The organism is Paraburkholderia sp. J7 (assembly GCF_905220155.1).
Taxonomy (GTDB): Bacteria; Pseudomonadota; Gammaproteobacteria; order Burkholderiales; family Burkholderiaceae; genus Paraburkholderia.
Genome location: NZ_CAJMYZ010000015.1, coordinates 57,105 through 171,025, shown reverse-complemented (window position 1 = coordinate 171,025; position 113,921 = coordinate 57,105). Strand labels below are relative to the sequence as shown.

Below are 113,921 nucleotides of genomic sequence, written 5' to 3'. Positions count from 1 at the left end.
AACGGCGGAATGCCGCGGTACCGTAAATTGAACGGCTGCGCCGCGCGGCGAGCAGTCGCTCGCCCACAGGCGTCCGCCATGTGCGTCGATGATCGAGCGGCAAATTGAAAGCCCCATGCCGAGCCCGGTCTCCTTCGTGGTATAGAACGCGTTGAACGCGTTCTCGGCATTCGGGCCAAAGCCTGGGCCCGAGTCGCGCACCGTCACGATCACGCAGGCACCCTCGGCCTCGCCGGTGCTGATGTGCACGTTCCGCACGCCATCGAGGCTGCTCATCGCCTCGAGCGCATTGATGATCAGGTTCAGCAGCACCTGCTGCAGTTCCACACGGTCGCCTTCGATAACCGGCAAATCTTCCGCGAGTTGCAACGTGAGCTGGGTGCCGCTCTTTCGTGCTTCTCCCTGGACCAGTTCGGCGATCTCGCGAATCGCCTCGTTGAGGTTGACGGGTTCCTTTTTGCGTGGCGCTTTTCTGATCAGTTGCCGCAGTCGCCAGAGCACGTCCCCGGCACGGTTGGCGTCCCTGACAATCCCGCCTAGCGCAAGGCCGGCCTCGGTGAGGTTGGCAGGCTCGCGGTTCAGCCATCGCAGTGCAGCCTCGGCATAGCTCACCGTCGCGGCAATGGGCTGACTGACTTCGTGAGCGATCGAGGCCGCGAGTTGCCCCATGGTCGCGACTCGGTTCGCATGGGCGAGTTCGGCCTGGATCTCGCGATAGCGTTCTTCGCTCTCGCGGATTCTCATTTCCGCCTGCTTCTGCCCGGTCAGATCGAGCACGTAAGCCACGCCCTGGTTCGGCTGTTCTTCGAATGCCGCGCCGGCGATGAGGACGGGTACGCGGCTGCCGTCTTTCCTGAAGAACTCCTTTTCGCAGGGTTGCAGCGCGCCGGTCGCCTCAAGCTCTTCCAACTCGCGTGGGACGCGCGCTTGCCATTCGGGAGGCGTCATGTCGTACCATCGGAGCCCGGCCTCCAGATCCTCACGCTCGTACTGGCACATGTGGAGAAATGAATCGTTGGCGTCGATCAGTCGTCCGTCGAGGCCCCAGATGAAAATTCCAATGAGATTGGCGTCGACGAGGCGGCGGATTTTGGCTTCGCGTTGCGCAACGTCGCGATACAAACGGGCATTCTCGAGCGAAATCGCAGCCTGCGAGGCCACCAGTTTCAGCACGGCGATCCGGGCGGGGCTGAACACACGGGCAGTGAGATGGTTCTCGAGGTAGAGCGCGCCCATGAGCTTGGCGCCGTTCATCAGCGGCAGGCACAGAATAGAGCGTGCGCGATGTTCGCGCACGTAGGGATCGGCATCGGCCTTGGGATCGGTTGCGGCGTCGTCCAGAAAGAGGTTCTCGCGCGTACGCAGGACATGGTTGAGGATCGATTCCGGCAACAACGCTGCAGTGGCCGGTTCGTCGGACAGTTGCACGCGCACCCCGTCGCCGGCAATAGTGGCCTGCGCTGCAACGCGGTGATCGTCCCCGTCGGAAAGGATCAGCAGACCTCGCTGCGCGCCCGCCTGTTCGATGGCCGTGCGCATGACCATCTCGATCAGCCTTTCAAGGTGGATCTCGCCTGAAGCCGCCTGCAAGACCTTGATCACGGTCGCCAGCTCGAGGTGCTCGATTGGCGCGGCTATCGTATTTGTCGGTCCGGGCACGGGCTCTTCGGTCCGCAGGTACCGATACTTTTCCTCGAGCTGCCGCACCTTTGCGTTGGCGCCCCAGCGCAGATAGCCATAGTGCGCGTCCTGCATGTACACGCGCGCAATCTTCTGAAGGCCGCGGGCTGCATAAAAGCGCGCAGCGAGTTCGTTGGCCGTTGCTTCAACGTGCGTGAAGCCGCTTTCTTTTGCGGTTTCGATAGCCTGCTCGTAGAGCATCTCGGCGTCGACTACGCGGTTCTCGATACGGGCGATTTCGGCACCGACCAGCGCGGCATGGCTTGCGAAGTTCTCCGCGCACAGATTCGCCCAGATGCGAAGCTGGTCGTGACGGGAACTCAGTGCTTCCAGGTGCTGCGGTAGTTCGCCAGACGGGATGGCGTCGCAACGGGCAGCCTGCGCCAGCGCGGCATAGAGGTAGTATTCGGCCGCCTCGTTGTAGACGTACGCGGTGGTCCAGATGAGACCTTGTGCGTTCGACGCAGCCGCCATGGCTTCCTCATACTCGCCAGCTAGATAGCACTCCTGCAGTTTCCGGAGCCAGTACCATCTTGTGTTTTCAACAGGGGACTGGGGCAGGCCGGGGTCAGCGTGCAGCTGGTCAGACTGCGCGTCGTCAAGGTTGCCTGACACGGGCGTCAAGCCCCGGAGGGTCCGGATCAACGCGAGTTTTTCTTCGATAAAGTCGACGGTGATGCCGAACTGCAGCTTCTTCGCGTGCGCAAGGCAGGACTCGACCTCGCGTTGTACGTCGGGCAGCGGGTCGCCGATGAGAAGCAGTGTCTGGACGAGGTGGGCGTACGCGACGGCGCCATAGGTCAGGTCGCCGGTCCGGTGCGCCGTGTCGAACACGCAGCGCAGCTGGTCAATGCATGCCCGCACGGGTTCCACCCAGCGGGCCACATACAGGGAGTAGCACAGATACGTGCGCGTTTCATACCGTTCGAGGCCGCGCTCCTCCACGAGTTTGCAGGCGAGCCGGCCGAATTGAAAGCCGACTTTGTAGTCGCCGAAAAGCAGGACGGAAAATCTGGGCAAACGCGCGTAGGCCACGCACGAGGCATCGGCGTTGCCATGCTCGAGGCTGAGATTGATTGCCTTGCACAGCGTCAGGCAGGCGAGGTTCGCATCGGTGTCGATGGCAGGCAGAACGAGGGTGGTCAGCACCTCGATGGTTGCCAGGGCGGCCACGTCGTTCATTGGCGGCAGATCGATGAGTGCTTCGATGCTCCGGTCGCCGAGCAGTGAAGTGATGCGCTCGTATTCGCTGCGCGTGGTCATCTCATCCGGATGAGGCGACCACGCGATGCCTGCGTGACGAAGGAAGGCGAGGCCAACAGCGATCGCGGTGTCAGTCTGGCGAAGGAGCACGTAGATTTCCATCTGCCTGCATGCAACCTGGGCGCGTTCGGGCGGGGTCGAGGCACGCCTTGCCAGGGCCGCGAGTTGCGCTTCGGCGGTCAGCAGCTGTCCCGTGAGGATTTCGCATTCGGCCCGGTTCAACGCTAGCGTGAAGAGCAGGTCATGGCGACGCTGCCAGCAATCGTCGCTCAGTAGCGCCGCGCCGGTGCTGAAATAGGCGAGCGCCGAGGTGTAGGCCGTCGCCGCCCTGGCGCGCTGGCCGGCGAGCAGGTTGAGTTCGGCCAGTTGCTCGCGTTCGTCCTGGTCGCCGATGAGCACGGCCCCGCGATTGAGTTGCCCCACGATCTCGAAGATCGCCTCCTCGCGCTTGTCGTCCGGCGTCTGCGCGATGAGCAGCCGGCCGATGCGCAGATGGGCGTCGGCGCGCGATGCCTCCGGGATCAGCGAATAGGCGGCCTGATGGACCCGGTCATGAACGAAGGCGTAAGCGCCTTCGAGCCGCACGGCCAGTTCCTGGCGAACCGCCTCCCACAACACGGCATGAACCTGCGTCTCCTGCATGCCGAGCACAGCCGAGAGGGTGGCGATGTCCGCGACGTTCCCGAGGCAGGCAAGCTGCTGCAGCGCGTGCTGCGTTGCGCACGGCAGGCGGGTCAGCTTGCCGGCCATCAGGTCCACGATGTTGTCGGTGTAACCCTTCGCGTGGATGCGCTCGGTATCCCAGCGCCACTGCCGCGCATCAGGGTCGAACGTCAATAGGTCGCCTTCGGCCAGCGCATGCAGGAACTGGATGACGAAGAACGGATTGCCGCCGGTCTTGTCACGCACGAGGTGCGCCAGAGGCTCGATCGATTCGGGCGCACAGTGGAGCGCATCGGCGATCAGACGCCCGATGTGTGCACGGTTGAGCGGCGCGAGCCGGATTTCCGCTATCTTCGCGCCCGCGTTCCGGACGGCCTGAAGCCTGAGCGTCAGCGCATGGGTGGCATCCACCTCGTTGTCGCGGTAGGCGCCAATGACCATCAGGTAGCGCAGGTCCGGCTGGCACAGCAGATCCGCGAGCAGGTCCAGTGTCGCTGCATCGAGCCACTGCAGGTCGTCGAGAAAAAGCGCCAATGGATGATCGGCCTGGGCGAATACGCCGATGAAGCGCCGGAACACCTGCAGGAAGCGCTGTTTCGCCTGCTGTGGTTCAAGTTTCGGAACGGGGGGCGGCTCGCCGATGATGAGCTTCAGATCAGGGATCAGGTCGCTCACGAGGGCCGCATTCTGCGCCAGCGCCTCGAGCAATGCGGTGCGCCAGCGGGTCAGCTCCGCTTCGGACTTGCCCAGAAGCATGCGCACCAGCCCCTGGAACGCCTGAACAAGCGTGGCGTAGGGGATATCGCGCTTGTACTGGTCGAACTTGCCGGACGCAAACAATCCACGTGGCGGCACGAGTATCTTGTGCAGCTCGTTGACCACCGACGATTTGCCGATGCCCGAATAACCGGAAACGAGCACCAGTTCCGGCGCGCCGTTCTCGAGAATACGGGCGAACGTGGTGACGAGGGAATCGACTTCGCGCTCGCGCCCGTAAAGCCGCTCGGGAATCATGAGCCGGCCGGGGGCACCGTGTTCGTCCAGCGCGAAGTCGTCGATGTGACCGTGACGCTGCCAGTGGGCGAGGCAACGCCGCAGATCGTGCTCGACACCGGCGGCACTCTGGTAGCGCTCCTCGGCGGTCTTCGCGAGCAGCTTCATGACGATGCGCGAGATGGCCGTGGGGACGGCATCCACGCGTGTGTGCGGCGGCAACGGCGTTCTTGCGATATGGCAGTGCACCCATTCCATGGCGTCGCTGGCGGCAAACGGCAGGGCGCCCGTGAGCATCTGGTAGAACGTGACACCGAGCGAATACAGATCGCTGCGCGAATCGGCCGAGCGATTCATCCGGCCAGTCTGCTCGGGCGCCATGTAGGCGAGCGTTCCGGCGATGGTTTCGGGGGGCTCCGGTGCGTGCCGCTCGCGTGACAGGCGCGAGGCCAGGCCAAATCCGGCGAGCCGTGGCCGCCCATCGGCGCAATGCACGAAGATGTGCGCGGGCTTGAGGTCCTTGTGGACGAGGCCCCGCTGATGCAGCTTGCCGAGCGCGGCGGCAATGCCAATGGCGAGTTCGAGGAAATACCCGGTCTCGAGCGGCGCGCCAAGCAGCCTTGCGAGCGGCTCGCCGCCGGGGTCGTCGAACGACAACAAGGCCTGACCGCCTTCGCGCACCAGTCTTTGCGGGCGCACTGCCCATTCGCCATCAAGCTCGTCTCTGAGCCCGAACTCGCGGGCAAGACGCTCGAGACTGGCGGGCGAGGGCTGCTCTGCGGCGAGCCGCGCATGCAATACATCCTGGCCAGCTAACGTCGTGGACGGTTCCCTCCAGAAGATACGTTCCCCGTCGTCCCACAGAATATTTGCCTTTTTATCCATCGACGCTGCAATGCGATTATCTATTACGGATAGCATACACATTCTTCGTCGTGGCGCAATTCGCGATACAAATGGCTGCGCGCGCAACGTATTACGTCATGGTGTGCATAGTCTCGCGACGGAAGTCGTTGGATCGCGTCATCTCATCCAGGATGAAACGGCGGGCACTCCGTGTTGAACCAATCGTCGACCCGGCGCTGCGCCGCCTCCAGATCCGCGGGATAGTAGGGGTCGTTCCATGGTGACGGGTTGTAGCCCGCTTTTCTCAGAGCTGCGAGTTCGCTCTGGTGTTGCGCCATCGTCGCAGGCGCGTTGCGTTTAAGCGCGGCCAGGTCGCGGCACTGCGTTGGGCTCAGATGCGGCCCGCTTTGCGGCATGCCGCCGGCGGTACAGGCAGTCAACAGGAGCGCCAACGCGGTCAGCGCAGGGCGCAACGTTGGGTAGCGATTCATAGTGCGTCTCCACGCGTGTGATGGGCGCAACGCTAGCGGCACGATGCGACGGGCGCGCGTGACTTACGCGTTCATCTTGTCTTAGGCCACTCGGCGGACCCGGCGCAGTACGAAGTGAAGAAAGCGCCCGCGCCGTTCACCCAGCAACGGACTTTACACGTTGTTACCGTCGCGAAGCGCCCGTTTGTACGCGCTTTCCGTATACTGCCGCGCTTGTCGCCTTCCTCTTTACGCTTGTCGTGCCCGGCGCGGCGGCAATGCGAACCACACTGTGATGCCCATGTTCTCTACCAGGTCCGTTCTCACTGCCGCGCTTGTCGCCGCAGCAAGTCTCTCGTTGTCGGCATGCGTTGCCCCGGGATACACGCCGTACGGCGCACAGCAAGGCTACCAGGCCCAGTACAGCCAGCCTGCTTATGCACAACCGGGCACCGTGCAGCAACCCGCCTACGTACCGCCGCCCGCGCCGCAACAGCCGTATGACACGCAAAGCAACGGCCAGTACGGTTCGCAGTACAACTCGCAATACGGCAACCAATATGGCACGCAGTACGGCACGATCTCGAGGATTCAGCCCTTGAGTAGCGCGACTGGCGCATCGGGCATCGCCGGGGCCGTGGTCGGCGCATTGGCTGGTGGCGTGCTCGGCAACCAGATCGGCGGCGGCCACGGCCGCGATGCCGCTACCGTCATCGGCGCGCTGGGCGGCGCTTATGCGGGCAACCAGATCGGTCAGCAGATGGGCCAGCCCGCAGGATTCCAGATCGACGTGCAACTGAGCGACGGCTCCACCCGCGCGTTCAACGTGCCGACGCCCGGCGACCTGCGCCCGGGCGACCGCGTGCAGGTCAACGGCAGCCAGCTTGCGCGCTACTGATTCCGCCTGCTGTCGCTGAGCGGTCCTACCCGGGCGCGCCAGTTATGCGGCGAAATCGGTCGACGCAGACAGGTCGTTCCACGTTTGCGTTTCCTGCGTCACATAAGCATTTTTCGCAGCGATGGCGGCCAGGGTGTCCGTACCGAGCGGAAGGCGCAGCGGCGGGTTAGCCGCGTCGACGAGTGTGATCAATGCGGCAGCGAGCTTCGTCGGGTCGCCGGGCTGATTGTGATTCATTTGCACGGCCTTGCGGCGAACCGCGCCCGAGGTTTCGTCGTAATCGGCGATGACTTCGGGCGCCACGACCAGCGAGGACGCATCGAGAAAGTCGGTGCGGAAATACCCCGGCTCGACAACGGTTGCGTGAATGCCCAGCGGTTTCAGTTCGGCATGCAATGCTTCCGTAATGCCTTCGACGGCGAACTTCGTCGACGAGTACACGCCGAATCCGGCCGCGGCCCGATAGCCGCCAATCGATGAAATATTGATCACGTGACCCGCGCGGTTTGCGCGCATCGTCGGCAACACAGCGCGCGTGACGTTCAGCAGTCCGAATACATTCGTGTCGTACATGCGGCGCACGTCCTTGTCGGCGGATTCTTCGATCGCACCGAGCAGACCGAAGCCGGCGTTGTTAACGAGCACATCGACGCGGCCGAATTGCTCGAGCGCCAACTGCACTGCCTGCTTGGCCTGTGCCTCGTTGGTCACGTCGAGCGCAACCGGCAGCAACGCAGCCGACTCGCCCAGACGCTCAACGATAGCCTGCACGTTACGTCCGGCGGCCACGACAGCATTGCCGTTTGCGAGGGCTGCTTCGGCAATCAATGCGCCAATGCCTCGCGAAGCGCCGGTGATGAACCATACGCGTTTGAAGCCACCTTGTTGAGCGTCAGCCATGATGTCTCTCCTACGTGTGTGATGAGGTGACGCCATGGTAAGCGCGACGATTGACACGAACTAGCCGTATATTACTGGAGTGATAATCAACGTTTGCTTGCGAATCGGGGGCTCCGGAAATGAACGAAATTCGTGCGATCACCACTTTCGTGCGGGCCGCGGCGCTCGGAAGCCTGCGCGGCGCGGCGGTCGATCAAGGCATCTCACCGCAGGCCGCGAGCCATGCGGTGATGCAGTTGGAGAAGGAACTGGGCGTGCGGCTCTTTCATCGGACCACCCGCAAGTTGAGCCTGACCGAAGAGGGCCAGCGGCTTCTCAACAGCGTGGAGCCGGCGCTCGCCATTCTGTCGTCTGCGCTCGACGAGGCCCGGCGTTCGCAAGAGGATGTGGCCGGCATGCTGCGCGTGAGCGCGCCGCGTGCATTCGGGCTCCCGGTCCTGTGGCCGTACTTCGAGGAATTCCAGAAGCGCTATCAGAACGTGCAACTCGAAGTGCAATTCGACGATCAATTCACGGATCTCGTGACCGACCGCTCCGACGTGGGATTTCGCGGTGGACCGCCGCCTTCGGGTGGGTCGATCGCACGCCGGCTGGTGCCGATTCAGCTGATCGTGTGCGCTTCGCCGGAATATATCGAGCGCAATGGCGCGCCGCGCACGATTGAGGAACTCGCTCAACATCGCTGCACCGGGTATCGCCGCGCAAACACAGGAAAGCTTGCACAGTGGCAGTTCCGTATCGGCGACGAAATCGTCTATCGCGACGTGCCCGCCGCCATTTGCGTGAACGATACGGAACTGGAAACGCAGGCTGTGCTTTCGGGGCTCGGCATCGGGCAGTTGGGCAGCTTTAACGCCACGACGCATATTCGCAGCGGCCGGCTCATTCCGTTATTGGTGGAGCACGCCACCGAATACGGCACGATTTACATCTACTATAAGCATCGAACTGAACAATCGCTGCGCGTGAAGACGTTCATCGACTTCATGGTCGAGCGCATGGCCGGCAACCGGGACTTCTTTCTCGACGCGTCCGAACTTCGCGCTGCGCAGCAGCCTCAGCACAAGCGTGCTGCGAAGCGGCGTGGATAGTCGCCAGGCATTGCACCTCCCAAACGAGCAAGGTTTCCTGGCTTCTTCCTTAGTTGCCTTCGTGCGCAAAGGCGCTTGCCGCGCGAACCTTGGGCGGGCGGTCGCGCAGCAGTAGCGGCGTCAATCGCCGGTTGGCTGTCTGCGCCGCCCACTCGCAATACGCGGCGCTGCCGAGCACCCAACCCTTGAGCGTGGACTGCATCAGATTATCGACCTCGCGCTCATCAAGAGGCTGTGCGCCCAGATCGCGATATGACTCGTAGCGCTCGAACGGCGTATTGCCGAGCGCGCGATAGAGCGGATGTTCCTTGATGAAGCGATCGACGCGCAGCCCGACGTGGTGCGAGTAGCTCGACCACGCGTAGTTTCCCGGTTCGGCCGCGAGGCCAGCGCGCACCGGCGCATGATCGATGACCTGGCTTGCGAGCAGGAAATAGCGGTCGGGCTCGATCACGGTTGCGTGGTACCCGCCACGCCACACCGTACCGCGGCGTCCATGGCGGCGGTTGAAAGTTTCGACATAGCGACGGCTGACCGCCTGCATCGCCATGGCCACGCTCGACTCGTATGAAGGCGTGACGAGGAACTGCACCGCGTCGGGCATGAGCACCCACGCGTGGACTGCCAGATCGGCAACGCGCGCGGCGTCCGCCAGGCAGGCGAGAAAGTAAAGATAGTCTCCTTCGTCGAGAAATGCGGGCCCTGTGAGCCCCTGCAAGATAACGTGCTGCGGTTGTTCTGGGACGTAGTGCCGTGCGAGCCGTGTCATGCTGAATTAACCGGAAATCCGATAGGAGAAAGCGATCCGATTGGGGATCGGACGCTTGGGCGTTGTGTAACGTGAATACACGATCAAATTCTAGGGGTGGCGAGCGCGCCTCTGCGTTGCGAACAAGCCTTTTTTCTGGCCTCAGTTCACTGATTTGACGATTGCAAACGGCGTTTTTTATGCCGTCGCTGAATAGCAGCGAGACATCACGCGTTGCCAGTAGGAACGATTCCCGTTGCCTCGACCATCAGGATCACCGTTTTCTCTGGCGCTCGCGGGCGATGCAGCAGGCCTTTACGTACGACAAAAGCGTGTCCCGGACTCAACTCCACAAGGCGGTCCTCAAGATCAATCAGAAAGCGTCCGCTCACGACATAAAAGAACTCGTCCTCTGCGTCATGTTTGTGCCAGTGATATTCGCCTTGCACGACGCCCAGCCGAACCACCGACTGATTCACTTCACAGAGCGTCTGGTTGTACCAGGGATGCGTGTTCGCCGCCACGAGGGCAGGAATGTCGATGATTTCGCCGAATGAGTGGAGGACGTTAATACGGGTCAGATACGGAAAGGCATCGGTGCTCACATCAATCTCCATGAACGCTGGTTCGTGCGCGGGTTCGTATGGAACATGCGAGCCACTCTAGGCGATAGGCGTTCTGTGGGTCTTGCACCGGAGCGTCAGTCTTTGGTACGGGAGCGATCTTCGAGCAGCTGCGCGCGGTACGCGCCGGGTGTCAGACCCATCCGGCGACGAAAGACGCGCGTAAAGTGGCTTTGGTCGGTGAAGCCGGCGGCCTGGGCGATGGCTGCGAGCGAATCGTGGCGACGGGTCAATTGATCGCAGGCGAAGTCAATCCGAAGCTGGCGCACGTACTCACCCACCGTGCAGCCAAAGTGCTTGCGGAATTCGCGTGCGAGATGGTCGGCGCAAACGTGGTTGTCCGAAGCAATTTCATCCAGCGTCAACGACTCGCGAAAGCGATCGTGCAGCAATGCTTCCACGCGGCCGAGCCATCGACGCGCACCGACAACCGTTGCCGCACGCGGGACGGACCGCTCGCACGCTGCAAGAAGTTCGAGTACCAGACCTTCCACGGCCAACGGCGTAGCCGAATCCTGCTCGCGGCACTCGCGCACCAGGCGGCGCATGAACGACAGCGGCGCTCCGCTGGCAAAGTCATCCGGACGATCGAGAACCCGTGTGCGGCCACCAAGCCGCTGCAGCCACGCGGGCGAAAACTCGAGATGGAGTGCCCGTCCGCCGGACCCGTACCAACAATTTGCATGCGGTACGCCCGCGGGGAAAAACGTCAGTGACATCGGGCCGTCCTCGCCACGGCGTGTCGGCCAGGATCGTGTACCACGCCCGTCCAGCACGAAACAGAAAAACGGATTCACATGTTCGTGCTGCGGGATGATCAGATCCGTTGCGAAATGCGTCTCCACGACCGAGATGCCGTCATCGCCGTATTGCTGGGAGGTGGTGCCGAAGTAGTCGCCAGGTTCAAGTACCCTCAGCATGGGACGGCTCCCAAAGAAACGTTGCAGTCGATATTACACACTTCGATTTGTACTGGAGTGTATCGACTGCGTGCGTCGGTACATGCGTCTACAAAACGATCGATTCATGAAATGACTGGGATACACCCTCGCGTTCCAATAGCGCCTGGCGGGCCGCAAGGTTCATGTTATTTGTCGCGAGCGCAGCGCGCGACGGGAAAGTGAGGGATTTCAGCTATGGGTTCATTGAGCATTTGGCACTGGATGATCGTTCTCCTAATCGTGGCGCTAATTTTCGGTACGAAGAAGCTACGAAACATTGGCGGCGATCTGGGCGGTGCGGTGAAGGGATTCAAGGAGGGCATGGTGCAAAGCGAAACGCCCGAAACGCCGCGTGAATTGCCGCGCAGCGGCGCGGTCGACATGGAAGCAAAGGACGTGAAGCGTTCACGCGATTTCCGCTAACCATTAGCGTTTTAGTCTGATCCAGCGGTAGAACGGGGTAAAACGGACGATGAACGAGCGGGAAAATTCGGCCATTTTGCGCGCCGCCGGAGCAAGTGTGCGCATGGAGGTGCAATATGGATTGCGGCCGCTGCATCTCTGCGCGGCAACGACAGGAGGTGGTCATGAAATCGAACCTGCGATACGCCTTGTGTGCGTTTTTTCTGTTGACCGCTGCTGGGATCGCTCAAGCCCAGTCGGCGAGTGCGCCAATGGACGCGTCGATGGCGCCGTCCACGACGCAGGCAGCGCCCAGCGCGACGAAGTCGGACCGCGCACTCGCCCGTGCTGTGCGGCGTGCGTTGTCCAGAGCGCAAGGGTTCAACGTTTCCGGCGTTTTCGTTCGCGCGCGTAGCGGCGCCGTGACGCTGAGCGGAACGGTTCGCACTGGCGATCAGATCCGCCAGGCGGAAGAGGTTACGCGTTCGGTGCAGGGCGTCACTTCGGTATCGAACAAGCTAACGCTCTTTCACGGCGGGAACGGTTGAATCCACCGCGGTGGCAAACAGGCAGGACATCCGGTTCGTGCGCTGATTGCACGGGACGCAATCGGCGCACAGTTCACGTCGATAGGCCTGCAAGCGTGATTACGGCGACAAAGACACCAAGCGGCACCAGGTGCGTGAAGTCGCGGTGACGCAGAACAGTCAAAACCGCAGCCGCAATGATTAGCGCCCCAAGCGCCAGGCCAGCCATGCGACTGGCGGGAAGCGCAATCAGCAGGGCGCACGTCACTTCCAGTGTGCCGGTCAACCGGCCCCACCAGCGCGGGTAACCCCACCGGGCGAAATCGCTTTGCGCCGCGGGCGTGCCGATCGCGTTGAAGACGCCCGCGCCAAAGAAGCCGGCAACGAGAAGCCAGATCGAAAGCGTATGGATCATCTCAGCGCCCGCCCATCAGCAGCGACATTGCCGTGAAGACCATCACCGCGGCTGTCGCGCCGTGCATGCCGAAGGCGCTTTTGGCGGAGCCTTTCGCCGCCAGAATGACCAGCATGTCGCCCGCAGGGATGCAGGCTTGCGCAAGCAGCAGGATGCCGATCGCCAGAGGCGTGCCCCACACCATGAACGCGAGCACCGCCAATCCCGACGCAATGTCGCGCACGCCCTTGAGGCGAAGCCACCAGGCCATGTTGGCGCCGTTTTCGGGAAGCGGCAGGCCGAAACTGCGTGTCGCAGTCCTTGGCCTCACAAGATATAGGGTTCCGATCACGATAATCGCGACGGCGAGGAACAGCGCTAGTCCAATCGAAAGCTGACGCATCGCGTAGTCCTATGCTTCGGGGTGTAGTGGCGGAATATAATCTAGCATTGCTAGAATTTCAAGCTTCCGTATCATCGCGAGGCATGTGGACCATCGCAGTCAGGGAGACGAAAAGTTGAGTATCGCGGAGCGCAAGGGCAGGCAACGGGCAGAGCGCGAGTCGCGCATCGTCGCGGCAGCGCGGTTGATCGCTGAACGCGAAGGCTGGGATGCCGTAACGGTTCGCCGCCTCGCCGAAGAGATCGAATATAGCCAGCCGGTTCTCTACTCGCATTTCGAGAACAGGGATGCAATCGTGGCAGCGGTTGCCGTCGAGGGTTTCCAGGAGCTTGCCGTCGCGCTTCAGGACGTAGCGCGTGGATCGACCGGGCAACAGAACGCCCTCGAAAATGTCGCCATGGCCTATCTCGGCTTTGCCTTGCGTTGTCCTGCACTCTACGAGGCCATGTTTACCCTGCCGACGAATCTGCTGTTTGCTGAGGCCGAGACGCGGCCAGAACTGCGCGCGGGTTTCGAAGCGCTTGCATCGGTCGTCGCGCCGTTTTGCACCGATGTCGAAGACGTGACCGAGGCGTTTTGGGCCGCCCTGCATGGGCTCGCAGAACTCGAACGTTCAGGCCGAATCCGTCCCGGCGCGCGGGTTGCACGCATCACGTGGGTGGTTCGGGCAGTTGTTGGTTCCGGTAATCCTCGCTGAAATGAAAAATGGCGCCGCAGGCATTGAGCCTGCGGCGCCATTGCGTGGCGCTACGGTGGGGCGCTACAACAAAACCCCCGCACCGTACTCCAACATGACACTTACATCGTCACCGTATCGGCCACTTCCTTGAAGTCTTCGATCTTGTCGAAGTTCATGTACTGATAGATCTTGTCGCCGTTGGCGTTGAGCACGCCCATGTCGGCCATGTACTCTTCCTTGGTCGGGATCTTGCCCAGACGCGAGCAGATCGCTGCCAGTTCCGCCGAGCCGAGGTACACGTTCGTGTTCTTGCCCAGACGGTTCGGGAAGTTACGCGTCGAGGTCGACATGACCGTTGCGCCTTCGCGCACCTGTGCCTGGTTACCCATGCACAGCGAGCAGCCCGGCATTTCGGTACGCGCACCCGCCGTGCCGAACACGCCGTAGTGGCCTTCCTCGGTCAGCTGCTTCTGGTCCATCTTGGTCGGCGGCGCGACCCACAGCTTGACCGGAATGTCGCGCTTGCCTTCGAGCAGCTTCGACGCGGCACGGAAGTGACCGATGTTGGTCATGCACGAACCGATGAACACTTCGTCGATCTTGGCGCCGGCCACGTCCGACAGCGTCTTCACGTCGTCCGGATCGTTCGGGCAGGCCACGATCGGCTCGTGAATGTCGGCCAGATCGATTTCGATGACGGCAGCGTATTCTGCGTCCGCATCCGGTTGCAGCAATTGCGGGTCGGCGAGCCACGCTTCCATCGCCTTGATACGGCGCTGGAGGCTGCGCGGGTCCTGGTAGCCCTGGGCGATCATCCACTTCAGCAGCGTGATGTTGCTGTTGAGGTATTCGATGATCGGTTCCTTGTTCAGGTGCACCGTGCAACCGGCAGCCGAACGCTCAGCCGACGCATCCGACAGTTCGAACGCTTGCTCGACCTTCAGGTCGGGCAGGCCTTCGATTTCGAGGATGCGGCCCGAGAAAATGTTCTTCTTGCCTTGCTTGGCGACCGTCAGCGTGCCGGCCTTGATGGCCCACAGCGGAATCGCGTTGACGAGGTCACGCAGCGTGACGCCCGGCTGCATCTTGCCCTTGAAGCGCACGAGCACCGATTCCGGCATGTCCAGCGGCATCGTGCCGGTAGCGGCCGCGAAGGCGACCAGGCCCGAACCTGCCGGGAAGCTGATACCGATCGGGAAGCGCGTGTGCGAGTCGCCGCCGGTGCCGACGGTGTCGGGCAGCAGCATGCGGTTGAGCCACGAGTGGATCACGCCGTCGCCCGGACGCAGTGCGATACCGCCGCGCGTGCTGATGAAGTTCGGCAGCGTCTGGTGCGTCTTGACGTCGACCGGCTTCGGATACGCTGCCGTGTGGCAGAACGACTGCATCACGAGATCCGACGAGAAGCCCAGGCACGCCAGGTCCTTCAGTTCGTCGCGGGTCATCGGGCCCGTGGTGTCCTGCGAGCCGACCGAGGTCATCTTCGGTTCGCAGTACGTGCCCGGGCGCACGCCCTGGCCTTCCGGCAGGCCGCATGCACGGCCAACCATCTTCTGCGCGAGCGAGAAACCCTTGCCGCTGTCGGCCGGTTGTTGCGGCAGGCGGAACAGCGTCGACGGTGCGAGACCCAGCGCTTCACGCGCCTTCGAGGTCAGGCCACGGCCGATGATCAGCGGAATGCGGCCGCCGGCGCGCACTTCGTCGAACAGCACGTCGGACTTGACCGTGAATTCGGCGATGACTGCGCCGTTCTTGATGGCCTTGCCTTCGTACGGGCGCAGCTCAACGACGTCGCCCATTTCCATCTGCGACACGTCGAGTTCGATCGGCAGTGCGCCGGCGTCTTCCATCGTGTTGTAGAAGATCGGAGCGATCTTGCTGCCCAGGCACACGCCGCCAAAGCGCTTGTTCGGGATGAAGGGGATGTCTTCACCCGTGAACCACAGCACCGAGTTGGTGGCCGACTTGCGCGAGGAGCCGGTGCCGACCACGTCGCCCACGTAGGCGACCAGGTGACCCTTTTCCTTCAGCGATTCGATGAACTTGATCGGGCCGCGCTTGCCGTCTTCTTCCGGGGTGATGCCGGGGCGCGCGTTCTTCAGCATGGCGAGCGCGTGCATCGGGATGTCCGGGCGCGTGGTGGCGTCCGGGGCCGGCGACAGGTCGTCGGTGTTGGTTTCGCCCGTCACCTTGAACACGGTGATGGTCAGGCTTTGCGGCACTTCCGGACGGCTCGTGAACCACTCGGCGTCGGCCCAGCTTTGCAGCACGGCCTTGGCGTTGGCGTTGCCCTTGTCCGCCAGTTCCTTGACGTCGTGGAACTGGTCGAACATCAGCAGGGTTTTCTTCAGCGACTCGGCGGCCACCGTGCCCACTTCGGCGTCGGCCAGCAGTTCGATCAGCGGGGCGATGTTGTAGCCGCCCAGCATCGTGCCGAGCAGTTCGGTGGCGCGAGCGCGCGAGATCAGCGCGCAGGCGGTTTCGCCCTTGGCCACGGCGGCGAGGAAGCCAGCCTTCACGCGGGCAGCTTCGTCAACGCCTGCGGGCACGCGGTTCGTGATCAGGTCGACCAGCGTTTGCTCTTCGCCCGCGGGCGGGTTTGCCAGCAGTTCCACCAGTTCGGCGGTCTGCTGAGCCGTGAGAGGCAGGGGGGGAATGCCGAGCGCGGCGCGTGCGGCTACGTGAGCGCGATAGTTTTCAAGCATTGGGGGACCTACTGGTATTGCGTTTGAAGGCGAAGGCTTTTCGGGCGCTTCGATGCTTTTCCAGGCACTGCTTTGAGCGCAATTTTAATTGGAATGCCGTCTAACGTCAAATGTCTTATGTCTTATATAAGAGTTAGGCTAGACCCCAATGGCGGCGTGGAAAAGCCTGCGATTTTGCCGGAGAGCTTGCGGCCGGACGCTTTGCAAAGCTTTCGATTCGCTTTCTTAACGGGGGCAATCACCGCCTGCTGCGCGCAGCAGGGCCCGGCATGCTCCATGCATCGACGCAGGTGTGCGCGCGAGGCGTGAGGAAAACGGCTCGCGCGCTCCGAACCGGCAAAGGAGGCAGTCGATCATGAAGTCAACCCCACGCTACGAAGTGAATGTTTGCGGCGGCGATTTCCAGCATGTGAGGGAATGCTTTCGTGCATGGAAAACGGAAACGCTCATCTACCGCCAGGACCAGAAGATGTTCGAGGGCCGCAACGAGGTGCGGCCGCTGGCCAGGCGCGAGTACGAGAACACGGAGCAGGCGCGCAAGGCGCTGCAAAACGCTTGCACCCCGCACGATCGCTACGCGCTGGCCGCCGAAGTGAGCAACGGCGAGCGCGACATGTGGATCGTGATGGCGGCTTATCGGGAATGAACGATGGGCGCAGCCTCGGCGCGAGCCGGGGCGCGCCGGTGCGAGGCTGAAAGAGGGGAGCGGGGTAGAAAAATTACAAGCGCGGCGCGCGGCAATTGCAATTGCCGCGCACGAGAGCGGGATCAGATCAGGCGTGGCGGCCGGCCATCACGCCGCCGTCCACGGGCAGCACGGTGCCCGTGATCCACGAGGCGTGGGGCGAGGCGAGAAAGAGCATGGCCTCGGCAACATCCGCGGGCTGACCGTTGCGCCCGAGCGGATGAAACGCGTTGAACCCCGGCAGCGTTTTGCTGACCTCGTCCTCGGTCATGAAGGTGCGATAGACCGGCGTTTCCACGACGCCCGGCGCGACGGTATTGATGCGGATATGCGCGGGCGCGAGTTCGATGGCGAGATTGCGCGTGAGCGCATGCACGCCCGCATTCGCCGCCGAATAGGCCGCGGAAGGTGTGGCGCCGATGGCCTGCAGCGCCCAGAGCGAACCTGTTTGCACGATGGCGCCGCCGCCGCGTTTGAGCATGGCTTTGGCAGCGGCCTGCGCCATGAAGAACTTGCCCTTGAGGATCGTGTCGAGAAAGCCGTCGTATTCGGCCTCGGTCACGTCGAGAAACGCTTTGGGCCGGAAAATGCCGGCGTTGTTGATGAGAATGTCGACTCCGCCGAACGCCTCGGTTGCGAGGTCCACCAGCGCAACCGCAGTGGCGGGCAACGCGATGTCGCCGGCATGAAAGCGCACGCTCGCGCCCGAAGGGTCGATTTGCTCAGCCGCTTCACGCAACTTCGCCTCGTCGCGCCCGCCGATGACGACGCGCGCGCCGCCCTTTACGAGCCGCGCGGCGACTTCCTTGCCGATGCCGGAGCCGCCGCCGGTAACAATGGCGACCTTGGACGCAAAATCAAAAGAAAAACTATGGGTCATGGTGGACTCCTCGAAGTCACGGAATGGAGGGCGACGCTGGCGCAATGGAACCCATCTGCCGCTACGTCTACAGCGCCCATTCTGTTCCCGTGCTCATGCCGCCACAAATCAGATATTCTGTGTCTCATTGATAGAAAAACTTTAGATCATGAAGACGCCGGTCTACCTCAACGCCATGCGCGCATTCGAAGCGAGCGCGCGGCATCAGAGCTTTTCTGCCGCGGCGGCCGAGTTGAATGTGACGCCTGCCGCCGTTGGCCAGCTCGTGCGCAGTCTCGAAGACTGGCTCGGCACGCCCCTGTTCGTACGCAGCAGCGGCGGACGCGCGCGGCTGGTGGCGACGGAAGTGGCCGAGCGTGCGCTGCCCGACATCCGCGCGGGGTTCGATCGCTTGAGCCTCGGGCTGGAGCGCTTGAAGGAAGGATCGGCGAACGGCGTGCTGACGGTCACGGTGAGCCCGGCGTTCGCCGCCAAATGGCTCCTGCCGCGCATCGACCGCTTTCAGGCCGAGTGGCCGGACACCGACGTGCGTCTGGACACGAGCCTGAAACTGCTCGACTTCGTTGCGCAGGGCGTCGATATCGGCGTGCGCTATGGGGCGGGCGCGTGGCCGGGGCTCGCTGCCGAAAAGCTCATGGACGAGGAGATCTACCCCGTCTGTTCGCCTGCCGTGCGCCGCGCCGGCAAATGGCGCGCGCCGCGCGATCTCACCCGCGCGCCGCTCATTCACGATCTCTCCGTGGACAGCCATGCGGGCTTTGCTTCGTGGCAGGCGTGGTTCGGGAGCGTGGGGGTGACGCTCGCACCAGCCAGCCGCGGCATGAAGATCAACAACTCGGCTGCGGTGCTGCAAGCCGCGATAGAGGGCCACGGCGTCGCGCTCGCGCGCAGCGTCATGGTGCGCGACGATCTGGCCGCTGGCCGGCTCGTGCGTCTCTTTCCGGAAGTCACCTTGACATCGGCGCTGGCGTATTACGTGGTCTATCGGCCCGAATGCGCGAGTCTGCCTCGCCTCGTGGCGTTTCGTGATTGGCTGAAGGACGAGGCGCGACGCGGTGCGCAAGCGTCGCCAACGCGTGTTCGCGGCGCACTCAAGGCGCCAGCATCCACGAAGTGATGTCATGCACGACTTCGCTTTCGATGCCGTTGAAGCCGTGATACGCAAGCGCCCCGCACGCCTCGCCGCGTGAAGTACCACCGGAGACGAGCGTCAACTTCGTTCTTGGCGATTGCGTGAGCTTTTGCATGAGCGCGTCCGTATCGGATACCGGGCACAGCCTGCAGGCGTCGTCCTTGTTGTGCACCACGAGCACGGGAATCTCGAGCGCGGCGAGGTTCATGCCGGTGACCGGGTCGCCGCCCCGGTTTTCGCGCAGGATGGTCGAGGTGAGCACGATGCCGTCGGGGCCTGCGCCGGGGTTTGCGTTCGAATTTGCGCTATTCGCGAGCGCAATGGCGATGGCCGCCACCGACTGCGTGCCGCGGCTCGTGCCGACGAGCCAGACCGGCACGTGTAGTTGCGCACGCAACCATGCGATCACGGCGCGCGCGTCCTCGGCGTGTTCGGGCGTGAGGCGAAAGCCGTCCAGGTAGGGCGGCGACTGCCGGTCGCTCGGTGCGTCGACGACCGCCACGGCAACGCCGTCGTCAACGAACAGCGTGCGGGTACGCACGAGAAGGTTGTTGGCGCCCCAGCCGAAGTTTCCCTGCGGGTCCAGTTGCAGGCCGCCATGCCCGCCTGCGTAAAGAATCGCAACTGCCTTCGGCGCCTCCGGCGTGATGAAAAGAAAGCGCTGGGTGACGCCGGGCCGCGTTGGAATGTCGACGACCTTGGGCGCGCTTTGCGCGTGGGCCAGAAAGGACGACACTGCGAGCGCGAACGTCAGCAGCGACGCACGCAGCCATTGTGAAGCGATGCGCCCGCCCATCACTGCGTGGGCTAGCTCAGCGCCCTGCGAGCATGCGCCCGCCGAGCCCGATCAGCACAACGCCCACTACCGAGTCGAGCGCGGCTTTGCGCCTAACGAGGAACTGTCGCACTGAGGGATGCGAGGCGAGCAGGGCCATCGTGCAATACCAGGCGCACGAGATGAGAATGGCGATCACGACGACGGCCACCTCGAGCCAACGCGGCGCGGCGGCGGGCACCATCAACGCGAAGATGCTGCCGTAGAACGCAATGGCCTTGGGATTCGTCATGCTGACGACATAGCCTTTTTTCGCGGCCGCCCAACCCGATGCGCCCGCCTGCGTCGAGACCTCCAGGGGTTGGCGCGCGGTGAGGAGCATCTTCGCGCCGAGCCAGATGAGATAGGCCGCGCCCGCGACGCGCAGCCCGGTGCCGATCCACGCGACATGAGCGACGATCAGGCTCAAGCCCGCGATGGCGATCCACGCCCACGTGCCTGAAGCGGCGGCGAGGCCCAGGCCGGTCGCGAGACCCGCGCGGCGCGAAGCCACCGCCGTGGAGGTGACGATGACGAAGTTCGGTCCCGGGCTGGCGACGCTCAGAAGCAGCACGCCCGAAAGCGCGAGCAGGACATTGAAATAGTTCACGATGGCAGGTTCCGCGGCAGGTTCGATGCGCGTTCAATCGACGCGTCGATCAGTTCGTCATGATACTCCGCGCGACTCCGTGGTTTGGCTCAGTTGCCTTCAGCTGAGGTATTGTTTTGTTTGGCTTGGGCTGGGCTTCTGCCGCTTGGCATACGTCGTGCGAATGTCTGAGCCATCTGAAAACCGACTGAACGAATCAACTGAACGGAGCCATCGCCATGACCACCTCTACTGCCGCGCGCCGCGCCGCTTTCCGCGCCAAGGTCAACGAACGCCGCGGCCTGCTCGTGCCGGGCGCCTTCAACGCCATGAGCGCCCGCGTGATCGAGGACGCCGGCTTCGAGGCGCTCTACCTCACGGGTGCGGGCGTGACCAACATGTCGTTCGGCCTGCCCGATCTCGGTTTCGTCGGGCTCTCCGACATTGCCGAGCACACGGCGCGCGTGCGCGACGCCGTCAACCTGCCGCTCATCGTCGACGCCGACACGGGCTTCGGCAACGCGCTGAACGTGCGTCAGACCGTGCGCACGCTCGAGCGCAGCGGCGCCGACGCGATCCAGTTCGAAGACCAGATCATGCCGAAGAAGTGCGGCCACTTCGCCAACAAGGAAGTGATCGGCGCAAGCGAGATGGTCGGCAAGATTCGCGCGGCCGTGGACGCGCGCGAAGACGGCAACCTGCTCATCATGGCGCGCACCGACGCGGCCGCCGTGCACGGTATTGAAGACGCGATTGCGCGCGGCCATGCGTTCATCGAGGCGGGCGCGGACATTCTCTTTATCGAAGCCACGGAAAAGCTCGAGGACATCGAGCGCCTGCCGAAACTCATCGACGCCCCGCAGCTCATCAACATCGTGATTGGCGGCAAGACGCCGGTGCAGTCGCGCGAAGCGTTGGCGGGCCTCGGCTACGCGCTGGTGCTGTACGCGAACGCGGCACTGCAAGGCGCGGTGGTCGGCATGCAGCGGGCGCTCGGGCAATTGCGCGCGAACGGCCGTCTCGACGAAGATGCGAATATCGTCGCGCCGTTCGCCGAGCGTCAACGTCTCGTGAACAAGCCGCTCTTCGACCGGCTCGATCGCGAGTACGCACCGAAGGACTGAACGCCCACACCCCGGCATTTTGAGGAACAAGAGGAGGAGACACGCATGTCGAATGAAGCGGACTCTGCGCGGCGATTTCGGTGATCGTGTCGCTGCGCATGCCTGAAACGCGCGGGCGCCGGGCAGTGCCAGTTAGCGGGCGCGGCGCCTCACGAAGCGCTGCTCCGTGACCTGCGTGCCCCACTGGCTTCCTTCGAGTTCCTCCGCCAGTTCGAAGCCGAACGACTCGTATAGATGCCGCGCGGCGTCGAGGCCCTTGAACGTCCACAGGTAAGTCTCGGCGTAGTGCGCATCGACGAACTGCATCGCGCTCGTCATCATCTGCCTGCCGATCCCGGTGCCGCGCAGCGAGTCGTCCACGATGAACCAGCGCAGATGCGCGACGCCTGCGTTGCCGTGCTCGTTTCCGTCGATGGCAAGCGAAGCCAGTATGCGATCGCGCTCCACCGCGAGCCACAGCGCACGGCCTTGCGCCGGCAACGCGCCGGCGAATTCGGCCAACTCCGTCGCTACCTTCTTTTCGAAGTAAGCGCCAAAGCCCCAGTTCGCTGCGTAGAACCGCGCGTGCAGACTCGCAATGTCGCCAATACAGCCGGGGCGGTAGCCTTCCACGACCTGTACGCCCGCTGTCGACGCTGTCGTGCTTTCCTCGTTGGGGTTGTCGTGCGCGAGCGCGTCGGCGTAGAGCGCGAGCGCGCGCACGAGCGCCTGTTGATCGGCGGGAACCAGCCGGCGCAGTGCATTGGAAACCTGGTCCGTGGCGAAGCGGTCGATCTTTGCGCGCAGCTTTTGGCCCGCCGCGCTCAGGCTCAGTTCAGAGGAGCGCGCGTCGTCGTCGGCGGTCTTGCGTTTGACGAGACCGGCCGCCTCGAGCCGCGCGACTTGGCGGCTCGTATTCGACTTGTCGAGCCGCAGGATATCGCCCAGCGCCCGCGCATTGATGCCAGGCTGCGCGCCGATCTCGATGATGGCGTGCACGGCGGAAGGGGCGAGATCGCTGTCCGCGAGCGTCGTGCGCATGAAGCCCAGTTCGCGCACGAGCCGCCGCGAGAACTCGCGCAGCTCGAGAATGGTCGTCTCGCGGGGCTGGGCGGGCACGTCGACAAAATCCATGAGGGACTCCGCTATGGTCTTCTTGCGATTGGTTGCGACTCGCAACCATTAAAGGCCAATATAGGCGGCCATGACGGATAACGCAAGTTCGGAGCGCTGGCGGGAAATTGCCGTTCGACCCTTCAGTCGTTCAGGCTTCAGAAGCGAAAGGGCGGGCTACGCAATCCGCGTTCGCCCGCCCTTTTTTCAAAGCGGCGTTCTTGTGGGTCGACCGTTCAGTCGATTACCTTGTTGCCGGTTTCCTCGAACAAGGAAACGGCGATGAGCGAAATCAGCACGCAGCCGATCATGTACCACGCGGGCGCCATCTTGCTGCCCGTGACATGGATGAGCCAGCCGGCCACGAGTTGAGCCGTGCCGCCGAACACCGACACCGCTATCGCGTACGCGCTCGACATATAGCCTGCGCGCAGATGCTTCGGAAAGTTTTCCGGCATCAACGCGTAAGCGGGCGCGGAGCCCATCGTGTAGCAGAGCATGAGCACGATGAGCGCGCCGAGCACGACCGGCAGCGAAGGAAAGTGCGTCATGAGCCAGAACGCCGGGTAGAGCAGCAGGATCAGCGCGACGCGACCGATCACCGTGAGCGGCTTGCGCCGGCCCATGCGGTCCGACCACGCGCCGTAGATCGGGCACATCACGAGCGAGATCGTGCTGGACGCGACGCCCGCGAGGATCGACATCTTCGGTGGCAGTCCCAGGTATTGAATGCAGTAGGTCGGCATGTAGTACATCATCACGTACGTCGACACCGACATGCCCATGACCGCGAAGATCGTGAGGAACCAGTTGCGCACGTACAGGCCGCGCTTCGGGTCGTTGCGGTCCGCGACCACGCGCTGTGCGGGCGGCTCCTCGCGAATGTGCCGGCGCAGATAGATGCCGACCGGCGCGATGAGCGTGCCGAGCAGAAACGGAATGCGCCAGCCCCAGCTATGCATCGTCTCTGCGGAGAGCAGAAAGCCAAGGCTTGCCGCAAGACCCGAGCCGAGCAGCGCCGCCGCGCCCTGGCTGGCAAGCTGCCAGCTTGCGCGAAAGCCGCGGCTCGCTTGTCCGCCCATTTCGAGCAGCGTGGCCGTTGCCGCGCCGAATTCGCCGCCTTGCGCGAAGCCCTGAACGAGGCGGGCGAGGACGATGAGCAGCGGCGCAGCGATACCGATCTGCGCATAAGTGGGCGCAAGACCGATGGACGCGGAACCCACCGCCATCAGCAGGATGGTGAGCGTGAGCGCCGGCTTGCGGCCCGCGCGGTCGGCGTAGCGGCCGAGCACGATGCCGCCGAGCGGGCGCATGACGAAGCCCACGGCGAACACCGCGAACGCGAGCAGCAGCGACGTGACCTGGCTGTCGGCCGGAAAGAACTGATGGCCGATCGTGAGCGCGAAATAGCTGTAGACCGTGAAGTCGAAGAATTCGAGCAGGTTGCCGATCACCGCCGCGAGAACGATCTTGCGCTGGTAGCCAGGCGAGAGTGCGACTTCGTCGGCTGTTTTCAGAAGTGGTTCAGTGGCGGCGTTCATGCACGGTCCTTGCTGAGGAAGCGTTCGACGAGACGCGTCCAGAACGCAGCGCCAATGGTCAGGTTCTCGTCGTTGAAGTCGTAGCGCGCGTTGTGCAGCATCGGCCGGCCTTCGCCATTGCCAAGGCGTACGAAACAACCGGGGCGCTGCTGCAGGTAGTACGCGAAGTCTTCGCTACCCGCGATCGGCGGGAACGGCGCGATGACGTGCTCCGGCCCGACCAGTTCCTCGGCCACCTGGCGTGCAAATTCGGTTTCGGCTTCGCTGTTGATGAGCACCGGATAGCCGCGGATAAAGTCGATGTCCACCTTCGCGCCGTAGCTTTGCGCCTGCGCCTCGACGAGCGCGCGGATGCGCGCTTCGAGCGTCGCGCGCACTTCGGGCGAGAACGAGCGCACGCTCATTTCGAGCACGGCGTCTTCGGGAATCACATTCGGCGCATGGCCCGAACGGAACGCGCCAACGGTCACGACCGCGGCTTCGTTCGGGTCGACGTTGCGCGACACCACCGACTGCAAGGCCATCACGATGCTGCTGCCCACGAGCACCGGGTCCACGGCCAGATGCGGGCGTGCCGCGTGGCCGCCCTTGCCGTGAACGCGCAGCTTGACGGTGTCGCACGCGGCCATGAGCGGGCCGGCGCGAAAGCCGAACGTGCCGGTTGGCACGCCCGGATGATTGTGCAGGCCGAAGATCGCTTCGCAGGGGAAGCGATCGAACAGGCCGTCGGCGATCATGCGCTCGGCGCCGCTGTCCGAGCCGGCTTCCTCGGCGGGCTGGAAGATCAGGTGGACCGTGCCGTCGAAGTTGCGCGTTTTGGCGAGTTGGCGCGCCGCGCCGAGCAGAACCGCGGTGTGGCCGTCGTGGCCGCATGCGTGCATCTTGCCCGCGTGCACGCTTGCATAGTCGAGGCCGGTCAGCTCCTGGATCGGCAGGGCGTCCATATCGGCGCGCACGCCTACCGTGCGCGCGCTCGTGCCCGCCTTGAGCGACGCCACCACGCCGTGGCCGCCCACGCGGCGCGTGACATCGTAGCCCCAGGCTGCGAGCTTGTCCGCGACGAAGCGCGACGTGTCGGCTTCCTCGTACGAGAGTTCAGGGTGCTTGTGGAGGTGATGACGGATTTCGTCGAGTTCCGATCGGGCTTCGGCCAGGTCGGCGACTTCGCAGTAGTGGTGCTCGCTCACGGGGACTCCTTATTGGAATTGGTTTGGGCAAAAGCCGAAGGCCGAGTATTGCATCGACGAAAAACTCGACCCATGACGGAAAAGCACCGAAAATGTTGACTTGAAGTCAACGGTTGATTGTCGCGGCGCAGCAGGGCAATGCGCGCAAAAGGAGCCACGCAGTGCGGGGAAAAGCAGATCGGGAAGATGCGGCGCGAGGCGCGATTGACGATATCGGCGAGCGGCCGTTGCGCTATCTGGCCGAAATCGCGAGTGCGGGCGGCGTGCGCATGGCCGCCGAGGCGCTGGGCGTCAACGCATCGGTCATCAGCCGCCAGGTGGCGGCGCTGGAGCGGCGGCTGCGCTTTTCGCTGATCGAGCGGCGCGGGCGCAACGTGGCCGTGACCGAGATCGGTCAGGTGCTCGTGGATCACTATCGCGACGGCCAGCGCCGCCAGCGCGATCTGGCCGCGCGCCTGGAGGAGTACCGGCACTTGAGGCGCGGGCGCGTGGCGCTAGGCGTGGGCGAGGGCTTCATCGGCAATCTGATCGCGCGAGCGCTGCAGCGATTTTCGATGACGTACCCCGACATTCTCGTGGAGATCCGCTCGGGGCCGACGCCGGTCGTGCTCTCGCTCGTGCGCGACGACGTGGTCGATATCGGCCTCTGCACACGCACCTCCAACGACCCCGCCATGCGCATTCATCCGTTTGCGTCGCGGCCGCTTTGCGCGCTCGTCGCGCCCTCGCACCGCTTTGCGAAGTTGCAGAAGGTGGCGCCCGCCGAACTCGCCGGCGAGCGACTGATCTTCATGACCGAGTCGTTCGGCGTGCAGCACTTCGTGCAGTCGCTGTTCGACGACGCGCGCCTGAATGTGATGCCCGCCTATCGCGTGGATCTCTTCAATACGGCGCAGACGCTCGCGGCCGCCGGGCTCGGTGTGGCGTTCATGTCGTCGATCACGGCGCGCCGCGGCATCGATCTGGGCGAACTGGTGGCCGTGCCAATCGATCATCCGATTGCAGCGGGCTTTTCAAGCCAGATGGTCACGCGCGTGGGCCGCAGGCTCTCGCCCGCGGCAGATCACCTGAGGAAGCAGCTGGCGCAGAGTTTTCTGGAGTCGGCGGAGAAGTAACGGCGTGTCGTTGCGTGTGCAACGGATCGGGTCGGTAGCGGCTCGGTTGCCGATCTATTATTCCTGCGCCGAAGGCGCATCCCCAATCCTCAACACCGCGTCGCGTTTGGCGAGCAAATGCTGCCGCAAGATCGCCGCGAGCCGTTTGCCGTCACGCGCGTCGAGCGCTTCGAGCATTTCGCCGTGCTCATGAATCGCGCGATCCCACTTCGGGGTCTCGAAGTTCGAGCGAAACCGCAGCGCCTGCAAGCGGCGGTTCACGGCGATATACGTTTGCCGCAGCGCCGAATTGCGCGCCGCTTCGTTGATCTTGTCGTGAATCGCCTGATTGCGGCTGTAGTAACCGGCCAGGTCGTTCTGCGCGCGGCAGGCGAGCATGGCGTAGTGCAGCGCCTTGATCTCGGCGATCTCGGCCGCGGTGATCCGCTCGCAAGCCAGTTCGCCTGAAAACGCTTCGAGTCCGCTCATGAGTTCAAAGGTCTCGCGCAGTTCCGCCTCCGACATCTTCGAGACCGAGGCGCCGCGATTCGGCGAAATCTCGATCAAGCCTTCGGACGCGAGCACCTTCAGCGCTTCGCGCAACGGCGTGCGCGAAATGCCCAGGGTTTCGCACAGTTCGCGTTCATTGAGCTTGCGGCCGGGCTCGAGCACGCCTTCCACGATGAACCGCCGCAGATGATCGACGACGGTGTCATGGAGTTGCTGGCGCGGAATAGGCGGCAGTTCCGGGCTAACGGCGACGGGGTTCAGGTTCGGGTTTTGCATGCAAAAGGCATTTCCATCGATTTTCAGCGAATTCTAGCCCAAGGACAGGACCCCAAAGAAGCATGCTGTGATTGGGGTAAACCACATCGGAATTCTCTGTCTACGTAAGGGCTGACTGGATTATAGTTTTTTGCATGCAAAATTCAAAAACAGGAGCGATTGCATGTTGAAGCTCGATTTCCATCCCGCTGGTCGTCACTTCCTGCAGATTCCCGGCCCGAGCCCGGTGCCCGATCGCATCCTGCGCGCGATGAGCTATCCGACCATCGACCATCGCGGCCCCGAGTTCGGCGTGCTCGGACTCAAGGTGCTGGACGGTATCAAGAAGATCTTCAAGACCCAGCAGCCGGTGGTGATCTATCCGGCCTCCGGCACCGGCGCGTGGGAAGCCGCGCTCACCAACACGCTGAGCCCCGGCGACACGGTGCTGATGTATGAAACGGGTCATTTCGCGACGTTATGGAAGCAGATGGCCGAGCGCCTTGGCCTGAAGCCGGAGTTTCTCGGCCTGCCTGGCATTGAAGGCTGGCGGCGCGGCGTGCAGCCCGACATGATCGAAAAGCGCCTGCGCGAAGATGCGCAGCACGCGATCAAGGCGGTTTGCGTGGTGCACAACGAAACGTCGACCGGCGTGACCTCCGACATCGCCGCGGTGCGCCGCGCAATCGATGCCGCCGGGCATCCGGCGCTGCTGCTCGTCGACACGATTTCTGGCCTCGCGAGCGCGGACTACCGGCACGACGAATGGGGCGTGGACGTGACCGTCTCCGGCTCGCAGAAGGGCCTCATGCTGCCGCCGGGCATCAGCTTCAATGCGGTTTCGGCGAAGGCGCTGGCGGCCAGCGAGCAGGCAAAGCTGCCGCGCAGCTTCTGGGGCTGGACCGAGATCATCGAGATGAACAAGAGCGGCTACTGGCCGTACACGCCCAACACGAACCTGCTCTACGGCCTTTCCGAAGCGCTCGACATGCTGCAGGACGAAGGGCTCGACAACGTATTCGCGCGGCATCAGCGCCTGGGTGAAGCGTGCCGGCGCGCGGTGCGCGCGTGGGGCCTCGAGATCCAGTGCGCCGACCCCGCCGTCTACAGCCCGGTGCTCACGGGCGTGATGATGCCCGAAGGCGTGGACGCGGACGCGGTTCGCAAGATCATCTACGAGCGCTTCGATCTTTCGCTCGGTACGGGCCTTGGCAAGGTCAAGGGGCGCATGTTCCGCATCGGGCACCTGGGCGACTGCAACGATCTCACGCTGCTGGCCGCGTTGGCCGGCTGCGAGATGGGCCTGCGCATTGCGAGCGTGCCCTTGAGGGACAGCGGCTTGCCGGCGGCGATGGAATATCTGGCGGCGCAGCCCAATGTGGTTTCGCTGAAAGCAGCCTGAAGCAGGCGTTTTTCTCACATAAGACGCACATGCCGCGCACGGGGCGCGGCATGACAGGCTGATTTCCTAGGTTGTCCCAGGTTGTTCCCATGCCGGACGCCCCTGCAAGAAGGGCGAAGCGGCCGATAGAACCAGCAACGGAGACAGACGATGAAACGGTATCGATTGACGAGCGCGAGCAGCATCGTGCTGATCATGCTCTGCATCATGTACTTCATCACCTACCTCGATCGTGTGAACGTGAGCACGGCGGCGGCGGGCTTCGGCAAGGAGTTCCAGCTATCGCACACCGAAGTAGGGCTGGTTTTTTCGGCGTTTGCGTATCCGTATCTGCTGTTTCAGATCATTGGCGGCTGGGTGAGCGACCGCTTCGGCGCGCGCCGCACGCTGCTTTTCTGCGGCGCTGTGTGGGGTGTGGCCACGGTGCTCACGGGCATGGCGGGCGGTCTCGCCTCCCTGCTCGCCGCGCGCCTTTTGCTCGGTTTCGGTGAGGGCGCAACGTTTCCCGCCTCGACCTCGGCCATGTCGCGCTGGGTCGCAAAAGAGCGGCGCGGCTTCGCGCAGGGCATCACGCACTCCGCGTCGCGCATCGGCAATGCGGTGGCGCCCGCAGTCGTGGTGCTCGTGATGGCGCGCTACGGCTGGCGCGAATCGTTCTACGTCTGCGGCGCGCTCAGCCTGCTGTGGGTGGTGGTGTGGGCGTTCACGTTCACCGAGCACCCGAAGGATCACCCGCGCATTACCGAGGCCGAACTCGCCATTTTGCCGCCGCCCAAGCCGCGCGCGACGGGCCTGCCGTGGATGGCGCTCTTCAAGCGCATGATTCCGGTGACGATCGTCTACTTCTGCTACGGCTGGACGCTGTGGCTTTTCCTGAGCTGGATTCCGCAATACTTCCTGCACAACTATCACCTGCAGTTGGGCAAGTCGGCGATCTTCGCATCGGTGGTGTTCCTCGCGGGCGTGGTCGGCGACACGCTCGGCGGCCTCGTGACCGACTGGCTCCTCAAGCGCACCGGCAACCTCAAGCGCGCGCGCAGCTGGATGGTCTCGGTGTGCATGCTCATCACGTTGATCGTTTTGGTGCCGCTGATGTTCGTCCATGACCCGGTTATTTCGATGACCTGTCTCGCGGCGGGTTTCTTCTTCGCCGAAATGACCATCGGCCCGATGTGGGCGATTCCCATGGACATCGCACCGGAATTCTCGGGCACGGCGAGCGGCATGATGAACACGGGCTCGGCATTGGCCGCGATCATCTCGCCCGTGGTGGGCGGCTTTCTGATCGACCGCTTTGGCAACTGGGATCTGCCGTTCGTGGGCAGCATGGTGCTGATGGGGTGCGGCGTGATTCTCGCGTTCCGCATGCAGCCCGAAAGCCGTTTCGAGCTGGGCAAGCAGGCTGAAGCGCCCGCAGGTTCTCGTCAGGGAGTGTGAACGGCAATGGAAGGCGCACGCACCTCTGGCATGCTGGTCAAGCCGATTCATCTGGTTCCCTCGAGCGCGGGCCATGGCTCGCCGCTCGCGCGTCGCCTGCGCGAAGCCGTGCGCGGCGACGTGTTCTTCGACGCCGCGAGCCGCGGCCGCTACGCAACCGACGCTTCGATCTACCAGATCATGCCCATCGGCGTGGTGGTGCCGCGCGATCAGGACGACTTGCGCGCCGCGCTGGAAGTGGCGCGTATCGCGCATGCGCCGGTGCTGGCGCGTGGCGCGGGTACGAGCCAGTGCGGGCAGACGGTGGGCGAAGCGCTCGTGATCGACACGTCGAAGTGGCTCAACAACATCGTCGATTTCGATGCCGGAGCGCGAACGGTGACAGTCGAGCCGGGCGTCGTGCTCGATCATCTGAACGCGTGGCTCAAGCCGCACGGGCTGTGGTTTCCCGTGGACGTTTCGACGGCCGCGCAGTGCACGATTGGCGGCATGGCGGGCAACAATTCGTGCGGCTCGCGTTCGATCGAGTACGGCAACATGGTGCACAACGTGCTCGGCATCGACGCGATTCTCGCGGACGGCAGCGAGGCCCGTTTCCAGTCGCTGAAGAAGCCGCAGGAAGGCGCGCGCCTCGCGGCACTGCTCGAAGGCGTGCAACGCATCGCCACACGCGAGCGCGGCGAAATTGCCGAACGCATGCCGAAGGTGTTGCGCCGCGTGGCCGGCTACAACATCGACCTGTTCGACTGCCAGAACCCGCTCGCCTATACCGACGACGGCGTGGCGAATCTCGCGCATCTGCTCGTGGGCTCCGAGGGCACGCTCGCATTCAGCCGGCAGATCACGCTGAAGCTCGCGCCGCTGCCCGCGCACAAAACGCTGGGCGTAGTGAGCTTTCCGACCTTCTGGCAGGCGATGGACTCCGCGCAGCACATCGTCAAGCTCATGCCGACTGCGGTGGAACTGGTCGATCGCACGATGATCGAACTCGCGCTTGGCAATCCGGGCTTCAAGCCGGTGATCGAAAAGGCGCTGGTGGGCAGGCCCGATGCGATCCTGCTGGTCGAATTCGCCGGCGACAATCGTGACGATCAGGTGCGCCGCCTCGATGGTCTCGTCGAACTGATGGGCGACCTCGGCCTGCCGGACTCGGTTGTGAGGATGACCGACGCGAACGAGCAAAAGGCGCTGTGGGAAGTGCGCAAGGCCGGCCTGAACATCATGATGAGCATGAAGGGCGACGGCAAGCCGGTCTCGTTCATCGAAGACTGCGCGGTGCCGCTCGAACATCTCGCGGAGTACACGAGCCGCCTGACCGAAATCTTTCATCAGCACGGCACCGAGGGCACATGGTACGCGCACGCGAGCGTCGGCACGCTGCACGTGCGCCCGATTCTCGACATGCGCCGCGACGGCGCAGCGAAAATGCGTGCGATAGGCGAAGCGGCCGCGGAACTCGTGCGCGAGTACAAGGGCGCGTTTTCGGGCGAGCACGGCGACGGCCTGTGCCGCGGCGAATGGATTGCCTGGCAGTACGGACCGAAGATCAACCAGGCGTTCACGGAGATCAAGCAGATATTCGACCCCGAGAATCGCTTCAATCCCGACAAGATCGTGCGCCCGCCGAAGATGGACGACGCAAAGCTGTTCCGCTTCGCGCCGGGATATCGCGAGCGCCAGATGCGGCCGATGCTCGACTGGTCGGCGTGGGACGCGAAGCGCGATCCGCTAACGGGCGTTGAAACGCCGCCCGGCAGCGGCGACGACTTGACTGGCGGCCTCGCGAAAGCCGTGGAGATGTGCAACAACAACGGCCACTGCCGCAAGTTCGACGCGGGCACGATGTGCCCGAGCTATCGCGTGACGAAAGACGAGAAGCACGTGACACGCGGCCGCGCGAACACGTTGCGGCTCGCAATCTCGGGGCAGTTGGGCGAGGACGGGCTTGCGAGCGACGAAGTCAAGGACACGCTCGACCTGTGCGTGTCGTGCAAGGGCTGCAAGCGCGACTGCCCGACCGGCGTGGACATGGCGAAGCTGAAGATCGAGGCGCGCGCGGCGTGGAATACGAAGCACGGCCTGAAGCTGCGCGAGAAGATGATCGCGTTCTTGCCGCGCTATGCGCGTCGTGCAGCAAAAGCGGGCGGCCTGGCGGTGGCCGGCGAGCGCATTCCTTTGGTCAATGCATGGGTGAAGCGCGCGCTCGGTCTCGCGCCGCAACGCTCGCTGCCGCAGTTCCAGCCATCGTTCCTTTCGGAGGTCACGGGCGCAAGCCAGGACGCAGCAGCGGCAACCAAAGAGGTGGTGCTGTTCGTCGATACCTTCAATGACAACTTCGAGCCTGAAAACGCGCGCGCCGCGCAACGGGTGCTCGAAGCGGCCGGCTATTTCGTGCACTACAACGTGCGCGGCGAAGAACGTCCGCTGTGCTGTGGCCGCACGCTCCTCGCAGCGGGTCTGGTGGACGAGGCGAAGCGCGAGGCGCGGCGGCTACTTGATACGCTCATACCGTTCGTCGCGCGTGGCGTTTCGATTGTCGGGCTCGAACCCTCGTGCCTGCTCTCGATGCGCGACGAGTTCCTGCAATACGGCTACGGCGACGAGGCCCGAGAACTTTCTGCCGCGGCGTTCCTGTTCGAGGAATTTCTCGTGCGCGAGAAAGGCGCGGGTCGATTCGATCTGCCCTTGCACGCGCTCGACGCGCCGCGCGCGTGGGTGCACGGCCACTGTCATCAGAAAGCGTTCGACGCCTTCCGGCCCGTGCTCACCGTACTGGGCTGGATTCCGGGGCTGGAGGTGAAGCCGATCGAATCGTCATGCTGCGGGATGGCAGGGAGCTTCGGCTACGAAGCGGAGCACTACGAAGCATCGCTGGCGATGGCCGAGCTTTCGCTGTTGCCCGCCGTGCGCCAGGCGGATCGTGCCGATCTCGTCGTGGCGGACGGCACGAGTTGCCGCCACCAGATCCACGACGGCGCGAACGCCACAGCGCTGCATGTGGCGAGAGTGCTGGACATGGCGCTGCGCTGATGCGCGATTCAATGGGCTATCGTGCGCATACGGCGTCCACTGCGTGCAGCATCTTGCCGAAGAACGCATCGGCGAATTGTGAATCGAGCCAGCGCACGATCAGCGCGATCTTGCGCTCGGGCTCGATCCACATGAACGAACTGCCGGCGCCTACGCCAAAATAGCTTGACTCGGGCGCGCTCGGGAACATGCGCCGCTCCGTATTGAGCCAGACGAGCGAGCCGTAGAACGGCGCAAGCGGGCAGGGCGAGCGCATGCGCGCGATCCATTCGCTCGAGAGCACGCGGCGGCCCGAGGCTACGCCATCGTCGAGCAGCATCTGCGCGACCTTCAACTGGTCGTTGGCGCTCACCGACATGCCGCCGCCCCAATGCGAGCCGCCCGGCACCGATTGCACGCGTTTGCCGCCCAGCTCGATCCATGCGTCGTCGTAGCCGACCCATTGCCAGTTTTCGCTCGCGCCAACGGGCCGCATGATCGTTTCGCGAAATACATCGGGTAACGAACGACCGAACAGATGTAGCAGCGCGAGCGAGAGCTGGTTGATGCGCACGTCGTTGTATTCCCAATACGTGCCGGGCGCCTGCAACGGGCGTAAATCGCCTTTCTTTCCGTCGGGCGGCTCGCCGAAGGTGACGGCGCGATAGTGATCGGCTTGATCGGAAAGGCCGAAGCACTTGCCTTGCCACTCGCTCGTCTGTTGCAGCAGGTGCGTCCACGTCACGGTCGCATTGTGGTCGTCGTCGAAGCCGATGCCGGGCACGCGCACGCGTACAGGCTCATCGGGATCGGGCAAGAGGCCCTGATCGTGGGCTACGCCCGCAAGTAACGCCAGATACGTCTTCGCAATGCTGAAGGTCAGGTCCGGCCGGTCAGGCTCGCCCCATTGCGCGAGCGGGCGGCCACCCACGGCAATGGCGCCGGACACGGGGCCGCGGTCGTGGATAGGGCCGAGCAAGCGGTTCCACGGCGGCGGGTCGTTCACGTGCACGCCGAAGTTGCCGTCGGCGTGGCGGTCCCATGCCGATTCGTGATCGACGGAAAACTGAATGGCGTCCTGAACTTCTTGCGGCAAATCGTGTGACATACGTGCGGGTTTCCCTTTCGTGTTCCTGTACGGCGCCGGTTCAACGGGCGCCCAGTTTTACGCGTGCCCAGATCAACGTAGCGAGGCTCAACACAGCCGCGAACATCAACCAGAGTCCCGGCGCGAGATTATTGCCCGTCGCAGCAATGAGCGAGGCCACGGCCAGCGGCGTGAAGCCGCCGAACACGGTCGTCCCGACGTTGTAGGCGAGCGCCATGCCCGTGGTGCGCGTGCGGGTGGGGAAGAAGCTTGCCATGAGCGCCGGAATCGAGGCGAAATACACGACCTTCAGCACCGCGACCCAGATCACGGCGGCCAGCAGCGTGGAGAGCGAAGGATACGCGTTGATGAGCATGAACGCCGGATAGACGGTGAGCAGGAACAGCACGCCCGCCACGAACATGATGCGCGTGCGGCCTATCTTGTCCGACCAGTGGCCCACAATGGGTGTGAGCACGATGGCGATCAGGCCGGCCACGAGCGTGGCGATAAAGCCCGACGAAGGCGCGAGGCCAAGCTGTCGAGCCGCATAGGTCGGCATATAGAGGAGCACGTATTGAGCCGATGTGGTCAGTATCAGCACCCCGATCGATGCAATCACTTGGGCCTTTTGCGTGGCGAACAATTCGCGCACGGGCGACTCGGCTTTCTCGACGCGCTCGAATTCGGGCGTTTCGTCCATGCGTTTGCGGATATAGAGACCCACTGGCCCAATTAGCACACCGAACAGGAATGGAACGCGCCAGCCCCAGCTTTCGAGCTGCGGCTGCGTGAGCGCGCCCGTGAGCACGGCGCCGAACAAGGAGACGAGCAGCGTGCTCGCACCCTGGCTCGAGAACTGCCAGCTGGACATGAAGCCGCTGCGCTGCGGCGCGTGCTCGACCAGGAAGGCGGTCGAACTGCCGAACTCGCCGCCCGCCGAAAAGCCTTGCAGCAGGCGCGACGCAAAAATGCCGATGGGCGCGAGTATGCCGATCGTCGCGTAGGTGGGCATGAGCGCGACCATGCCGGTGCCGATCGTCATCATCGCAATGGAGAGCGTGAGCGACGCCTTGCGGCCCTTGCGGTCGCTGTACGAGCCGAGCACGAGCGCGCCGAATGGCCGCGCGAGGTACGAGAGCGCGAATGTGCCGAGTGTCAGCAGCAGCGATATCGTCGCGTTGTGAACGGGGAAGAAGAGCTTGGAGAGCGTCGTGGCGAAGTAGCCATACGCGAGCAGGTCGTAGAACTCGAGCGCGTTGCCGATCGAAGTCGCAATGATGAGCCGCGAGACGTTCTTGCCCGAAGTGCTTCGCGTGGGCTCGGACCAGGGCTCGCTGCCGTGATGCGCGGGAAGGGAATCGATGCTCATTGCGACGTCCTCATGCAAGCGTTGTTGGATGCGGTGCGGGGTTGGACGCACCGGCTTCTCTTGCGCCGAGGTCCCAGAAAAGGCCAGCCATGATGCGCAGCCCGTCGCGCACGACCGGGCCGAGCAGGTGCTCGTTCGGTGCGTGCTGCGAGCAGCCTGGATACGAATGCGGCACCCACAGCGTGGGCATGCCGAGCACGTCGGCGAATACATCGTTGGGGAGCGTCCCGCCCAGGTTCGGCAACAGCACGGGTTCGGCTCCCGTGGTTTCGCGCAGCGAGCGCAGCGCCCATTGCACCCACGCGTTGTCGGGATCGACACGCGTGGCCGGCGCGCCGCGCTCCACGTCGAGTTCGATCATGTCGAAGCCGTGCGCGTCGAGGTGCGCGCGCACGATGCGTTCGAGGTTTTGCCAGTCTGTGCCGACGACGAAGCGAATCTGCATGTAAGCGATCGCGTGCGGCGGAATTGCGTTCACGGGCTTTTCGGGGTTGCCGGTGCGAAACGCGAGCACTTCGAGATTGTTCCAGCCGAACACACGCTCGGTGGACGTGAGGCCCGGCTCGCCGTAGTCGCGATCGACCTCGGGCTCACCCGGATTGCCGCCCACACGAATATCGGCAAGCGCGCGGCGTACGGATTCCGGAATGGGTGGCGGGCGCAGACCTTCTACGAGAATCTTGCCGTTCGCGTCGACCATCGAGGCGATCGCGTTTGCGAGCACGACGCCCGGATTGCGCAAGAGGCCGCCCCAGTTGCCCGAATGGTGGCCACCTTCGCGCAGCGTCAGTTCGAGCTTGAAATTGACGAGGCCGCGCGAGCCGAGAAAGATCGTCGGGCGGTGCGCGCTCAGGCGCGGGCCGTCGGAGGCGATCAGCACGTCGGCGGCGAGTTCGTCGCGTAGTTGCGTGCACAGTTCGTGCAGGCCCGGTGAGCCGACTTCTTCGCCCGTTTCGAACAGCAGCTTGAGGTTGAAGCCAAGCTTGCCGCCGCGCGCGTCGAGCACGGCCTTGAGCGCCGCGAGGTTGATGCTGTGCTGGCCTTTGTTGTCGGCGGTGCCGCGGCCGTACCAGCGCTCGCCGTCGACGGTCACGTCCCACGGCGTGAGGCCCGTGCGCCATTGCGCGTCGTAGCCGCGCACCACGTCGCCGTGGCCGTAGCTGAGCACGGTGGGCAGCGCGTCGTCTTCGTGGCGATGCGCAATCAGGAACGGGCCCGCGCCTTGGGCGGGGTTCTCGACGACACGGTAGGTGAAACCCCAATCGACAAGGAGCGGCGCGAGTTCCTCGTCCAGATAGCCGCGCAGGCGCTCGCCGCTTTCCGGCTCCTGGCTCTCGGTGCGATACGCCACGCGGCGGCGCAGATCGTTCAGGAAGTGGCCTGAATCGTATTGACCGGCTGCGGTTTGAATAGCGGTGTCACGGGTCAACTCACGTCCCCCTGTTTTTAAGGCCGTCGAGCGATCCTGCAGTCGCCGATATTTCTTCACAATTACAATATTTGTGATTTATCTTTGCCGAAACGGCAAAGCGAACGAGACCGCGCTCATCGACATGGACAACACCGCACTGCGCTATTTTCTGGAAGTGGCCCGCAGCGGCTCGCTGAGCAAGGCGTCCGAACGGCTTTACGTGGCCGTTTCGGCGCTCAGCCGCCAGATCAGCCGGCTCGAAGATGAACTCGGCACGCCGTTATTCGAGCGGCGGCCGCGCGGCATGGTGTTGAGCGAGGCGGGGCGCATGCTCGCCGAACACGCGCGGCGCAGCCTGCTCGAAACGGATCGCGTGGTCGGCGAGATTCGGGGCTTAAGCGAGGGTGGCCGCGCGACCATACGCGTTGCGAGTTCCGAAGGCCTCGCACCGGATTTTCTGCCGCAGGTTTTCGCGCACTTTCTCCGGACCTGGCCGCAAACGCATTTTCAGCTGGACGTGTCGGCGCCTTCTGTTGCAACGCAGCGCGTGAGAGAAGGTACGGCCGATATCGCGCTGTGCTTCAGCCTCGCGCCGGAGAAAGAAATTGCCGTGCACTATTCGCAGCGCGCACCGATATTTGCGCTCATGCGGCACGATCATCCGCTGGCGGCGCGCGAGTCGCTTTCGTTGCGCGACTTGATGCCGTGGCCGGTTGCCATGAACAACCAGGGCGTAACGATCCGCCAGCTCATCGACATTGCGTGCAGTCTCGAAGGGTTGATCTTCGAGCCGGTGTTCGTCAGCAACTATCATGTCGCACTGCAAAGATTCGTACGCCTGACCGATGCCGTGACGTTCACCGGTTTTCTAACCGTGCGCGGCCGTCTCGAGGTGGAGGGTCTTGCCGCCGTGACGCTCTCGAACCCGGAGCTGCATCAGCGCACACTGCAGATCCAGACGATGGCGGGCCGCACGCTGCCGCAGACCATGCAGGCTTTTCTCGACCTGCTCACGCGCGCGATCGACGACGAGGATTTCGCATGCGGGTGATTGCGCTTAATTCGTGAGCCCGGCGGTAAGCCGCGCGGCGAGCCTGCGCATGCCGGCGAAAACGGCGTCGGCTACGTCTTCCGGAAAACCGGCGGGAATCTGCGCCGAGACGGCTTCGATCACGCGCGGCGTTTGCGCCGCCACCTGCGCGAGCATCGCTTCGACTTCCGGCGCGGCGTATCCCACGCGCTGGCCTTGCGCGATCCAGTGCCGGGGATAGATCTCCTCGACGCGATAGTGCCGGTTGCGCCCGCACACGGCCATCGCGAGGCTCACGCGCTGCGGCGCAATATGGTTACGGCCGCGGCCGACGACAGGATGCGCGCTGAGCACGTCGTAGAGCGGCGTAGCGGTGTACTCGCTGCCGGGCAGCAGTGCAATGCTGTAGTTCTTCGCGTGGCCGTCCGTTGCCGCGAGCAGCCAGAAGACGATTTGCGTGACGAAAAAGTGGCGGCGGTCGGCCGTGGCCTGCGCGGAGCCATCCAGCACTTGCATGATCGCGTCGATGCCCGGGCCGCCGTCGGTTTCGTATTTGGCGAGCCCGGACGTGCCCGTGGCCTGGCACAGGTCCTCCTGCGGCAGGCGCACGATCCATTTGCCGTCGCTGGCAAGACGCCGGTCGAATCGCTCCACGACCAACGCCTTCATATCCTCGAATTGCCCGATTTCGCAGGGCGCGACGGGCAAGCCGTAGGCCGCGATGATTTGCGTGCACAGCCACTCGTTTTCCACCGAGGTACGCATGTCGGCGCGCATGTTGCCGACGAGCCCGAGCGGCAGCTTCAGGATATGCGTGGTCGGCGTGCTGCCTTCGGGAAGCAGCCACTGGCCGCCATGCCACAGCAGCGCGGTCTTTTCCTGCGCCCCGGCGATGGAAAGCCGCAGGCTGTCCACGGAGTCGTGCTCGCCCGCGTGCGGCGTGGCGGTGGTTTCGCGCAGCAGTTGTGCGATGTCGCCTTCGCTCAGCGCTCGCCCCTTGATGCTCCTGAGGCTCGTGGGCGCAACGCCAGCGGGGAGAATCTGCAGCGCGCCCACGCAATCGCGGCCGAGCGCGGCGAGCAACTCGAACGGCGAGGTACCGCCCGTCTGGTAGCGCGCGGCGATACGCCTGCGAATGCGGTCGCTGTCCGGCAGCAGATTGTCGAAATAGTCCGCGACGATCTGGCCGCGGTAGGGCTGGTTGCCGGGGGTGAACGGCAGCGAGAGCGAGAGGGGGCGGCCTTGCGGGTCGTCGAGCCAGCTGTCGAGATACACGAGGCGCTCGTTGCCGCGCGCGCTCTCCCAGTAGCCCACGGGCAGGCCGTTCATCCACAGGTCGAGCCGGTTGGGTAGACGGGGGCGTGCGCTCACCAGTTCTCCCTCGGCTTGCGGCGCGTGGCGGACTGGCGCGGCGGGACTTCGGCCGCCTGCGTGGTGCGGGTGCGCGTGCGGGTGTTTTCCCGGTTGCTTTTGCGGACGGCCGGCGGCTTGGCCGCGCTCGGCATCGTGGCTGTGGCCGCGGGAGCTTTGGCCGGGCGGGGCGCGGCTTTCGCCGCGACCGGCGCAGCCTTGGCTTCGGGCGCGCCGAACTTGATTTCGACGTCGACGAGTCGCAGAACCCGAACGAGCCGCTCGACGCTCGCCGCTTCGGGATTCGCCTCGAACGCGGCATAGCTTTGCTGCGAGATGCCGAGCCGCGCGGCCACGTCTTTCTGGGTGAGGCCGGCTTTCTTGCGGAAGCCGACGAGAATCGGGCGCAGTTGGCTCAGGGTCTTGAGAGGGTAGTCCACGGCAACTCCGGGCGGCTAGATGCGGATGCAAACGGAAGCAACGGCCGATGCAAACGGAAACGCGCGGCGCAGTGGAATACAGTCTATACGTTGTAAAGTAAAAATACAAACCATAGACTGTAATTTGAAAATACAGTCTGTAGGTTGTATCTGGTGCCAGGAGAGTGCGGTAGCAGGTGAGTGACGACGATCAGGTTGCCATGCAAAGCTGCAACTAACTGTCCGGCGCGGCGTGATCCCGCCCAGCCGCTTCGCGGCCAGGGCGGTCTGCCTTCAGGTTATCGAGCCGGTTCTCCAGCATGCACAGCAGACCGGGCGCCCGCTTAGCCCTCGGCGCCTTGCATCGGCTCGCCAAGCACGAACGGTCCGCCCTGATACTGCTGCGCGGCGTCGCCAGGCTCGGCGTTCGGCGCGGTCGCCGGGAAGCGCTCGGCGTACGCCGCCGAGCTGTCGCGCGGCCGGTAGCCGAGAAAACCCGCCTTGCCGTTGTCCCACCAGCTTGCCGGGTTGTCCGACACGCCATACACGACAGCATGACCCACGCGGTTGGTGAACAACGAGCAGCGCACGAGTTCGATGAAGTCGCGATAGCTCAGGAACGTGACGAGCATGCGCGCGTTCTTCGGTTCTTCGAACGACGAACCAATGCGCAGACATACCGTTTCCATGCCGAAGCGATCGAAGTAGTAGCGCGACAGCGATTCGCCGAAGCATTTCGTCACGCCGTACAAGCTGTCCGGCCGGTGCGCGGCGTCGGTATCGAGCACGCTCGTGACCGGATGGAAGCCCGTGACGTGATTGGAGCTCGCGTAGACGATGCGCTTGATGCCGTGCTTGCGCGCGGCTTCGTAAAGGTTGTACGTGCCGCGAATGTTGGCTTCGAGCAGGTCGTCGAACGGCGCGTCGATGGAAATGCCGCCCAGGTGCACGATCGCATCCACGCCTTCCACGAGTTGCATGACCGCCTCGCGATCCGAGAGGTCGACGCGGTGCGTTTCCTCGTGCGCCGCCGCCTCGCCCAGTTCCGTGATGTCGCTCACGCGAACGACGTCGGCCCAGTTCGCGAGCGCGCCGCGCAACTGACGGCCCAGATTGCCGCCCGCGCCGGTAAGAAGAAGACGGCCGAACGGTTTGGCGGAAAGTGAGTGTTGCGACATCAGGGCTCCCTGGGAATTATTTTGATATTGATGGACGCATGGAAAACGTTTTCCGAATATAGCCACCGGCAATCGCAGCGTCAATGGAGGAATACCTGCTCCGAATACGGGGTTCACCCCAGGTCCGTTTCTGCGACAATGCTCGCCGTCGATCATCCCTGGCGCTGCCAACCTATGAAAAGTGGTTCCCCGACGATTCGCGATGTCGCCGCGATGGCCGGCGTCTCGGTCGCGACGGTATCGAAGTACGTGAACGGCACGCAACGCTTTTCGCCGGCGGTGGAAGCGAAGGTCAAGGACGCCATCGAGGTGCTCGGCTACCGCTCCAATCCGCTTGCGCGCTCAATGATCACGGGGCGCACGCGCACCATCGGCGTTGCCATTCTGGACATCGCGAACCCGCACTTCACGAACGTGGTCAAGGGCGCGAACCGCGTCGCGCTTCAGCACGACTACACGCTGCTTCTCGTGGACGCCGAAGAAAATCTCGCACGCGAGCGCTCGCTCATCGAAGCGCTTTCGCCGCGCGTGGACGGCCTGATCGTCAGCTCGCGCGCGTCCGAGGAGATCGCCAGGTGGACGATGAATCTGGGTAAGCCGGTCGTCATGCTCAGGACCGTGCGCGGCCTCGACATTCCCACCGTCGGCTTCGACAACCGGCTCGCGACTTCCATGATGGTGCGTCATTTGCTCAATCTCGGGCACCGCCACGTGGCCTACCTCGGCTTCGCCGCGGCGACCATCAACGACGAACGGATTGCCGGCGCAACCGAGGCGCTGGCCGAAGCCGGCCTCACGCTCGACGTGTACGAGACCCACGCGCCGACCGCCCAGGCGGGCGAGCAAGCCTGCTCGCGGGTGATGCTGGGCCCGAAGCGCCCGCAGGCGGTGATCTGCTACAACGACCTCATCGCGCTTGGCTTCATGAAGGAAGCGAAGTCACTCGGCTTTCGCATACCGCAGGATGTCTCGGTCGCGGGCATCGACAACGTGCCCTATGGCGAATACGTGGAGCCGCGCCTGACCACGATCGACGGGCAAAGCGAGCGTATGGGCGAACTGGCCATGCAAAAGCTCATTGACGTCCTCGCAGGCCGCGCGGATGTCGAGCAGGTCGTGCTCGAACCCCGCCTCGTTGTGCGCGACTCGACCGCTCCCTGCCGCTGATTCCCTGATCTGCGAAGTACCCGCTCGCTGGCCGTTCTTCAACGGCCGGCGGCCTCGTCACGCGTGCCCAGGGCACGCACTTTCGCACTGCCGCTCCGCGTAACTACCTACTAGCCATTTCGAAAGGAACGCATTAAATTTAAGAAAACGTTTTCCCGAAGTGACACATAAAGAACAAAAGGAGATCGGAGAATGCCGGAGAATACGCGCCGTTTGAAGTGCGCCGTCGTCGGGGTGGCGATTGCAGGTGCTGCGCCTGCCTTTGCGCAAAGCAGTGTCACGCTCTACGGTATCGTCGATACGGGCATTGGCTGGCAGTCGAGTCAAACGACGCTCGGTTCGACCTCGGGCGGGCGTTCGGCGGTCAAGATGATCAACGGCGTGTGGGCCGGCAGCCGCTTCGGCCTGAAGGGCGCCGAAGACCTGGGCGGCGGCACGAAGGCGATTTTCCAGCTCGAGCAAGGCTTCAACAGCGCAACCGGCGCGCAATCGACGAGCGGGCTCATGTTCAGCCGGCAAGCGTTCGTGGGCGTGACCAATCCCACCTACGGTTCGCTCACGGCGGGCCGCCAGTACGCTTCGTACTACCAGATGCTTTCGCCGTACAGCCCGACCACGTGGCTCACCGGTTTCTACGGCGCGCATCCGGGCGATCTCGACGGTCTCGACACGATCTATCGCGCCAATAACACGCTGTTGTACACATCGCCGAAGATCTACGGCTTCACGGTGAGCGGTTCGTACTCGCTCGCCGGCGTCCCCGGCAGCGTGACGCAAGGCTCGACCTGGACCGCCGCGGCACAGTACGCCATGGGGCCGTTCGGCATGGCAGTGGGCTTCTCGCGCATCAACAACTCGAACGTGAACGGCGGCGCCTTCGGTGCCGATACGACCACGTCCAACGCGGGCGCGCAGCCCGGCATTTCCGCCGTCACCTACGGCTACCAGTCGGCGCGCGCACAGCAGCGCTTCGCCGTGGGCGCGGGCTATACGTTCAACAGCCAGTTCGATCTCACCGCGACTTACTCGAATGTGCAGTACATCCCCGGCGTGGGATCGGGCTTCCACGACACCGCGATCTTCAATACGGGCGGCGTCGTCCTGCACTGGAAGCCGGCTCCGACGTGGGACTTCGCGACGGGCTACAGCTACACGCGCGCAACGCGAGCCAACGGCATCACGAGCAGCGCGCAATACCAGCAGTTCAATCTCTCGGAGTACTACACGCTTTCCAAGCGCACGGGACTTTACGCGTTGCAGGCTTTCCAGCGTGCAAACGGCAAGACCCTCACGCCGGCGGGCAACGGTACCCAAATCATCAACGCGACCGCGACGATTGGCGATGGCTTCCAGACCACGCCGTCTTCGTCACGCAGCATGGTCGCTGTAGGTGCAGGCATCATCCACCGGTTCTGAGACACCCGGTTGGCCAGCTAATCAGCCCAAACACGGCTTGAAAACAACTCTTCCATTCTTGGGGCAAGCGATGAAAAAAACCTTTCGCAACGCACGCACTGCACGCACCGCAAAGACCGCAATGACGGTTCTGGCAGCGGCTCTCGCACTGACCGCCGGCGCCGCGCACGCGCGCGTGTTCCGCGTAGCCGACGTGCACAGCGACTCCTTCCCGACCAACATGGCGATCAAGCACATGGGCGAAGAGATTTCGCAGGCCACGGGCGGCAAGGACTCCGTCAAGGTGTTCGGCAACAGCGCGCTCGGTTCGGAGAACGACACGATCGATCAGGTACGCATTGGCGCGCTCGACATGGTTCGCGCCAACGGCGCCGCGTTCAACGAGATCGTGCCGGAGTCGATGATTCCGTCGCTGCCGTTCCTCTTTCGCGACATCGACCATTTCCGCAAGGTGATGTACGGCCCCGAAGGCCAGAAGATTCTCGACGCGTTCAAGGCGAAGGGCATGATCGCGCTGACGTTCTACGAGAGCGGCGCGCGTTCGATCTACGCGAAGCGCCCGATCAAGTCGCCGGCCGACATGAAAGGCCTGAAGGTGCGCGTGCAACCGTCCGACCTGATGGTCGACGAAATCAAGGCCATGGGCGGCACGCCTACGCCGATGCCGTTCGCCGAAGTCTATACGGGCCTGAAGACGGGCCTCGTGGATGCGGCTGAAAACAACCTGCCGTCGTACGAGGAAACCAAGCACTACGAAGTGGCGCAGGTGTATTCCGAAACGGATCACGCCATGACGCCGGAAGTGCTCGTGTTCTCGAAGAAGGTATGGGACACGCTCACGCCGCAGGAGCAGGACGTCATCAAGAAGGCGGCGGCCGACTCGGTGCCGTACTACGTGAAGCTCTGGACGGCGCGCGAAGACACGGCGGGCAAGACGGTGCAAAAGGGCGGCGCGACCATTGTTCCGGCTACGCAGGTCGATCGTGCAGCGTTCGTGAAGGCCATGCAGCCTGTGTGGGCGAAGTATGAAAAGACGCCCGAAATGAAGCAGATCGTGGACGAGATCCAGGCGATTCACTAAAGCCCGGGGCTCCGCGCCGCAAGCGGCGCGGAGCCGGAAAAACGCAGTTGTGAAGTCTGTACCGTGCAAGGGTGGATCATGACCTTCCTGAAACTCCCCAACGATTTACTGTTTCGCCTGCTGACGATCGTCGCCTCGGTTGCGCTCGCCGCGCTGACGGTGCTCGTCTTTTACGGCGTGATCATGCGCTACGTGTTCGAGAGCGCACCCGATTTCGTGGAGCCGGTCGCGTTGCTGCTGGTGGTGACCATCGCCATGTTCGGCGCCGCGCTCAAGGTGCGCGAGCGCGGGCATATCGGGCTCGATTCGCTCGTCAAGAAGCTTTCCCCACGGGGGCAACTGATCGCAGAAGCGTTTCAGCATGTCTGCCTGATCGCGCTTGGCGGGGCGATTTTCTTCGGCTGCCTGCAAATGGCGGAAACAACCATGGACGACCGCATCGCGATTCTCGGCGTGCCAGAAGCGGTGCGCTACGTCATTCCGGTCGTGGCCGGCACCTGCATCGTGCTGTTTTCGCTCGAGCATTTGTTGGCGCTGTTCGTACGCAAGGCAAAGTAGGGCAAACATGGAACTCGCAATTCTTTCGCTCAGCTTCTTGGTGCTCCTCGCCTTTGGGGTGCCGGTTTCTTTCTCGCTCGGTCTCGCCTGCGTCAGCACGTACCTTTACGAAGGACTGCCGGCCGCGACTGCCATGCAGTCGATGATCTCGGGCATGAACGCGTTCTCGTTTCTCGCCGTGCCGTTCTTCATCTTCTCCGGCGAGTTGATGCTGCACGGCGGTATTGCCGACCGCATTCTGCGCTTCGCCCAGGCCGCCGTGGGGCACTTCCGCGGTGGCCTGGGCATGGCCAATGTCGTTGCGTGCACGCTCTTCGGCGGTGTTTCCGGCTCGCCTTCGGCCGATACGTCGGCCATGGGCGGCGTGGTCATTCCGCTCATGAAGCGCGAAGGCTATAGCGCCGCCTATGCGGTCAACGTGACGACGCACTCGTCGCTCGCCGGCGCGTTGATGCCGACCTCGACCAACATGATCATCTACGCATTCGCGGCGCAAGGCATTACGGGCACGCTGAATGGTCAGCAGATGAGCGGCGTGTCGATTGGCGACCTGCTGTTCTCGGGGCTGCTGCCGGTGTTGTGGGTCATGGGCTTCGTGCTGATTGCCGCGTACTGGCAGGCGCGCCGCTTTGGCTATCCGCTCAGCGCGGACGGCTCGACCAAACTGCAGGTGTTCCCCGGCTGGCTCGCCGTGGTGCGAGCGTTCCTCGGCGCGCTGCCTGGCTTGCTCGTGATCGCGATCATTCTCTTCTGCGTGGCGCGGGGCATTGCGACCGCGACGGAAGCGGCCGCGATTGCCGTGGTGTATTCGCTCGCGCTCACCGTGGTCGTGTATCGCACGATGACGAAAGAGAAGCTGTTCTTCGCCCTCTCGCGCGCGGCCAAGACCACGGGCGTGGTGCTGCTGCTGATCGCGGTGTCGAACATGCTGCGCTACCAGATGGCGTATCTGGAGATTCCGGAAGCCATCGAGCGCGTGCTCGAACATGCCACGACGCTTCCCTGGCTGATGCTTCTGTACATCAACATCATCCAGGTGTTTCTGGGCACGTTCATCGACATGGCGGCACACATCCTCATCACGACGCCGCTGTTCCTGCCGCTCGCCATGCATAGCGGCGTGGGTCCGGTGCAGTTCGGCATCATGATCCTGCTGAACTGCGCACTGGGCCTCGTGCATCCGCCAATCGGCTCGGTGCAGTTCATCGGCTGCGCAATCGGCGACGTGTCGATCGGGGAGACGACCAAGGTCGCGTGGCCATACTATCTCGCGATCTTCAGCGCGATCAATCTGGTCACCTACTTTCCGTTCTTCTCCACGTGGCTGCCTAGCGTGATCAACGGGCATCCGGTCTTCTAAAGCGACGGGCACAAGCAAAACGAAGCGGGCACCTCGAGTGCCCGCTTCGCTTTTCTGCGCCGCTAGCGCATCACGCCACGCGTATCACCACCTTGCCGAAATGCTTGCCGGCTTCGAGCCACGCGTAAGCTTCGGGCGCTTCGTCGAAACCGAATACGCGATCCACCACGGGGCGAATCTGCTGCGAGGCGATGAAACGCGTGAGGTCGTCGAGCATCGTGCGGCTGCCGACCATGAGGCCGTGCAGCCGCTTGAAGCCGCCGATCACCGGAAGCAGGCCGAGTTCGGGGCCCGCGAAACTCGTCACGCCGCCGATGATCGAAACGAGCCCGCCCATCTTCGCGGCCGCCACCGAGCGCGGCAGCGTATCGCGTCCGCCGACTTCCACGACGATATCCGCGCCTTCGCCGCCTGTGAGCTTCAGCACTTCGTTCTGCCATTCGGGGTGCGAACGATAATTGATCGTCTCATTCGCGCCAAGTGAGCGCGCGCGCTCGAGCTTCTCGTCGCTCGACGAAGTGACGATGGTCCGCAAGCCCGCCGCGTGGGCGAGCTGCAGCGCCCAGATCGACACGCCGCCGGTGCCGAGCAGCACCACGGTCGCGCCGGGCTTCGCCTCGCCATCGACGAAGATCGCGTTCCAGGCCGTGATGCCTGCGCACGAGATCGTCGCGGCCTCCTCGTAGCTCAGGTGCGCGGGAATCGAAACGAGCGAGGTTTCGTCAGCGACGAAGCGTTCGGCCAGCACGCCGTCGAATTGCGCGCCGGGCGTCTCGCGCACTTTCGAGGGCGTGGGCGCGCCGTCCACCCAATGCGGGAAGTAGGTGTTGATCACGCGGTCGCCGGCTTTGAAGCGCGTGACAGCCGCGCCGACTTCGACCACTTCGCCGGCGCCGTCGGCAACCGGCACGAGCGCCGCGTCGCCGAGCCCCAGGTAATCGCCGCGCGCGAACATCAGATCGCGATAGTTGAGCGAAGCCGCGTGAATCTTCACGACCACGTCATGCGGGCCGGGCGCGCGCGGCGTGAAGTCGGTGCGCGCGAGTGCGCCATGGCCGCTGCCGGCCTTGAGTTTCCATGCGTTCATGACTGCTCCAGTACGAGTGGGAGCACCTATGATAGTGTTGCTTGTGTGGCGACATTGGTGAGATTTTTGACCTTCGTTGTTGCCGAAAGGGATACAAAGGAGTCAGTGCAATGGATGATCGTCTGAGCGGCGTGGCCGAATTCGTGGACGTCGTGGACGCGGGCAGCTTCTCAGCCGCGGGCGCGCGCCTTGGCGTGACGCGCTCCGCGGTCGCGAAGATCGTGGCGCGGCTCGAGCAGCGCCTGGGCGTGCGTCTGCTGCACCGGACCACGCGTAGTTTGAGCCTCACCGACGAAGGCCACGCCTACTACGAGCAGTGCCGCCGCGTGCTGAGCGAGCTGAGCGCGGTGGAAGCCGCCTTCGACCATGGCCGGCGCGAGCCTTCGGGGCGCTTGCGGATCAGCGCACCGGTGCTGTTCGGGCGTCAGTGCGTCGCCCCCGTGGTGCGGCGGCTCGTGGAGGACTATCCGCGTCTGAATGTCGAGCTTTCGTTTAGCGACCGCGTGGCCGATCTCGTCGAGGACGGCTTCGATCTGGCCGTGCGCATCGGCACGCTGCCCGATTACGGCACGCTCGTCGCGCGCCGGCTCGGCGTGCAGCGCATGGGCATTTGCGCGTCGCCTGCGTATCTCGCGCAGCACGGCAAGCCCGCGGACGTCGCCGCGCTCGCCACGCATACAGGCATCGCGTATGGCCGCGCAGGGCAGAGTCCGCCGTGGCGTGTGCGCGGCCCCGGCGGCGAAGTCGAGGAGTGCCGGCTCGCGTCGCGGCTGTACTTCGACGACCTGCTGGCGATTGCCGATGCGGCGGCCGCCGGCGCCGGTCTCGCGTGGCTGCCGTGCTGGCTTATGGCGCCGTACTTGAGCGACGGACGGCTCGAACTCGTGATGGACAGCAAGAGCGTGATGGGCGGCGAAGTTCACGTCGTGCGGCAAAAGGCGAGGCACATGCCGTCGAAGGTGCGCGTGGCCGTGGACGCGCTCGTCGCGGATATCTCGCGCATGCTCGGCGCCGAACAGGAGCACGTGGATTACGCCCACGATCTCGCCCACCTGGACGCAAGTTGACGAAATTTCATCAAGGTTTCCGTTGAGCGCGACCGGCGCGCCGCTTATGTTTGATCCCAGAAAGACGTTGCTGCTCGAAGCACGGACAACCGGATCAAGGAGACATCGATGTCGAACACGGAAACCAGCGCAAGCGGAGCCGGTCGTGAGGCGTACAGGCTGATCGGCGGAGCAGGGGAAGCGGCGCGCGCCGCGGGGCTCGTCAATGCCGAGTGGTACAAGTGCCCGGTGCCGCGCGCCACGATGAAAGCGCTCATGCAGCGCGGCGACGCGCGCGCCATGCGCGACACGTTCTTCTGGTACGCGGCCATCGTCGCGAGCGGCGTACTCGCATGGTTCGCGTGGCACGCCCATTCGCTGTGGGCGATTCCCGCGTTCTTCCTCTACGGCACGCTCTATTGCAGCCCCGCCGATTCGCGCTGGCACGAATGCGGACACGGCACGGCATTCAAGACGCGCTGGATGAACACCGTGGTCTACCAGCTCGCCTCGTTCCAGGTGTTCCGCCGCCCGACCGTCACGCGCTGGACCCATGCGCGCCACCATACCGACACGCTCGTCGTCGGCCGCGACCCCGAGATCGCCGCGCCGCGCCCGACCGACTGGGCTGCGCTGCTGCTCAACGTTTTCGCGATCAAGCATGTGGCGGGCGAAGTGCCGAAGATCGTCGCGTGCGCGTTTGGCCGGATCGGTGCGGAAGAAAAGACCTATGTGCCCGCTTCCGAGTGGCCGAAGGTCGTGCGCGAAGCACGGCTCACGCTGCTGGTCTATGCGATGGTGATCGGCGCGTGCATCGCGCTGCGCTCGCCGCTGCCGCTCCTCTATATCGGTCTGCCGAGCCTGTACGGCGCGTGGCTCTATCTCTACTTCGGGCTCACACAGCACGCGGGGCTGCCCGAGAACGTGCTCGACCATCGCAAGAACTGCCGCACGGTCATGATGAATCCCGTGTTCCGATTTCTCTACTGGAACATGAACTATCACGTCGAGCACCACATGTTTCCGATGGTGCCATTCCACGCGTTGCCGCGACTGCATGAGGTCATCAAGCCGGACATGCCGCCTTCATACAGCAGCACGATCGCGGCTTACGCGGAGATCTTGCCCGCGCTCGTACGCCAGACTCGCGATCCCTCATATCACGTGAAGCGGCCTGTGCCGGGCGCCGAGTGGAACACATTCAAGCAGCCGGAAACGGTGTGAAAACCAGGGGAGACACAAGATGACGGCCACGGAACGGGTGATGGCGATTGTCGGGGCGGGCCATGTTGGCGGGCGCGCCGCCCAGACGTTGCGCGAAGCGGGGTGGCGCGGCCGCATTGCGCTGATCGGTTCGGAGCCGCATTTGCCGTATGAGCGCCCGCCGCTTTCCAAAGCACTCCTGACGGGTGAGCGCAGCCCCTCGCAATGCGGCCTGCGCTCGCCCGAAGCCTGGCGCGAGGATAACGTCGAGCACATCGTGGCGACTGTGCAGGCGATCGATCCCGTGGCGCGCACGCTGCAACTGGGCGACGGCGCGACGCTCGCCTACGAGGCACTGCTGCTGGCAACGGGCGGTCACGCGAGGCGCCTCACGATTCCGGGTGCGACGCTCGCGAATGTGCTGACCCTGCGCACGCTGGACGACGCAGCGGCAATCGGGCCGCGGCTTGCGGCGGGGTCGCGCATCGTCGTCGTGGGCGGCGGGTTCATCGGGCTCGAAGTCGCGGCCTCGGCCCGCGCGCGCGGCTGCGACGTCACGCTTATCGAAGGTGGTGCGCGACTCATGGGCCGCGCCGTGCCCGCTGTGATCGCGGCGCGCGCTCATGCGCTGCATGAGCGCAATGGCGTGCGTATTCTGCCGAACTGCGCGCCGCAGGCAATCGAGCGGCTCAGCGACGGCACGCTCAACGTGCTGCTGGAAAACGGCGATACGCTGCGCGCCGATACGGTGATCGTCGGTATTGGCATCGAGCCTGCCGATGGGCTCGCACGTGCGGCCGGCATCGAAGTCGAGCGCGGCATCGTCGTGGACGAGGAACTCGCGACCTCCGTGCGCGGCATTTATGCCGCCGGTGACGTGGCGCTGTTTCCGAGCCGTTTCGGTTCGCATCGCATTCGCCAGGAAACCTGGCACAACGCGGAAACCCAGGCACGCGTAGCGGCGCACAACATGCTCGGTGCTCACGACGCGTATCGCGAGTTGCCCTGGTTCTGGTCCGATCAGTACGATCACCAGTTGCAGGTTGCGGGCGAGCCGGCGCTTGGCGTGAGTTCGGTCGTGCGCACCCTGGCTGGCGACGCGGAAATCCACTTCGAACTCGGTGGCGACCAACGCCTCGTTGGCGCGAGCGGATTCGGACCGGCCAGTGCGCTTGCCAAGGAAATGAAGCTGGCGCGTATGCTGGTGGAGCGCGGTGTGGCGATTGCGCCGGCGCAGTTGCCAGATGCGTTGGCAAACCCCGAGGTCAAGCTCAAGAGCCTGCTTTGATACAAAATACGGAGACATGATGGCGCAACGACTCCTGGTGTTCCAGTCGCTCTGGTCGATGGAACGCCGCCACACCGACGGCTACGAGCGCACGCTCGAAGACAATGTGCGGATGATCGCCGAAGCGGGGTTCGACGGCGTGAGCGCGCACTGCACGAATCGCGAGGACGTAAAACGTCTCGCGGAACTACGCAAGACATACGGGCTGGCGGCGGAAGGCCAGTGCTTCCCCACGACCGTGGACGACCTGCAGCCGGTGCTCGAGCTTGCCACCGAATTCGGTCTGCACCATGTCGACCTTCAACCCGACGTGCGCCCGCGCACGCAGCGCGAGGCGCTCGCGTTGCTGGACGGCTGGCAGCGCCTCGCCGACCAGGTGAACATACCCGTCTACATCGAAACGCATCGCGACCGCATGACGACGGACCTGTATTTCACGCTCGATCTGCTCGACGCGCGCCCCGACCTCAGGCTGCTCGGCGACATATCGCACTACCTCGTGGGGCGCGAATTCGCATGGCCGGTATCGCAGGAGAATCACGCGCTCATGCATCGCATCCTCGATGCTTCCTGGGCGTTTCATGGCCGCGTGGCGAGCCGCGAACAGGTGCAGATCGAGCTATCGTTCGCGCCGCACCGCAAATGGGTGGATCTCTTTCTCGACTGGTGGCGCTACGGCTTTCATTCGTGGCGCAAGCGTGCGGGCGCGGACGAGACGCTCGCGTTCACCTGCGAGCTGGGGCCGCAGCCTTACGCGATCATTGGCCCGGACGGCAACGACACGACCGACCGCTGGCGCGAATCGCTGCTCATGCGCGACTGGATTCGCGAGCTGTGGCTAGACGTCGAGAAGGAATCTGCGCGCGAAAGCGCCGCAGCCTGAAACGGGAAGGTCAATTCCCGACACCCAGATACGGATTGCGTCGCACATTCGCCGAGCAGAAAATCCGGAACTCCACCGGCCCCGGAGGCGCGGGCGTTTCGAGCACGCCGCATGCGTTGAGCGCATGCTGCAGCGCCGAGATGACCTGGCCGTCGGGGTCCTGGTCGATGGCGATATCCATCGTCCCCTGCTCGATGTACTGGCGGTGCAGGTCGAGCATTTCGTGGCCTGCCCACACGATTTTTCCCACCGCGCCCACCTTGCGCAACGCGGCCTCGATGCCCGCCGACGCATAGCCGCTGTTGTAGATGCCGACCACGCCGCCGCGTTTGAGCGACTTGAGCACCGCGCGATGGCATTGGTCCACGTCGTCGAGCGTTTCCACCGCTTCCTCGTCGCAAACGAGGTGCGGAAACGATTCGGCCAATTGCTCGCGGCACCCGCTGATCCGCTCGATATGCGCGTGATAGTCCTTGCGCGAGCAGATCAGCAGCACGCGGCCAGGCGCTTTCGCGAGGCGCCCGACGAAATAGCCCGCCGTGCGTCCCGCAAGCCGGTTGTCGATGCCCGCGTAATGCACACGCTCGACCGCTTCGATATCGGTGACCATCGTCACCACGGCCTCGCCCTGGGCGATCACGGTGCGCAGCGCGTCGCGTACCTGGGCCGTGTCGTGCGTGGTCACGATCAGGCCCGCGCGTTTGTAATTCGGCTTCAGGATGGCGCGAGTAATCACGGTGTCGTCGGCTTCGGGCAGGAACTGCCGATGCAGCACGATGCGCCGGTCGAGCATTTGCATGGAGCGTTCAAGGCCCTGCGTCAGCCGCTGGAAAAACGGCGTGTTGTTTTGCGGCAGCAAGACGTCGATATGCACGAGCCCGTGATGCGGTTCGGGTAACACACGCGGCACGCCGAGCTGGCGCGCGGCCGCGACGACGCGCGTGCGCATCGCGGCGGACACGCTGCCGCGCTCGTTGAGCACACGGTCGACCGTGGCGGGGCTCACGCCCGCGGCTTCGGCAATCTCCACGAAACGCGCCGTGCGCTTGCGGCGCGGCGAAGCGGTGTCCGTCATGGGGCGTCTCCATCTGTTTTGTTTTCCTGCCGGCATTTGTCGCGCGCGGCGTTGTGGCATTGCAGCACGAAGCGCAGTTTTTTGCCGCGCTGCCGCTGACGAAAAATCATCAATCTTTTCGTTGAGGCGCGTCAATGGGTCGCCTACCTTTTCTACATCGCGCAGGCAGATGAAGAAACCAACAGCTTGGCAATCGACAGGAGACAACGATGCGAGACGTGCAGCAGTTTTCCCTCAACCGCATGAGCGCGCCCAAGCTCGGCTTTCCCGAGTATGTGGGGCTGTGCCAGCGACTGGGCATCGATGCGATTGAGATCCGCAACGATCTGCCGGGCATTGAAATGACCGATGGCACGCCCGCCGCGCAAATCAAGGCGGCGTGCGTTGCGGGTGGGCTCACCATTCTCTCGATCAACGCGCTGCAGCGCTTCGAGCAATTCGATGCGACGCGCATGCGCGAAGCCGTTGCGCTCGCACGCTATGCCGCCGAGTGCGGCGCGAAGGCGCTCGTTCTGTGCCCCACCAATTCGCTGCTCGACAATCGCTCGCCGGGCGAGCGTCACGCCGACCTGGTCTCCGCGCTCGCGCAACTCAAGCCCATTCTCGAAGATCACGGCCTACTGGGACTCGTGGAAACGCTCGGCTTCGAAGAGTGCGCGCTGCGCCGCAAGTCCGACGCGGTAAAGGGCATTTATGACGCGGCAGGCGAGCGTCATTTCAAACTCGTGCACGACACCTTTCATCATCACCTCGCGGGCGAAGACATCTTCTATCCTGATCTCACCGGCCTCGTGCACATCTCGGGCGTGGAAGTAAGCACGCTGAAAGTCGACGAGATGCGCGACGGCCATCGCGTGCTCGTGGGCCGCAACGACCGTCTCGGCAACGTGCGTCAGCTCGCGGTGCTGCGCGCGCGTGGCTATCGCGGTTACGCCTCGTACGAACCGTTCGCCGATGAAATCGCACAGGCGAGCGATATCGAACAGCGCCTCGCGGCGAGCATGAGCCATATCCGCGAAGCGCTCGAAGCCGCGAGCTTGCGCGAGGCCGCTTAAGGCTTGGTCGCGGCTTATCTGCGTCACCCCGCAGTACCGAAGTCGTAACTGACCGTGCGCAGTTGATTCTGCCTCGCACGGCAGCAGAGGTTTTGCGCGCCGGAAAAAGCGCTCGGCCATTAACCAGCGCGCAAAACCGACAAACATACGGAGACAGCCATGAACATCCTCACCCGCTCGCTGCTTGCGTTCGCGCTGGCAGCTGCCATCCCCTTTTCTGCATCGGCCAGCTCGACGATAGGCGTGACCATGGCGCACTTCGACGATAACTTCCTTACCACCGTGCGCGAGTCCATGGCCGCGGAAGGAAAGGCGAAGAACGTGACGCTCGACTTCGAAGACGCGCAAGGCGACGTGGGCCGCCAGGTGAGCCAGGTCGAAGCGTTCGTCGCGCAGCATGTGGCGGCCATTATCGTGAACCCGGCCGATGCGTCCGCAACGAAACGCATGACCAACGCCGCGCGCAAAGGCGGCATTCCAATCGTGTACGTCAACCGCAAGCCCGACGAGCCAATGGGCAACGGCGCGTATTTCGTGGGGTCGGACAGTCTCGTAGCGGGTCATCTGCAAATGGAGTACCTCGCGAAAAAACTGGGCGGGCACGGCAATATCGCGGTCATGCTCGGCGAACTCTCGACCGACGCCACGCGCGACCGCACACGCGGCGTGAAGGACATCCTCTCGAAGAATCCGGGCATTCATATCGTCGCGGAGCAGACGGCGAATTTCGACCGCAGCCAGGCGATCAATCTGATGAGCCAGTGGCTCAGCGCGGGCAAGAAGTTCGACGCCATCGCCGCCAACAACGACGAGATGGCGCTCGGTGCGCTGATCGCGATGCGCCAGGCCGGGGTCTCGCCGAAGACGGTGCTGGTGGGCGGCGTCGACGCCACGAAGGACGCCTTGTTTGCGATGTCGAAGGGCGACCTCGCCGTGACCGTGTTTCAGGACGGCAAGGGCCAGGGCAAGGCCGCCGTCGACATGGCAGCGAAGGTCGCCGGCGGCGACAAGAGCGTGCAGAGCGAAGCGTGGATTCCCTATCAGCTTGTGACGCCTGATAACTACAAGGGCTTCGTGAACCGCTAAGCCGCGCTCGCTCCGGGCAGTTTGTCTTCTCAAGCAGTTTTCCAGGCGAGAGCGATCATGCCAGATTCGACTATCGCAGCACCGGCGGCGCACGCAACGCAGGCCGCCTTCTTCGTCCCGCTACTTGCGGCGCAGCACGTCCGCAAGGCATTTCCCGGCGTGATTGCGCTCCATGATGTTTCCATCGACATCCATGCGGGACGCGTTCATGCCTTGATGGGCGAGAACGGCGCGGGCAAGTCCACGATGATGAAGATCATCGCAGGCGTGTATGCGCCCGATGGCGGAACGTTGCGCTTCAAAGGCGAGCCCGTCACGCTGAAGTCGCCGCGCGACGCGCTCGACCGCGGCATTGCCATGATTCACCAGGAGCTGAACCTGCTGCCCGACATGACGGTGGCGGAAAACATCTGGATACGGCGCGAGCCGCGCAACCGCATTGGCCTGGTTGACCACGGCGCACTGAACCGGCGCACGCGCGAACTGTTCCAGCAGCTTGGCATCGAGATCGATCCGCAAATTCAGTTAGGCAAGCTGAGCATTGCGAACCGGCAGATGGTGGAGATCGCGAAAGCCGTGTCGTTCGATTCCGACCTGCTGATCATGGACGAGCCGACTTCGGCCATCACGGACAAGGAAGTCGAGCACCTCTTTCGTATCATTGCGCAGCTGAAAGCACGCGGCAGGGCGATCATCTACATCACCCACAAGATGGACGAGGTGTTCCAGATCGCGGACGACATTTCGATCTTCCGCGACGGACACCATATCGTCACGCGCGCCGCGTGCGAATTCGACAAGCCGTCGTTGATCGCCGCGATGGTGGGACGCGAACTGACGCAAGTGTTCCCGAAGGAGACGGTGCCGATAGGCGAAGTGGCGCTCTCGGTGCGCCATCTCGGCCGTCGCGGTGCTTTTGCGAATGTGAGTTTCGATGTGCGCTATGGCGAGATTCTTGGCGTGGCGGGTCTGATGGGCTCGGGCCGCACCGAGGTCATGGAATCGATCTTCGGCATGTATCCCGCAGATCAAGGCGAATTGCTGTTCGACGGTAAGGCAAAAGCGATCCGCTCGCCTGCAGACGCCATTCGCGCCGGCGTGGCGTTCCTGACCGAGGACCGCAAGGGCACGGGACTCTTCATGCAGCTTTCCGTGGGCGAAAACATGCAGATTTCGTCGCTCAAGCGGCATTGCGCGTTTGGCTTCGTACGGCAGCAGCGCATGGACGAAGAGTGCGAGCGGATGTGCCGAAGCCTGAAAGTGAAAACGCCGGGACTCGCGCAGATTATCGAAAACCTGAGTGGCGGCAATCAGCAGAAAGTGCTGCTCGCCAGGTGGCTGCTCAATCAACCCAGGCTGCTGATTCTCGATGAGCCCACGCGCGGCGTGGACGTGGGCGCCAAGGCCGAGATTCACGCGCTCATCACGCAGCTTGCGCGCAGCGGCGCCGCAATCATCATGATTTCATCGGAGTTGCCTGAGGTGCTCGGCATGAGCGACCGCGTGGTGGTCATGCACGAGCGCACGGTGAGCGGCATTCTCCCGCGCGAGCGCGCCACGCAGGAAGCCATCATGACGCTCGCATCGGGCGAGCGGATCTGAATCCGGCACATCGGCAAATCGACAATTCGACGCAAGAGAAGGAGACGGACATGCGAGTATCAGCGATCAACGGCGCCGCCGACGCGGCGGCCGCAGCGCCCCGCAAGTGGCGCTTCCCCCAGGAAACCAGCATTCTCGTCGTGCTCGTAGCCATTGCGCTCGTGTTCGAGGCGCTGGGCTGGATCGAACGCGGCCAGTCGTTTCTCTACAACCCGCAAGGATTGCTGATCATGGTCCTGCGCGTTTCGGAGATCGGGCTCATCGCAGTGGGCGTCACGATGGTCATCATCGCGGGCGGCATCGACTTGTCGTCGGGTTCGCTCGTCGCGTTGTCGGCCATGGTCGCAGGGAGCTTCGCCCAGGCCGGCGGCTTTGGTGCGACGGTGTTTCCCGGCGTGGCCGATTTGCCGGTGTTCGTTCCCGTGCTGGCAGGCGTGCTCGTGGGCGGCGTGTGCGGACTCCTGAACGGTGCGCTGATCGTGCGCTCGAATGTGCCGCCGTTCATCGTCACGCTGGGCATGATGGTGTCGGCACGCGGCCTGGCGCGCTATTACACGCACGGCCAGCCGATCTCCATGTTCACCGACGCCTATTCGGCCATCGGCTCGGGCGCGCGGCCCGTGGCGATCTTTCTCGTAGCCGCCCTGATCTTTCATGTCGTGCTGCGCTATACGCGCTTTGGCAAATGTCTCTATGCAATCGGGGGCAACGTGCAGGCCGCGCGCGTGTCGGGTATTGGCGTGGGGCGTAACCTGATCGCCGTCTACGCAATCGCGGGGCTGCTGAGCGGGCTGGCGGGCGTGGTGGTGTCGGCGCGTGCACAAACCAGCCAGTCGGGCATGGGCCTTTCGTACGAACTCGACGCGATTGCCGCAGCCGTGATCGGCGGCACGAGTCTCGCGGGCGGAGTGGGGCGCATTACCGGCACCGTGATCGGCGCGTTGATTCTGGGCGTGATTTCGAGCGGCTTCATTTTCCTCGGCATCGACTCCTATATTCAGGAAATTGTGAAAGGCGGAATCATCGTTGCCGCCGTGATCGCCGATCAATATCGCAAGCGCCGCGCGCGTTGAGAGCGTATTCGTAGTTCATCGACATCGCAGTAGAGGCCACGTCTGGAAGAGACATAACGGAGAACGTAATGATTGAGTTTGCTTTGTTCGGTGCGGGTCGAATCGGCAAGATTCACGCTTCAAATCTGGTTCGCCAGCCGGGCGTGCGATTGAAATACGTCGTGGACAGGCATGCGCCTTCCGCGCAGGCGCTCGCGCACGCGCACGGCGCACAGGTAGCCAGCGTGGCGCAGGCGCTCGAAGATCCGGCCATTGGCGCGGTGGTGATCGCTTCGAGCACGAATACGCACGCGGATTTGATCGTCGCCGCCGCGAACGCGGGCAAAGCGGTGTTCTGTGAAAAGCCGGTCGATCTGACGGTCGCTCGCTCGCGAGAAAGCGCCGAGGCGGTGCGGCGCAATGGCGTGGTTTGCATGATCGGGTTTCAGCGGCGTTTCGATCCGACCTTTGCGGCGCTCAAGGCACGCATCGAGCAGGGCGAAATCGGCGACCCGGAAATGCTGATCATCACGAGCCGCGATCCGGGCGCGCCGCCCGTGGACTACATCAAGAGTTCGGGCGGCATTTTCAAGGACATGCTGATTCACGACCTCGACGTGTTCCGCTGGATTCTCGGCGACGAAGCGCTAAGCCTGCACGCCACCGGCAGTTGCCTGACCGACCCGAAAGTGGCCGCGGCGGGCGATATCGATTCGACGGCCGTGACCATTCGCACGCGGCGCGGCCTGCTTTGCCAGATCAACACGTCGCGGCGCGCCGCGTATGGCTATGACCAGCGCTTCGAAGTGCTGGGCAGCATGGGCATGCTCCAGGCGGGCAACGTGCGCCCGACGCAGGTAAGTGCGTGGACGGCGGCAGCGGTTTCGACAGACGTGCCCGAGCCGTTCTTCCTCGAACGGTATCGCGAGGCGTATGCCGCGGAAATGGCGCACTTCGTGCAGGCGCTGACGAAGGGCACGCCGGTTCGCACGACGATCGAGGACGGCGTGAAGGCGCTTGAGTTGGCGGAACTCGCGACGTCGTCGTGGAAGACGGGCGCGGCGCTCGATGTCGCAGTGGAAGAGCAGCGCCAGTTGGCCACGGCGGCGTAGGGTGTTCCCAATCGGCTCGCCGGTGTCACCTCTGCTCCCGGCGGGGGCAGAGGTAAAGCAGTGCCTACGTGCTCCTGCGCGACGAACCATAAAAAAAGCCCACATGAAGTGGGCTTTTTGCGCTCACCAACAATCTTTACTTCGCCACCGGCATCGAAAACTCCGCACCCTTTTCGGTGCTTTCCGGCCAGCGCTGCATGATCGACTTCTGCTTCGTATAGAAGCGCACGCCTTCTTCGCCATACGCGTGCATGTCGCCAAAGAGGCTGCGCTTCCAGCCGCCAAAGCCGTGCCATGCCATCGGCACCGGAATCGGCACGTTGATGCCCACCATGCCCACTTCGATCTGGCGGCCGAACTCGCGCGCCACGTTGCCGTCGCGCGTGAAGCAGGCCACGCCGTTGCCGAACTCGTGGTCGTTGATCAGTTGCACCGCTTCGGCAAAGTCCTTGGCGCGCACGCAGGCGAGCACCGGCCCGAAGATCTCTTCCTTGTAGATGCGCATTTCCGGCGTGACGTTGTCGAACAGCGTGCCGCCGGTGAAAAAGCCATTCTCATGGCCGGGGACCTTCAGGCCGCGCCCGTCGACCACGAGCGTCGCGCCTTCTTCCACGCCGGTCGCGATATAGCCTTCGATGCGCTCGAGCGCCTGCTTCGTGACGATCGGGCCCATTTCCGCGTCGGCTTCCATGCCGTTCCTGATCTTCAGCGTGCGGGCGCGCTCGGCAAGGCGCGGCACGATCTTGTCGGCCACGTCGCCCACCAGCACGGCCACCGAGATCGCCATGCAGCGCTCGCCGGCCGAGCCGTAGCCCGCGCCGATCAGCGCATCCACGGTTTGTTCGATATCCGCGTCGGGCATCACGACCATATGGTTCTTCGCGCCGCCCAGCGCCTGCACGCGCTTGCCGTGCTTCGCCCCGGTTTCGTAGATATAGTTCGCGATCGGCGTGGAGCCCACGAAGCTCACGGCCTTCACGTCGCGGTGCGCGAGGAGGGCGTCGACCACGACCTTGTCGCCCTGCACAACGTTGAATACGCCGTCGGGCAGGCCGGCTTCCTTGAGCAGGCGTGCCATGAAGAGCGAAGGGGAAGGATCGCGCTCACTAGGCTTGAGGATGAACGTGCAGCCCGCTGCGAGCGCCACCGGGAACATCCAGCACGGCACCATGCAGGGGAAGTTGAACGGCGTGATGCCGGCCACGACACCCAGCGGCTGGCGCACGGTCCAGTTGTCCATGCCCGTGGAAACCTGTTCGGTGTAGTCGCCCTTGAGCAGTTGTGGAATGCCGCAGGCAAATTCGATCACGTCGATGCCGCGCGCGACTTCGCCCTGCGCGTCGGAGAACACCTTGCCGTGCTCGGCCGTGATGATGGCTGCGAGTTCGTCCTTGTGGCGGTTCATCAGTTCGAGAAAACGCAGCATGACGCGCGCGCGGCGAATCGGCGGCGTGTCGCGCCAGGCCGGGAACGCGGCTTTCGCGCTCGCCACGGCGGCGTCCACATCGGCCACTTCGCCCAGCACGAGGCGGCGCGCGGCGGCGCCGGTCGCGGGGTTGAAGACCGCTTGCGTACGGTCGCCCGTGCCGCGTTCGGTCTTGCCGCCGATGAAGTGGATCACGTCTGCGGAATCGGTGTAAGCCTGCATGTCATCTCCTCGTCTGGTGAGTACGTGCCGTCAGTCTACGGAGACCGCGGGGCCCGGGAAAGGCTCTGTCGCTGAATTGATTGTTTTCAACGGTGAACAATCGCTCGCGAAGTCTGTGAAAGATTGCCGGGCGGCATGCTAGTATCGGCGCGGGAATCACGAGCTTTGAGGCGGACTTTCACTCATGGATACGCAGCGAGTCGAGGCGCTCTGGACGCATTTGCACTGGCTCAATGTGCTCGCCACCCAGGGCAGCTACACCGCGGCGGCGGCGCGCCTCGGCGTGAGCAAGGCGGCAGTGAGCCAGCGCATTGCCGAACTGGAGCGGGTGGCGGGCGTACCGCTTGTGCAGCGCACCACGCGCAGCGTGCGCTTCACGGAAGCGGGGTTGCGCCTCGTGGAAGACACGCGCGCGCAATTCGACAGCATCGCCGCGAGTTTTGCGAGCGTGCGCGAGATGGCCGATGTTGCGCGCGGCACCGTGCGCGTTACCGCGCCCGTGGCCTTCGCGCGCCAGCAACTGGTGCCGCGGCTAGCGCAGTTTTCGCGCGCGCATCCTGAAGTGCGCGTGCAACTGGAACTCTCCGACCGGCTCACCTCGATTGCGAGCGAAGGGTTCGATCTCGCGATCCGCCATAGCGCGCAGGTGCCCGAAACGCACGTGGCGTGGAAACTGTGCGACACGCGCTCGGTCATCGTCGCCACGCGCGCTTACCTCAAGCAGCGCGGCACGCCGCAAACGCCAGCCGATCTCGCGCAGCACGACTGTCTGTTCTATCCGCGCGCGTTGGGTGCGGGGGTGTGGTCGTTTGAAAGAGCCGGCCGCCGAGCGGAAGGCGCGCGCGAGACAGTGACGGTGAACGGCCCATTCTCGGCGAACAACAGCGAAGCGCTGCGCGACGCGGCGCTCGAACATCTCGGCATCGCGCTGCTGCCCGACTTCAGCGCGCAGGCCGCCCTGCAGGCGGGCAAGCTCGTAGTGCTGCTGCCCAACTGGCGGCCGGTGGGCGCGTTTGCTTCGCAACTGCACGTCGTGCGGCCGTATGGGGCGCAGGTGCCGCGTGCGGTCAAGCACTTCACGGAGTTTCTGCGGCAGACGTTCAAGGATGGCTTTGCATTGGCGTGACAGAGGTGTGCGACGCCGTGCCTGCGCCTTGCTGATGTGTTTTCGATAGATTTTTGGTATCCACGGCGCCCGGTGCCAACGTTATGCTTGAGTCAAACTGGAGGCAGACGCATGAATCAGCACGAGACATCTTCGGCGGATTTGGGGCGGCAATGGTACGCCGAACGCGAATGCTCGCTCGATGCATTTGTGAACCGGCTGCGAGACGACGGCAGCCCGTTGCGTTTTGCCAGCGATGTGCGGCAGCGCATTCCCGTGTACGACTGCCAGGCACTCCAGACCGTGCTCGACGACGCGGCGCAGCGCGCGCAGTTGCAGGCCGAGTGGGCGTACGTGCTGTGCGACGGCGCTGGCGTGCTCGTGCTTGTACGCGCTTACGCGAACACGCGGCCCGTGGACGAAGCGACCGCCGTGTTCGAATCGATCATTCGCGACGAGCGGGAGCAGGGCGCAAGCGGTGCAGACCATTTTGCCAAGGCAGGCGCGAACGACCGCATCTGGAATGCGCAACAGAAGCTCTGCCTGAAAGCGCCCGGCGTATTCGTCGATTACTTCGCAAACCTGCCGCTCATGGCCATTTGCGAGGCGTGGCTGGGACCGTGCTATCAGACGACCTCGCAGGTCAACGTCGTGCGTCCTGGCGGCGCGGCGCAGGAGGCGCACCGCGATTATCACCTGGGATTCCAGACGATCGAGGAGGCGCAACGCTATCCGGCGCACGTGCATCGCGTGTCGCCTTTCCTCACGCTCCAGGGGGCGGTGGCGCACAGCGATATGCCGGTCGAGAGCGGGCCGACGAAACTCCTGCCGTACTCACAACGCTATGCAGAGGGCTATCTTGCATGGCGGCGCGGCGATTTCCGTGAGTATTTCGAAGCGCATTGCGTACAGCTGCCGCTCGCAAAGGGCGACGCGCTGTTCTTCAATCCCGCGTTATTTCATGCGGCGGGTGCGAACCGCACGGCCGACGTGCAGCGCATGGCGAACCTGCTGCAGGTTTCGTCGGCGATGGGGCGCGCCATGGAGGCGCTCGACCGCACGAGCATGTGCGAAGCGGTTTATCCCGTGCTGCGCGAGCGCCGCCAGGGCGTTGCAGTCGATCTGGCGACCGTTGCGGCGATCGCGTCCTGCGCGGAGGGCTACCCGTTTCCCACGAATCTCGACCGCGACCCGCCCGTGGGCGGCCTCGCGCCGGAAAGCCAGCAGGCGCTCATGCTGCGCGCGCTGCGCGAGGACTGGGATCCGGGCAGATTCGCGCAGGCGTTGCGCGCGCAGGACGCGCGACGCGACCCGGCGTAAGCGCTGCGACGGTCTTATCGTGCACGGGTGTGTCTCGTGGCTGCTATCGACCACGAGACGGCAAGTCTACGAGACTTGAAAGGTGAGGATATTCAGGATTGCATAGGAGTCATCTGGCTCGACCTGAAGCTCACACCTCAGCAAAGCGCGCTTCGTTCAGATCGGCAATGAGCGTCGGACCGGTCGGGCGCCAGCCGAGCCGCGCCTGGGTGAGCGCGCTCGAAGCAGGCATGTCCATGCCGACGAACATACCCATCCACCCGAAATGCGCGGCCGCGTCCTCCAGCGCGATCGAAACGGCCGGCAGGCCAAGCCCGCGGCCCAGCGCCTCGGCTATTGCGCGGCTGCTCACGCCTTCCTCGCCGACCGCGTGGTAACGCGCGCCGGGCTGTCCTTTTTCCACGGCGAGCCGGTACAGGCGCACGACGTCGGACAGATGGCCAGCCGGCCAGCGGTTCAGGCCGTCGCCCACGTAGGCGCAAACGCCTTTTTCGCGCGCAATCGCGACGAGCGGCGTAATGAGCCCCTGACGAAACGGATTGTGGACCTGCGGCAGCCGCACCGCGCCCACGTTGAGCCCTTGTTCCAGCAGCAGGTGCGCGGCCAGTTCGGACGCAATGCGCGGGTTGGGATGGCTCGCATCGAAGACATCTTCGCTCGCCAGTTCGCCGTGCGCTCCGCTGCCGACGCCGGTGCCGGAGGTAATGAGCAACGGTCGATCGGACCCGGCGAGCGCGGCGCCGAGCGCCGCGATGGCGCGCTGGTCCTTTTCGCAGTTCTCGACGAAGCGCGAGAAGTCGTGATCGAAGGCGGTATGGATCACGGCGTCTGCCTGCTCCGCGCCGCGGCGCAATGTCTGCGGCTCCTCCAGCGTGCCGCGATGCACGCGCGCGCCCGCCTTGGCGAGCGCCTGCGCGCCGGCTTCGGAGCGGGTCATGCCGATTACCTCGTGGCCGGCTTCGATGAGTTCCGGCACGAGCGCCGAGCCGATGAAGCCGGTCGCACCGGTCAGAAAAATACGCATGGTCATCTCTCCTGGGTCATGACTGGCGTACTATCTCCAAATTTTCTATACCGTTAAAGTAGTGAGCTCATCATATTAAGATGACTAACAGGCTCTCCATTCCGATTCATTCGGCGGGCTCGCTCGGCGACTTCCTGAGGCGTTGCCGCACGCGGCTCGACCCGGCGAGTTTTGGCTTCAGCGGCCGCCGGCGCACGCCGGGGCTGCGCCGCGAAGAAGTGGCGCAGCGCGCCAACATCAGTCCGACCTGGTACACGTGGCTCGAACAGGGTCGCGGCGGTGCGCCTTCGCCGGAGGTGCTCGAGCGCATATGCGGCGCGCTGATGCTCACCGATCCGGAGCGCGAGCACCTCTTCATGCTGGGGCTCGGGCGCCCGCCCGAAGTGCGCTACAAGGCCGTGGACGGCGTCAATCCGCGGCTGCAACGCCTGCTCGACTCGCTGCGCTTCAGCCCGGCCATCGTCAAGACGGCCACCTGGGAGGTCGTGGCGTGGAATCGCGCCGCCGCCATCGTGCTGACCGACTACGGCAAGCTGCCGCCCGGGCAGCGCAATATTCTGCGCTTCCTGTTCTGCAATCCGGACGTGCGCGCCAAGCAGCACGACTGGGACAGCGTGGCACGCTTCGTGGTGGGCGCGTTCCGGGCCGACGTGGCGCGCGCGGGCCTCGTTTCGGCGGTAGGTGAACTCGTCGAGGAACTGTGCAGCGTCAGCCCCGAGTTCGACGCCCTATGGCGCGACAACGAAGTGCCTACGCACGCGGAAGCCGACACTGTGAAGCGCCTGCACCATCCCACGCTCGGGCTGATCGCGCTGGAGCAGTCGGCGTTTTCCGTCGATGGCCGGCCGGACCTCCACATGATCGTCTACAACCCGGTCGATGCGGAGCAGGCCGAGCGCATCAAGGCGCTAATCGAGCAGTCGTAACGCCGCCGCTTCAATGCCATAAGAGCGCGATGAGAATGATGATCGGAATCGGAACGCCGAGCAGATAAAGAAGAATCGAGCGCATGTCAGCCTCCTCACGGTTCGGATATTGGCGTCATTGCCATGTCGATAAAGGTCGCTTCAAAACTCGCGCATCCGGCCGCCGATCGTCGCCATCAGACTCGCGGCGAATGCCCCGATCAGCAGGGAGATGAAGAGCCACAACGTCACGTGGACGGTCGCCTTGCGCGCCGTTTCCACCGCGGCGCGCGCGGCGCTTTCCTCGGCTTGCGCCTTTTCCTGCAAGCGCGACCAGGTGGTCGTGACGCGGGCGCGGGCATCGGCTGGCGCGAGTCCGGTTTTTTGCGCCACGATGCGCGCCACGTAGTCGCTGTCCTCGGGCGAAAGCGCGCCGCTGGCAGGCTGGCCGTTGAGAAAGATGCGCGCGATCTCCTGTTTCTGTTGCGCGGTCGCGAAGACCTGGTCCGCGCCCGAGGTGTCCGAAACGCCTGAGGTGGCCGCCGTGGCGGCGGGTGCCGCAGCGCCTGCGGCCGGGCGCAGCATGCCGTCGATCAGATAGCCCATGGGCCAGGTGCTGTAGGCGGCGAGGGCATTGCCGCGGTTGAGCGCGCCAGTGCCGCTCGCCATGCGTTCGGCGCTTTGCGCGCCCACGTTCACGCCCTCGCGCGCGAGCCCTGAAATGGCCGACGTGAGGATAGCGGCGGAGAAGAGTGTGGCGAGCGCCCAGGCAAGAAAGCCGTGCGCGGTGTCGCGAAAGTGGGTCTCGTCGGTGCCGATGCCGGGCCAGTGCCGGCGCAGCCGCCCCGCAAGATAGCCGCCGAGGCCGGCGGACATCACTTGCGTGACGCAGATCCAGATAATGGCCGCCACACCGAAGGTTTTCGCGTGCGCGCCGCTCCCGGGCCATGGCGAGAGGGACGAAAGGCCGAGGCCGGTGCCGAGCGTGAGCAGAATGAGGGAAAAGGCGGCCATGCCCACCGCGCCGGCCAGGATCGCGCTCCAGGAAACGGCGGCGCGTACGCGTCCAATTGGCTGCTCCGCGGCGCGTGCGGTGGCGTATTCAGCCGCAAGTCGATCGATGTCTTCCATGGCGCTCCCCCTTTTCGGTCGTGAGCCTGCGCAGCGCAGTGAGGCGGCAGGCGGGTCGAGAGTCGCAGCGCAGGAAGCGTGCCGCGCGTCGGGGGCTGAGTGTCGGTGTGCTTGTCAGCAGCTTTTGGGCCGGGCGTGCAGATGCCAGTACGGCCGTGAACCGGTCAAGGCCGATGGGTTTCACGAGGTGCCGATAGAAGCCGCTCCGCGCCCGGCTGTGCGGGCGGCTGCGCTTGAGCGGGGCGGCTAGCCGCGGCGGCATATCGCGCCGCCGGCCGCTGCGTCACGGGCCGAGCAGGCCCCCGGTCGGCAGCGAAAGCTTGCCGTGGTCGACGAAGCGCGTGCCGCCGCCTATGCCGCCTGCCAGGCGCCCGCGTATTTCGTAGGGAATGCTGCCCGCCTGCGCCCGGCCCGCAAGAGCGAAAGCCTGGCGCACGGCGGAGAATGCCGGCACGGTCAACGGCACGACGAGCACCGTTTCTCCGAAGCGCGGCACGACGCCGCTTTGATCGCTTACGCCGCTGGCGAACGACTGACCGTTGAGATCGAGCTGCAGCGACACGCCGCTAAACTCGACCGGCGCGTCGTTGGGGTTCTGGATGCGCAGCTTCACGTTGAAGCGCACCTCCATGCCTTCGCCCTGTAGCGGCTCGAGCCCCGCCACGCTGACCTGTAGCGCGTCCTTGCCCAACCCCGCGCATGCGCCGAGCCAGAAGACCACGCAAAGCAAGGCGCAGATAAGTCGAACTGCGCGGCCGGTGTCATGTGCTGGCATGGGAAGTCCCTCGTTCGTAGCGTTCTCAGGAGCCATTTAGTGTAGCGTCGATCCGTCACGGGTTTCACGTAGCTGCATTGATCCAGGCGAAACCTGCGATACGATATGTCCCCGGCGCTTCTGTGTCATGCGTGACTGCAGCTTAAATTATTTTCAATTGGCTTTCGTCGATCGCGCGCTCCCGCGCGCGTCCCGATTCTCTTCTTTCGTCGCCCGGCCCGTTCTCATGCTCAGCGCCTTCGCTCTATTCGGGATCTTGATCGTATCTTGCCTGATGAGCGTCGCCATCCTGGGCTCGTTGATTCGAACCGCCGTGCCGGGCGTGGTCCGCTGGTGTCTGGGCTATGCGCTGCTCGCCGCCGCCTCCACGTGGATTGTGACCTCCGCGCCGCGGGCCGGCGGGATCACGATTGCCGGCGCTTCGATCGCGACTTTGGGCGCCGCGGTGCTGCTCGTGCAGGGCACGCGCGAGTTCTTCGGCCAGCGTGCCGTGTGGGGCGCGGAATCCGTAGCGCTGGTCGTCATTTGTGCGGCGCTCGTGTATTTCACGTGGGTGTCGCCCAACGTCGACGCGAGGGGCGTGCTCGTTTCGCTGGGCCTGATCTACGGGCGGCTCGCGGTAGCCACGCTGGCGCTTCGGCACGCCTCGCGCGAGGGCACGCGCTACGCATGCCGGTTCATCGCCGTGGCCGCCGGGCTCGGCGCGCTCGTTTATGTCGCGCGAATCGGTGCGATTGTCTTCGGCGCCGCGCCGTCACTTTCGTTTGTGCAGCCGTCGCCGTGGAACGTGGCGCTGCTCGGGCTCGCCATCCTCACGTTGCCCTGCATGTCGATCGGCATGGTGATGCTCGCTCACGACCGGATCCTCGGGAGAATGGAAAAGCTCGCGACGATCGACGAGCTAACGGGCGCACTCACGCGCCGTGAGTTCATCGCCCGCGCGCAAGTCCTGCTTTCGCAAGCGCGGGAGAAGGGCGATCCCTTGTCGATCGCGATTCTCGACATCGACAATTTCAAGGCCGTGAACGACGGCTTTGGCCACGCGGTGGGCGATCGTATTCTTTCGCACGTCGCCTCGGTCGTCACCGGCCAGTTGAGATCGTGCGATCTGTTCGGCCGGTTGGGTGGCGAAGAGTTCGCGATCCTGTTCGCCTACGCGCAAAAGCACGACGCAGCGACGTTGACGAATGCGCTGAGGCTCGCTGTCGAGCGGTCGTCCGCCGAAGGCGTGCACTGCACGCTTAGCGCAGGCGTTGGCCGGTTCGTGCCGGCCGATACACTGGGGAGCGCGATGGTGCGGGCCGACGCTGCGCTTTATGTCGCGAAGGCCGCGGGGCGTAATCGCGTCATCATGACATCGGATGCCGAAGAGGGCGAAGCGCGCTACCTGGCCGAATCCCGTTGAATCGCGCTGCATAAATGCTTGCCTGGTAAATTTATTCCAGGGAGAATTCTCGCTGACGAAACCGGCAGCGACGCCGGCTTCGTGCGGCCCGGCGCGTCGTACCGGGCAAGTCAATCACTTCTCGGGCAATGGCGTCCGCAACGGTGGTCATGCCGGATATCCGCCCATGTTCAAGCGCATTCTTTTCGAACTCGCCCGTGTGTTCGTTCCCGATGAGCGAAACCCCGACTCGCCCGCTTTGATCGATCTTTCGCGCAGCGCTTTCGATACAGCGGCCATCGAGGCGGAAAGCACGCTGTCCCGATTGCGCGACAGTGCGGGCACGCGTGCGGCCCGCTCGCGCCGCTGCGTCTGGAGGCTTCGCGAAGTCCGCCGCGAATTTCGCCGCGAAGTCCGTCACATCGTTCAGCCGGTGCCGCGCTTCTAATGCGCTAATACGCTCGCCCGCAATCAGGGAAAAAGCGAGGGATAAAGCGGCGTGGATTCGTCATAAAAAACCTGCTACTGTAATTCGCACAAAAACCCGGCTGGAAGGACCGTTGCCAAAACAGGGTTTCAATTGTTTTACAGTGAATAGCCAATATGGATGAATTGCTTGAGCGCCTTTCCCAGAAGGTTGTTGCGGCCCAGAATCTGGAAGGTCTCGTGCGGCCGCTTCTCGAGATGCTTGGAATATTGACCGGACTTGAGTCCACCTACCTGACATCGGTCGACTTCAGCCGCGAGGTGCAGACCGTCCTCTATTCGCGCAACGACGGCGACGTGGAGATCATGGAGGGCTTGCAGGTTCAGTGGTTCGACACTTTGTGCAAGCGCAGTCTGGAAAGCGGGCGGCGCGTGGTCAGCAACGTCAGGGACATTTGGGGCGACTCGCGCGCGGCCTCCGAACTCGGGATCTGCACCTATGCCAGCGCGCCGGTCTGCGCGCAAGGCGGCGCCGTCATCGGTACGCTATGCGGCATTAGCCGCGAGAGCCGCGAAGTCAGCTCACGGGCGCGCGGCGCGCTCAACGTCTTTGCCAAACTGATCTCGGAACATATCGAGCGCGAACGGCTCATCGAACGACTCACGCTCACCAATGAGCACCTGGCACAACGCGCCCTGATCGACGACATGACGGAGCTGCCGAACCGGCGCGCGCTGCATGAGGAACTCGGCCGCCTGATGGCGCAGGCCGCTTCGGACGGCTCGTATGTCGTGGTTTGCATGATCGACCTGGACGGCTTCAAGGAGCTAAACGATCAACGCGGCCATGCGGTGGGCGACCAGTTCCTGCAATCGTGCGCCGGGCGTTTGCTGGCGGCGACTGCCGATCGAGGTCTGCTTGCGCGCATTGGCGGCGACGAGTTCGCATTCGTTGCATCGGGGCCGGCCGATTACGATCAGGCGGCGAGCATGGCCGAAGCCGTCGCGAGCCATGTTTCCTCAGTGACGGCAGGGGAATACACCTTGCCGAGCATGCGTCTGCAATATGGGGGGGCGGCCGCCGGATGCGTGGCGGTTCGCTTCGTGAGCGCGCAGCAGGCGCTCGACCAGGCGGACCATGAGATGTACCGCGTCAAGCGCTTGCGGCGCGCGGCTCGCGCGGGCAAGAGCAACTGGACGTTCGGATAAGCCGCCTTCAATCCTCCTGCGACCGGTTAAGGGTCTTCCCTGCCAGGCAAGCGGGTTGGCCCCATTCGGCCTGCGTTTCTCCCAGGGTTCTCCCGCGCCATAGGTGTTTCCGCGTGTTTTTGACATCTCGACGCGTGTATTCTGGACTGCTACCTTGCCCGGCGCAGGTGCACCCGCAGCGTCGACCACGCTTGCGGCGCGCGCCGCTGGGGAACGTCCGTGCCGCAACCCTGCGGGCGGAGTCCATGTCTTGACCACCCTGTATATCCAGAACCTAGGGGGATCCCATGAAAAAGTTGTTTGCAGCCGTGTCTATTGCCTTGATCTCCGTCACGGCCAGCTCCGGAGCATTTGCGGCGGACACCATTCGCTTTGGTGTCGATGCGAGCTATCCGCCGTTTGAATCGAAAGCACCGGACGGCAAACTGGTTGGCTTCGACATCGATCTCGGCAACGAGATCTGCCACCGTCTGAATGCGAAATGCGTCTGGATCGAAAACGACTTCGACGGCATGATCCCGGCGCTCAAGGCGCGCAAGTTCGACGGCGTGCTCTCGTCGATGTCGATGACCCCCGCACGCAAAGAGCAGATCGCGTTCTCGGACAAGCTGTTCAACACGCCGACGCGTCTCGTCGCCAAGACGGGCTCGGGCATCATGCCGACCGCGGAATCGCTCAAGGGTAAGCGCGTGGGCGTGGAGCAGGGCACGATTCAGGAGACCTACGCCAAGGCCCATTGGGCGGCGGCTGGCGTGGAGGTCGTGCCTTACCAGAACCAGGATCAGGTCTATCAGGACCTGCTGGCCGGCCGCGTAGACGCGGCGCTGCAAGACGCCGTGCAGGCCGAAGTGGGCTTCCTGAAGTCGCCGCGCGGCCAGGGCTACAGCTTCGCGGGCGGCGACCTCGACGATCCGGCGACGCTTGGCAACGGCGCCGGCATCGGCCTGCGCAAGGAAGACACCGCGCTCAAGACGAAGATCGACGGCGCGATTGCCAGCATCATCAAGGACGGTACGTACAAGAAGATCGAGAAGAAGTACTTCGACTTCGACGTGTACGGCAAGTGACGTTTGATCGATGACGCGCACGGCGCGAAAGCGGACGCATCGCTTTCGCGCCGCGTGTCACATACGCCAGTTAAGCCACCTAAGTCACCTAGGTCACCTATGTCACCTAAGCGGCCTCGCGCATTGCCTTCGCCTGGGTCGAGTCTTTTTTCGGTGGCGCGCCAAACATCCGCGTGTATTCCCGGCTGAACTGCGAGGCGCTCTCGTATCCCACTTCGAATGCGGCGGCCTGTACGCTCATCGAAAGCGAGAGCAGCAGTCGGCGGGCTTCCAGAAGCCGCAACTGCTTCTGGTATTGAAGGGGCGGCAGCCCCGTCAGCGCCTTGAACTGGCGGTGAAACGCCGACGCGCTGAGCTGGGCAAGCGCCGCCAGGTGTTCCACCCGCACGGGCTCGGCAAACCGCTCCCGCAAATTTTCTACCGCGCGCAGCAGGCTGAGAGAAGGGCTTTCGGTCGACGCGAGCCGAGCGATTTCAGATCCATTCGGACCCCTTAGCAGCCAGTAGCAGATCTCGCGCATGAGCATGGGGTACAGCATGGCGATCGCGTCGGGCGTTTCCAGCAGGCGCACGGCGCGCAGCGCGCAATCGGCAAGCGGGCCGTCGAAGTTCGCGACGAACACGCCGCGGCTCGCCTCTGCCGCCGGCGCGGGCGCAGGCGACATCTCTTTCGCCACGGCGCGCAGCATGGCCAGGTCCAGTTCGAGAATCAGAACCAGGCAAGGTTTGTCCGGGCTCGCTTCGAACACGCGGCCCCGCGACGGCGTTTGAACGCCGACCACGAGCGCCTGACCGGCCCGGTATTCGAGTTGCGCCCCGCCGAAACTGGCCCATTTTGCGCCTTGAGCGACGATGCACAATGCCGGGCGCGCCGAGCGAAACGTGGGCGGCGCGGGGTGGTCGGAGCGCAGAATGAGCAGTCCGTCGACCGCGGTGCTGTATGGGCTCGTGCCGGGCTGCGTTTGCGTGTAGCGCAGCAGGGCGGCGGCCAGTTCGTTCGTCATGGCGGCTCGCTAAGGATCGCTAGAGGGAAAGGGCGCCGAGGCATGTTAGTCAGCGAAGCAGGAATAGGCAAGAATCGGGCAGGTTCGGGTATTCACTCGCCGGTGGCGCCAGGCGGAGAATCGACGCCATCCAAACTAGCGAGAGGTGCCAAATGGCAACGAACAACGGCGGTCAGTCGGGCCCGAAAATCGCGGTCGTCACCGGCGGCAGCCGCGGCATTGGCCGCGACACCGTTCTGCGGCTGGCAAGCCGCGGCGTCCGCACGGTCTTTACTTACAACACCAATCGGGCCGAGGCCGAGAAGGTTTGTGCGCAGGTTGCAGAGGCGGGCAGCCAGGCGATCGCCCTGCAACTGAACATGGCGAATTCTGGCGCGTTCGACGACTTCGTTGCGCGCCTGCGAGAAGCGCTCGGAACGCTGAACGCCACGGGCTTCGATTATCTGGTGAACAACGCCGGAATTTCTTCCACTGCCACGCTTGCCGCCGGCACCGAAGCGGAACTCGACGCGCAGTTCGCGGTGCACTTCAAGGGGCCGTTTCTGTTGACGCAAAAGCTGCTGCCGCTCATTCATGACGGCGGCCGGATTGTGAACGTCTCCTCGGGGCTTGCGCGCTTCGCGTTTCCGGGCCGCGCGATTTATGGGCCGATGAAGGCGGCGGTCGAAGCGCTCACGCGCTATATGGCGCTCGAACTCGCGCCGCGCCGAATCGCGGTCAACGTCGTGGCGCCAGGCGCCATTGCGACCGACTTTAGCGGCGGCATCGTGCGGGACAATCCGGAGGTCAATAAAGCGGTGGCGGAACACACCGCGCTCGGCCGCGCGGGATTGCCGACTGACGTGGGGCCGGTTATCGCGGGTTTATTGTCGGATGACTTTGGGTGGGTGAACGCGCAGCGCATCGAGGTGGCTGGCGGCATGCATATTTGATTTCGCCGGTCACAGCGCGACGCTTTTGCCGGACGCGTCGACTTCGATGCCCCAGTCGCCTTGTTCGAACCAGTCGTCGCCGAGCAGTTCGGCCGGATGCTGCGTGCGGCTCTGGCCGTTGCCGCATCGCATGTCGCCGGCGGGGCAGTAGTGGTCGCAGCCCCAGCACAGGCGCTCGGGGTGCTGGGGGTGAATCGGAAACTTCTTTGCCATGATGTCGTCCCGGTGCGATCCCGGAAAGGACGCAATATCAACATTGTCGTCCTCGCGCGCCACAGTGGCAGATGGCAGAGTGTCACGCCCAGCAAGCGCGGCTGCTGCAGATTGTCGCAGCGTCATGCTATGGTCGTAAGACGGCCGGCCGATCCGGTCGCAGCGCCCGGAGGCGCTAATCAAAACGACCCGCATGCGCCGCCATGACCCGTTCGAGCCTTTCTCCGCAAAAGCGCCGCCGCGCGTGGCCGCTGATTGTGTTGTGTACTGTCGTCATCGTTCTGGTTGCCGGGGTTCTGGCGGGCTGGCTGACATTGCGCGGCAGCTTGCCGCAACTGGACGGCACGCGTGCCGCGCCGCTCTCCGCGCCCGTGACGATCGAGCGCGACGCGCTGGGCGTGCCGACGATACAGGGCAACACGCGCGGCGACCTCGCGTATGCGAGCGGCTTCCTTCACGCACAGGATCGTTTCTTCCAGATGGATTTGCTGCGCCGGGTCGCCGCTGGCGAGATGGCGGCGCTCATCGGACCGGCGGCGTTGCCTCTGGATCGCCGCGACCGGCCCTTGCGCTTTCGCGAGCACGCCCAGGCAGCGCTCGCCGCGCTCTCCGCTGACCAGCGGGAACTGATCGAACGCTATACGGCGGGCGTCAACGACGGCCTGCGCTCGCTTCGCGCGCGGCCGTTCGAATACTGGCTGTTGCGCACGCAACCGGCGCCGTGGCGTCCCGAGGACACGGTGCTCACCGTCTACGCGATGTATTTCGATCTTCAGTACGACCAGGTGAGGCGCGTGCTCTCGCGCGCGGCGCTGCGCGAGCGCGTGCCCGCCGACCTGCTTGCGTTCCTGCTGCCTGAAACGAGCCATTGGGATGCCCCGCTCGACGGGCAGCGCGCATTGCCGCAACCGCCGGCGGCGCTGCCCGCCGCGCCTCCATCGTGGCTTCCGGCAACGCGGTCCGCCGCCGATCTCGATCCCGACGCCACTTCGCTTCTCAGCAGCGTGCCTGGTCTCGTCGGCGGCGAGAACGCGGTCGATTCGATGGTCGGCAGCAACGGTTTTGCGGTCGACGCCGCGCATGGCGCGCACGGCGGCGCGCTGCTCGCGAGCGACATGCACCTGGGCCTGGCGCTGCCGAACGTCTGGTACCGCCTCTCGCTCGTGTATCCCGCACCCGATGGCGCCGAGCGGCGTATCACGGGCGTCAGCCTGCCGGGTACGCCGTCCGTCGTGGCCGGCAGCAACGGCCACATCGCGTGGGGCTTTACGAACAGCTATGCGCGCTTCGTCGATCTGGTCGAACTTCAGCGCGATCCTGCCGATCCCTTGCGCTACCGGGTGCCGGGCGGCGGATGGGACAAGGCGCGGCTGATCCACGAGCGCCTCGATGTGAACGGCGGCGCGAGCGTCGATCTGCCGGTCGTGCAAACGCGCTGGGGGCCGCAACTCGTTGTCGGCGAGCACGCCTATGCATTGCATTGGGTCGCGCAGGATCCACAGGCGACCAACATGAACTTCATGCAGCTCGAAGGCGCCACGAACGTCGCCGACGCATTGCGCGCCGCGCAGACCTTTGGCTTGCCGACGCAGAATTTCATGGTGGCCGACGCGCAAGGCCATATCGGCTGGACGCTTGCCGGGCCGCTGCCGCGCTTCGCGGATGCCGACGGCGGCGCGGCGGCGCTCGCGAGCTTGCCGTACCGCTCCGAAACGTATGCCGGCTGGCAAGGGTATCGCTCGCCCGATGCGTATCCGGTGCGCGTCGATCCGCCGGCCGGGCGCATCTGGACCGCGAACAACCGTACGGTGCCGCTGGAGGACGTGGCGCGCATCGGCGACGCCGGCACGGATCTCGGCGCGCGCGCCACGCAGATTCGCAACGACCTGTTCGCGCTGCCGCATGCGAGCGAGCGCGACCTGCTCGCGGTGCAGACCGACGATCGTGCGTTCTGGATCGAGTACTGGCGACGTGTCGCGCTGGACGCGCTCGATGCGCGCGCACTCGACGGTCATCCCAAACGCGCCGAATTCCAGCGGCTGGTCCAGGCGTGGGACGGCCGCGCCGATGTGGATGCCGTCGGCTACCGGCTCGTGCGCGCGTTCTACGACTCGCTCTACCAGGCATGGTTCGGTGTACTGGACAAACAGTTGGCCGCGATTGCGCCGGACCTCAGCTATCGCGCGGCGAACTCGCGTTACGAAGCGACGATGGAGACACTCGCCGACGATCGCGCCTGGATACCAGGAGCCTTCGCGGATTGGCGCGCGTTCATGCTGGACCGTATCGACCATACGATCGCTAGCTTGCCGCATGGTGCGAATGGCACGAATGGCACGAAGCTCGAAGACGCACGCTGGGGCGAGCGCAACCGCGCGGCAATTGCGCATCCGTTCGCGCGCATGGTGCCGGAGTGGCTGCCGTGGGTTCGTGGCTGGCTCAGCGCACCGCATGACCCGTTGCCGGGCGACTACAACATGCCGCGCGTGCAGTCGCCGGCGTTTGGCGCGTCCGAGCGTTTCGCGGTGTCGCCGGGGCGCGAGCAAGACGGGATCTTCGAGATGCCGGGCGGGCAGTCGGGCAATCCCCTGTCGCCGTATTTTCTCGCGGGACATGACACATGGGTGCATGGCGGCGCGGCGCCGTTCCTGCCGGGTACCGCCGTTCATACGCTCAAGCTCGTCCCGGCCGGCGCACAGCAGGCTCAAAACTGAGGCCCGCAGGTTCGCGAGCGCGGCGACGATCCTGTTGCAGCGTCTTATGTTGTCGCATAAAATCACGGGGCTTTCGGAGATGGCATTCCTCCCGTAACCGCCCTGCGTTCCCGCAGCGCTGATGATGCCTACGAGTTCCTGGGTGCAGGAGGTCGTAGGCCGTCCACGCGACGCCCCCCTGTCGCCCAGGTGATTTGCAACCGTGCAAGCAAACGCAAACCTGGACCGCAATGAAATCCCTGAAGTCTATCGAGCAGTTCGCGATGGTTCCGTACCTCGCGCGCTGGCTGCTGCTCTCGTCCGTGCTTGGCGCGCTGGCGGGCAGCGCCTCCGCCTTGTTCCTCTATGCGCTCGATCGCGCAACCGACATCCGCGTCGCCCATGCCTGGCTGCTCTGGCTGCTGCCCGTTGCCGGCTTCGCGACCGGCTGGGTCTATCACCGTGTCGGCAAGCCGGTGGAAGGCGGGAACAACCTGCTGATCGACGAAATCCACGACCCGCAAAGAATCGTGCCCAAGCGGATGGCCCCGCTCGTGCTCGTCGCCACCGTGGTCACGCATCTGTTCGGCGGCTCGGCCGGACGCGAAGGCACGGCCGTGCAGATGGGCGGCGCGCTCGCCGACCGGGTGACGCACGTTTTCGGCCTCGACCGCGAGGAGCGCCGCATTCTGCTGATGGGCGGCATTGCAGCGGGCTTTTCGTCGGTGTTCGGCACGCCGCTGGCCGGCGCGATCTTCGGGCTGGAAGTGCTCGCAATCGGGCGCCTGCGTTACGACGCGCTGCTGACCTGCGTGGCGTCGTCGCTGGTCGCGGACCAGGTGTGCCGCGCCTGGGGCATCCATCACACGGTCTATAGCATTGCGTTCGTCCCGCATGTCACGCCGCTCGGACTTGGCTCGGCCATTCTCGCGGGCATCGCATTCGGCGTAGTGGGCATGCTGTTCGCCGACTCCACGCACGCGCTCTCGGCGTTCATCAAGCGCAAGATTGCTTACGCGCCGGCGCGTCCGTTCGTGGGCGGCATCGTCGTGGCGCTTGCCGCTACCGCGCTGAACGTGCCGCAGTATCTCGGCCTGGGCATTCCGACTATTGTCGAAGCGTTCAATCATCCGTTGCCCGTCTACGACTTCGCGGGCAAGTTCGGCTTCACCGTCGTGACGCTGGCATCGGGCTTCAAAGGCGGCGAAGTCACGCCGCTGTTCTATATCGGCGCGACGCTCGGCAATGCGTTGGGGCATGTGCTGGCCTTGCCGATGCCGGTGCTCGCGGGCCTTGGTTTCGTTGCCGTGTTCGCTGGCGCCGCCAACACGCCGATCGCTTCGACGGTCATGGCAATCGAGCTGTTTGGCGCCGACATTGGCGTGTATGCGGCGCTGGCCTGCGTGGTGGCTTATCTGTTTTCCGGCCACACGGGCATCTACCGCGCGCAGCGCGTGGGGCAGGCGAAGCATCCGCTTTTGCCCGCTGGCATGCGTCTTTCGGACATTCCCGCGTTGCGCCGTGTACGGGGCAGCGATTGAGTCTCCGGTATCGCGTCATCGTTGTCTTGTCCACCTGAAAGCGAAGCGCATCGGGCTCGTTAGCAGAAGTGAGCGGACGACGCCAGAAGCGCTGGCTGATTCTCCCTATATCGGTTCGCCTCCTACCCTTGGTGTGGGGGATGAGTCAAGCTTGCCGCGCTCGCGTCGAGGCAGGGTCTCGCTGTGAGCCACATAACAGGGAATCGAATAAGGGGACAGCCATGAAGTGGCTCGATCGCATGACGGTGTTCAAAAAGCTGCTGACAGCATTCGCCGTTGTGATCGTATTTGCGGTGGCCGTGGGCGTGGCCGGCGTCTCGTCGCTGGCGTCGATGCATGATATTGCCGATGAAATCTGCAACCGGCACATGAGCGGCCAGTTCTGGCTGGAGGAAGCGGCGCGCAGCAAGTTGAGCACTGACCTCGACGCGGCGAATCTGGGCTACGCCGATGAAGCGGGGCGCAACCATCTGAAGGAAGACATCGTCGCGCAGCTCAAGCGCATGCATGAGTCGCTCGATCGCTACGCCGGTGCTGGCGTGTCGGCTGGCGACCGCGCCCTGTATGACGACGTGCTCAGGAAAACCTCGGCATGGGAAGCGATCGTGCATCAGCAGATCGGCTTCGCGCCCGTGCCCGCAGGCGTGGACAACGCCGAACTCGTGCGCCGCGCGATTGCGGCGAGCGTTGCGTTGGGCGACAGCGTGGCCGCGCTGATCGATTCGCTGCAACGCGAGGCGAAAAACGCGCAGACCGCAGCCACAGCGCAATTCCAGCATATGCGCGCGCTCGTCATTGCGATTCTGCTCGGGGCGGTCGCGACCGGCGCGCTGCTGGCCTGGCTGATTTCGCGGCGGCTTTCACGCCAACTGGGCGGCGAGCCGGCTTACGCCATGGAAATTGCAGGCCGTATTGCAGCCGGAGATCTTTCGGTATCCGTAGCAATGCGACCCGGCGATTCGAGCAGTCTGTTGCACGCGCTGGGCGAGATGCGTGTGCAACTGACTGGCATTGTCGCCAACATTCATGACTCGAGCGGTTCCATCCTTCTTGCTGCCCGCGAAATCTCGCAAGGCAACACAGATCTCTCGCAACGCACCGAAGAGCAGGCGGCGTCGCTCGGCGAAACCGCGACGAGCATGGAGCAGCTAACCTCGACCGTGCGCCAGAATGCCGAGAACGCGAGACAGGTGGGCGGGCTTGCGCGCGGCGCTTCGGAGGTTGCGGCGCGCGGCAGCGAACTGGTGAGCGAAGTGGCGAGGACGATGGGCGAGGTGGCGCAGGACGCGACGCGCATGACCGATATCATCGCGACGATCGAGAAAATCGCCTTCCAGACCAACATTCTTGCGCTCAACGCCGCCGTCGAATCGGCGCGCGCCGGCGAGCAGGGGCGCGGCTTCGCGGTCGTGGCGGGCGAGGTGCGCGCGCTCGCGCAGCGCAGCGCGGCTTCGGCGCGCGAGATCAAGGAGCTGATCGAAGCCTCGACGGCGGGCGTTGCAAACGGCGCAACGCTGGCGCAGCGCGCGGGCTCGACGATGGTGGAGGTAACGGAGGCGGTGCAGCGCGTCACGGACATCATGGGCGAAATCGTCGCCGCCTCGGGCGAGCAAAGCACGGGCATCGAGCAGGTCAACCGGGCGGTGGCGCAAATGGACCAGGTCACGCAGCAAAACGCGGCGCTGGTCGAGCAGGCGGCCGCTGCCGCAAGCTCGATGGCCGATCAGGCGGCGCAGTTGCAGCAGGCCGTTTCGGTATTCAGGTTTGCGAATTAAGCCGCGCTCTGCTTTGTTTAAATCGCCGGCATGCTGTTCGCCTCGCGCGGCACGCGATGCTTGCCCAGCCATTTCGCGAGATCGCCGGCGGACATCGCTTTCGCGTAATACCAGCCCTGGCCGTACTGAACCCCCTTGTTGCGCAGCCACGTCACCTGCGCCCCCGTTTCCACGCCCTCGGCGACGATTTGCAGGCCCAACTCGTGGGCCATCGAAATGATGTGCGGCGCGACCACGCTAGAAGCGGTATCCTGGACGATCGTATCGACGAACGACTTGTCGATCTTCAGCACGTCGATCTCGAAGGTCTGCAGATACGCGAGGCTCGAATAGCCGGTGCCGAAGTCGTCGATATAGATGGGATGACCGGCGGCCCGGAACGCCGCAATGACACTGCGCGTGGCTTCCGCGTTCATGAAGCTGCGCTCGGTCGCCTCGATGCGGATTTGGGCGGGCGCGATGCCTGTACCTCTGAGCGATGCGGTAACGAGGTTCAGAAAGCGCAGGCTTTGCAGATCCTCGCTGCTCACATTGATCGAGACATAAAACGACGGATTGGCGGCCAGCAATTTGCCGAGCTGCGCGATGGTCTTTTCGAGCACGAGATCGGTCAAAGGCTGAATGAGGTGATTGTCTTCGGCCACGCGCACGAAGACGTCGGGCGAGATGGCGCGACCGTTCAGCGTCCAGCGCACCAGCGCTTCGGCGCCGGCGCACTGGTTGTCGGCGAGCCTCACGATGGGCTGGAAAACCACGTCGATCTTGCGCCGTGAAATGGCCCAGGACAGCGTTGCGGGAAACGAGAGCTGCCGCGTAACGCGCTTGTAGGCGAGCCAGCCGAGCGCTGCGCCCGCGAACACGCCGATGGTCAGCCACGCCGCGAGCAGTTTGGGCCAGTCGCCCGCAACGCTGCTGCGCGGCGACTTCACCACGACCCCGAGCGGGCGCGTCGACGACTGCGCGACCGCGTAATTCCAGTCGTCGCTCTTCACGTCGCCGCCATGTTTCCACGCTTCGAGCATGTCGTCCGGATCTGCGCCGGCCGAGACGGCGAGCAGCTTGCCCGTCGTAATCTGGACCACGGCGATGGGGCGTCTCGCCGGATCGATCAGATCGACATAGGAGCCCGGGTCGATGGAGACGTAGTGGCCGTTGCGGCCGATCTGAATGTCCTTGCGGGCCTCGCTTAGCGGGCTCTTCTGCAGGAACCACACCAGGTAGCCGTCGTTGCTGCGATAGTCGGGCGGCGGCAGCGTGAGATCCTTGTTGCGCACGTCGCCAAGCAGTGGAGAACAGAGATAGCGCCCTTCGGCGTAGGTGCCGGCATCCTGAACATACCGGTAGTTGTAGATGACGCGCGCGGCCTGTTCGAGGTTGGACGGCGAACAAGGCGCACCCGGTTCCCGGTCCAGGTCGGAAAGGGCGGCGAAAGCCTGGTACGTGACGAGGTCCGTGCGCATGACCGCCTTGTTGGCGAACTCACTGAGTTCGTCACGGTCGCGCCGCTGGACGTCCTTGTTGGCGACGTAAAGACTCGTGAAAACGGGGCCGAGGGTGGCGAGGCACCCAAGGGCGACCGAAGCCGCAATCAGCGTGATGCGCTTGATCATTCCGCACCCCGGGGGTAGGGAACGTTAGGGAACGAGCCACGGACGGGACGCGCGCGCTCGTGCGGGCGCGCCCCCGGTATTCTGGAGCCCGAACATCAGAGCAAAGCATACACTTTGGCGCTTCGTTTTCAACGGGAAAACGCGTGCGCAACGCTTGCCCGCCACCACCACGGGTGGCTTGGCGGTAGGACCATGGTCCGATTGTCCGCATCTGCCGCGCCCGGCATGATCTGCACGTGTTGCCCGCCAGGCGCGTGGCTCAGGGGTGCGTGAATGGGGACGCTGTCCAACATCGTGAAGCGCGCGTGGCTTGCCGCCGTGATGGCGCTCGTGACCGGCTGCGCCCAGCCGTGGCAAAGCATCGAGCCCGGCACCGACCAGTCCGCGTTGATCGCGCGTCTTGGGCCGCCGCGCGAAACCTATAACCTGCCGGACGGCGGCAAACGGCTCATGTGGCCGACCCAGCCGATGGGCACGACGAACACCGTTGCCGACATCGACACGAACGGCAAGGTCGTGAGCGTGCGCCAGGTCATGCAGGAGAGCGAATTCAATCGCGCGAGAGTCAACGAGTGGACCCGCGACGATGTCCTGATCAATTTCGGCCGGCCCGCGGAGACGGCATACTTTTCGCGCATGCAGCGGGAAGTCTGGTCCTACCGCTACGTCGAGAACAACATCGACTACATGATGTTTCACTTCTACTTCGACAATCAGGGCATCTTGCGGCTCACGCAAAAGACGCCGGACCCGATGCGCGACCGTAACCTGAGGCGCGGATTCTGAAGCGGGTCCCGTTCAACTGCACGCGCAATTTGGCACGGCTAGTGACGGATGGCGACGGCTAGTGGCAATACAAGTCGTTTTCCGCATTGAACATGTCGAACGCGAGGCTGATTGCCTGATCCTTGCGCACGGTCGCGAGCCAGCGGCTACGGCGCCATTGCGCTACTGTGTCGCCGATAAAGACAGCGCTTGCCGCATCGCCCGCGCGCGTCGCGATGAACGCCGCCTGCGCGGCAATCGTTCCGGGCAGCGGGCGGTAGTAGGACCAGTCTGCCTGTTTGAGCAGCGCTTCGATGACGAACTCGTCGTCGACCAGTGCGGCGCAGTCGCCTGCCTGGAATGCCAGCAGGGCATCGAGTGGCCGGTCGAAGCCGTGCACAGTTGCGTGGTACTCACGCGCCGCGCGCGCGGCATACGGATTGCCTTGCGGCGCGCAAATCGCGCGGCCGCGCAGGTCGCGCCATGCCCGCACATTGCCGTGGTTCAGAACGAGTGCCATGCCAAGTCCGCTCGTGTACGAAGACGGTGCGAATGCCACCTGCGCGTCGGGCGAGAAGCTTAAGCCTACGATGGCGGCATCGGCGTTGCCCGACTGCACGGCGGCGCGCGCGGCGGCCGGTTCGGTCAGCACGAATTGCACGGGCAGGCCCACGCGGCGGGCGAGGTCGGAAGCAAGCGCGGCCGCGAACGGATCGGGCGCGCGCACTGTGCGGTCGACTCGGCCGACGTAAAGTGTAGGCGCGGGTCGCGGCGGCACCGCCACGATCAGCACGCCGCGCGCTGCCGCAGCGGCAAACGGGCGCTCGTTGTCGAGCAGGCTGCGTGGAAAATCGTTCTTCAGCGCCCACGCGAGCAGCGCGAGCAAGGTGAGCGCAGCCGCCAACGTGGTGGCGGGCCAGCGCAAGCGCCGCGGAACTGGCGTGGCGGCGAGCGGTGCGTGCCTAGCCATTCTGCGCGAGCCCGACGCGCCAGCGCAGCAGTTGCCGTTCCAGTATCGACAGACTCTGATTGATCAGCAGTCCAAAGATGGCGAGCAGCACGATGCCCGCGTACATGTCGGGAATCTGAAACGTCTCCTGCGAATTGAGCGTATAGAAGCCGAGCCCCGAACGCGCGCCGATCATCTCCGCCGCCACCAGCGCGGTAATGCTGTACGCGCCCGCGAGGCGCACGCCCGTGAGGATCTGTGGCAGCGCGGCAGGCAGCACCACCTTCGTCGCGATGAAGCGTTGCGAAGCGCCCATCGAGCGCGCGCAGTCGATCAGCACGCGCTCGACCTGCTTCACGCCCGCAATGGTATTGAGCAGGACCGGCCAGAACGCGGCCCACACGACAATGGCGATCTTCGACGATTCGCCAATGCCGAGAAACAGCATGAATACGGGAAAGAGCGCGAAGGCCGACACTTGCCGCAGCAGTTGAAAGACGGGGTCGACAATGCGCTCGACGCGCCGGAACCATCCCAGCAGGAAGCCGCACACAATGCCGCCGGCCACGGCGAGCAGCAAACCGCTAATGGAGCGCACGGCGCTTGCGCCGATATGCGTCCACGCATCGCCGTTTTCGAACAGCCGCGCGATGGCGAGCGCGACCTGCGAAGGCGGGCTCAGGTAAGCCGCATTGACTACGCCAAGCCGCGGCAGCAGCTCCCATAACAGCAGGAAGGCAACGAGCGCAATGGAGCGCTCGACACCCACGGAAAGGTGCACGATGGACGAGCGAACGCGCCCGCGCCGTGCGCCGCGTGGCACGGGCACCAGCACGGGCGATTCGCGGACCGCGCCGGCGTCGGACATCGAATCGGACATCGCGTTAGACATGGTGAGCTTCCGGTAGTGCGTGGGGTTGCGGCTTTGCGTCGAGCTCTGTGCTGAGGCTTTCCCATGCGCGCTGCCGCAACGCGACGAATGCTGGCGAGTGGCGCAGCGCGGCGTCGCGCGGGCGCGGCAGATCGACCTCGATGATCTCTTTCACGCGGCCGGGGCCACGGCCGAGTATGGCGATGCGATCGGAGAGAAAGATCGCTTCGTCGATGCTGTGCGTGACGAATACGACCGTTGTCGCGCTTTGCTCCCAGATCGCCAGCAATTCCTGCTGAAGCAATTCGCGCGTTTGCGCGTCGAGTGCGCCGAACGGTTCGTCCATGAGCAAAATCTCGGGGCCGTAAGCGAGCGCGCGCGCGATGGCCACGCGCTGGCGCATGCCGCCGGAAAGCTGGTGCGGATAGTGATCCGCAAATTCCAGCAGGCCCACGAGGCGCAAAAAGCGCTCGGCCTCGCTGCGTCGCTCGGCGCGCTTCATGCCGCGAATTTCGAGCCCGGCCTCCACGTTCCTGCGCACGGTGCGCCACGGAAAGAGCGCATAGCCCTGAAACACGAAGCCGAGTTTTTGCCGCACGGCGCTCACGGGGTCGCCGTCCACGCGAATGTCGCCCGAGGTGGGCGGCGTGAGGCCCGCGAGCACGTTCAGGAACGTCGACTTGCCGCACCCGCTTGGGCCCAGCAGCGAAATGAATTCGCCTTCGCGCACGGCGAGATCGAAACGCTTGAGCACCGTATGGTGCGTGTCCGTTTGCGCGTGGGTATACGTGAGCGAGAGGTCGCGCGCGACGATCTTCTCGCGTAGTGCAGTTGCCGTGCTCACGAGCGTGTTCCGTTCGGCAAAGCCGTCACGCTGGCTTGCGCCTCGTGCTTCACGAACGGATTGAAGTCGTTCGTGTAGACATCCTTGACGTTGACCTTGCCCTTCGGAATCTTGCCGGCCTGTTCGAGAATGTCGATGTAGTACTGGATAGGCGGCTCGGTGATCACGAGATTCTGCACGTACGCATAGCGCTCAACGAGCCGGACGTCGATGCCAAGCCGCTCGGCCGTGAGCTTGCGCGCTTCGTCGGGATGCGCGTTGACCCAGTTGCCCGCCTTCGCGATGGCCGTGACGAAGTCGCGCACCGCCTGCGGGTGGGCGCGCGCGAACGCGCCGTTTACGCTATAGGGCGCCATGCCGCCAAGACCGTGGTCCTCATCCCAGTCGCTCCACAGCTTGTGCAGCTGCGGATCGGCTTCGGCCGAGCCGGAAAAGGGCGGATGAATGATCGCGACGTCCACGTTCTTCGTGACGAGCGCCTGCTCGGACTGATTGTCGGGCACGACGAGCCAGTTGACCTTCGAGACATCCACGCCGTGCTGCGCCAGATACTTCTTGGTGACGAACTCCGCGCACGCGCCGAAGCTGTTGAACGCCACCGTTTTCCCTTCAAAGTCCTTCGGCCCGAGAATGCCCGAATCCTTGCGCACGAAATACTTCATGTGCGGCGCGTCCGGCAGCGTCTCGCCGCCTGCGGAAATGACCTTGATATCGGCGCCGCTGGCAATGGCGGAGATCACGAGCGGCACCATGCGCGTGCCGAAATCGATATCGCCGGTGCCTACGAGCGGAATGATCTGCGGCGCGGAAATCTTGCCGACATATTTGGGCCGCGTGCTCGTGTGGTCGAAATAGCCGAGCTTGTCGGCGAGATAGACGAGGTCGAACGCGGGATTGTCGGGATACTTGAAATAGGTGATTTCCTGCTGCGCCGACGCCTGGCTTTGCGGCGCGGCCGCGCTTTGCGCCTGCTCTTCATGCGGCTTGCAGCCGCTCTGGAGAATCAGGACGGCGGCAGCGCACGCGGCAAGCAGGAGGGTGCCGGTGGAGTGCCGACGGATATTCGAGGAGAACGCCTTCATGTTCGCAGGCTCGGCAACGAGCAGGGTAGGTAAGTGAATTGACGATGCCGGGTGATTGTCGATCTGCAACGATTTCAGGCAAACCAACGAATTCTGATTTGCTTAGTTGTTCATCTCGGCAATGCGTCAATTGACTATTTCTGCTGGTACGCCTAAATATCCGCTACTACTGCGACTCTGCGCGCGCCGTGTGAATCGAATGCGAACGCAATGGGCGTGCGCTCAACAAGGCCGGTCGTTCGTCGCGTATTGCGGACACCCTGCCGTGTCGCGAATCGTTGCCATCATGTCTTCGGGGTGCACCATCAATTCGCGCACGAGGCGCAGCGTCGCGTATTGGTGAAGCACGGCATGCCAGCGCGGGGATTGCGTCAGTTCATGCCAGACAGCATCCAGTATTTGCGGATCTGCATCTCGCCCGTCCCACAGGGCACTGGCGAATTCAACGCTCGCCTGCGTGGAGAGAAGCTGCATGCGGCTCGCGGCATTGAGCATTCGCGGGGCGTTTTCGGCAGGCGCATCGCAGCAGTAAAGAATGGCTTTCATCAAGCCGGACTCTTCGGTGCCAAGCGCGCGTAGCGATACGCCGTCCAACTGCACAGGGCCCTGCTGCGTCTCGAACGTATACACGACGTTCTCCTCGGCGTGAGCGAGTAGTCGCAAACCGCGCATGAGCCGCGGCAGGTCTGTCGTCGCGGACTCAACAGATGCCTTCGCTTCGACGAGCAGACGCACGTGCCATACCGGTTCTGCATCGAGGGCCTGCGCATGGGGCCTCTCCAGGAGAACCACGTCCCATTCGGTTTTTGCGCGCTCGTGCTTGCCCGGTATCGAAGACGGAACGCGCATCGAACTCACGACACGGTACGCCTGCGGGTCCTCCTGCGCTGCGTTGAGCCATTGAGCCAGTGCTTCGAGCGCCTGTACGGCCAGCGCTTCGACAGCAGCGCCGCGCTGCTGCGATGCACGGCCTTGCGCGACGGCTGCCGGCGTACCCGGCCGTGGACCGTACGCATCGAGCAATGATACGTACTGCTGGACGAGTGGGTCGGGTGCCAGGGCTTCGAGCCGGCACAGGCGCGCGAGTGCCGCGCTGTCCAGCAGATCAGCCAGTGCGTGCTCGAAATCCGCGTCTTTCGCTTCAAGCTCGGGCACGGCGAGGAGGGCTCGCACCGTATCGTGAAGCCCGGCGTAATTCGCCTCATGGTGCGCAGAAGACGCGGACGCATGCAACTGCGCGAGTGCTTCGCGCTGCCAGGGTTGCGGGGCACGCTGCTGCTTGGCCGGATGCGCGATCGCGTTGACAGCGGCATGGATCTGTCTGCGGTCCTGGTCGGCCTGTGCCGAAAGCGACGCAAACTCGCGCACCTGGGGGGCGCGGTGCCGCAGAACCAGCGCCTGGAATGCGCGGTCGCCGGAATCGGCGTGCATGGCTTCGGTGATCATGGCCGCGAGTGCGTCGATAAAGCGCTGCTGCAGCGTCGCGCCTGGCGCGCTGCCATGCACCAGGGCCTCACGTGCCTTTTCAATGACGAGTGCGACTGCCGTGGCCGGATTGGCGCTTCCAGACTGCTGCTCTGAAGCCGCGGTTTCTTGCGGCAAGCGATAACGACGGGGGACGTCGCGCAGGATGTTTTCGAGCAGAGGCGTGGAAGAGGACATCGGCGGTTTGCAGCCTGCGTGTGGGGGACGATGAGCCACATAGTCTCATAACCCCGCGTGCGAGCGGTGCCCGGCGGCAAGGTTCGCCTCGCCGCCTGAGCCGTGTTGGCGTCGCGCTAGTGGCGTGTGTGCTGTGCTCGTCCGGCGCGTGTTTTCGCCGCCTTTTTTGCCGCGGCGGAACGGCCCGCTGCGCCCTTGGTCTGCGCAGCCTTCTTCGCAGCCGCCGATCGGCTTGCGGCAGGGCGGCGCGCCGCACCGGTCTTCGCCTGCTTCGACGCGGCCTGTGGCGATGCCCCGGCCCGGCTCTCGCGCTTGAGCACTTCCGTCGCCGTGCGCGAATGTTTGGCCTTCGATTCCGTGCTGTCGCGGGTCTTTTTCTCGCCGCGGCCTGCCGCGAGATCCTGCGCGGCCTTCTTGCGCGTTGCTTCGCTGGCCTGGCCCTTCGGCGGCGGCTTCAGGTCGACCCCGGCGCGGCGCGCCTTGGAAAGGCCGATCGCCACGGCCTGCTTCGCGGAGCGCACGCCATGTTTGCCCGCGCGCACGCGCTCGAATTCCTCTTTCACAAACTCGCCGGCCTGGGTGCTTGCGGATTTGCCCGCGCGCTTGTCTGCGCGCGCGCGCTCTATCGTTTTCTTCTCGGGCATTTTGGCTCTCCTGAATGAGTGACTCACTCGTTCCAGCAAGTGCCGTTCCGCGCATGCGCGGCAAACCATCAGACCGGCACAAAAGCCGGGCGCGGATCAGCCGCGAGTGTTTCGGCAACGAAGTCGAGAAACACGCGGGTCTTGGTCGGCAGCCGCCTGCCTGAGGGGTGCAGGCCGTGCACGGGCAGCGGCGGCGGCGCGAAATCCTCCAGCACACTGACGACGGCGCCGCTCGCCATCTCCGCTGCGAAGAGCCACGCCGGCGCCTGCACCAACCCCATATGGGCCAGCACAGCGGCGCGGATCTGTTCCGCGTCGCCAGTGCGGAAATTACCCGACGGAACATACAGGCCTGGTCCTTCGACGTTCCCGAAGCGCCATGCTCGCGGCTCGCGCATGGGCGCGAAAACGACACACGTATGCCGCTCGATATCTTGCGGCCACTCGGGCCGCCCATGCTTGTCGAGGTATTCGGGCGTCGCGACGACAACCACCGGACTCGACGCCAGATGCCTCGAAATCATCGAGGAGTCGGCGAGCGGTCCGCTTTTGATCGAAAGGTCGAAGCCTTCCTCGACGAGATTGACGTTTCGCTCCGTTGCGGAAAGGTCCACCTGCACCTGCGGATATCGGGAGAAAAACACCGGCAGGCACGGCACGACATACAGCCGGCCAAAAACGGGCGGCACGGTCACGCGAATCAGCCCGCTCGGCGACATCTGGCCACGCCCGACCGAAGACTCCAGTTCGCTGAAGTCGCCAATGATGCGCAAGCCCGCTTCATAGACCGACTGCCCGGTTTCGGTCAGCGTCATGCTGCGCGACGTGCGCCTGACCAGTTGCGCGCCGAGATGGCGCTCTAGCGAGGCGATCTGCTTGCTGACTGCCGGCTGGCCCACGCCGATGTCGCGCGCCGCCGCCGCGAAACTCCCGCTTTCGACGATGCGGATGAACAGTTTGAGCGCGTCGAGCCGATCCATCTCTTCTTCCCCAAAACTTCCTGATTGGAATGGATTCTATTCCAATTGACCTTCTTCTATGTCTCGATCGGAATCGATATCGTCATGCCCATCGAGAACGCATTCACGCAACGAAGGAGCCATGATGAGCATCGGAGAACGCGCAAACCTGATCGAAATGCGGCACAGCTTGAGCGATGACGACCGCGACGCCGCGAGGGCCGCGATCGCGCGCATGCAACGCCACTTTGAAGAATTCAACGGAACGATGCGCGAGGCGTACGACGCCATGACCGCGCACACGCCGGTGGCGGAGGGCGCGAGCCTGGAAAGCATCGAGAATGCGGATGTCAAGGGGTGGTGGATTCGGCCACGCAGCGCGCCTGCCCACCGCGCGATCCTGTTCCTGCACGGCGGCGCTTTCGTGCTCGGGTCGGCAACGGGCTATCGCGGCTTTGCGAGTCAGATCGCAGCGCGCGCCGGCGTTGATACTTTTGTTCTCGACTATCCGCTCGCGCCAGAGCATCCGTTTCCCGCGGCGCACGACGCCGTCCTGGCCGCGCTGCGATGGCTGGCGAACAGCGGCATACGCGAGGTCGCCCTGATCGGCGATTCTGCAGGCGGTGGACTGGCGCTCGCGGTTCTGGGCGTAGCGGAGCGGCCGGCAGTGAACATCGCGAGTGTGGCCGCTTTCTCGCCGTGGGTCGATCTTGCGTTCACGGGGCCGTCGTTCCACAGCGAAACGACCCACGACCCGGTCTTGACGCGCCCCGTGCTCGCCAATGCCGCCGCGGCGTATCTCGGCGCCGCCGATCCCGCGGATGGGCGCGCGTCGCCGCTGCATGCCATTGCCGTGCACCTGCCGCCCATCGCGCTCCAGGTCGGCACGGACGAACTCCTGCTCGACGACGCACGGCGTTATGCGGAGGCTGCGGCGGAGCAGGGCACCACGGTGCAGCTGGAAGTCTACGAAGGACTGCACCACGTGTTCCAGCGCTCTACCCATGAGCTGGCGAGCGCGCGCTACGCGTTGGATCAGGTTGCGGGATTCATCTCGCGCAACTGGACGCTTGAGGCGTAGCCATGCCTCAACCCTGCTTGCGCATCTGCCCGATGGCGCGCTCGCGCTGTGCCTGCGCTTCTTGAACGAGCCGGTAGGCGGCGTAGTACTTGTAGATGTTGCGCACGTAAGTGGTCGTCTCGATCCCGACCTTCTCGCCAACCACGATCTCGACGTTGTTGAACCACTTGTCGGGAGAGAGTCCTCGAGCGGCCGCTTCCTTGCGCATCTTCGCGATCCTCGCCGGACCCGCGTTGTAGCTCGCGAAGGCGAAGAGGGCGCGGTCCGAGTCGGAAAAATGCGCGTCGGGGAAGTAGCGGGACATCAGGAGGTCCAGGTATTTCGCACCGGCATGGATGTTCGATTCCGTCACACGGATGTCGCCGACGGCCAGTTCCTTGCCGGTTGCCGGCATGAGCTGCATGATGCCGATCGCGCCAACGTGACTGCGGGCACTCTGGTCGAGCTGCGATTCCTGGAAGCCCTGCGCGGCAAGCATCAATGGATCGAAGTGATATTGCGAACCGTACTTTTGGAAGAGGCCGACCGTTTGCGTGAAACGCTTCAGTTCCGCCTCCTCCGTATTGCTGGTGATCTGCTTGACGCGCTGCAGTTCCTGCTTCAGCCGCACTTCCGCCACGCTCTGCTTTTTCACGTAGCTCACGTAGAAGTCGTCGATGGCCTGCTGGAGTTTGGGGCTCTGCTTGCGAATCGCCCAGCCGATATAGCCGGCATCGCGCACGGCCATGTCCTCGTGCACCACGATACCTGGCAGCACCTGCGCCCAGAATTTCGCCTTCCAGTCGTCGACCACGAGAATCTGGACCAGCCCGACGTTGAGCATCTCCATGGCGTCCTCGTCCTCGAGCGCGTCGGGCAGCTTCACCAGCTTCATTGGCAGCTTGCCTTCTTTTTTGAAGCGCGCGTTCAGGGCGGTGAGGCTCTCGAAGTAGCTGCTGCTCGGGCGCACATGCACGGTCTTGCCGCTCAAGTCGTCGAGTTTGGCGAGCGCGGGCGACTTGGGACCGGTGACGACCAACTCGCGAACCGGCGTGCGGTCTCGCGGCGCGACGAAGTCGACCTGCTTGAGCCTCGATTCCGTGGCGGTCAGATTGCCTGCGGCGATGTCGCCCTTGCCGGCGAGGAGACCCGGAATAAGCTGCTCGCGCGTCGTGGGGATGATCACGAGCGTCAACGGGCGTTTGCCGAGGCTGCTCCGATACTTCTTGTTCAGGTAGCCCTCGAAGTCGCGCATGAGCCCGGCGGTCAGCCCGCGCTCATGACCGAGTTCGTTGAAATAGAGTGTCCTGCTGTACGGCACCAGCACGCGGATCAGCCGGCGGTCGAGCATGGCGTCGAAATCGCCGAACCTGGGCTGGTTCGCGAGGTTGAGGTGGCGGCTTGCGGCGGCAGCAGGTGGCGTAGGCGTAGGCGGCGATGGCGCGCTGGCTGGCGCTGCTGTCGCGGCTTGTGATGCAACGGCTTGGACAGGCGTTCCCTGAGCCGCGAGGCAATCTGCCTCTCGGCCGGCAAAACTCATCCCGAAAGCCAGGATGATCAGCAACGTATGAACAATACGCATGGCGCCAGGGCCGGGTGCTCCGCTCGTTCCCATCATGTCACAACCGCATGGGCTGGATATGGGCCGATAGTCCTATAGACCTCTGGAGGCGGCTTTTCGGCGCCGCTCGGGCGCCCGGTAGCGGCGCGCGAGAATCGTCGCTACTTCGCCGGTGTCATGTCGCAGCCGCCGTGGCTGCCGGTGTTTTTCAGGGTAAGCGTAAGCCGGCTGCCCCGGGTCGCCGTGACGATCCCCCCGTAGCTCACCGTGGGAATGAACTGGACATCCGGCGCGACCGCTACGGGAGGATTCCTTGCCCCGTCAACGGTCAGGTCGAGTTCCACGGTGACCGTGTCGATGGTGACGCCCATATCCTGCTTCCGGTCGGCTTGTTCTTTCTTGAAATTACACAGGCCCGTGAGAACCTGCTCGAGTGCGGTCGGGATATCAACCGCCTTACCCGGCGGGATCGGCGGCGTGTTGCAGCCAACGATCAGGAATGGCAAAGCGCAAAGGACCACATATCGGCAGGCGCGCATCGGGTTCCCCTGTTATGAGCCGAAGAATGGCTCTGTCGAAGGGTGCCACGTGTGGATGCCCAGTCAATCGGACCTAAGGCCTAGGGATGCGGTGGTGGCCGCAAGCGTATGCGCCTGCCATGCCTGCGGCTGAATTACCCGGTCAAGCGCGCCCACAGCGTTCGTATGCGGTGCGCCCGGTCGTCGAACAGCCAGGAGGCCGCAAGCGCAAACAGGCCGGACACGATTCCCGTCGCGATGTGTTCCAGAACATGAACCCGATAGTGACTCGTGTGAGCGTAGGCGTCGCCTAGCACGGTCAGGCAGCCAACCAGCAGCGCGTTGCCATAGCGATTCGCGTACCACTTCGTCGCCGGCGTGAAGGTGAGCAGCACGGCCAGCGCGCCGGTGAAGAGCCCCGTCTTGAATGCGATGGTCCAATGGGCAAGGCTCATGATGTTGCCCCAGCTCCCCGGCATGCAGGTCATGCAGGCGCTGGTTGGCTGCCAGAAGCGCTGGATAAACAGTTTCAAGCGGTGTTGCCATTCGCTTCCCATGACGTGCTCCCGGCGCGGGGTGGGTGGCCCCACCTGGGCGGCCCCACCTCGGCGGCCCCCACTGAGATCATATATCGCGAGCGCACAATGGCCACGCGCGCGTTGCGCTCCTGGCGCGGGCCACGCCGGGAGCGCACTGCCAGGGCGCAATGCGAGGTTTCAATGCGCCATGGCGCCCGACGCCGGATGATCCATGCCCATGGCGTCGTTCTTCATGGGCTTGCTCATTTTATCTTTGCTCATCGCATCGCCCTTGCCCATTGTGTCCTTTGACATGGCGCCTTTGCCCATGGTGTCCTTGTGCATCGAGTCTTGCGACATGGCGTCGTTCGACATCGCGCCGCTTGCCTGTGCGAATGCGCCTGCACTCATGCTCAACAGGGCGGCCGAGATGGCGATGGCTGCGAAACGGATCGTGTTCATTTGCGTTGCTCCTTGCTGGGTGGAAAAAGCCGTTGCCCGTTTTCGGGCGGAAGTGAAGCGGAACCGTCGCGCGAGCGGCGGCAGGAAGATGTCACGAACCGCCGAACCAGTTGTAGCCCTGGTCGACCCAGTAGCCGCCTGGATAGGTGTTCGTGACGAAAATTTCGACGATGTGCTTGGGGTTCTTGTAGCCAAGCTTCGTTGGCATGCGCAGCTTCATCGGGTAGCCGTATTTCGCGGGCAGCCGCTCGCCGTCGTAGTCGAACGTGAGCAAGGTTTGCGGATGCAGCGCCGTCGGCATGTCGATGCTTTCGTAGTAGCTGTCGGCGCAACGAAAGCCCACGTATTTCGCGGTGAGATCGGCGTCGACGCGCCGCAGGAAATCGGCGAACGGCGTGCCGCCCCAACGGCCTATTGCGCTCCAGCCTTCAACGCAGATATGCCGCGTGATCTGTTCGGCGTGCGGCAGCGCATACAACTCGGGCAGCGTCCAGACGCGCTGGCCCTTGACGAGCCCGCTGATCTTGAGCCGGTAGTCGCCGCCATCGACAATGGGCGCCTCGCTTTCGCTATAAAACGCATTGAACGGGAACGGCCGCGTGATCTGGGCTTCGGTGTACGTGGGCGCGAGCCGGGTAGGGTCGAACAGCCACCCCTGCACGCGGTCGTTGAGCCGGGAGACGGCGGTGAGGAATGTGTTGACCGAGGCGTCGTCGGTGATCGTGCAGCCAGTCAGCAGCGAAAGACCGCCGAGCGTGAGCATGCGCTTGCCGAACAGGCGCCGTGACGGCATGTCGAGTTCGCGCCGTGCATCGGCGAGAATCGCTGCGCGGTCGAGTTCGATAATCTTGTGGTCTGGCGTTTTCATCTGGAATCCTGATCAACTGATAGAGTTGCGCTCTCGTTGCTGCAGGCAGCGCGTTCAGCGTCCGCGCAGCATGGTGAGCAACGAGCGCGGCACGAGTGCGACCATCGTTACGTGAACGAGCACGAACGCCGCGAGCAACGCCATCGCGCAAAAGTGCACCACGCGCGCGCGGTCGTAACCTCCCATCAATTCGCGCAGCAGCGGAAACTGCACCGACTTCCAGATCGCAAGGCCCGAAAGCACGAGAACGATGAGATCGGCGATCGCGACGAGGTAGGCGAGTTTCTGCACCGCGTTGTACTGGCTCAGGTCAGCGTGAGAAAGCCGGCCCGAGAACGCGGCGCGCAGATCGTGCAATACGGCGCGCGCGCTCAGCGGGAAGAACTTCGTGCGCCAGCGGCCGGTGGCGAGATTCATGCCGAGATAGAAGAGCCCGTTGAAAAACAGCAGCCACATCGCCGCGAAATGCCATTGCAACGCGCCGCCGAGCCAGCCGCCTAGCGTGATCGACGTGGGAATGACGAATCCCGCAAACACGGGCGACGCATCGTAGATGCGCCAGCCGGAGAACATCATGACGAGTGCCGCGAGCGCGTTGAGCCAATGCGAGACGCGTAGCCAGAGCGGCTGGATCGCGCGTGGCCGGCGAATGCGTGCTTCGAGTGCGGGCGTTTCACCGATCGACGTGTGCATGGCGATTCCTTGTGAGCACAGAGTTGACAGTGAATTCGCCGCGGCGCGCGCGCCGGTTACAGCGCGCCGAGAAAAAATCGCTCGACCGGGTGCGGCCGGAAATATATCGCTGCGGCTGTAACCGGGCCGGGGCGGCGAACGAATTACCCGCAACGGGCGCACGCGCTCGCGCCACGGGGAGAAGCCAAGGTGGGCTTGATCAGCACATGGGGGACGATGACGGAGGGGGCGGCGCCCGGCGCGCCCGCCCTCGGCCCGCATGGCGTTGCGGCGCGCGAGGCGTTCGGCTACGCTCACGCGAGCGGGCGCGAGTGCGGCAGCGTTCGTAATCATTTTGAAAGTTCGCCGTCGCAAGACCGGGCTAGCGCCATGCCCGCAAGCCCGCCAACTTTTCGTCGCGACAATCCAGGACGACCTTTGCACTCAGCGGAAACCCGTCTCAAAGCGCTTTTTGTCCGCGGCCTGGAAGGCGACGCGCAAGCGTATCGCGACTTCCTCGAGGAACTCACGCGCCATTTGCGTGGCTACCTGCGCAGGCGCATTCCGCAGTTGCGCGACGACGTCGAGGACCTCGTGCAGGAGATCCTGCTTGCGGTTCACAACGCACGCCATACATGGCGCCCTGACGAACCGCTCACGGCCTGGGTGCACGCGATCGCCCGCTACAAGCTCATGGACTTTTTCCGCTCGCGCGCACGCCGCGACATGCTCAACGATCCGCTCGAAGATCACACCGATCTCTTCGCCGCGCCTGACGACGAACCCGCGCAGGCGCGCCGCGATATCGGCAAACTGCTCGACCAGTTGCCCGACAAACAGCGCCTGCCGATTGTCCACGTGAAGCTCGAAGGGCTTTCGGTCGTGGAAACGGCGAAGCTCACAGGGCTTTCCGAATCGGCGGTCAAGGTGGGGATTCATCGCGGTCTGAAGGCGCTTGCCGCGCGCATCAGGGGAGCGCGATGAAAACCGACGATCTGATCAATCTGCTTGCCGCAGGCGATACGCGTGTGGACCGCAAGGCCGCGCTGCGCCGCTTCGCAAAGGCGCTGCTGCTCGGTTTCGCAGGCTCGGTCGTGCTGATGAGTGTGGTGTTCGGCGTGCGGCGCGATCTCATGAGTGTCATGCACACGCCGATCTTCTGGGCGAAGCTCGCGTTCCCGTTGTGTGTCGCGGCCGCTGCCGCGCTCGTGGTGAGCCGCCTCGGGCGGCCGGGTCAGCGCGGCGGCTATGCGTGGGCGCTGGTGGCGCTGCCATTCGTCGCCGTGCTGGCGGGAGCGTGGCTCGCGCTCGGCGACGCGGCGCCTGCGCAGCGCGTGCCGCTCGTGCTCGGCCACACTTGGCGCACGTGCCCGTTCAATATCGTGCTGCTTTCGGTGCCCACGTTCGTGGCCGTGTTCTGGGCCGTGCGCGGTCTCGCGCCCACCCGCCTGCGCGTGGCGGGCGCGGCGGCCGGGCTTTTTGCGAGCGCGCTCGCAACCATCGCGTATTGTCTCCATTGTCCGGAGATGAGCCCGGCGTTCTGGAGCGTCTGGTATGTGATCGGCATGTTGCTGCCCGCCTGCATTGGCGCATGGCTCGGGCCGCGGCTGCTGCGCTGGTAACGGCGTGCGCCGCTCAGCGCGAGTTGGCGCACATCACTGCTTGAGGAAGCGTTGCGCCAGGGCTTCGTAAAGCGGCGGCGCGAATAGCCTGGAAACCTGGCTCGAAACGAGCGCCGTTGCCATCAGCGAGATCACGAGCGCATGGCCGTCGATCATTTCGATGACGATGACGAATGCCGTGATCGGGCTCTGCGTGACGGCGGCAAGATAGCCAACCATGCCGAGTGCGATCAGCATCGGCAACTGCATTTGCCCGAACAGCATGTGCAGCACGTTGCCGATGCCCGCGCCGATCGCGAGCGACGGCGCAAAGAGGCCGCCCGGCGTGCCCGGCAAATACGAGCCCACCATCGAGGCCATTTTCAGCACGGGATAAGCCACGCTGATCTGCGAGTGGCCTTCGAGCATGCTGCGCGCTTCCGCGTAGCCGCTGCCGAACAGATTGCCGCCGCTCGCCACGCCGAGCACGGCGATGAACAAACCGCATACCGCGCCGAACGCCACGGGCTGTTCCTTTCGGAGGGCGAGCAAGCGGGTGGGCATCCATCGTTCGGTGTTGAGCAGCAGCCAGCAGAACACGCCGCCCGCAACGCCCGTAATCACGCCAACGAGAATGACGGCGACGGCGAGCAGATCGGGCAAATGGCCGGCGATGGCGATCGTGCCGAAATACACATAGTTGCCTTGCAGCGCGAGCGAGACGACACCCGCGAAGATGATTGCCGTGATGATCACGCCGCTCGTTCGCGCCTCGAAGCTGCGCGTGAGTTCCTCGATCGCGAAGACCACGCCCGCAAGCGGCGCATTGAACGCGGCGGAAAGGCCCGCGGCCGCGCCCGCTAGCGCAAGCTTGTATTCGAGGCCGACGCCGTACATGCTGCGCAGACGCGCCGGATAAAAACGTCGCAGGTTGTACATGAGCGCGGCGCCCACGTGGATGGTCGGGCCTTCGCGCCCAATCGTGAAGCCGCCGAGAATGGCGAGGAACGACAGGAAGATCTTGCCGACCAGGATGCGCAGCGTGAGCAGGCGCGGGCCGAATTTGCGCACGTCGTGCAACGTAGCGATGACCTGCGGGATGCCGCTGCCCTCCGAACCCGCAAACCAGCGGCGCGTGGCCCAGACACAGAACGCGGAGATTGCCGGCGTGACGAGAAGCGGCAGCCACCGGTAATGCGAGGTCATCTGCAAGAAGAGCGAGTAACCGAAGTCGATGAGCCGTGCGTACATGACCGCAACGAGCCCCGTAGCGATAGCGCCCAGCCAGAACACGGCGAAATACAGCCAACGCCGCCGGCTGCGCAAGATCGTACGACTGTCGATAAGGTCGGAAACTCGCATGAAACGGCTTGGCCAAACTCCCTTTTCTGAAATGTTGCCGGTCGTGCCGCAGCGAGGGCGGTACGACCGATTTTCGGGAGATTACCACGCACGCGATTTTTACCGCCTGCCAGTCCCACCAAAATGCCTTAGCGCATACCCCCGCTGGCGACGATATGTTCGCCCGTCAACCACTTGGCATCGTCCGATGCGAGGAACACCACGGCCGTGGCGATATCGTCGGGCTGCCCCACGCGCCCGAGCGGCGTCTGGCTGACCGCAAGGCTTTCGAATTCCGAGCCGATGACGCCTGCCGTATGGGCGCCTTCGGTCTCGATCACGCCGGGATTGATCGCATTCACGCGGATCTTGCGCGGTCCCAGTTCGCGTGCGAGCACGCCGGTGATCGCATCGACGGCGCCCTTCGTGCCGCTATAGACAGCCGTGGTCGGCGGCGTGAGCGTCGTGACGACGGAACTCACGTTGATGATGCTCGCGCCTTCGCCCAGATGCTTCACGGCCGCCTGCGTGGTGAGCAGCACGCCGAGCACGTTCGTGTCGAACTGCCTGCGGTATTGCGCCTCCGTGAACTCTTCGATCGGCGCGAACTCGTAGACGCCCGAGTTGTTGACGAGGATGTCGAGCCTGCCATAGGTTTCGACGGCCGCGCCGATGATGCCTTGCGCGTCCGCCGCCTTCGAGACGTCGCCGCCAACGGCAACCGCCCGGCCTCCGGCCGCCGTAATCGCGGCGACGACCGTATCCGCGCCCGCCTTGCTGCTCGCGTAGTTCACGACCACCGAAGCGCCTTCGGCCGCGAGGGCCTTGGCAATAGCGGCGCCGATGCCTTTCGACGCACCCGTGACAACCGCGACCTTGCCTGCAAGTTTGCTCATCATGTTCTCCGCACCGTAAGTTGCACCATCTAGAGGAACCGGCGTCTGGCTTGCACGAAGCAATCGGCCGGCGACAAGCACAAATGTAAAGATACGCGCCGCCGCGATAAAGCGGCCGGGCGCGAATTGACTGGCGGGATCAGCCGAACAATCGGGGCAAAGCGGCGCAAACTGGCGTCAGCGTGCGCCGAAACGGCGGTGGCATCGACCGCAAGCGTCTTTACCAGCGCTGGTGGACGTGCGGCGCGATAAGGCGTTCATAAACGTCCCGCGCGCGTTGCATGGCGGCATCGGACAGTGGTGCGAGGTTCGCCGCCGCGGCATTCGACGCCGCCTGGGCCGCGTTCTTGCTGCCCGGAATGATGACCGAGACGGCATCTTCCATGAGTATCCAGCGCAGCGCGAGCTGGGCCATGGAGGCGTTCACCGGAACCAGGCCACGCAGTTCGTCGACCGCTTTCAAGGCGACGTCATACGGCACGCCCGAGAACGTTTCGCCCACATCGAATGCCTCGCCATGACGATTGAACGCACGGTGGTCGTCCGGCGCGAAAACAGAGTCCGCGGACAGCTTGCCGGTGAGCATGCCGCTCGCCAACGGCACGCGCGCGATGACCGCAACGCTCTTCTTGTGCGCTTCCCGGAAAAACAGGTCGGCAGGACGCTGGCGGAACATGTTGTAAATGATCTGCACCGAAACCACGTTGGGATACTCGATCGCCTTCAGCGCTTCTTCCACCTTTTCGACCGAAACGCCGTAGAAGCGGATTTTGCCGGCGGCGACAAAGTCGTCCATCGCGGCGAACACCTCGGGGCGGTAATAGACTTCGGTCGGCGGGCAGTGCAGTTGCACGAGGTCGAGCGTGTCGACGCCCAGGTTCGAGAGGCTCCGGTCGATGAAGCCTTCGAGTTCGCGCTTGTTCAGATAGCCGCTGGTCACATGCGGATCGAGCCGGCGCCCGAGCTTGGTGGCCACGATGGGACGCTCGCCGCCGCGCTCGCGCAGCACGTCGCGGATGATGCGCTCCGAGCGGCCGTCGCCGTAGACGTCGGCGGTGTCGATGAACGTGACGCCGCTATCGAGCGCGGCGTTCAGCGCGGCCCTCGCGTCGTCTTCGGCAACGCTGCCCCACGAACCGCCGATTGCCCATGCCCCAAATCCGATTTCGGACACCTTCCAGCCGGTACGGCCGAATTCTCTCTTCGAAAGCGTCATTTATTTGCTCCTCCAGTAGTTTGCCAATTTGTTTGCGACGTGACCTCGCCAGCGTTTGCATCGCCTCTGCGCCGGTAGTTTAGCGGGCTGTTGGCGCATTGCCATCTTTTCGCTCCCTCACGTTGGCTTCGCGCCAACGGTTCCGGTTTTGCGTCCCCACCGATTCTCCGCCACTTCGGGCCGCTACGCGCCGCAGCGAGCCACGGGCTTCGCTGGCACGGTGGTTGCAGGACGTGGCGGCGGCCTATGCCGCCATATTGGTTCCCAATGGCCCACACTTCCAGCGAGGTAAGCATCATGTCTAACGTCAAAATTGAAACTCAGGAACCCGTACCGTTTTTCTCGCATTTCCTGGAAGGGCAGTTCTCCAGAAATCTCACATCGGCTGAGATGCAGACCATACGCGGCGGTGCGGTCGTGACGATGGCGGCGCCGTCCGATCAGGAAGGCGTGCCGGTTGGCGAATTGCCCGATCTATTGGGCATGCTGCGGCACATGGGGTGGCCTATGGCGCCTATGGGGCCGATGGGACCGATGCCCGGCACGCCGTCATCGCCGGTGACGACGATGGCGTATCCCTCGGACGGCGAAAGTGCACCTATTTAGCATTCCTGTTCATTGCCGGGCGGCAACGCCAGGTCCGAAGTCGAGCGTGCGGCGAGGCGCCATCCCGCCGCACGCCTTCAGTCAAGGAGCGCAATCATGTCCGAGCGCCACCCACGGCCCGTGGTACTGATCGTCACCCACAGCAACGACAATGAGAGTATTGCGCTCGTCATGAATGCTGTTGCGGCACAGGGTGGCGTGCCTTACCGGTTCAATACCGACCGCTTCCCGACCGAGATTCGGCATTGCAGCGAATATAGCGGCGAAAAAGAGCGGCACATAATTGCGTGTGAGGACGATGAGTTGGACCTGGATACGGTGTCTGCCGTGTGGTACCGGCGGATCGCTATCGGGCGGTGCATCCCTGAAGCGATGGACTTGCAGCTCAGGCGGGCGGCGATCGAACAATCGCGCGCCACGCTGCACGGCATGATCGCCAGTCTCGATGCGTTTCATCTCGATCCCGTGCACCGTTTGCGCCGCGCGGAAAACAAGCAGCTTCAGCTCAAGATCGCGAGAGAAGTGGGGCTCACCGTTCCGCGCACCTTGATCACCAATGTGCCAGAAGCCGTGCGTGGGTTCGCACGCGAATGTAAGCAGGGGATGATCATGAAGACGCTGTCTTCGTTTGCCATTTACGAACAGGGCGAACAGAAAGTAGTCTTCACCAGCACGATTCATGACAAAGACCTCGAGCATCTCGATGATCTTCGTTATTGCCCGGCCATCTTTCAGGAGCAAGTGCCCAAGGCGCTGGAACTCAGGGCCACGATTGTGGGAAACCGGGTGTTCACGGCCTCGATCGATTCCCAACGGTCTGAGAAAACGAGCGTCGACTGGCGTCGCGACGGCATTGGACTAATTGAAGCGTGGGAGTCGTACCGTTTGCCGCCCGAAGTCGAGAATGCGCTGCTGAAACTGATGCATGCGCTGGGCCTCAACTACGGCGCCGCGGATTTCATCCTCACCCCCGACGGCCGCCACTGCTTTCTGGAAGTCAACCCGGTCGGCGAGTTCTTCTGGCTGGAAAAGCACCCGGGATTGCCGCTCTCGGGTGCGATTGCCGACTTGCTCGTTTCGGGCAAAGGTGCTGTGTGACAGAGGGGCGGCGCCGACGCGCTCCCCGTCACGGTGTGTGCTTCAAATCGGCTTTTCGACGGCCGGCTGACCGTGCGGCATGACCGTCTGTTGGCCGTCCTTCTCGAAGCCGCTATACGACCAGTCCAGTTTTCCTGCGGTTGTTGCGACCGAACGGGTCAGACCGATGCCGTATTCAGTCAGATACGTTCGACGTGTCTTGTTCTGGACGATGCCATCTTTCGTCTGTTCGCAGTCCAGGTCGATCGCTTTGCCGGTCAGCGCAGTGTTGAACTGCGAAGCCGGATAGTAGCGGCTCGAATGACAGGTCCACGTGAGCGCGCGGAAGTTGACGATCTGGACCGTCGTGCCGTACTTGAACGTTGTGGTATAGGTTTTATCCTCTTGCGGCGCGTTGAAAGCAAACTCGCCGTTGTCGGCGTCGTGCGCGACGAAAGGAATGAACGCTGCCGTCTGCGCGTAGTTCGCCGTTTCTTCTTTCAGGCTGAAAATGTTGAGGTAAGAGAGGCTGAACGTTGCGGCTGCGGGAATACCATTCGCCGAGCTTTCATACACCTGCTGGATCATGCCCGTATCTTGCGCGTTGATCAGCACGGTTTTGAAGTCGCGCTCGATTCCCGCTGTGCCGAAGTGGCCCGATACCTTGCCAAGCACCGTCAAGACCTTGAAGGGCAACGTGTGCGTACCTGCCGCGGGCATTTTGTCGCGAACGCTCGTGGGCAACGAGTCCACGCCAAAGTGCGCCGCGAGATAGCCGGGCTTGTCGTTGGCCATATCCTTGACCGGTACGAATTGTGTGCAACCGGACAATAGCGCAGCGGATGTGACGGAAGTGCCGGCGAGCAGGCGGACTATTCTGTTTTGCATCTTTTTCTTCGATTCTCTGACAACGGTTGGGGCGCCGGTCGGACGAGCACGGGCTGGCATGCTTAACGGCGCTGTGGGGGCGTTTCTTTAATCGAAGGTGGGGGCGAGGAGGGGGGGCTGGGTGCTTTGGCCTTTCCTTGTATTCGCGTCGGTGTGCATGCGTTGCCCCTGTGCGGGGCGGCACCTACTTTTCTTTGCAGCGGCAAAGAAAAGTAGGCAAAAGAAAGCCGCTCAAACCGCCAGCGCCTGCCACAGTTCACATCGCACCACCCCAGGTTAATGGCTCCGGAGCGTCTGTCACCTCGCACCACTGAACTGAGTGACAAGGCGCTCATCCTTCCGGCGGCGCTGCGCGCCCCGAAGGGCATAACCCAAAACCATTGGGGCGCGTGAGTTCCCGCAAAGCTGACTCGTACCCCTGGTTTCCCTTGCAGACCCGGCCGCTGCGCGCGTAGCGAGCAGCGGGAACGGGCGAGCCCCTTGTCACTAACGAGAATGGTGCGAGGTGACAGACGCTCCGGAGCCATTCACCTGTCGTGGCGCGAGATGAACTGTGGCAGGCATTAGCGGTTTGAGCGGCTTTCTTTTGCCTACTTTTCTTTGCCGCTGCAAAGAAAAGTAGGTGCCGCCCCGCACAGGGGCAACGCTGGCATACCGACGCGAATACAAGAAAAGGCCAAAGCCCTCAACGCACAGAAGGTTTTCTTCTACTAGCCACCTTAAACTAACCACTCCGCGCGCCAGCAACAGTCTCACGCCCCTGCAAACCCAGATCGACAGCACGCTCCTCAGACTCGAAGTCAACCGCGCCATTTAAAACCGCCCGCGCGCGATCAACATCGATTGCCCCTTCCCACCGTGCAACCACAATAGTCGCCACCCCGTTGCCGATCAGATTCGTCACCGCACGGGCTTCATTCAGAAAGCGATCCACGCCGAGCAATAGCACGAGCCCCGAAACCGGAATCTTGTGCATCGACGCGAGCGTAGCCGCAAGCGCCACGAACCCCGCGCCCGCGACGCCAGCCGACCCCTTCGAAGTCAGCAGCAAAACGCTCAGCACAACAATCTGATCGAGCAAAGTGAGATGAATATTCATAGCCTGCGCGACAAAGAGCGCCGCCATCGTGAGATAGATCGCCGTACCGTCCGCGTTGAACGTGTAACCGGTGGGTAGCACCATGCCGACAACCGGCCGCGAGCAGCCCAGGTGCTCCATCTTGACCAGCATTTGCGGCAGCACGGCCTCGGTCGACGCCGTGCCGAACGTGATCAGGATTTCGTCGCGGATATAGCGCAGATACTTCCACAGCGAAAAGCCGCAAACGCGCATGACGAGCCCGAGCACGACCACGACGAAAAAGATCGACGTCACATACAGGCACAGCATCAACTCGCCAAATGACGCCAGCGTGCCGAGCCCATACTTCGCGATGGTGAACGCCATGCCGCCAAACGCGCCCACGGGCGCGACATACATGACGATACGCACGACACCGAACATGCCCTGCAAAAACATGTCGAGCATATCGACGAGCGGCGCGGTGCGCGGGCCAAGCTTCGCCAGGGCGATGGCGAACAGCACGGAGAAAAAGATGATGGGCAGAATTTCGCCATTCGCAAACGCGCCGACAATGCTGTTCGGCACGATGCTCATGAGAAACCCGATCGCCGTGTGATCGTGAGCGGCGTGTGCGTAGCCGGCGATAGCCGAGCTGTCCAGGTGCGCCGGATCGATGTTCATGCCGCTGCCCGGCTTGATCACGTTCACGACAAGGAGGCCCACCAAAAGCGCGATGGTCGATGCCACTTCGAAGTAGAGCAGCGCCTTCACGCCGACACGCCCCGCTTCGTGCAGGTCGTTCATACGGGCAATGCCCACGACGACCGAGGCGAAGATGATCGGCGCGAGCGCCATGCGGATCAGCTTGATGAAGAGATCGCCGAGCGGCTTGAGATCGGCGCCGATATCCGGGTAGAAGTGGCCGACGAGAATGCCGGCCACAATGCCGATCAAAACCTGTACGTAGAGCTTCGAAAGGTACTTTTTGAGTGTCGAGGGCCGCATGTCTGTCTCCTGAGCATGGCGCCATCCAGGTGAATCCAGGCGACCGCCAACCGCCATGCGTGCAGCGGTTGTGTTTCCGGTCGCGCTTTTCCCTTTACTTCGTTGCGCTTCGCGCGAGCGTCACGGTGCGAGCTTTTGCATCTGCTCAAACAGATCGGCCTTGCCCTCGAAGCCGATGCCGGGCAGGTCGGGCATCGTGATATAGCCGTTGTCGACCTTCACGCCATCGGGGAAGCCGCCATACGGCTGGAACAGGTCGGGGTACGACTCGTTGCCGCCAAGCCCGAGACCCGCCGCGATGTTGAGCGACATCTGATGGCCGCCGTGCGGAATGCAGCGGCTCGCGGACCAGCCGTGTTGATGCAGCATCTCCAGCGTGCGCAGATATTCGACGAGCCCATAGCTGAGCGCGCAGTCGAACTGCAGCCAGTCGCGGTCAGGGCGCATGCCGCCGTAGCGAATCAGGTTGCGCGCGTCCTGCATCGAGAACAGATCCTCGCCGGTCGCCATCGGCTTGTCGTAGTAGTTGCGCAGCGTGGCCTGCAATTCGAAATCGAGCGGGTCGCCCGGTTCTTCGTACCAGAACAGGTCATATTGCGAGAGCGCTTTGGCGTACTGGATCGCGGTGTCCAGATCGAAGCGGCCATTGGCGTCGACGGCAAGCTTCTGGCCGTCACCGAGCACGCTCAGGATCGAGTCGATGCGGCGCAGGTCCTCGTCGAGCGATGCGCCGCCAATCTTCTTCTTCACGACCGTGTAGCCGCGGTCGATATAGCTGCGCATTTCGTCTTTGAGCTTGTTGTGGTCCTGGCCCGGGTAGTAGTAGCCGCCCGCCGCGTACACGAAGATCTTGCGGTTCGGCCGCCCGTTGCCGTAACGGTCGGCGAGCAGCTGGAAGAGCGGCTTGCCTTCGATCTTCGCCACGGCGTCCCACACCGCCATGTCGATCGTGCCGATCGCCACCGACCGCTCGCCGTGGCCGCCCGGCTTTTCGTTGGTGAACATCGTGGCCCAGATCTTGTGCGGGTCGAGGTTGTCGCCCGCGTCGTTCACGAGCGAGGCGGGATCGGCTTCGAGCAGGCGCGGGATGAAGCGCTCGCGCATCAGCGTGCCCTGGCCGTAGCGGCCATTCGAGTTGAAGCCATAGCCGACGACGGGCTTGCCGTCGCGGATCACGTCGGTGACCACGGCGACGAGGCTCAGCGTCATCTTGCTGAAGTCGATATAGGCGTTGCGGATCGAGGAACTGATCGGAACGGTTTTTTCGCGGATTTCAACGATTCTCACGGGTGTCTCCTGGTGGTACGGCCAGCGTGCGTGGTTGGCTGGCTGTTGGAGACGCTAGGTTATGCGCCCGGATCGGTACTATGATTCACTTGTTTTCACATCTTTATTAACCTGCGGTGAAGAATGACCTGACCTCGTATCTGGAGTTTTTCGTCCTGCTCGGGCGTTACGGAAGCCTTTCGAGCGTGGCGCGGGACATGGACATTACGCCGCCGGCGGCAACCAAACGGCTCGCGCAGCTCGAGGCGCGCCTCGGCGTGCGGCTCGTCAACCGGACGACGCGCAGCGTGAGCCTGACCGCCGAAGGCGAAACCTTTCTGCACTACGCGACGCGCATTCTTGCCGAAGTGAAGGAAATGGAAGACGTGGTGTCGTCGAGCCGTTCCGTGACGCGCGGCTTGCTGCGCGTGAACGCGACACTCGGCTTCGGGCGCACGACGATCGCGCCGCTCGTTTCGGAGTTCGCGCGGCGCCATCCGCATGTCGAGGTGCAGCTCGACGTGACCGACCGGCCGATCGATCTCGTCGAAAGCGGCGTAGATCTGGCGATCCGTTTTGGCGAGCTGCCCGACAAGCGGCTGATTGCGCGGCGCATCATGACGAACCGCCGCCTGCTGTGCGCCTCGCCGCGCTATCTGGAGCGGCAGGGCACGCCTGCCACGCTTGCGGATCTCGCCAGTCATCAGTGCATCGTGCACCGCCAGAACGACAGCGCTTATGGCATATGGCGTCTGGAGCGTGGCGGCGAGGCGCATTCCGTGAAGGTGCACGGCATGCTGTCGAGCAACGACGGCGACATCGTGCTCGGCTGGGCGCTCGACGGTCACGGCATTCTGCTGCGCTCGGAATGGGACCTGGCGAAGTATCTGGAGAGCGGACGCTTGCGTGTCGTCCTGCCTGAGTTCGTGCAGCCGCTCGCCGATTTGTTCGTCTATTACCCTAACAAGCGGAACCAATCGGCGCGTGCGCGTGCGTTCATCGATTTTCTGGCGGAGCGCTTCAATCGGCACGATGCGGTGGCTGAGCCCGGCGGCGAGTGAATCCCGCTAAGGGTGCATCGTGCGCCTCGCACGTTACAGCGAACTGCCCCCGCAGATCATGATCTGCTGCCCCGTGATCGCACCGGCCTGCGGGCCGAGCAGATACGCGACCATCGAGGCCACTTCCTCCACGCTCACGTAGCGCCCGATAGGCGGCATGACCGGCGCGCTGGACGTGCGCTGCGGGTCGCTCAGCATGGGCGTGGCGGTCGCGGCGGGCGACACCACGTTGACGGTGATGCCGCGCGGCGCAAGCTCGATGGCCCACGAACGCGCCATGCCGACCATGGCGGCCTTGACGGCCGCGTACTGGCTGCGCCCGGCGGCGCCCGCCGACACGCGGCTGCCGATCAGCACGATGCGCGCGCCTTCGCGCATGGCGGGCACGAGCGCGTTGGCAAGCGCCGAGGCGGCGGCCACGTGCAAGCGCCACATCGCTTCGCCACCGGCTTCGTCGAGTTCGCCAAGGCGCGCCGTTTTCATGAAGCCCGCTGCGTGCACGAGGCCGTCAACCGCGCCCAGCTGTTGTGCGAGTCCGGCAATCGCGGCGGTATCGTCGAGGTCAGCGGTGCACCACGTGAAGCGAGGATGATCGAGGTCCGGCGCGCTGCGGCTCAGGCCAATCACGTCATGGCCTTCGGCGAGCAGTTGCTTCGCAATGGCGTAGCCGATGCCGGAGCTTGCGCCCGTCACGACCATGCGTTTGTTCGTGGCGCCAGCCAGCGTGTCAATCGTTGGGTTCGTTGCGTTGTCCATTGTCGTCTTTCAATGCGCGGCTCCCGCGGGCACTTCAATCGGCTCGATCGTGAGCCCCGCGAGATTGCGGAACGCCTGCAACTCGACATGCGTAGCGCTCGCGTCCGTGATGAGCGTCCAAGGCTTTTCAATGGGCGCCCAGTGCTGCTGGCTGTCGCGGTTGAGCTTGTCGGCGGTCACGAGCACGAAGAGGCTCGCGGCCTGCCGCATCAGGCATTCCTTGAGGTAGGCCTGGTCGGCGGTCGCTTCGCACAGGCCGCGGCCGGGCACCACGCCATCGGCGCCGAGGAAGGCCTTGTCGACCGTCACCCGCGTGAGCGCGAGCTGCGCGATCGGCCCGAGCGTGCTCATGCTCGACTCGCGCACTTCGCCGCCAATCAGCGTGAGCGGCACACTGCTGCCCGCGAGCGCCTGCACGACGAGCAGGTTGTTGGTCACCACGCGTATGTCGTGGCGGCCGGCCTGCGCGAGCGCGCGAGCGAGCGCGGCGGTGGTCGTGCCGCTGTCGAGGAAGATCGTGTCGCCGGCGCGCACGTGAGCGGCCGCCGCGTGGCCGATGGCGTCTTTCTCCGCCTGGAAGCTCTGGCGGCGCTGCTCGAGCGATTCCTCGGGCGCGTGCGTGCCGACCGAGGCCGCGCCGCCATAGGTGCGCAGGATCAGCCGCTCGTCGGCGAGCGCGCGCAGATCGCGGCGCACGGTGGCCTCCGACATGCCGAAGTGTTCGCACAACTCGGACACCTCGGTCATGCCGGAGAGGACGGCCTGGAGCATGGCTTCGCGGCGGCGGGCTACTTTCATGGAGTGTTCGGCGTTGGGTTCGGGACGCCGCTTCGCGGCGGGGCAGACGGCTTGGACAATACGGCGCGCACGCAGTTTACCGCGTACTTCACCCCGTACTGTATCCACTTTCCGACGCCTCGCGTTCATCGCGCAGGTCCCGGTTCCCGGTGTGACCGTGACCCGTCAGGCGGCGGCGGGCGCGGGCTGCGTGGCCGCGGGGGCCGTGCTGGCCCATTCCTCGGCCACGCTCACGTACTTGATGCGCTGGCGGAAGTACGTGTAAGCGATATGCAGGCGGCCATCGGGCGACTGCGCGATCGACGGGTACGAGAACTCGCGGTTGAGCTTGTCCGTCGAGTTGTTCGTCATGCAGTAGCCGTCGCCCGTTTCCAGGTTGCGCGTGATGGGCCAGGTGCGGCCGCCATCCATGGAGATGGCGAGCGTCATCGGCGCGCGCGGCGCGCCCCAGAATGCGGTGCCGTGCGTCGAGGCGGCTTGCGTCACGAGTTCGCCGCTGTCTTCCGAGTCTTCGATGTCGTCGTAGAGCGAGGCGCGCCGCCCGGTGCTCTGCGCCGCGCTGCTCGCGTTGAATACGAGGCCCAGGTGGCCGTTGGCGAGCGCGACGAACTGGATCGACGAGTTGTTGTTCGGCAGGGCGAGCGGCTCGGGCGCGCTCCACGTCATGCCGTCGGCGGAGCGGCTTGCGTAGATATGGTCGGCCCAGCGGCTGCGGTAGAGCGCGAGGAGCGAGCCGTCAGCGAGCGGCTGGATGTTCATGTGCACGCAGCCCACGCTCGCGGGCACCGCGTGCTCGGTCCAGCTCGCACCGTTGTCGGTCGAGCGCATCACCACGCTCACGTCGTCGTTGCCCGACCAGCGCTCGCCGGGTTGCACGCGGCACAGGAACACCGGGCACAGCCACGCGCCGTCGCGCGCCACCACGATAGGCTGGCGCACGAAGGTGCCGGGGCGTTCGAACAGCGTTTCGATGGGGCCCCAGGTGCGGCCTTGATCGGCGGAAACGCGCCGGCGCACGATCGAGGTGTTCTGGTGACCCGAGAGCTGCGCCGTGTAGATCAGCCAGATGTCGCCGTTGGGCGCGGCAAAGAGCACCGGGTTCTGCTCGGAGCGTGTGGGGTCGTCGGAGAGGCGCACCGGCTCGCTCCATTGGTCGCTGCCCTTGTTCAGGCGCGAGAGGTAGACCGAAATGTCGGGCACGCCTTCCTGCGTGCCGCCGAACCACGCGCACAGCACGTCGCCGTTGGCGAGCGCGAGCAGGTTCGCCGCGTGGCACTGCACCGTGGCGGCGGGGAGGTAGGCGTCCGTGCGCGCGGCGTCGCCGGCGGCGGCATGCAGGCGGCCGGGTAGGGTGAACGCGGCGTCGGGCAGCGTGGAGGGAGTCGTCATGATGTATTCCTGTTGCGGTGTGGCAAGGGGTTCGCAGGTCGCGCTTTGCGAGTCGCGCTTCACGAGTCGGTGTGCGCGACGCGCGGGCCGTTGCCGCTCGCCGTGGGCGTGAGCAGCTTTTCGACGACCATCACGATCGCAGGCGAAACGAGCGCGACGTACATGTTGTCGATGCCAAGCGGATTGCCGAGCAGATACCAGATCGTCGTGGCGATCGTGGCGACCACGAGCGCACTGATCGCGCCGCGGTTGCTGTTGAAGAAGGGCAGGTAAATGCCCATCAGCGCGACCACGGTGACCGAGAGGCGCAGCGCGCGGGTGAAGAACGAGAGCGCGAGAATTTGCGGCACGAACAGCACGAAAATGAGCGGCAGGAAGCCCACCACGAAGGAGATCGTGCGCGTGGCGCGCAGTTCTTTCTCAGGCGTCGGGCGATAGCGCGGTACGTAGAAGTCCTTGACGATCAGCGAGGCGATGGCGAGCGCCACCGTGCTCACGCTCACGAAAATCGAGGCGACGAGCGAGACCGTGACCACGCCGGAGAGCAGCGGGTGCATGTGCTGGAGAAAGATCGGCAGTGCGTAGAGGCTCTTGATGTTGGGGAACAGGAACTTCGCCGCGACGCCGAGAAAGCCGAGTGCAAGCGCGATGGGAATGCACAGCGCGCCTGCGATCAGCGTGGCGTTGCGCGCCTCGTTCGCGGACTTCGCGCCCGAGATCGCCTGAATGATGAACTGCGTGGAGAAGATCGCGCCGGCCGTGCCGATGATCCATGCACCGATCGTGCCGCCGCTCAGCATGCCGTTCCAGGTGAAATACTGGGCCGGCATGGCGTGCACCATCGGCGCGACGCCGCCCGTCATGGAGAGCGCGACCCACACGAGAATGCCGATGCCGATGAGTTTCACCGCGCTATGCAGGATCGTCACATAGGCCACGCTTTTCAGGCCACCCCAGGCAAAGTAGATCGTGCTCACGACAGCGGTGATGAACGCGGCGGTGGGCAGGTTCACGCGCATCACGGTCGAAATGGCGGCGGCGCCGCTCACGTAGTTGCCCACATTCACAATGAAGAGCGCGTAGATCATGACCGCCGAGACGACGAGCCGCGCCGTCTTGCCGTACTTCTGCGCAATGAAGCCCGAGATCGTGAACTCGCCGGAGCGGTACAGACGCTTGGCCATGAACAGGCCGAAGAACACGAAGCCGATGGAAGCGGAGATCACCGACCACGAGGCCGCGAGGCCCACGTTGAAGGCTTCCTGCGAGGTTCCGATAGTCGACTTCGCGCCGATGTACTCCGACATCAGCAGGATGGCGATCACGATGGCGGGCGTGGAGCGGCCCGCGACCATGAACTGCTCGGTGGTCTTGCTACGCAGCCGGATGCTGATCCAGGCCGTGACGACGATGTACACGACCACCATCGCAATGATGATGGAGGTGTCCCACACGGTGAGGCGATTCATAGGTGATGTCTCCGATTGTTGTGTGCTCAACGGCATGCGCCCGCATGCGCGGGCGCGCGCGTTGCAACGCTAGGCCGTTTGAACGGCGCGGCGCGTGGCGAGGTCTTGTGCCTGCTTCAGCGCTTCGAGCATGCTGCGTTCGTCCGCAATGCCCTTGCCTGCGATATCGAATGCCGTGCCGTGATCGACCGAGGTGCGGATCACCGGCAGCCCCACCGTCACGTTCACGCCCGCTTCGAGGCCCATCACCTTTACGGGGCCGTGGCCCTGGTCGTGATACATCGCCACGACCACGTCGAAGTCGCCGCGGCCCGCACGGAAGAACAAGGTGTCGGCGGGGAGCGGGCCCTCCACGTCCCAGCCGCGCTCGCGCAGCACGGCCACGGCGGGCATGATCTTTTCCTCTTCCTCGCCATAGCCGAACAGGCCGTTTTCGCCCGCATGCGGATTGATGCCGCACACGCCGATACGCGGTTGCTCGATGCCCGCGCGCATGAGCGTTTCGTGTGCGCGTTCGATCGTGCGCTGCACGAGGCCCGGCTCGATCTTGCGAATCGCATCGAGCAGGCCGATATGCGTCGTCACGTGAATCACGCGCAACTTCGGCGCCACGAGCATCATCGAGACTTCGGGAATGCCCGTGAGGTGCGCGAGCATTTCCGTGTGGCCGGGGAAAATGTGGCCACCCGCGTGCAGCGCTTCCTTGTTCAGCGGCGCGGTGCAGATCGCGTCGAGTTCGCCCGCCGAAGTCAGTTCGACCGTGTGCGCGATGTACTGGTACGCGGCGTCGCCGGCGACGGAAGAAAGCTGGCCGTAGGGCATCGATTCGGGAATCAGACCGAGGTCGATGCAGTCGACCACGCCGAGCTGGAAGCGGGCTTCGGCGGGGGCCTTGATCGAGCGCACTTCGAGCGTGACGCCCGCGCGCCGTCCGGCATCGACGAGCCGTTTGGCGTCGCCGATCACGAGCGGGCGGCAGCCGTCGTACACCGACTGGTGCGCGAGGCTCTTCATGATGATTTCCGGGCCCACGCCGGCGGCATCGCCCATCGTGATGCCGATTACGGGACGATAGTTCATGGCTTCCTCTTTGCTGGATTGGCGCGGCGCCTTCGCGTGCGCTTGCGTCATGGCGGCGAGCCGCTGCCATGCACGATAAAGGGTGTCGGGACGCCCGAAGCCGCCCGCCTTGGTGACGACGGGCAACACGCGCGACGCCTGGGTGGCGGCCATGAGCGGCACGCCGTTTTCGACTTCTTCGATCACACGCAGCGTGGCCACGCCCATGGCCGCGAGCAGCGCGCGCGCCGTTTCGCCGCCGGTGGCGATCAGTGCGGCTGCGTGCGCGGCGGCGGGGGCGAGGCTTTCCGCGAGCTGACGGGCGAGCAGTTCGCCATCGCCAATCAATACGCGCTCGGTCTGGCTCAAGGCCACCACCGCGTGGCGGCCGCGCATGAGCGTGTTCGCAACGCGGGTGCCCAGCGTGAGCGACTCGGGGCTCACCGGGTCGAGCAGCGCCACGACGTCGACTTCGAATACGTCGACGGCGTCGCCCGCATGGGCGCGCAGCGTGGCGACCTGCTCGTGGGAGACACTCGACATGCTGCCCACCACGGTCAGCACGCCGCGCGGGTGTTGCGATATCGTTGTGTGCGCAACGGTAGGCGCGGACGTTGCTGCACTGTGCTGCGCGCTTTCGCTCGTGAGCGTTGCGATCAGCATTTGCGCGAGTCCCGCCGAGCCGACCCAGAACACGCCGTCGAGCGTGGCGGAGGCTTCGGCAAGCATGGCGAGATCGGCGTCCGTTTCGCTGTCGCAGACCACGGCCTGGCAGTTCGAGGCGCGCAGGGCTTCGAGGCGCGCGCGCAACGGCGCCGCGCCTGCGCGCACGGCTCGCAGGCCGATATGCTCGACCTGCAGACCAGCGCCTGCGAGCATCGAAGGCAGATGGCCCGTGCCGCCGAGACTTTCGTTGCGCCAGACTTCCGTCGCTTCGACGGGCGTGCCGTTCACGAGAAGGCAGCCGTTCTGCGTCGTGCGGCCCGCTTCCGGCAGCGCGGGCGCGACGATCGCCATGCCCGCGTGCGCCGCGAGCGCGGCCACTTCGGCGGCGACGTTGCCTCGCAGCGTCGAATCGATCTTCTTGTAAAGTCGCCGGCCGGCAGCGTGCGTGCGCCATGCCTGCGCATTCGCGCTCGCCGCAGCGGCGGGCGAGGCGCGGCGCGTGTCGGTGTCGATCGCGAGCACGTCGGGACCCGCTGTGCGGTCCTGCGCCGCTGAAGCGTTCAGGCACACCACGCTGGAGAGGCCGCGATGCGTGCTCTTCACGGCGCAGTCCGCCGTGCCGGAGAGATCGTCTCCGAGAATCAGCAGGCGCACGTTGCGGGTAGTGGCGGTGTTCATGGCAGCAGACGGCTGTAGATCGCCTTGATGTCGTCGAGGGTAAGCGCCTTCGGGTTGTTGCCGAGCAGGCGCTTGACCTTGGCGGCTGCAACGGCGAGCGCATCGAGATGCGTTTCGGACACGCCGAACTGGCGCAGATCCTGCGGAATCGCGAGCGCCGCGGTCCATTCGCGCAGGCGCTCGAGGAATTTGTCGGCCGCTGCCTGATCGCTGTCGTCGTGCTGCGCGATGCCGAGCGCGTGCGCGACCGTGGCGAGGCGTCCGACGATCGCGTCGAGATTGAACGCCATCACGTGCGGCAGCAGCATCGAGTTGGCCACGCCGTGCGTGATGTTGAACATGCCGCCGAGCGGGTAGGCGAGGGCGTGCACGGCGGCCGTGCCGGCCGCGGTGAGCGCGAGGCCGCCGTACATCGAGCCGAGCAGCATGGCTTCGCGCGCCTTCAGCGAGTGGCCGTTCTCATAGGCTTCGAGCAGGTTCGCGCCAATCAGGCGCATGGACTCCATCGCGAACATGTCGCTGATGGGGTTGGCCTTGGTCGAGATATACGACTCGAGCGCATGAATGAACGCGTCCATACCCGTGGCGGCCGTAATGGGCTTCGGCAGGTCGAGCGTAAGCGTGGCGTCGAGTATCACGAGTTGCGGCAGCAGATGGCGGCTCACAATGCCCACTTTCAGTTCCTCGTCGGGCAACGTGACGATGGCGTTGGGCGTGACCTCGGAGCCGGTGCCGGCCGTGGTCGGCACGAGAATGAGCGGCACGCCCGGCGTCTTGATCAGATCGATGCCGAGCCATTCGCGCAGCGGCTGCGCGTTGGTGAGGCGCACGGCGAAGAGCTTCGCGGCGTCGAGCACGCTACCGCCGCCAACCGAGAGCACCGCGTCGGGCGCGAACGGCTCGATCTGACCGCGAAACACCGTCTCCACGTTCTCGATGGTCGGCTCGGGCTGCACGTCGCGCACGATCAATACTTCGATGTCCTTTGCTTCGAG

General features: G+C 64.2%; 101 protein-coding genes and 1 riboswitch (2 of these 102 cut by a window edge). Of the genes, 45 read left to right on the top strand and 56 right to left on the bottom strand.

All coding sequences use genetic code 11. The features are described from left to right. Together U5A58_RS24305 and U5A58_RS24300 are read right to left on the bottom strand one after the other, a co-directional pair. Positions 1–5,484: the 5' portion of an AAA family ATPase gene (locus tag U5A58_RS24305; protein WP_321963363.1), read on the bottom strand. It extends 3 nt beyond the left edge of the window; the window shows 5,484 of its 5,487 coding nt (coding positions 1–5,484); its start codon is at positions 5,482–5,484; its stop codon lies beyond the left edge, outside the window. Between the two features lie 143 nt (positions 5,485–5,627). Further along, positions 5,628–5,936, bottom strand: coding sequence for a DUF4148 domain-containing protein (locus tag U5A58_RS24300; protein ID WP_321963362.1), 309 nt, complete (start codon positions 5,934–5,936; stop codon positions 5,628–5,630). Positions 5,937–6,207: 271 nt separating this feature from the next. Between U5A58_RS24300 and U5A58_RS24295 the strand changes: the two genes are divergently transcribed. Continuing rightward, positions 6,208–6,813, top strand: coding sequence for a glycine zipper 2TM domain-containing protein (locus tag U5A58_RS24295; RefSeq protein WP_321913409.1), 606 nt, complete (start codon positions 6,208–6,210; stop codon positions 6,811–6,813). A gap of 42 nt (positions 6,814–6,855) precedes the next feature. Here the strand turns inward: U5A58_RS24295 and U5A58_RS24290 are convergent, their stop codons facing one another. Then, entirely contained in the window at positions 6,856–7,713 is an 858-nt protein-coding gene (locus U5A58_RS24290) for an oxidoreductase (RefSeq protein ID WP_321963361.1), read from the bottom strand. Positions 7,714–7,832: 119 nt separating this feature from the next. Between U5A58_RS24290 and U5A58_RS24285 the strand changes: the two genes are divergently transcribed. After that, positions 7,833–8,804 (top strand): LysR family transcriptional regulator, encoded by a 972-nt coding sequence (locus U5A58_RS24285; RefSeq protein WP_321963360.1) that lies wholly within the window; start codon positions 7,833–7,835, stop codon positions 8,802–8,804. A 49-nt stretch (positions 8,805–8,853) separates the two neighbouring features. On the opposite strand, the gene U5A58_RS24280 is transcribed toward U5A58_RS24285, so the two are convergent. The 3 genes from U5A58_RS24280 to U5A58_RS24270 form a co-directional block, all read right to left on the bottom strand. Continuing rightward, complete coding sequence (locus tag U5A58_RS24280; protein ID WP_321963359.1) at positions 8,854–9,573, bottom strand: transposase; 720 nt, start codon at positions 9,571–9,573, stop codon at positions 8,854–8,856. A gap of 206 nt (positions 9,574–9,779) precedes the next feature. Then, positions 9,780–10,157 carry a cupin domain-containing protein gene (locus U5A58_RS24275; RefSeq protein WP_321963358.1) on the bottom strand — a complete coding sequence of 126 codons (378 nt, stop codon included), beginning with the start codon at positions 10,155–10,157 and terminating at the stop codon, positions 9,780–9,782. Positions 10,158–10,252: 95 nt separating this feature from the next. Then, positions 10,253–11,095 (bottom strand): AraC family transcriptional regulator, encoded by an 843-nt coding sequence (locus tag U5A58_RS24270; protein WP_321963357.1) that lies wholly within the window; start codon positions 11,093–11,095, stop codon positions 10,253–10,255. A gap of 216 nt (positions 11,096–11,311) precedes the next feature. Between U5A58_RS24270 and tatA the strand changes: the two genes are divergently transcribed. Next, complete coding sequence (gene tatA, locus U5A58_RS24265; RefSeq protein WP_321963356.1) at positions 11,312–11,539, top strand: Sec-independent protein translocase subunit TatA; 228 nt, start codon at positions 11,312–11,314, stop codon at positions 11,537–11,539. Between the two features lie 116 nt (positions 11,540–11,655). Next, positions 11,656–12,066 (top strand): BON domain-containing protein, encoded by a 411-nt coding sequence (locus U5A58_RS24260; RefSeq protein WP_321963355.1) that lies wholly within the window; start codon positions 11,656–11,658, stop codon positions 12,064–12,066. Positions 12,067–12,139: 73 nt separating this feature from the next. On the opposite strand, the gene U5A58_RS24255 is transcribed toward U5A58_RS24260, so the two are convergent. Next, positions 12,140–12,460: a DoxX family protein gene (locus tag U5A58_RS24255; RefSeq protein WP_321913272.1), complete on the bottom strand. Its 321-nt coding sequence runs from the start codon at positions 12,458–12,460 to the stop codon at positions 12,140–12,142. Between the two features lies 1 nt (position 12,461). Beyond that, the gene (locus U5A58_RS24250) at positions 12,462–12,842 is read right to left on the bottom strand and encodes a DUF4267 domain-containing protein (RefSeq protein WP_321963354.1); all 381 of its coding nucleotides are present in this window, start codon (positions 12,840–12,842) and stop codon (positions 12,462–12,464) included. A gap of 115 nt (positions 12,843–12,957) precedes the next feature. Here U5A58_RS24250 and U5A58_RS24245 point away from each other — a divergent pair, with 115 nt between their 5' ends. Further along, positions 12,958–13,539, top strand: coding sequence for a TetR/AcrR family transcriptional regulator (locus tag U5A58_RS24245; protein WP_321963353.1), 582 nt, complete (start codon positions 12,958–12,960; stop codon positions 13,537–13,539). Positions 13,540–13,640: 101 nt separating this feature from the next. Here U5A58_RS24245 and acnB read toward each other — a convergent pair whose 3' ends face one another. Continuing rightward, positions 13,641–16,226 (bottom strand): bifunctional aconitate hydratase 2/2-methylisocitrate dehydratase, encoded by a 2,586-nt coding sequence (gene acnB, locus U5A58_RS24240; RefSeq protein ID WP_321963352.1) that lies wholly within the window; start codon positions 16,224–16,226, stop codon positions 13,641–13,643. A gap of 355 nt (positions 16,227–16,581) precedes the next feature. On the opposite strand from acnB, the gene U5A58_RS24235 reads away from it, so the two are divergent. Further along, entirely contained in the window at positions 16,582–16,872 is a 291-nt protein-coding gene (locus U5A58_RS24235) for a hypothetical protein (protein ID WP_321963351.1), read from the top strand. A 127-nt stretch (positions 16,873–16,999) separates the two neighbouring features. Here U5A58_RS24235 and U5A58_RS24230 read toward each other — a convergent pair whose 3' ends face one another. Beyond that, on the bottom strand, positions 17,000–17,791 hold the full coding sequence (locus U5A58_RS24230) for an SDR family oxidoreductase (protein ID WP_321963350.1): 792 nt from the start codon (positions 17,789–17,791) through the stop codon (positions 17,000–17,002). Between the two features lie 148 nt (positions 17,792–17,939). Here U5A58_RS24230 and gcvA point away from each other — a divergent pair, with 148 nt between their 5' ends. Then, positions 17,940–18,908 carry a transcriptional regulator GcvA gene (gene gcvA, locus U5A58_RS24225; protein WP_321963349.1) on the top strand — a complete coding sequence of 323 codons (969 nt, stop codon included), beginning with the start codon at positions 17,940–17,942 and terminating at the stop codon, positions 18,906–18,908. Here the strand turns inward: gcvA and U5A58_RS24220 are convergent. Together U5A58_RS24220 and U5A58_RS24215 are read right to left on the bottom strand one after the other, a co-directional pair. Then, entirely contained in the window at positions 18,883–19,719 is an 837-nt protein-coding gene (locus U5A58_RS24220; protein ID WP_321963348.1) for an alpha/beta hydrolase, read from the bottom strand. The genes gcvA and U5A58_RS24220 overlap by 26 nt on opposite strands. Positions 19,720–19,735: 16 nt before the next feature. After that, complete coding sequence (locus tag U5A58_RS24215; RefSeq protein ID WP_415774286.1) at positions 19,736–20,347, bottom strand: LysE family translocator; 612 nt, start codon at positions 20,345–20,347, stop codon at positions 19,736–19,738. A gap of 218 nt (positions 20,348–20,565) precedes the next feature. Between U5A58_RS24215 and U5A58_RS24210 the strand changes: the two genes are divergently transcribed. Continuing rightward, a complete protein-coding gene (locus U5A58_RS24210) occupies positions 20,566–21,450 on the top strand; it encodes an oxaloacetate decarboxylase (protein ID WP_321963347.1) in 885 nt (294 codons plus the stop codon). 132 nt (positions 21,451–21,582) lie between these two features. Here U5A58_RS24210 and U5A58_RS24205 read toward each other — a convergent pair whose 3' ends face one another. The 3 genes from U5A58_RS24205 to U5A58_RS24195 all read right to left on the bottom strand — a co-directional run bounded on the left by U5A58_RS24205 (position 21,583) and on the right by U5A58_RS24195 (position 25,270). After that, positions 21,583–22,563, bottom strand: a complete 981-nt coding sequence (locus U5A58_RS24205; RefSeq protein WP_321963346.1) for a helix-turn-helix domain-containing GNAT family N-acetyltransferase — start codon at positions 22,561–22,563, stop codon at positions 21,583–21,585. Positions 22,564–22,778: 215 nt separating this feature from the next. Next, positions 22,779–24,083 (bottom strand): MFS transporter, encoded by a 1,305-nt coding sequence (locus tag U5A58_RS24200; protein ID WP_321963345.1) that lies wholly within the window; start codon positions 24,081–24,083, stop codon positions 22,779–22,781. Then, positions 24,080–25,270: a M20 aminoacylase family protein gene (locus U5A58_RS24195; RefSeq protein WP_321963344.1), complete on the bottom strand. Its 1,191-nt coding sequence runs from the start codon at positions 25,268–25,270 to the stop codon at positions 24,080–24,082. Before U5A58_RS24195 ends, U5A58_RS24200 begins: the two co-directional genes overlap by 4 nt. Positions 25,271–25,431: 161 nt before the next feature. Between U5A58_RS24195 and U5A58_RS24190 the strand changes: the two genes are divergently transcribed. Further along, complete coding sequence (locus tag U5A58_RS24190) at positions 25,432–26,385, top strand: LysR family transcriptional regulator (protein ID WP_321963343.1); 954 nt, start codon at positions 25,432–25,434, stop codon at positions 26,383–26,385. A gap of 57 nt (positions 26,386–26,442) precedes the next feature. Here the strand turns inward: U5A58_RS24190 and U5A58_RS24185 are convergent, their stop codons facing one another. Beyond that, entirely contained in the window at positions 26,443–27,150 is a 708-nt protein-coding gene (locus U5A58_RS24185) for a GntR family transcriptional regulator (protein WP_321913285.1), read from the bottom strand. 163 nt (positions 27,151–27,313) lie between these two features. Between U5A58_RS24185 and U5A58_RS24180 the strand changes: the two genes are divergently transcribed. From U5A58_RS24180 to U5A58_RS24170, 3 genes are all read left to right on the top strand, one after another. Beyond that, complete coding sequence (locus U5A58_RS24180; protein ID WP_321963342.1) at positions 27,314–28,531, top strand: pyridoxal-phosphate-dependent aminotransferase family protein; 1,218 nt, start codon at positions 27,314–27,316, stop codon at positions 28,529–28,531. 150 nt (positions 28,532–28,681) lie between these two features. Beyond that, positions 28,682–29,968 carry an MFS transporter gene (locus tag U5A58_RS24175; RefSeq protein WP_321963341.1) on the top strand — a complete coding sequence of 429 codons (1,287 nt, stop codon included), beginning with the start codon at positions 28,682–28,684 and terminating at the stop codon, positions 29,966–29,968. 6 nt (positions 29,969–29,974) lie between these two features. Next, the gene (locus U5A58_RS24170; protein WP_321963340.1) at positions 29,975–32,998 is read left to right on the top strand and encodes an FAD-binding and (Fe-S)-binding domain-containing protein; all 3,024 of its coding nucleotides are present in this window, start codon (positions 29,975–29,977) and stop codon (positions 32,996–32,998) included. A 16-nt stretch (positions 32,999–33,014) separates the two neighbouring features. Here U5A58_RS24170 and U5A58_RS24165 read toward each other — a convergent pair whose 3' ends face one another. The 3 genes from U5A58_RS24165 to U5A58_RS24155 are packed head-to-tail and all read right to left on the bottom strand — an operon-like array spanning position 33,015 to position 36,865. Continuing rightward, complete coding sequence (locus tag U5A58_RS24165; RefSeq protein ID WP_321963339.1) at positions 33,015–34,085, bottom strand: serine hydrolase domain-containing protein; 1,071 nt, start codon at positions 34,083–34,085, stop codon at positions 33,015–33,017. A 40-nt stretch (positions 34,086–34,125) separates the two neighbouring features. Then, entirely contained in the window at positions 34,126–35,436 is a 1,311-nt protein-coding gene (locus U5A58_RS24160; protein ID WP_321963338.1) for an MFS transporter, read from the bottom strand. 10 nt (positions 35,437–35,446) lie between these two features. After that, positions 35,447–36,865 (bottom strand): M20 family metallopeptidase, encoded by a 1,419-nt coding sequence (locus U5A58_RS24155; RefSeq protein WP_321963337.1) that lies wholly within the window; start codon positions 36,863–36,865, stop codon positions 35,447–35,449. Between the two features lie 124 nt (positions 36,866–36,989). Between U5A58_RS24155 and U5A58_RS24150 the strand changes: the two genes are divergently transcribed. Then, positions 36,990–37,898: a LysR family transcriptional regulator gene (locus tag U5A58_RS24150; protein WP_321963336.1), complete on the top strand. Its 909-nt coding sequence runs from the start codon at positions 36,990–36,992 to the stop codon at positions 37,896–37,898. Between the two features lie 6 nt (positions 37,899–37,904). Here U5A58_RS24150 and U5A58_RS24145 read toward each other — a convergent pair whose 3' ends face one another. The 3 genes from U5A58_RS24145 to U5A58_RS24135 all read right to left on the bottom strand — a co-directional run bounded on the left by U5A58_RS24145 (position 37,905) and on the right by U5A58_RS24135 (position 40,824). Further along, complete coding sequence (locus U5A58_RS24145; protein ID WP_415774285.1) at positions 37,905–39,248, bottom strand: type II toxin-antitoxin system HipA family toxin; 1,344 nt, start codon at positions 39,246–39,248, stop codon at positions 37,905–37,907. Then, positions 39,245–39,667, bottom strand: a complete 423-nt coding sequence (locus U5A58_RS24140) for a helix-turn-helix transcriptional regulator (RefSeq protein ID WP_321963335.1) — start codon at positions 39,665–39,667, stop codon at positions 39,245–39,247. The genes U5A58_RS24145 and U5A58_RS24140 overlap by 4 nt, the downstream gene beginning before the upstream one ends. 323 nt (positions 39,668–39,990) lie before the next feature. Next, positions 39,991–40,824: an NAD(P)-dependent oxidoreductase gene (locus tag U5A58_RS24135; protein ID WP_321963334.1), complete on the bottom strand. Its 834-nt coding sequence runs from the start codon at positions 40,822–40,824 to the stop codon at positions 39,991–39,993. Positions 40,825–40,998: 174 nt separating this feature from the next. Here U5A58_RS24135 and U5A58_RS24130 point away from each other — a divergent pair, with 174 nt between their 5' ends. The 5 genes from U5A58_RS24130 (at position 40,999) to U5A58_RS24110 (ending at position 46,406) form a co-directional block, all read left to right on the top strand. Then, on the top strand, positions 40,999–41,991 hold the full coding sequence (locus U5A58_RS24130; RefSeq protein WP_321913295.1) for a LacI family DNA-binding transcriptional regulator: 993 nt from the start codon (positions 40,999–41,001) through the stop codon (positions 41,989–41,991). Between the two features lie 192 nt (positions 41,992–42,183). Beyond that, complete coding sequence (locus U5A58_RS24125) at positions 42,184–43,407, top strand: porin (protein WP_321913296.1); 1,224 nt, start codon at positions 42,184–42,186, stop codon at positions 43,405–43,407. Positions 43,408–43,477: 70 nt separating this feature from the next. Next, on the top strand, positions 43,478–44,488 hold the full coding sequence (locus U5A58_RS24120) for a TRAP transporter substrate-binding protein (RefSeq protein WP_321963333.1): 1,011 nt from the start codon (positions 43,478–43,480) through the stop codon (positions 44,486–44,488). Between the two features lie 78 nt (positions 44,489–44,566). Continuing rightward, a complete protein-coding gene (locus U5A58_RS24115; protein ID WP_321963332.1) occupies positions 44,567–45,046 on the top strand; it encodes a TRAP transporter small permease in 480 nt (159 codons plus the stop codon). A 7-nt stretch (positions 45,047–45,053) separates the two neighbouring features. Continuing rightward, entirely contained in the window at positions 45,054–46,406 is a 1,353-nt protein-coding gene (locus U5A58_RS24110; protein WP_321963331.1) for a TRAP transporter large permease, read from the top strand. Between the two features lie 70 nt (positions 46,407–46,476). Here U5A58_RS24110 and U5A58_RS24105 read toward each other — a convergent pair whose 3' ends face one another. Continuing rightward, positions 46,477–47,493: an NAD(P)-dependent alcohol dehydrogenase gene (locus U5A58_RS24105; RefSeq protein ID WP_321963330.1), complete on the bottom strand. Its 1,017-nt coding sequence runs from the start codon at positions 47,491–47,493 to the stop codon at positions 46,477–46,479. Positions 47,494–47,603: 110 nt separating this feature from the next. Between U5A58_RS24105 and U5A58_RS24100 the strand changes: the two genes are divergently transcribed. The 4 genes from U5A58_RS24100 (at position 47,604) to U5A58_RS24085 (ending at position 51,913) form a co-directional block, all read left to right on the top strand. Further along, entirely contained in the window at positions 47,604–48,560 is a 957-nt protein-coding gene (locus tag U5A58_RS24100) for a LysR family transcriptional regulator (protein WP_321963329.1), read from the top strand. 108 nt (positions 48,561–48,668) lie between these two features. Continuing rightward, complete coding sequence (locus U5A58_RS24095) at positions 48,669–49,763, top strand: fatty acid desaturase family protein (protein WP_321963328.1); 1,095 nt, start codon at positions 48,669–48,671, stop codon at positions 49,761–49,763. A gap of 19 nt (positions 49,764–49,782) precedes the next feature. Beyond that, positions 49,783–51,030, top strand: coding sequence for an NAD(P)/FAD-dependent oxidoreductase (locus U5A58_RS24090; RefSeq protein WP_321963327.1), 1,248 nt, complete (start codon positions 49,783–49,785; stop codon positions 51,028–51,030). Between the two features lie 19 nt (positions 51,031–51,049). After that, entirely contained in the window at positions 51,050–51,913 is an 864-nt protein-coding gene (locus tag U5A58_RS24085) for a sugar phosphate isomerase/epimerase (RefSeq protein ID WP_321963326.1), read from the top strand. A 10-nt stretch (positions 51,914–51,923) separates the two neighbouring features. Here U5A58_RS24085 and U5A58_RS24080 read toward each other — a convergent pair whose 3' ends face one another. Beyond that, positions 51,924–52,988 (bottom strand): LacI family DNA-binding transcriptional regulator, encoded by a 1,065-nt coding sequence (locus tag U5A58_RS24080; protein ID WP_321963325.1) that lies wholly within the window; start codon positions 52,986–52,988, stop codon positions 51,924–51,926. A 209-nt stretch (positions 52,989–53,197) separates the two neighbouring features. Between U5A58_RS24080 and U5A58_RS24075 the strand changes: the two genes are divergently transcribed. From U5A58_RS24075 to iolG, 5 genes are all read left to right on the top strand, one after another. Continuing rightward, a complete protein-coding gene (locus U5A58_RS24075; RefSeq protein ID WP_321963324.1) occupies positions 53,198–54,043 on the top strand; it encodes a TIM barrel protein in 846 nt (281 codons plus the stop codon). 159 nt (positions 54,044–54,202) lie between these two features. Then, a complete protein-coding gene (locus U5A58_RS24070; protein WP_321963323.1) occupies positions 54,203–55,129 on the top strand; it encodes a sugar ABC transporter substrate-binding protein in 927 nt (308 codons plus the stop codon). A gap of 57 nt (positions 55,130–55,186) precedes the next feature. After that, entirely contained in the window at positions 55,187–56,731 is a 1,545-nt protein-coding gene (locus tag U5A58_RS24065; protein WP_321963322.1) for a sugar ABC transporter ATP-binding protein, read from the top strand. 50 nt (positions 56,732–56,781) lie between these two features. Then, entirely contained in the window at positions 56,782–57,804 is a 1,023-nt protein-coding gene (locus U5A58_RS24060) for an ABC transporter permease (RefSeq protein ID WP_321913308.1), read from the top strand. A 68-nt stretch (positions 57,805–57,872) separates the two neighbouring features. Beyond that, positions 57,873–58,895 carry an inositol 2-dehydrogenase gene (iolG, locus tag U5A58_RS24055; RefSeq protein ID WP_321963321.1) on the top strand — a complete coding sequence of 341 codons (1,023 nt, stop codon included), beginning with the start codon at positions 57,873–57,875 and terminating at the stop codon, positions 58,893–58,895. 136 nt (positions 58,896–59,031) lie between these two features. Here the strand turns inward: iolG and U5A58_RS24050 are convergent, their stop codons facing one another. Beyond that, positions 59,032–60,543: a CoA-acylating methylmalonate-semialdehyde dehydrogenase gene (locus U5A58_RS24050; protein ID WP_321913310.1), complete on the bottom strand. Its 1,512-nt coding sequence runs from the start codon at positions 60,541–60,543 to the stop codon at positions 59,032–59,034. Between the two features lie 184 nt (positions 60,544–60,727). On the opposite strand from U5A58_RS24050, the gene U5A58_RS24045 reads away from it, so the two are divergent. After that, positions 60,728–61,669: a LysR family transcriptional regulator gene (locus U5A58_RS24045; RefSeq protein WP_321963320.1), complete on the top strand. Its 942-nt coding sequence runs from the start codon at positions 60,728–60,730 to the stop codon at positions 61,667–61,669. A 111-nt stretch (positions 61,670–61,780) separates the two neighbouring features. Beyond that, a complete protein-coding gene (locus tag U5A58_RS24040; protein WP_321963319.1) occupies positions 61,781–62,968 on the top strand; it encodes a phytanoyl-CoA dioxygenase family protein in 1,188 nt (395 codons plus the stop codon). 130 nt (positions 62,969–63,098) lie between these two features. On the opposite strand, the gene U5A58_RS24035 is transcribed toward U5A58_RS24040, so the two are convergent. Beyond that, the gene (locus U5A58_RS24035) at positions 63,099–63,992 is read right to left on the bottom strand and encodes an SDR family oxidoreductase (RefSeq protein WP_321963318.1); all 894 of its coding nucleotides are present in this window, start codon (positions 63,990–63,992) and stop codon (positions 63,099–63,101) included. Positions 63,993–64,072: 80 nt separating this feature from the next. On the opposite strand from U5A58_RS24035, the gene U5A58_RS24030 reads away from it, so the two are divergent. Continuing rightward, positions 64,073–64,918, top strand: a complete 846-nt coding sequence (locus tag U5A58_RS24030) for a helix-turn-helix transcriptional regulator (RefSeq protein ID WP_321963317.1) — start codon at positions 64,073–64,075, stop codon at positions 64,916–64,918. 141 nt (positions 64,919–65,059) lie between these two features. Here the strand turns inward: U5A58_RS24030 and U5A58_RS24025 are convergent, their stop codons facing one another. Next, positions 65,060–66,028, bottom strand: a complete 969-nt coding sequence (locus tag U5A58_RS24025; protein ID WP_321963316.1) for a hypothetical protein — start codon at positions 66,026–66,028, stop codon at positions 65,060–65,062. A gap of 283 nt (positions 66,029–66,311) precedes the next feature. Continuing rightward, on the bottom strand, positions 66,312–66,803 hold the full coding sequence (locus U5A58_RS24020; RefSeq protein ID WP_321963315.1) for an LEA type 2 family protein: 492 nt from the start codon (positions 66,801–66,803) through the stop codon (positions 66,312–66,314). A 274-nt stretch (positions 66,804–67,077) separates the two neighbouring features. Between U5A58_RS24020 and U5A58_RS24015 the strand changes: the two genes are divergently transcribed. From U5A58_RS24015 to U5A58_RS24000, 4 genes are all read left to right on the top strand, one after another. Continuing rightward, complete coding sequence (locus U5A58_RS24015) at positions 67,078–68,208, top strand: GGDEF domain-containing protein (protein ID WP_321963314.1); 1,131 nt, start codon at positions 67,078–67,080, stop codon at positions 68,206–68,208. A 166-nt stretch (positions 68,209–68,374) separates the two neighbouring features. After that, on the top strand, positions 68,375–68,635 hold the full coding sequence (locus tag U5A58_RS24010) for a hypothetical protein (protein ID WP_321963313.1): 261 nt from the start codon (positions 68,375–68,377) through the stop codon (positions 68,633–68,635). Between the two features lie 155 nt (positions 68,636–68,790). Beyond that, on the top strand, positions 68,791–69,822 hold the full coding sequence (locus U5A58_RS24005; protein ID WP_321963312.1) for a GGDEF domain-containing protein: 1,032 nt from the start codon (positions 68,791–68,793) through the stop codon (positions 69,820–69,822). 287 nt (positions 69,823–70,109) lie between these two features. Next, entirely contained in the window at positions 70,110–70,889 is a 780-nt protein-coding gene (locus tag U5A58_RS24000; protein WP_321913320.1) for an ABC transporter substrate-binding protein, read from the top strand. Positions 70,890–70,995: 106 nt separating this feature from the next. On the opposite strand, the gene U5A58_RS23995 is transcribed toward U5A58_RS24000, so the two are convergent. Further along, positions 70,996–71,892: an AraC family transcriptional regulator gene (locus U5A58_RS23995; RefSeq protein WP_321963311.1), complete on the bottom strand. Its 897-nt coding sequence runs from the start codon at positions 71,890–71,892 to the stop codon at positions 70,996–70,998. A gap of 152 nt (positions 71,893–72,044) precedes the next feature. On the opposite strand from U5A58_RS23995, the gene U5A58_RS23990 reads away from it, so the two are divergent. Further along, complete coding sequence (locus U5A58_RS23990; RefSeq protein ID WP_321963310.1) at positions 72,045–72,824, top strand: SDR family NAD(P)-dependent oxidoreductase; 780 nt, start codon at positions 72,045–72,047, stop codon at positions 72,822–72,824. Between the two features lie 9 nt (positions 72,825–72,833). Here the strand turns inward: U5A58_RS23990 and U5A58_RS23985 are convergent, their stop codons facing one another. After that, positions 72,834–73,037: a DUF3079 domain-containing protein gene (locus U5A58_RS23985; RefSeq protein WP_321963309.1), complete on the bottom strand. Its 204-nt coding sequence runs from the start codon at positions 73,035–73,037 to the stop codon at positions 72,834–72,836. Positions 73,038–73,240: 203 nt separating this feature from the next. Here U5A58_RS23985 and U5A58_RS23980 point away from each other — a divergent pair, with 203 nt between their 5' ends. The 3 genes from U5A58_RS23980 to U5A58_RS23970 all read left to right on the top strand — a co-directional run bounded on the left by U5A58_RS23980 (position 73,241) and on the right by U5A58_RS23970 (position 79,046). Then, positions 73,241–75,751: a penicillin acylase family protein gene (locus tag U5A58_RS23980; RefSeq protein ID WP_321963308.1), complete on the top strand. Its 2,511-nt coding sequence runs from the start codon at positions 73,241–73,243 to the stop codon at positions 75,749–75,751. A 66-nt stretch (positions 75,752–75,817) separates the two neighbouring features. Continuing rightward, positions 75,818–75,889, top strand: a riboswitch (Fluoride riboswitch). Positions 75,890–75,981: 92 nt separating this feature from the next. Beyond that, a complete protein-coding gene (locus tag U5A58_RS23975) occupies positions 75,982–77,271 on the top strand; it encodes a voltage-gated chloride channel family protein (protein WP_321963307.1) in 1,290 nt (429 codons plus the stop codon). A gap of 221 nt (positions 77,272–77,492) precedes the next feature. Continuing rightward, positions 77,493–79,046, top strand: a complete 1,554-nt coding sequence (locus U5A58_RS23970; RefSeq protein ID WP_321963306.1) for a methyl-accepting chemotaxis protein — start codon at positions 77,493–77,495, stop codon at positions 79,044–79,046. A 17-nt stretch (positions 79,047–79,063) separates the two neighbouring features. On the opposite strand, the gene U5A58_RS23965 is transcribed toward U5A58_RS23970, so the two are convergent. Next, positions 79,064–80,656, bottom strand: a complete 1,593-nt coding sequence (locus tag U5A58_RS23965) for an EAL domain-containing protein (protein ID WP_321963305.1) — start codon at positions 80,654–80,656, stop codon at positions 79,064–79,066. Between the two features lie 273 nt (positions 80,657–80,929). On the opposite strand from U5A58_RS23965, the gene U5A58_RS23960 reads away from it, so the two are divergent. Next, complete coding sequence (locus U5A58_RS23960; protein ID WP_321963304.1) at positions 80,930–81,442, top strand: hypothetical protein; 513 nt, start codon at positions 80,930–80,932, stop codon at positions 81,440–81,442. A 58-nt stretch (positions 81,443–81,500) separates the two neighbouring features. Here U5A58_RS23960 and U5A58_RS23955 read toward each other — a convergent pair whose 3' ends face one another. The 7 genes from U5A58_RS23955 to U5A58_RS23925 form a co-directional block, all read right to left on the bottom strand. Further along, complete coding sequence (locus U5A58_RS23955) at positions 81,501–82,391, bottom strand: transporter substrate-binding domain-containing protein (protein ID WP_321963303.1); 891 nt, start codon at positions 82,389–82,391, stop codon at positions 81,501–81,503. Continuing rightward, on the bottom strand, positions 82,384–83,262 hold the full coding sequence (locus U5A58_RS23950; RefSeq protein WP_321963302.1) for an ABC transporter permease: 879 nt from the start codon (positions 83,260–83,262) through the stop codon (positions 82,384–82,386). The genes U5A58_RS23955 and U5A58_RS23950 overlap by 8 nt, the downstream gene beginning before the upstream one ends. Next, positions 83,255–84,085 carry an ABC transporter ATP-binding protein gene (locus U5A58_RS23945; protein ID WP_415774284.1) on the bottom strand — a complete coding sequence of 277 codons (831 nt, stop codon included), beginning with the start codon at positions 84,083–84,085 and terminating at the stop codon, positions 83,255–83,257. The genes U5A58_RS23950 and U5A58_RS23945 overlap by 8 nt, the downstream gene beginning before the upstream one ends. Continuing rightward, positions 84,082–85,167, bottom strand: coding sequence for an ABC transporter substrate-binding protein (locus U5A58_RS23940; protein ID WP_321963301.1), 1,086 nt, complete (start codon positions 85,165–85,167; stop codon positions 84,082–84,084). Before U5A58_RS23940 ends, U5A58_RS23945 begins: the two co-directional genes overlap by 4 nt. A gap of 222 nt (positions 85,168–85,389) precedes the next feature. After that, entirely contained in the window at positions 85,390–86,829 is a 1,440-nt protein-coding gene (locus U5A58_RS23935; protein ID WP_321963300.1) for a 3-deoxy-D-arabino-heptulosonate 7-phosphate synthase, read from the bottom strand. A 116-nt stretch (positions 86,830–86,945) separates the two neighbouring features. After that, positions 86,946–87,473, bottom strand: coding sequence for a DUF6496 domain-containing protein (locus tag U5A58_RS23930; protein ID WP_321963299.1), 528 nt, complete (start codon positions 87,471–87,473; stop codon positions 86,946–86,948). A gap of 68 nt (positions 87,474–87,541) precedes the next feature. Continuing rightward, on the bottom strand, positions 87,542–88,453 hold the full coding sequence (locus U5A58_RS23925) for a LysR family transcriptional regulator (protein WP_321963298.1): 912 nt from the start codon (positions 88,451–88,453) through the stop codon (positions 87,542–87,544). A gap of 121 nt (positions 88,454–88,574) precedes the next feature. Between U5A58_RS23925 and U5A58_RS23920 the strand changes: the two genes are divergently transcribed. Beyond that, entirely contained in the window at positions 88,575–89,513 is a 939-nt protein-coding gene (locus U5A58_RS23920; protein ID WP_321963297.1) for an alpha/beta hydrolase, read from the top strand. 7 nt (positions 89,514–89,520) lie between these two features. On the opposite strand, the gene U5A58_RS23915 is transcribed toward U5A58_RS23920, so the two are convergent. The 6 genes from U5A58_RS23915 to U5A58_RS23890 form a co-directional block, all read right to left on the bottom strand. After that, positions 89,521–91,074, bottom strand: a complete 1,554-nt coding sequence (locus U5A58_RS23915; protein ID WP_321963296.1) for a transglycosylase SLT domain-containing protein — start codon at positions 91,072–91,074, stop codon at positions 89,521–89,523. Between the two features lie 140 nt (positions 91,075–91,214). Continuing rightward, positions 91,215–91,592 (bottom strand): hypothetical protein, encoded by a 378-nt coding sequence (locus U5A58_RS23910; RefSeq protein WP_321913337.1) that lies wholly within the window; start codon positions 91,590–91,592, stop codon positions 91,215–91,217. Between the two features lie 134 nt (positions 91,593–91,726). Next, entirely contained in the window at positions 91,727–92,128 is a 402-nt protein-coding gene (locus tag U5A58_RS23905; RefSeq protein ID WP_321963295.1) for a hypothetical protein, read from the bottom strand. Between the two features lie 159 nt (positions 92,129–92,287). Next, entirely contained in the window at positions 92,288–92,551 is a 264-nt protein-coding gene (locus U5A58_RS23900) for a pentapeptide MXKDX repeat protein (RefSeq protein ID WP_321913339.1), read from the bottom strand. Positions 92,552–92,642: 91 nt separating this feature from the next. After that, on the bottom strand, positions 92,643–93,419 hold the full coding sequence (locus U5A58_RS23895) for a molybdopterin-dependent oxidoreductase (RefSeq protein ID WP_321963294.1): 777 nt from the start codon (positions 93,417–93,419) through the stop codon (positions 92,643–92,645). A gap of 54 nt (positions 93,420–93,473) precedes the next feature. After that, on the bottom strand, positions 93,474–94,112 hold the full coding sequence (locus U5A58_RS23890) for a cytochrome b/b6 domain-containing protein (protein WP_321963293.1): 639 nt from the start codon (positions 94,110–94,112) through the stop codon (positions 93,474–93,476). A 417-nt stretch (positions 94,113–94,529) separates the two neighbouring features. Between U5A58_RS23890 and U5A58_RS23885 the strand changes: the two genes are divergently transcribed. Beyond that, positions 94,530–95,075 carry a sigma-70 family RNA polymerase sigma factor gene (locus U5A58_RS23885; protein WP_321913342.1) on the top strand — a complete coding sequence of 182 codons (546 nt, stop codon included), beginning with the start codon at positions 94,530–94,532 and terminating at the stop codon, positions 95,073–95,075. Further along, complete coding sequence (locus tag U5A58_RS23880) at positions 95,072–95,713, top strand: DUF1109 domain-containing protein (RefSeq protein WP_321913343.1); 642 nt, start codon at positions 95,072–95,074, stop codon at positions 95,711–95,713. Before U5A58_RS23885 ends, U5A58_RS23880 begins: the two co-directional genes overlap by 4 nt. Before the next feature lie 33 nt (positions 95,714–95,746). Here the strand turns inward: U5A58_RS23880 and U5A58_RS23875 are convergent, their stop codons facing one another. The 3 genes from U5A58_RS23875 to U5A58_RS23865 all read right to left on the bottom strand — a co-directional run bounded on the left by U5A58_RS23875 (position 95,747) and on the right by U5A58_RS23865 (position 99,145). Further along, entirely contained in the window at positions 95,747–97,054 is a 1,308-nt protein-coding gene (locus tag U5A58_RS23875) for a chloride channel protein (RefSeq protein ID WP_321963292.1), read from the bottom strand. Between the two features lie 128 nt (positions 97,055–97,182). After that, on the bottom strand, positions 97,183–97,929 hold the full coding sequence (locus U5A58_RS23870; protein WP_321913345.1) for a glucose 1-dehydrogenase: 747 nt from the start codon (positions 97,927–97,929) through the stop codon (positions 97,183–97,185). 220 nt (positions 97,930–98,149) lie between these two features. After that, a complete protein-coding gene (locus U5A58_RS23865) occupies positions 98,150–99,145 on the bottom strand; it encodes an aldo/keto reductase (protein WP_321913346.1) in 996 nt (331 codons plus the stop codon). 297 nt (positions 99,146–99,442) lie between these two features. Between U5A58_RS23865 and U5A58_RS23860 the strand changes: the two genes are divergently transcribed. Together U5A58_RS23860 and U5A58_RS23855 are read left to right on the top strand one after the other, a co-directional pair. After that, a complete protein-coding gene (locus tag U5A58_RS23860) occupies positions 99,443–99,751 on the top strand; it encodes a microviridin/marinostatin family tricyclic proteinase inhibitor (RefSeq protein ID WP_321963291.1) in 309 nt (102 codons plus the stop codon). A gap of 96 nt (positions 99,752–99,847) precedes the next feature. Beyond that, positions 99,848–100,849, top strand: coding sequence for an MvdC/MvdD family ATP grasp protein (locus tag U5A58_RS23855; RefSeq protein WP_321963290.1), 1,002 nt, complete (start codon positions 99,848–99,850; stop codon positions 100,847–100,849). 42 nt (positions 100,850–100,891) lie between these two features. On the opposite strand, the gene U5A58_RS23850 is transcribed toward U5A58_RS23855, so the two are convergent. The 3 genes from U5A58_RS23850 to U5A58_RS23840 form a co-directional block, all read right to left on the bottom strand. Further along, a complete protein-coding gene (locus tag U5A58_RS23850) occupies positions 100,892–101,716 on the bottom strand; it encodes a hypothetical protein (protein WP_321963289.1) in 825 nt (274 codons plus the stop codon). Between the two features lie 724 nt (positions 101,717–102,440). Beyond that, positions 102,441–103,784, bottom strand: coding sequence for a C4-dicarboxylate transporter DctA (dctA, locus tag U5A58_RS23845; RefSeq protein ID WP_321963288.1), 1,344 nt, complete (start codon positions 103,782–103,784; stop codon positions 102,441–102,443). Between the two features lie 120 nt (positions 103,785–103,904). After that, a complete protein-coding gene (locus tag U5A58_RS23840; RefSeq protein WP_321963287.1) occupies positions 103,905–105,071 on the bottom strand; it encodes a mandelate racemase/muconate lactonizing enzyme family protein in 1,167 nt (388 codons plus the stop codon). 116 nt (positions 105,072–105,187) lie between these two features. On the opposite strand from U5A58_RS23840, the gene U5A58_RS23835 reads away from it, so the two are divergent. Continuing rightward, positions 105,188–106,111 (top strand): LysR substrate-binding domain-containing protein, encoded by a 924-nt coding sequence (locus tag U5A58_RS23835; protein WP_321963286.1) that lies wholly within the window; start codon positions 105,188–105,190, stop codon positions 106,109–106,111. A gap of 33 nt (positions 106,112–106,144) precedes the next feature. Here U5A58_RS23835 and U5A58_RS23830 read toward each other — a convergent pair whose 3' ends face one another. The 6 genes from U5A58_RS23830 to U5A58_RS23805 form a co-directional block, all read right to left on the bottom strand. After that, positions 106,145–106,867, bottom strand: a complete 723-nt coding sequence (locus tag U5A58_RS23830; RefSeq protein WP_321963285.1) for an SDR family oxidoreductase — start codon at positions 106,865–106,867, stop codon at positions 106,145–106,147. A gap of 9 nt (positions 106,868–106,876) precedes the next feature. Next, positions 106,877–107,665 carry a DeoR/GlpR family DNA-binding transcription regulator gene (locus U5A58_RS23825; protein ID WP_321939211.1) on the bottom strand — a complete coding sequence of 263 codons (789 nt, stop codon included), beginning with the start codon at positions 107,663–107,665 and terminating at the stop codon, positions 106,877–106,879. Between the two features lie 165 nt (positions 107,666–107,830). Next, positions 107,831–109,054, bottom strand: coding sequence for a sialidase family protein (locus U5A58_RS23820; protein ID WP_321963284.1), 1,224 nt, complete (start codon positions 109,052–109,054; stop codon positions 107,831–107,833). A 59-nt stretch (positions 109,055–109,113) separates the two neighbouring features. Continuing rightward, complete coding sequence (locus U5A58_RS23815; protein WP_321963283.1) at positions 109,114–110,523, bottom strand: sodium:solute symporter family protein; 1,410 nt, start codon at positions 110,521–110,523, stop codon at positions 109,114–109,116. Between the two features lie 69 nt (positions 110,524–110,592). Then, a complete protein-coding gene (gene pdxA, locus U5A58_RS23810; RefSeq protein WP_321963282.1) occupies positions 110,593–112,926 on the bottom strand; it encodes a 4-hydroxythreonine-4-phosphate dehydrogenase PdxA in 2,334 nt (777 codons plus the stop codon). Next, a protein-coding gene (locus U5A58_RS23805) for an iron-containing alcohol dehydrogenase (protein WP_321963281.1) crosses the window boundary here: on the bottom strand, positions 112,923–113,921 show its 3' portion. Its footprint extends 171 nt past the window's final position; the window shows 999 of its 1,170 coding nt (coding positions 172–1,170); its start codon lies off the right edge, out of view — the gene reads right to left on this strand; the stop codon is at positions 112,923–112,925. Before U5A58_RS23805 ends, pdxA begins: the two co-directional genes overlap by 4 nt.

Bases quoted from the DNA above. Each gene is read 5' to 3' on its own strand.
- U5A58_RS24300 (WP_321963362.1), bottom strand. From the start codon at position 5,936: ATGAATCGCTACCCAACGTTGCGCCCTGCGCTGACCGCGTTGGCGCTC.
- U5A58_RS24290 (WP_321963361.1), bottom strand. From the start codon at position 7,713: ATGGCTGACGCTCAACAAGGTGGCTTCAAACGCGTATGGTTCATCACC.
- U5A58_RS24285 (WP_321963360.1), top strand. From the start codon at position 7,833: ATGAACGAAATTCGTGCGATCACCACTTTCGTGCGGGCCGCGGCGCTC.
- U5A58_RS24280 (WP_321963359.1), bottom strand. From the start codon at position 9,573: ATGACACGGCTCGCACGGCACTACGTCCCAGAACAACCGCAGCACGTT.
- U5A58_RS24270 (WP_321963357.1), bottom strand. From the start codon at position 11,095: ATGCTGAGGGTACTTGAACCTGGCGACTACTTCGGCACCACCTCCCAG.
- tatA (WP_321963356.1), top strand. From the start codon at position 11,312: ATGGGTTCATTGAGCATTTGGCACTGGATGATCGTTCTCCTAATCGTG.
- U5A58_RS24260 (WP_321963355.1), top strand. From the start codon at position 11,656: ATGGATTGCGGCCGCTGCATCTCTGCGCGGCAACGACAGGAGGTGGTC.
- U5A58_RS24255 (WP_321913272.1), bottom strand. From the start codon at position 12,460: ATGATCCATACGCTTTCGATCTGGCTTCTCGTTGCCGGCTTCTTTGGC.
- U5A58_RS24250 (WP_321963354.1), bottom strand. From the start codon at position 12,842: ATGCGTCAGCTTTCGATTGGACTAGCGCTGTTCCTCGCCGTCGCGATT.
- acnB (WP_321963352.1), bottom strand. From the start codon at position 16,226: ATGCTTGAAAACTATCGCGCTCACGTAGCCGCACGCGCCGCGCTCGGC.
- U5A58_RS24235 (WP_321963351.1), top strand. From the start codon at position 16,582: ATGAAGTCAACCCCACGCTACGAAGTGAATGTTTGCGGCGGCGATTTC.
- U5A58_RS24230 (WP_321963350.1), bottom strand. From the start codon at position 17,791: ATGACCCATAGTTTTTCTTTTGATTTTGCGTCCAAGGTCGCCATTGTT.
- gcvA (WP_321963349.1), top strand. From the start codon at position 17,940: ATGAAGACGCCGGTCTACCTCAACGCCATGCGCGCATTCGAAGCGAGC.
- U5A58_RS24220 (WP_321963348.1), bottom strand. From the start codon at position 19,719: ATGGGCGGGCGCATCGCTTCACAATGGCTGCGTGCGTCGCTGCTGACG.
- U5A58_RS24210 (WP_321963347.1), top strand. From the start codon at position 20,566: ATGACCACCTCTACTGCCGCGCGCCGCGCCGCTTTCCGCGCCAAGGTC.
- U5A58_RS24205 (WP_321963346.1), bottom strand. From the start codon at position 22,563: ATGGATTTTGTCGACGTGCCCGCCCAGCCCCGCGAGACGACCATTCTC.
- U5A58_RS24200 (WP_321963345.1), bottom strand. From the start codon at position 24,083: ATGAACGCCGCCACTGAACCACTTCTGAAAACAGCCGACGAAGTCGCA.
- U5A58_RS24185 (WP_321913285.1), bottom strand. From the start codon at position 27,150: ATGCAAAACCCGAACCTGAACCCCGTCGCCGTTAGCCCGGAACTGCCG.
- U5A58_RS24180 (WP_321963342.1), top strand. From the start codon at position 27,314: ATGTTGAAGCTCGATTTCCATCCCGCTGGTCGTCACTTCCTGCAGATT.
- U5A58_RS24175 (WP_321963341.1), top strand. From the start codon at position 28,682: ATGAAACGGTATCGATTGACGAGCGCGAGCAGCATCGTGCTGATCATG.
- U5A58_RS24170 (WP_321963340.1), top strand. From the start codon at position 29,975: ATGGAAGGCGCACGCACCTCTGGCATGCTGGTCAAGCCGATTCATCTG.
- U5A58_RS24165 (WP_321963339.1), bottom strand. From the start codon at position 34,085: ATGTCACACGATTTGCCGCAAGAAGTTCAGGACGCCATTCAGTTTTCC.
- U5A58_RS24160 (WP_321963338.1), bottom strand. From the start codon at position 35,436: ATGAGCATCGATTCCCTTCCCGCGCATCACGGCAGCGAGCCCTGGTCC.
- U5A58_RS24150 (WP_321963336.1), top strand. From the start codon at position 36,990: ATGGACAACACCGCACTGCGCTATTTTCTGGAAGTGGCCCGCAGCGGC.
- U5A58_RS24135 (WP_321963334.1), bottom strand. From the start codon at position 40,824: ATGTCGCAACACTCACTTTCCGCCAAACCGTTCGGCCGTCTTCTTCTT.
- U5A58_RS24130 (WP_321913295.1), top strand. From the start codon at position 40,999: ATGAAAAGTGGTTCCCCGACGATTCGCGATGTCGCCGCGATGGCCGGC.
- U5A58_RS24125 (WP_321913296.1), top strand. From the start codon at position 42,184: ATGCCGGAGAATACGCGCCGTTTGAAGTGCGCCGTCGTCGGGGTGGCG.
- U5A58_RS24120 (WP_321963333.1), top strand. From the start codon at position 43,478: ATGAAAAAAACCTTTCGCAACGCACGCACTGCACGCACCGCAAAGACC.
- U5A58_RS24115 (WP_321963332.1), top strand. From the start codon at position 44,567: ATGACCTTCCTGAAACTCCCCAACGATTTACTGTTTCGCCTGCTGACG.
- U5A58_RS24110 (WP_321963331.1), top strand. From the start codon at position 45,054: ATGGAACTCGCAATTCTTTCGCTCAGCTTCTTGGTGCTCCTCGCCTTT.
- U5A58_RS24105 (WP_321963330.1), bottom strand. From the start codon at position 47,493: ATGAACGCATGGAAACTCAAGGCCGGCAGCGGCCATGGCGCACTCGCG.
- U5A58_RS24100 (WP_321963329.1), top strand. From the start codon at position 47,604: ATGGATGATCGTCTGAGCGGCGTGGCCGAATTCGTGGACGTCGTGGAC.
- U5A58_RS24095 (WP_321963328.1), top strand. From the start codon at position 48,669: ATGTCGAACACGGAAACCAGCGCAAGCGGAGCCGGTCGTGAGGCGTAC.
- U5A58_RS24090 (WP_321963327.1), top strand. From the start codon at position 49,783: ATGACGGCCACGGAACGGGTGATGGCGATTGTCGGGGCGGGCCATGTT.
- U5A58_RS24085 (WP_321963326.1), top strand. From the start codon at position 51,050: ATGGCGCAACGACTCCTGGTGTTCCAGTCGCTCTGGTCGATGGAACGC.
- U5A58_RS24080 (WP_321963325.1), bottom strand. From the start codon at position 52,988: ATGACGGACACCGCTTCGCCGCGCCGCAAGCGCACGGCGCGTTTCGTG.
- U5A58_RS24075 (WP_321963324.1), top strand. From the start codon at position 53,198: ATGCGAGACGTGCAGCAGTTTTCCCTCAACCGCATGAGCGCGCCCAAG.
- U5A58_RS24070 (WP_321963323.1), top strand. From the start codon at position 54,203: ATGAACATCCTCACCCGCTCGCTGCTTGCGTTCGCGCTGGCAGCTGCC.
- U5A58_RS24065 (WP_321963322.1), top strand. From the start codon at position 55,187: ATGCCAGATTCGACTATCGCAGCACCGGCGGCGCACGCAACGCAGGCC.
- U5A58_RS24060 (WP_321913308.1), top strand. From the start codon at position 56,782: ATGCGAGTATCAGCGATCAACGGCGCCGCCGACGCGGCGGCCGCAGCG.
- iolG (WP_321963321.1), top strand. From the start codon at position 57,873: ATGATTGAGTTTGCTTTGTTCGGTGCGGGTCGAATCGGCAAGATTCAC.
- U5A58_RS24050 (WP_321913310.1), bottom strand. From the start codon at position 60,543: ATGCAGGCTTACACCGATTCCGCAGACGTGATCCACTTCATCGGCGGC.
- U5A58_RS24045 (WP_321963320.1), top strand. From the start codon at position 60,728: ATGGATACGCAGCGAGTCGAGGCGCTCTGGACGCATTTGCACTGGCTC.
- U5A58_RS24040 (WP_321963319.1), top strand. From the start codon at position 61,781: ATGAATCAGCACGAGACATCTTCGGCGGATTTGGGGCGGCAATGGTAC.
- U5A58_RS24035 (WP_321963318.1), bottom strand. From the start codon at position 63,992: ATGCGTATTTTTCTGACCGGTGCGACCGGCTTCATCGGCTCGGCGCTC.
- U5A58_RS24030 (WP_321963317.1), top strand. From the start codon at position 64,073: ATGACTAACAGGCTCTCCATTCCGATTCATTCGGCGGGCTCGCTCGGC.
- U5A58_RS24025 (WP_321963316.1), bottom strand. From the start codon at position 66,028: ATGGAAGACATCGATCGACTTGCGGCTGAATACGCCACCGCACGCGCC.
- U5A58_RS24020 (WP_321963315.1), bottom strand. From the start codon at position 66,803: ATGCCAGCACATGACACCGGCCGCGCAGTTCGACTTATCTGCGCCTTG.
- U5A58_RS24015 (WP_321963314.1), top strand. From the start codon at position 67,078: ATGAGCGTCGCCATCCTGGGCTCGTTGATTCGAACCGCCGTGCCGGGC.
- U5A58_RS24010 (WP_321963313.1), top strand. From the start codon at position 68,375: ATGTTCAAGCGCATTCTTTTCGAACTCGCCCGTGTGTTCGTTCCCGAT.
- U5A58_RS24005 (WP_321963312.1), top strand. From the start codon at position 68,791: ATGGATGAATTGCTTGAGCGCCTTTCCCAGAAGGTTGTTGCGGCCCAG.
- U5A58_RS24000 (WP_321913320.1), top strand. From the start codon at position 70,110: ATGAAAAAGTTGTTTGCAGCCGTGTCTATTGCCTTGATCTCCGTCACG.
- U5A58_RS23995 (WP_321963311.1), bottom strand. From the start codon at position 71,892: ATGACGAACGAACTGGCCGCCGCCCTGCTGCGCTACACGCAAACGCAG.
- U5A58_RS23990 (WP_321963310.1), top strand. From the start codon at position 72,045: ATGGCAACGAACAACGGCGGTCAGTCGGGCCCGAAAATCGCGGTCGTC.
- U5A58_RS23985 (WP_321963309.1), bottom strand. From the start codon at position 73,037: ATGGCAAAGAAGTTTCCGATTCACCCCCAGCACCCCGAGCGCCTGTGC.
- U5A58_RS23980 (WP_321963308.1), top strand. From the start codon at position 73,241: ATGACCCGTTCGAGCCTTTCTCCGCAAAAGCGCCGCCGCGCGTGGCCG.
- U5A58_RS23975 (WP_321963307.1), top strand. From the start codon at position 75,982: ATGAAATCCCTGAAGTCTATCGAGCAGTTCGCGATGGTTCCGTACCTC.
- U5A58_RS23970 (WP_321963306.1), top strand. From the start codon at position 77,493: ATGAAGTGGCTCGATCGCATGACGGTGTTCAAAAAGCTGCTGACAGCA.
- U5A58_RS23965 (WP_321963305.1), bottom strand. From the start codon at position 80,656: ATGATCAAGCGCATCACGCTGATTGCGGCTTCGGTCGCCCTTGGGTGC.
- U5A58_RS23960 (WP_321963304.1), top strand. From the start codon at position 80,930: ATGGGGACGCTGTCCAACATCGTGAAGCGCGCGTGGCTTGCCGCCGTG.
- U5A58_RS23955 (WP_321963303.1), bottom strand. From the start codon at position 82,391: ATGGCTAGGCACGCACCGCTCGCCGCCACGCCAGTTCCGCGGCGCTTG.
- U5A58_RS23950 (WP_321963302.1), bottom strand. From the start codon at position 83,262: ATGTCTAACGCGATGTCCGATTCGATGTCCGACGCCGGCGCGGTCCGC.
- U5A58_RS23940 (WP_321963301.1), bottom strand. From the start codon at position 85,167: ATGAAGGCGTTCTCCTCGAATATCCGTCGGCACTCCACCGGCACCCTC.
- U5A58_RS23935 (WP_321963300.1), bottom strand. From the start codon at position 86,829: ATGTCCTCTTCCACGCCTCTGCTCGAAAACATCCTGCGCGACGTCCCC.
- U5A58_RS23930 (WP_321963299.1), bottom strand. From the start codon at position 87,473: ATGCCCGAGAAGAAAACGATAGAGCGCGCGCGCGCAGACAAGCGCGCG.
- U5A58_RS23925 (WP_321963298.1), bottom strand. From the start codon at position 88,453: ATGGATCGGCTCGACGCGCTCAAACTGTTCATCCGCATCGTCGAAAGC.
- U5A58_RS23920 (WP_321963297.1), top strand. From the start codon at position 88,575: ATGATGAGCATCGGAGAACGCGCAAACCTGATCGAAATGCGGCACAGC.
- U5A58_RS23915 (WP_321963296.1), bottom strand. From the start codon at position 91,074: ATGCGTATTGTTCATACGTTGCTGATCATCCTGGCTTTCGGGATGAGT.
- U5A58_RS23910 (WP_321913337.1), bottom strand. From the start codon at position 91,592: ATGCGCGCCTGCCGATATGTGGTCCTTTGCGCTTTGCCATTCCTGATC.
- U5A58_RS23905 (WP_321963295.1), bottom strand. From the start codon at position 92,128: ATGGGAAGCGAATGGCAACACCGCTTGAAACTGTTTATCCAGCGCTTC.
- U5A58_RS23900 (WP_321913339.1), bottom strand. From the start codon at position 92,551: ATGAACACGATCCGTTTCGCAGCCATCGCCATCTCGGCCGCCCTGTTG.
- U5A58_RS23895 (WP_321963294.1), bottom strand. From the start codon at position 93,419: ATGAAAACGCCAGACCACAAGATTATCGAACTCGACCGCGCAGCGATT.
- U5A58_RS23890 (WP_321963293.1), bottom strand. From the start codon at position 94,112: ATGCACACGTCGATCGGTGAAACGCCCGCACTCGAAGCACGCATTCGC.
- U5A58_RS23880 (WP_321913343.1), top strand. From the start codon at position 95,072: ATGAAAACCGACGATCTGATCAATCTGCTTGCCGCAGGCGATACGCGT.
- U5A58_RS23875 (WP_321963292.1), bottom strand. From the start codon at position 97,054: ATGCGAGTTTCCGACCTTATCGACAGTCGTACGATCTTGCGCAGCCGG.
- U5A58_RS23870 (WP_321913345.1), bottom strand. From the start codon at position 97,929: ATGAGCAAACTTGCAGGCAAGGTCGCGGTTGTCACGGGTGCGTCGAAA.
- U5A58_RS23865 (WP_321913346.1), bottom strand. From the start codon at position 99,145: ATGACGCTTTCGAAGAGAGAATTCGGCCGTACCGGCTGGAAGGTGTCC.
- U5A58_RS23860 (WP_321963291.1), top strand. From the start codon at position 99,443: ATGTCTAACGTCAAAATTGAAACTCAGGAACCCGTACCGTTTTTCTCG.
- U5A58_RS23855 (WP_321963290.1), top strand. From the start codon at position 99,848: ATGTCCGAGCGCCACCCACGGCCCGTGGTACTGATCGTCACCCACAGC.
- U5A58_RS23850 (WP_321963289.1), bottom strand. From the start codon at position 101,716: ATGCAAAACAGAATAGTCCGCCTGCTCGCCGGCACTTCCGTCACATCC.
- dctA (WP_321963288.1), bottom strand. From the start codon at position 103,784: ATGCGGCCCTCGACACTCAAAAAGTACCTTTCGAAGCTCTACGTACAG.
- U5A58_RS23830 (WP_321963285.1), bottom strand. From the start codon at position 106,867: ATGGACAACGCAACGAACCCAACGATTGACACGCTGGCTGGCGCCACG.
- U5A58_RS23825 (WP_321939211.1), bottom strand. From the start codon at position 107,665: ATGAAAGTAGCCCGCCGCCGCGAAGCCATGCTCCAGGCCGTCCTCTCC.
- U5A58_RS23820 (WP_321963284.1), bottom strand. From the start codon at position 109,054: ATGACGACTCCCTCCACGCTGCCCGACGCCGCGTTCACCCTACCCGGC.
- U5A58_RS23815 (WP_321963283.1), bottom strand. From the start codon at position 110,523: ATGAATCGCCTCACCGTGTGGGACACCTCCATCATCATTGCGATGGTG.
- pdxA (WP_321963282.1), bottom strand. From the start codon at position 112,926: ATGAACACCGCCACTACCCGCAACGTGCGCCTGCTGATTCTCGGAGAC.